Here is a 113306-nt window from a genome sequence, read left to right on the forward strand (position 1 = left end):
GGGTTCGACGGTCCCGCCTTCAAGGCCAGGCTGGCGCAGGACGCCCTGACCCGCCGCCTTCCCGTCATCGCCCTGTCCGCCCGGGCGAGCGCGGCGGATGCGCGGCGCGGGCGGGAGGCGGGCTTCGCCGCCTATCTGACCAAGCCCCTGCGCATTTCCGCTCTGGTCGAAGTCCTGTCCCAGGCCTTGGACTCCGCCCAATCCTCCTCGCCGGACCAGACGCGCGCCAGGCGCGGCGCGGCCTGACCCTTCATCCTGGGCTTGACGCGACGGGCTCCCGCGTTTCTCTGGAAGCAGGCGGGCCTGCCGCCTCCCGGATCGAAGCCTGATCAGGAGCGCTCATGTCGATGATTTCCCTCGGCCACGTTCGGCTCAAGACCCTTGCTGCGGCCTTGCTGACGGCGAGTCTGGTCGTGGGTTGCGCCAGCCTTCCGCCGCCCCCGCCCCCGCCGCCGCCTCCCCCGCCGCCAATGCAGGACGGCACCCTTGTCCCGGGCGACTGGCGGGGCGCCGTCGTTGCCGCCGATCGCGACCGCTACCAGCGTCGAGCCGACGCCTGGCGCCAGGCCTTGCAACAGGCCGAGAGCCTGCCCGGCTCTGGCGACCTGGGCGCGCTGGGGGCCTTGATCGATCCTGAGGCCGCCTTGCCGTCGCCGACGCCGCCTGTCGGGAACTATCGCTGCCGCACGGTCAAACTGGGCGCCCAGGGCGACGGCGGCCTGGGCTATGTCGTCTACGGTTGGTTCGCCTGCCGCATCGAGCGCACGGACGCCGGGCTCAAGTTCGTCAAGCTGACGGGATCCCAGCGTCCCAGCGGCCTGCTCTTCCCGGAGGATGATCGCCACATGGTCTTCCTGGGTTCCATGGCGCTGAGCTCCGAACCGGCCGCTCGCTCCTATGGTCTGAACCCGGAGCGCGACATGATCGCCCTGGTCGAACGGATCGGCGATCGCCGCTGGCGCATGGTCATCCCCTGGCCGACGCATGAGTCCAACCTGGATGTGATCGAATTGCTTCCAAACTGACGCGGGGCGGCTGCCCGAAAAGCTTGACCGGTCGGGGGCGCGCCGTTCACCCTTGAGGCTGTCCATTATCAGGAGAAGCTCGCCATGCGCGGCGTCGGTCTTACGCTCGGGTCCATCATCGCCGTCGCCGTGGTCGCGGCCGTCGTCCTGATCGGCTTCCCGACCTACAACGTCTATTCCAAGCAGATGGCGGGCAAGGCGGCCTATGAAGAGGCGGTGCAGAACCGCCGCATCCGCGTGCTGGAGGCCCAGGCGGCCCTGGACTCGGCCAAGCTGACCGCCGCCGCCGAGATCGAACGCGCCAAGGGCGCCAACGAGGCCAACCGCATCATGGCCGAGGCGCTCGGCGGACCCGAGGCCTATCTGCGCTGGTCCTACATCAACATGTTGCAGGAAACGGCCGGCAAGGAAGGCCGCCAGACCATCTACATCCCCACCGAGGCCGGCATGCCCATCCTTGAAGCGGGCCAGCGCCCGGCGGCGCGCTAGGTCAGCGAAGGGTCAGTTCCAGCCATCGGTTCTGGGTCCCGCCGAAACGCACCTGATAGCGGCTTTCGCCCAGGCTGCGCATGTCATAGGCGCCGACGGGGGTGATCAGGGCCGCGCGGGCCAGACCCCGATCGGGCGTGACGCTGACGACCGGCAGGTCGGCGGCGTCCTTCTGCGGAAAGTCGTTCAGCCATTTCGCCAACGGCGTCGCGCCGTCCAGCGACAGGCGGCCGACGCAAAGGCCGTCCTCCAAGGCGAAGCGGGCTTCGCCGGTCAGGGACTTGCCGTCATAGGTTCCGTCATAGGCCGTCGTGGCGACCGGGCAGTCCACGAAGGCGGCGTCGCCGGGCGCGGGCGTGAACGGGGCGGCCAGCATTTGGCCGGTCTGCTCGATGGCCGAGACCCACGGCGCGTTCGACAGGACGCTGACGCTGGTCGCCTGATCAGGATAGAGCAGGAGAAGGCTGCGCGCGCCGACAGTGACGCCGGCGTGGTGGAACAGGCGGCGGCCGTCGCGATCGTCGGCGATCCGCCAGCCGAAGCCGACCTTATAGGCGCCCTCCTCGACCTCCGATCCGTCGTTCAGTCGCGCGGGAGTGGTCATCCAGGCCAGGGTTTCCGGCGTCACCACCTCGCCCGACAGCAGGCGTCCGCCCCATGTCGCCAGATCCGGCGCCGTGGCGGCCATGCCGCCTCCACCCCAGGTGTAGCTTAGGTCGTGGGGTGCGGCGCGGATCAGGGCGTCGTCTTCATAGTCATAGGCGGTCGAGGCGTGGGGATCGCCGCTGTCGGTCGGGTCGGCGCCGATGCGCAGACCGGGCGTGATCGTTTCGCGGACATAGTCGAGATAAGGCCGTCCCGCGCTCTCCTCGACCACGGCGGACAGCAGGGTGTAGCCCCAGGAAGAGTACTGATAGGTCTCGCCGGGCGGCGTCAGCAGATCGCGATCCTGAAAGATTCCGACCGCCTCGCGGACCGAGGCGTAGCGACGGGCGCCGCGCGCTTCATCCACGGCCTGGTAGTGGGGCAGGCCCGAGATATGGGCCGCCAACTGACGGCTGGTCAGGGGCGGCCAACGGTCGGGCAGCCAGGTCAGGCGGTCGCGGACCGGGGTGTCGACATCCAGTCGCCCTTCCTGCCGCAGACGTCCGGTGGCCGTGACGGCGAACAGCTTGGACACGCTGGCCAGACGAAAGACCGTGTCGCCGTCGACCGGTCGGCGGGTTTCCGCATCGGCGTAACCGGCGGACCCCGACCAGATCAGCTCGCCGTCTCGCCAGACGGCCGCCCCCATGCCGGGCACGCCGTTGACCTCCACCAGGGCCGCCAGGATCCGGTCGGACGCGGCGGCGGCCTGTTGAGGCGATGTTTCGGCCAGGGCCGCGCCGCCAAGGCTGGGAAGAGCGACCAGAAGCGACGCGCAGGCAAGCCGGATCATGACCGTCTCCATCGTGATGTGGGGTCAGACCCGTGTCAGCCGCAGGTCCTGGTAGTCGTAGGAGAAGTCGATGTCCGGTGACACGCCCTTGACCGTCGCCGTGGCCGGCTTGGCCGTGGCGATGTTGAAGGTGACGAAGGCGTCCTCCTCGCGCTTGTCGGGGAAGCGGGTGCGGAAGGTCTCGCCGTCATAGGGCTCCAGCCAGCCCTGCAGGGCCGGGGTATGGGTGAAGCGCAGCCACAGGCCTGTCTTGCGGTTGCGGCCGCGCCCCTCGGTCTTGGGCTCGATGACGATGTCGCCGTACCAGGGATCGCGCCAGGTTCCGGCATAGGCCTCCAGCGGCATGGAGGGCGCCGCCCCCGCCGCCTGCTTGGCGTCGATCTCGGCGGCCGCCTTCAACGACTTCTCGGTCCCTTCGGCTTCCAGGCGCTTGGAATCGGCGATCCAGTCGACGTCGACCTTGTTCATGGCGATGTCCGAAAGACCCGAACGCAAGGCGCGCAGCAGGAAGCTCTCCTCGGCGTTGGTGAAGACGCTGAAGCCGATCTTTCGCCCGGGGATCAGGACGGTGGAGGAGATGCCGCCAGGCGAGCCTCCGCCGTGGGTGGCCAGCCGCTCGCCGCGATAGTCCTGCACCTGCAGGCCCATGGCGTAGGTCGAGGCGATGGCCCGGTTCGGCAGTTCCGCCGTCGGCCCGCTGGAGGACGAGACCACGATGTTGGGGCGATACATCTCCCGCGCCGCGGCCTCGGAGAAGAGGCGCGTCCCGTCGGCCAGCCTGCCGTCGTTCAGGCGCACGGCGATCCACTTGGCCCAGTCCGTGGCGCTGGCGCAGATGCCGCCCGCCGCCGCCGCCGAATCCCAGTTCCAGACCTCGACGATGGAGTCCGCGATCTGGGTCATCGGCCCCTGAAGGCGCAGCGGCGGCCCGACGCGGGCGTGGGGCAGGGCCGACTTGGCCGGATCGGCCAGACGGGCCAACGGCACGCTTTCGGTCATGCCGACCTTGTCGAAGATGCGGGTCTGGACGAAGGCCTCCCACGACAGGCCGGAGACCTTTTCGATCACCGCGCCGGCCACCACGAACATCAGGTTGCAGTAGTGATAATTGGCGCGGAAGCTGTCCTCGATCGGCACGAAGGCGGCCTGTTTCAGCACCTCGGCCCGCGTCCGGTCGCTGTTGGGCCAGAACAGAAGGTCGCCCGCGCCCAGGCCGAAGCCGGCGCGGTGGCTGAGCGTGTCGCGCACGGTGATGCGCGCGCCGATCACCGGATCGGACAGGGTGAAGTCGGGCAGATAGGTCTTCACCGGTTCGTCCCACTTCACCTTGCCCTCGTCGACCAGGATGGCCAGGCAGGCGGCGGTGACGTTCTTGGAGTTCGAGGCGATGGCGAACAGGGTGTGCTCGTCGGCGAGCTCCTTCTTGCCTTGACGCCGCACGCCGTAGCCCTGGGCCAGAATCGTCCTGTCGTCGCGCACCAGGGCCAGGGAGACGGCGGGCTGTTCCGGCCAGGCCAGCATGCAGCGCTTGACCCAGGCGTCGGCGGCGGCGGCGATCTCGGCGTCGGTGCGCCGGTCAGGGCCCGCCTGGGCCAGGGCCAGGCCGGGCAGGGCGGCGCCCGTGGTCGCGACGGCGGAGGAAATCAGCGCGGCGCGGCGCGACAGGCGAATGGACATGGAGACGCTCCCGAAGACTGAGCGGCGACGCTAACTCCGCCCGCCGTCGAGGCCAAGGGGCCGCGTCACGCCGCCAGCCGCCACCTCTGCAGGTGTTCCAGAACGTCGGCGACGATCTGGGCGCGGGTGAAGCCGGTCACGTCGCGTGGGCGCGTGCCGTCGCCGGTCACGGCGCTCATGCGCCATTCCAGGGCGCGCCGGGCCTCGGGCGCCTCCAGCGCCGTCAGGGCCGGCAGGGGCCGGGACCGGGCGCCGAGCCGATAGACGAAGTCGCGGCCGTTGGCGTGTTCGACCCTCAGCCAGACGCCGTTGTCGTCGGTCTGGACCTCGCTGTTCTCCAGTCCCTGGGCGGCCAGGGCGTCGCGCACCTCCTCCAGGGCGGGGGCGCCGTGGCGCTGCATCTGGCGGCTGATGTCGCGACGGCTGGCGGGGGCCAGGATGCGCTTCAACTGTTCGCGCAGGGGCGCCGCCTCCGTCTCGACCGCCTCGCCCTTCAAGTCGGCGTTCATCTGCCGCGCCAGACCGAAGCAGGCCAGGATCATGATGACGGCGAAGGGCAGGGCGGCCGTCAGGGTCGCCGCCTGCAGGGCGCCCAGACCTCCGGCCAGCAACAGCAGGGCCGCCGCCAGGCCTTGCAGCACGCACCAGTAGACGCGCTGCCAACGCGGCGTTTCCTCCGCGCCTCCCGAGGCCAGGGTGTCGATGACCAGGGAGCCGGAATCGGCCGAGGTGACGAAGAAGACCGCCACCAGAGCGATGGCCAAAACCGAGGTGATGGCCGTCCCGGGCAGGTATTCCAGGAAGCGGAACAGGGCCGTCGACAGGTCCGCCTGCACGGCGTCGGAAATGGCGCCCGCCGCCACGCCCAGGTCCAGGCTCATGGCCGTATTGCCGAAGACCGTCATCCACAGGAAGGTGAAGCCCGAGGGGACCAGCAGCACTCCGATCAGGAATTCCCGCACCGTGCGCCCGCGTGAGATGCGGGCGATGAACATGCCCACGAACGGCGACCAGGCGATCCACCAGGCCCAGTAGAACAGGGTCCAGTCCGCCATCCAGGCGCGCGGCTCATAGGCGTAGAGGGTGAAGGTGCGGACGAAGAAGTGGTCCAGGTAGAGGCCGAAATTCTGCACATAGGCCCGCAGTAGGAACAGGGTCGGCCCCGCGATCAGCACGAACAGCATCAGGCAGATGGCGATGACCAGGTTCAACTCGGACAGCCGCCGAACCCCCTTGTCCACCCCGGTCAGGACCGAGATCGTCGCCGCCCCCATCACCACGGCGATCAGCCCGACCTGGACGATCACGCTGCTGGGCACGCCGAAGACATAGTTCAGGCCGGAGTTCATCTGGGCCACGCCCAGGCCCAGGGAGGTGGCGATGCCGAACAGGGCGCCGCAGATGGCGAAGATGTCGACCGCGTCGCCGATCCAACCGTTCACCCGCTTGCCCAGCAGGGGATAGAGGCTGGACCTCATGGTCAGGGGCAGGCCCTTGCGGTGGGCGAAATAGGCCAGGCTCAATCCCGTCACGGCGTAGATGGCCCAGGCGTGGACGCCCCAGTGGGTATAGGTGATGACCATGGCCTCGCGCGCGGCGTTCAGCGTGCCGGGCGAGGCCTCGGGCGGGGCGATGTAGTGCTGCACCGGCTCGGCCACGGCGAAATACATCAGGCCGATGCCCATGCCCGCCGCGAACAGCATGGCCAGCCAGGAGACATAGGGGAAGTCCGGCTCGGCCTCGTCCGGCCCCAGCTTCAACCGCCCGGTCGGGCCGACCGCCAGGACGGTCACGAACAGCAGGAAGCCCGCCACTGAGGCGACGTAGAACCAGCCGAAGGTCTCGATCACCCAGGCCTGGGCGGCGCCGAAGATCAGGTCGGAGGTGGCGGGCGCCACAAGGGCGAGCAGCAGCAGGGCGCCCGCGATGGCGCTGGCCCCCCAGAAGACGCGGGGGTTCATCTTGGTCGTCAGCATGGGGACCAAGCGCACGGCGACGCTTCGGGTTCCATTTTTGGACACAGACCCGCCCTCGGAATGAAAAAGATGTAACTCGGGTATACGGCGAGCGCCTGATAATCGCTGCGACATGAGAGCGTTGAGGGACGCTCGCGCGAGGGTCGCCGTCATGTCGAAATTCAAGTTGGCGCCTGTGCTGGGCGTCGTTCTGGCCCTGCCGGCCGGCGCCGTCCTGGCCCAGACCCCGCCCCCGGCGAGCACGCAGCAGAACCCCAGGCCCCCGGCCCAGTCCGCGCCGGAGAAGGCGGAGGACAAGGATCAGCCTGCGGCCGTCGGCGACGTCGTCGTCAGCGCCCGCTCCAGCGACGTGCGAACCTCCATCGATTCCACCAGCTATAGCCTGGCCGACGACCTGCAGGCCGCGAGCGGCACCCTGGCCGAGGCCCTGCGCAACGTGCCCTCGGTCGATGTCGATCCCCAGGGCAATGTCTCCCTGCGCGGGGACGGCAATGTCACCATCCTGGTCGACGGCCGCCCCTCGGCCATCCTGTCGGGACCGAACCGGGCCGACGCCGTCCTGCAACTGCCGGCGAACCGCTATGCGCGGATCGAGGTCATGACCAACCCCTCCGCGGCCTATAGTCCGGAAGGTTCGGGCGGGGTCATCAACCTGATCACCAAGCCGGTTCCGGCCGCCGTCGCGGGGGCTCCCGGCGCGGCCGCCGCCGCGACGACCACGGGTTCGGTGCGGGTTAACGTCGGGGACAACGGGCGCTGGAACGTCGGCGCGAGCGGTTCGCGACAACAGGGCAAGCTGACCCTGACCGGCGACATCAACTATCGCTATGACGAGCAGGATTTCGCCTTCGATCGTCTGCGTGAGCAGCTCGACTCGACCACGGGCGCGGTGACCTCCACGACTACGGCGGTTCAGCAGAACGACATGGTTCAGAAGGGCGTGTTCGCCCGGCTCTCGGCCGAATATCGCCTGACCGAGAAGACCATGCTGACCGGTGAACTGCGCGGCAACCGTTTCGAAGCCGACGCCGAGGCCGGAGGTCTGTTCGAGACCCGCAACGCCGCGGGTGTTCTGACCGGCGCCTATAGGCGTGACGGCGTCGGCGGGTTCCGTATGGACGGTTGGGGCGCTACGGCTCGCGTGCTGCATCAGTTCGACGCCTCGGGCCACGAGTGGTCCAATGAGCTGCGCTATGATCGTAACGACACCGAGAACGACGGGCTGAACGTCAACACCTTCTCCCTTCCCGTCGCGCCGGCGCTTTATGAAGGTCAGAGGCAGTCGAACGCGCAGGAGACGATCGGCTTCACCAGCGCCTACACCCGGCCGATGAGCGACGGCTCCAAGCTGCGGACGGGCTATGAGTTGAACCTGACTCGACCGGATCAGGACAATGTGCTGCGACGCGGCCCGTCCGAGGCCGCCTTGGCGCCCGTTCCGGGCCAGAGCAACCGCTTCGAGGCCGAACAGACGGTCCACGCCCTCTACGCCACCTATGAGCGTCCCTTCGGCGAAAAACTGTCGGCCCAATTCGGCCTGCGCCTGGAGCAGGCGGACATCGAGGTCGAGGACGTCACCAACGCCGTCCGCGCCTCTCAGGATTACTTCCGCGCCTATCCGACCATGCATCTGCAGTACCAGCTGACGGAGACGCAGACCCTGCGCGCCAGCTATTCGCGGCGGATCCAACGGCCCCAGCCGGCCCAGTTGAACCCCTTCGTGGCCTATGGCGATCCCTTGAACCAGCGTTCGGGCAACCCGGACCTGGAACCGCAGGAGACCGACAGCTTCGAAGCCATGTGGCAGATGCGCCAGGGCCAGACCTTCTATCAGGCCACCGCCTATTATCGCGACACCACCAAGGCCTTCACCGAGGTGGCGACCGACATCGGCGGCGGGGTGCTGCTGACCCGGCCTGAAAACCTCGGCGCGCGACGCGACCTGGGGGTCGAACTGACCGCCAGCGGCCGTCTGCACCCGACCCTGCGCTACAACGCCAGCGTCAACCTCTTCCGCCAGGAGCTCGACGCCGACGGCATCCCGGGCGGCCGCGACCGGGAGGGCGAGATGGTCACCGGCCGCCTCAGCCTGAACTGGCAGGCCACGCCCAAGGACTTCGTGCAGTTGATGGGCTTCTGGCAGGGCGACCAGCTGCTGGCCCAGGGCGAGCGCGAGAGCGGCGGCATGCTGAACTTCGGCTATCGCCGCAAGCTCAGCGAGACCCTGTCCTTGCAGTTCACGGCGCGCGACATCCTCAACTCCTTCGGCGGGGCCACGACCTACGACACGCCCCAGTTCCGCGAGCGGGTGGACCAGGAGTTCAACCTGCGCGCCTTCTACCTGGGCCTGACCTGGTCCTTCGGCGGCCCGCGTCGCCAGCCGGAACAGTTCGACTTCTCGACCGGCCCCACCGGCGGCTGACGCCCCCCCCAGGTTCGATCCATGAACGCCCGTCGCCGGTTCGGCGGCGGGCGTTTTCATGTCGCCTCTTGCGTGTCCCATCGGCCACACCCACCTCGTTTGCGACAGCTCAAGGCGTCGCTTCGTGAAAGGGCGCATTGAGTCGAAATCCGCCTCCCGAGGGGAAACCGAACGACATGAATCTCGACCTCTATTCCGACCGCGCCAAACAGGCCGTCCAATCCGCCCAGTCGCTGGCCCTGGCGCGTCGCCACCAGCAGTTCGCGCCCGAGCACCTGTTGAAGGTGCTGCTGGAAGAACGCGACGGCCTCGCCCGCAAGCTGATCGATCAGGCCGGGGGCGATCCGGCCGCCGCCGAGGCCGTCACCGAGGGCCTGCTGAAGAAGCGCGCCCAGGTTTCGGGCGGCTCGGGCCAGCTCTATCTGGACGGCGACACCGCCCGCGTCTTCAGCGCCGCGGAAGAGGCGTCGAAGAAGGCCGGCGACGCCTTCGTCACGACCGAACGCCTGCTGGCCGCCATCGCCAAGGAGGGCGGGGCCGCCGCCGAGGCGCTGAAGTCCGCCGGCGTCACGCCGAAGAAGCTGGATGAAGCCGTGACCGAGATGCGCAAGGGCAAGACCGCCGACAACGCCTCGGCCGAAGACAGCTACGACGCCCTGAAACGCTACGCCCGCGACCTGACCGAGGCCGCGCGCGACGGCAAGGTCGACCCCGTCATCGGCCGCGACGAGGAGATCCGCCGCACCATCCAGGTCCTGGCCCGTCGCACGAAGAACAACCCCGTCCTGATCGGCGAACCCGGCGTCGGCAAGACCGCCATCGTCGAGGGCCTCGCCCTGCGCATCGTCAACGGCGACGTGCCGGAAAGCCTGAAGGACAAGAAGGTCCTGTCGCTCGACATGGGCGCGCTGATCGCCGGGGCGAAGTATCGCGGCGAGTTCGAGGAACGGCTGAAGGCCGTGCTGAACGAGGTGGCTCAGGCCGAGGGCGGCATCGTCCTCTTCATCGACGAGATGCACACCCTGGTCGGCGCCGGCAAGGGCGACGGGGCCATGGACGCCTCCAACCTGCTGAAGCCCGCCCTGGCGCGCGGCGAGTTGCACTGTGTCGGCGCCACCACGCTGGACGAGTACCGCAAGCATGTCGAGAAGGACGCGGCCCTGGCCCGCCGCTTCCAGCCGGTCTTCGTCTCCGAGCCCACCGTCGAGGACACGGTGTCGATCCTGCGCGGCCTGAAAGAGAAGTACGAGGTCCACCACGGGGTGCGCATCAGCGACAGCGCCATCGTCGCCGCCGCCACACTGTCGAACCGCTACATCACCGACCGCTTCCTGCCCGACAAGGCCATCGACCTGATCGACGAGGCCGCCTCGCGCGTGCGCATGGCCGTGGATTCCAAGCCTGAGGCCCTGGACGAAATCGACCGCCGCCTGGTTCAGCTCAAGATCGAGCGCGAGGCCCTGAAGAAGGAAAGCGACCACGCTTCGCAGCAGCGCCTCGAAAAGCTGGAGGACGAGATCGCCGATCTGGAAGGTCAGTCGGACGACATGACTGCCCGCTGGAAGTCGGAAAAGGACAAGGTGGGGCAGGGCGCGCAACTGCGCGAAACGCTTGACCGCCTGCGCGCCGAACTGGCCGCCGCCCAGCGCGCCGGCGATCTGGGCCGCGCGTCAGAGATCGCCTACGGCCAGATCCCGCAACTGGAGAAGCAACTCGCCGATGACGAATCCCCGGCGGCGGTCGCCGCCCCCCTGACTCCCGAGGTCGTCGACGCCGAGCAGATCGCCGCCGTCGTCAGCCGCTGGACCGGCGTGCCCGTCGACAAGATGCTGGAGGGCGAGCGCGAGAAGCTGCTCAAGATGGAGGAGGAACTGGGCCGCCGCGTGGTGGGTCAGGACGAGGCGCTGGAGGCCGTCTCCGATGCCGTGCGCCGCGCCCGCGCCGGCCTGAACGACCCCAACAAGCCGCTGGGCAGCTTCCTCTTCCTCGGCCCTACGGGCGTGGGCAAGACCGAGCTGACCAAGGCTCTGGCCGGCTATCTGTTCGACGACGACAACGCCATCACCCGCATCGACATGTCCGAATACATGGAGAAGCACTCGGTCAGCCGCCTGATCGGCGCCCCTCCCGGCTACGTCGGCTATGACGAGGGCGGCGCCCTGACCGAGGCCGTGCGCCGCCGTCCCTATCAGGTCGTCCTGTTCGACGAGGTCGAGAAGGCCCACCCCGACGTCTTCAACGTGCTTCTGCAGGTGCTGGACGACGGCCGCCTGACCGACGGTCAGGGCCGGACCATCGACTTCAAGAACACCCTGATCATCATGACCTCCAACCTGGGCAGCCAGCATCTGGCCGACCAGCCCGAGGGCGAAGATGTCGAGGCCGTTCGTCCCCTGGTCATGGAACAGGTCCGCGCCCACTTCCGGCCCGAGTTCCTGAACCGCATTGACGAGATCATCCTGTTCCACCGCCTCGGCCGCGAACAGATGGGCGGCATCGTCCGCATCCAGCTGGCCCGTCTGGAGAAGCTGATGGCCGACCGTCGCCTGACGCTGGCTCTGGACGACAGCGCCCTGACCTGGCTCGCCGACAAGGGCTACGACCCCGTCTACGGCGCTCGCCCCCTCAAGCGCGTCATCCAGAAGGAACTGGTCGACCCCATGGCCAAGAAACTGCTGGCCGGCGAGATCGAGGACGGCAGCGTGGTGGCCGTGTCAGCGGGCGCCGACGGGCTGGAGATCGGGAAGGCGCGGGTGCATTGAGTTTAGCGCTCTGCTGCCGTTGATCAAAAAAGGGGGCCGCGATTTCGCGGCCCCCTTTTTCTTTTGTCATCCTCCGGCAAGCTGCGTCAGCGGTGCAGATCGAAGGGGCCTAGCGGCGGCTCGATCTCACCCCAGCACCGGCATCACCTCCACCCCGTCGCAGACGAAGATGGACATGTGTGGATGGCCCTCGAACAGGCGGGCCGCCGCCTCGTGGCTGTCGGCGCGGACGACCATGAAGACGGTCAGCAGGTTGACCATGTCGGTCACGGCGCCGTCGTCGTCGATGCGTTTGGTCGGGCCCAGCGGGCCGCCCTGAAAGACGATGGAGTCGCGGTGCGCCTCCTCCCAGGCGGCGACGGCGGCCACGCCGAGGCGGGCCGTCTCGGCCTGTTCAGCCTCGCTCATGGCGCGCCAGGCACGCCACTTGGGGCCGGTCTTGTCGCTGGTGAAGACGGCCAGGTAGTGGGTCTCGGCGCTCATCGAAGCCTCCCGTTTCCGGGAGGGTCGGACTTTCGCCGCCTTCGGGCAAGCGAGAGCCGTTCCTTCTCCCGCAAGGGAAGAAGGGGGCTAGCCTTCGGCCCAGGTCTCCAGCAATCGCCGCGCGATCGCATAGGGCGGCGGTGCATGGATCGACCCGTGCGTTCCCGCCAGGACCGCCCGCGCCTCGGCCCGGGTCAGCCAGGTCACGGCCTCCAGCTCGGTCTGGTCGGGCGCGGCGTTGTCGTCCGTGACCTCGGCGATCAGGCCGATCATCAGTTGGGCGGGGAAGGGCCAGGGCTGGCTGGAGTGATAGGCGACGTCCGACACGGTCAGTCCGGCCTCCTCCTTCACCTCGCGGGCGCAGGCTTCCTCGATGGATTCGCCCGGCTCCATGAAGCCGGCCAGGGCCGACATGCGACCTTTGGGCCAGGCGGCCTGACGGCCCAGCAGGCAGCGAGGCTCGTCGCCTCCCTTGAACACGGGCAGCATGATCACGACCGGATCGACGCGCGGGAAATGCTCGACGCCGCAGGCCGGGCAGACGCGCCGCCATCCGCCCGAGGCCTGGTCCGTCGCCTTGCCGCAGGCGGCGCAGAAGCCGTGACGACGACGCCAGTCGAACAGGCTCTTGGCCGTTCCCGCGATGGCGGCGTCGGCCTCGGGCAGGACGGCGGCCGCCTCGCGCATCTCGACGAACCGGCCCATCCCGCCGACGGGGCCGGCGGTCGGGTCGATCGACCCCTCGAACTCGACGGCGAAGACCGGCGCGCCCTTCCACAGGCCCAGGAAGACGTCCCGGTCCGGAACCAGGTCCCGCCCGTGCGCCAGCGACAGCCAGACCAGCCGCTCGCGTCCCTCGTGCGGTTCGACCAGGGGCCGCCCCTCCCACAGGACCATGGCCAGGGCTTCGGGGTTGGCTTCCTGCTCGCCCAGCCAGGCCAGGTCGTTGCGAAGGTCGCCGGAGCGGTCGAGCGGATTGCCGGAAAAGGCGTTGCGATAGGGCATGCAGGCTTCATACCTCCGACCGACGACGCAGGGGAGGGCTTGATTCCCTCGCCGTCACCCGCCATATCCCCTCTCGGAGATCGCGGGCGAAGGCTTCGCCAACCTGGTCAGGGCCGGAAGGCAGCAGCCACAACGAATTCCCCTTCGGGTCGCGGTCTCCACCTTTATTTTTGCGCTATGTTCGCGCCGCGGGCGCTCACGGGTTGAGCGCTTTTTTTGTGCGCTATCGCTCGCCGCGCGGCGGTTCGCTGCTTGAGCGCGCGCTTTCCGAGCGACTTGGGTGTTTCAGACGATTCAGACCTTGTTTCGCTCGCCTGAAGCTCCGGGTTTCAGACGATTCAGACTTTCGAGACCGCTTTTTACATTCGCGTCACGCCGATGTGCGGAACCGCAGGCAGGCTGGGCCGCTCAAGCATCTCAACCCTCAGGAGGCAGGCGTATGAGCGTTCTCGGTTCCATTCTCGGCGGCATCTTCAGGAAGAAGAAGGAAGAGGCGGCCGCCGCGCCCGCCGCTGCGCCTGCGGCGGCGCCCGCCCCGACTGCGGCCCCGGCGACCCCCGCCGCCGCCCCGGCCGCGACGCCCGCGCCGCAGGACGTCGATGTCGCCGGCATCCTCGACTTCATGAACGACCAGCGCGCCCAGAAGCTGAACTGGCGCACCTCCATCGTCGATCTGATGAAGCTGATCGGCCTGGAATCCTCCCTGGCCGAGCGCAAGGAGCTGGCCGACGAACTGGGCTATACGGGCGACAAGTCCGACACGGCCTCCATGAACATCTGGCTGCACAAGCAGGTCATCCAGAAGATTCGCGACAACGGCGGCCAACTGCCCACCGATCTCTGACCCTCTCTCTGGCGCGAGGGGGTGCGCGACCGCACCCCTTCGCGCTAAGACAGGTTCATGAGCGACGCCGATCACAGTCTCGATGGTCCTCCGTGGGAGGAAGACGCGCCCGAAGTCGAGGAGCGCGACCCCAACACCGACGACATGTTCGGCGCCCCGCCGCCCGCCGCCGCGCCTGAGCCGGCGGCGCCCGCGCCCGTTCCCGCCCCTGCGACCGCCGAGACACCGCCTGCGGAGGGCGAGGCCTACACCGTCCTGGCCCGCAAATACCGGCCGCGCGCCTTCGAGGACCTGATCGGCCAGGAGGCCATGGTCAGGACCCTGACCAACGCCTTCGCCACCGGCCGTATCGCCCACGCCTTCATGCTGACCGGGGTGCGGGGCGTCGGCAAGACGACGACCGCCCGCCTGCTGGCTCGCGCGCTCAACAATGAAACCGAGACCATCGACAGGCCGTCCCTGGCCCTGACGCCCACGGGGCGGCACGACGCCGCCATCATGGCGGGCCAGCACATGGACGTCATGGAGATGGACGCCGCCAGCCACACCGGCGTCAACGACATCCGCGACATCCTGGAAAGCGTCCGCTACGCGCCCGTAGAGGCCCGCTACAAGGTCTATGTGCTGGACGAGGTCCACATGCTGTCGACGCAGGCGTTCAACGCCCTGCTGAAGACGCTGGAAGAGCCGCCGCCCCACGCCAAGTTCATCTTCGCCACGACCGAGATCCGCAAGGTGCCGGTGACCATCCTGTCCCGCTGCCAGCGCTTCGACCTGCGCCGCGTCGAGCCGGAAATCCTGGTCGGCCATCTGGGCCGGATCGCCGAGCGCGAAGGCATGAAGATCGAGCAGGAAGCCCTGGCCCTGATCTCGCGCGCGGCTGAAGGGTCCGTGCGCGACGGCCTCTCCTTGCTGGATCAGGCCCTGGTCCAGGCCGAGAGCGGCGCGACGGTCCAGACCGCCACCGTCCGCGACATGCTGGGCCTGGCCGACCGCACCCAGACCATCGCCCTGTTCGAATCCGTCATGGCCGGGCGCACGGCCGAGGCGCTGGAAAACTTCCGCACCCTCTACGGCTACGGCGCCGATCCCGTACAGGTGACCAACGACCTGCTGGAGCACTGCCACGCGGCCTCGATCGCCAAGATGCTGGGGCCGAACGCCACTCGCCTGCCCAACGATCAGGCGCAGAAGCTGACGGCGCTGGGCGCGGCCATCTCGGCCGGGACCCTGTCGCGCACCTGGCAGATGCTGCTCAAGGCCCTGGACGAGGTGCGGCGCGCGCCCAATCCGGCCGACGCGGTGGAAATGGCCATCGTCCGCCTGGCCTACGCCGCCGACCTGCCCGGCCCCGAGGACGCGCTGAAGGCCATCCAGTCGGGCGGAAGTCTGCCGGGCGGCGGCGCGGGCGGCCCTCGCGGCGGCGGTTCTGGAGGCGGCGGCGCCTCGGCCATGCTGGCGGCGCGGCCCATGGCCCAGCCGGCCCTGCCCGATCCCCAGACCTTCGAGGCCGTGGTCGCCCTGATCGGCGAAAAGCGTGAAATCACGCTGCAGATGGACGTCGAACGCTATGTGAAGCCGGTGTCGTTCAAGCCCGGCGCCATCGTCTATGAACCGGCCCAGGGCTCGCCCGTCGATCTGGCGCGGCGTCTCGCCTCGCGGCTCAAGGAATGGACCGGCCGCACCTGGCTGATCGCCGCCAACGGCCAGGGTGGCGGCGAGACTCTGATCGAGATCGAGAAAAAGGCCCGCTCCGCCCGCCGTGCGGCGGTCGAGGCGGACCCCTTCGTCGTGTCCATCATGCAGGCCTTTCCGGGCGCCGAGATCAAGGAGATCAAGACCCTGGCCCCGGCCTTCGAAACGCCCGCCATCCCTGAGGATGACGAGGACGACTGACCGTCCTCGCCGCTTTCGCGCTTACAGAATCTGCGCGGCTTCCTCGAAGTCGAGGCGGGGCGAGCGCGGGAAGAGGTTCTCGTCCGTGCCGTAGCCCAGGTTCATGATGAAGTTCGGCTCGACATTGCTGTCGGGGAAGAAGTCGGCCTTCACCCCCGCCGCGTCGAAGCCCGACATCGGACCGACGTCCAGGCCCAGGGCGCGCGCGGCGATGGTCAGATAGCCGCCCTGCAGCGAGGCGTTGCGGAAGGCGGCCTCGCGACGACCGGCCTCGTCCTGGAACCAGTCGCGGGCGCCCGGCGCATGGGGGAAGAGCTTGGGCAGGGTGTCGTGGAAGTCGATGTCCTGGGCGATGATCAGGTTGACCGGCGCGGCCAGGGTCTTGGCGCGGTTGCCCTCGGCCATGTGGACCGACAGACGGGCCTTGGCCTCGGGCGAGGTGACGAAGACGAAGCGGGCCGGGGTCATGTTGACCGCCGTCGGACCGAACTTGGTCAGGTCGTAGAGCTTGCGGATCAGGTCCTCCGACACCGGCCGGTCGCTCCAGCCGTTGCGCGTGCGCGCCTCGGTGAACAACTGGGCCAGGACCGAATCGGAAACCGGAACGTCGCGGGCGGAAAGGGCGTCAAAGGCCATCGGGAAATCCTCCTGAACAGGATTGGTAACTTCAGTTGTGGCGAATATGGCGTGCGGCGCGACGGCGTCAAGCAAATTAATACAAAAACTGTTTCTATTGCAGATCGAGGGTTTTCCACGGGGGTCTGGAGCCGCGCCCCGCTTCGCCCTATCTAGGGGGCATGAAAGACCTCAACGCCCTGATGCAACAGGCCCAGGCGATGCAGCAGAAGCTGCAGGACGCCCAGGCCAAGATGGCCGAAACCACTGCCGAGGGAACCTCGGGCGGCGGCCTTGTCACGATCGCCCTGAAGGGCCCCGGCGAGATCACCTCGGTGAAGATCGACGACAGCCTGATGACCCCCGGAGAGGGCGAGATTCTGGCCGACCTGATCGTCGCCGCCCACGCCGACGCCAAGCGCAAGCTGGACGAGGTCAACAGCGCCCTGATGCGCGAGGCCGCCGGGCCGATGGCCGGGATGAACATCCCGGGAATGCCGAAACTCTTCTGATGGCCGCGTCCGCCGGGCCGGAGATCGAACGGCTGATCAGCCTGCTGGCCAAGCTGCCGGGCATGGGACCGCGCTCGGCCCGCCGGGCGGCCCTGGCCTTACTGAAGCGGCGCGAACAACTGCTGGTCCCGCTGGCCGCCTCGTTGGCCGAGACGGCCGAGAAGGTCGTCAACTGTTCGGTCTGCGGCTCGCCCGACACGCGCGATCCGTGCGCCGTCTGTTCGGACCAGAGCCGCGATAACGCCCTGATCTGCGTGGTCGAGGAGGCCGGCGCCCTGTGGGCCATGGAGCGCTCGGGCGCCTTTCGCGGCAAGTATCACGTCCTGGGCGGGCTCTTGTCGGCGCTCGACGGCGTCGGCCCCGAACAACTCCGCATCGCCGAACTGATCGGTCGCGCGAAAGGCGGGGAGGCGAGGGAGGTCGTCCTGGCCCTGCCCGCCACCGTCGACGGCCAGACCACGGCCCACTACCTGGCCGAACGCCTGTCGGCGGCGGGCGTCGAAGTCACGTCGCTCGCGCGCGGCGTCCCTGTCGGCGGCGAACTGGACTGGCTCGATGACGGCACCATTGTCCAGGCCCTGCGCGCCAGACGGCCAGCCTGAAACTTCCCTCTCCCACCGGGAGAGGGGAACTTCCCTCCACCCTCGACTCCCGCTAGGAACGGAGCATGAACGTGCTCGAAATCCTCCTGCTGGTCGTCGCCGTGGCCGCTGCCGGCGGTTTCCTCTGGGCCTTCACGGGTTGGCAGAAGACCAGGGGCGCGCTGGACGCCGCCGACGCCCGGCTGGAGCTGATGGAGGAGAGCCGCGACTCCATGGCCGAGTTCCTCAAGGCCCAGGCCTCGCAGTCGGCCGAGGCCGTGGCGTCTCGGCTGGTGGCCCGCGCCACCGAGACCTTCCAGGCCCAGGACCGCGTGGCCCGCGAGCGCATGGAGGCTCAGCTCAAGCCGGTCTCCGAAACCCTGGCCAAGTTCCAGGAGCACGTCGCCGCCCTGGAGAAGACCCGGGCCGAGGACGCCGGCGGGTTGAAGGAGCAGCTCAGCCTGCTGATGGCCGCCTCGACCGCGACCCGCGACGAGGCTCGCCGCCTGACCGAGGCGCTGAAGGGCAACACCGGCCGTCGCGGCCGCTGGGGCGAACAGACCTGCCGCAACGTGCTGGAGGCGGCGGGCATGGCGGGCCGCTTCGACTTCCAGGAACAGAATTCCTCCGCCGACGACGAGGGGCGCCAGCAGCGCCCGGACTTCATCGTCAGGCTGCCCGGCGGCGGCATGTTCGTCATCGACGCCAAGGTCTCCCTGGCCTTCCCCGAGGAGGCGGACGGCGACGAGGAGGCCCAGGCCCGCGCCATGTCCCTGCGCACCGCCGCCAGCATGAAGACCCACGTCCGCCAGCTGTCGTCCAAGGCCTATCAGGACCAGTTCAAGCCCAGTCCCGACTTCGTCGCCATGTTCGTGCCGGGCGACGCCTTCCTGGCTGCCGCCTTGGATCATGAGCCCGACCTGATGACCACGGCCATGGCCTCGCGCGTGGTCATCGTCACGCCGACCACCCTGTTCGCCCTGTGCAAGGCCGTCGCCTACGGCTGGCGCGCCGAGGAGCAGGCGAAGAACGCCGAGGACGTCGCCCGCCTGGGCAAGGAGCTCTACAAGCGTTTGTCGGTCATGGGCGGCCACGCCGCCTCGGTCGGCAAGGCCCTGGATGCGGCGGTCTCCCGCTACAATCAGTTCGTCGGCTCGCTGGAAAGCCAGGTCATGGTCTCGGCCCGCCGCTTCGAGGACCTGAAGGTCGATCACGAAGGCAAGGAGCTGCCTGAGCTCAACGCCGTCGAGCAGTCGCCTCGCGCGCTCAGCCGCCCTGAACTTCTGGACGCGCCCACGGCGGAATGACGCTGAATCTCCGGGGCGAGGACGCTTGACGGTTCGGGTTCGGGCTGTAAAACATCCTTGTCAAATCGGGAGGGCCTCGTGGTCGGCAAGCGTAAACTCATCCTCCACTCCGCCCTGGCGTTCGGGCTTGTGATTCTGGCCGCCTTCATAATGGGCGGAGTTCTGGGCTATCTGAAAGCGACCGGACAGGACATCAACACCGGTTCCGCCGCGCTCTGGACCGTGGGCGTCTTCGCTGTCGTCACCATGGCGATCTCGCTGTGGATCATGCTGCGCTGGATGTCCTCCATCGACGAGGCGGCGCAGGAAGCGCACAAGTGGGCCTGGTTCTGGGGCGGATCGGGCGGCATGGCCGTCGGCGGCGTCCTGGTGATGATGGCCTCTCTGCCCCAGGCCGCGGCGATCAATATTCCCGCCTGGTATGCCGGTCGCACCGATCCGGCCGTCTACGCCGCGACCGGCGGCTTCGCCATGCTGACCCTGATGATGATCGGCTACGGCGTCGCCTGGGCCTGGTGGTGGCTGGGTCGGCGTTGAGGAGGGCGGCATGAACAACCGCCTCAAGGTCTTGCGCGCCGAACGCGACTGGAGCCAGGCGCACCTGGCGACCGAGCTGGGCGTGTCGCGCCAGACGGTCAATGCGCTGGAGACCGGCCGCTACGACCCCTCCCTGCCGCTGGCGTTCAAGATCGCCCGCCTGTTCCAGATGCCGATCGAGGCCATCTTCATCGACGACGAGGCCTGAGGGCCGCCTGAAAGGACGCCGATCATGCGTTTCTCCTCCCTGAAGTTCGGTTTCGGCCGGGCCCTGGCCGCCGGCGCCGCCGTTTCGGCTCTCCTGCTGGCTCCCGCCGCCATGGCCCAGACTCCGGCCGCCGCGACGGCCGCCGTCACGCCGGCTTCGGCCGGGTCCGGTCCGGGCCTCTGGGTCGTCCGCGATGCCGATTCCACCATCTACCTGTTCGGCACCGTCCACGTGATGAAGCCCGACACCCCCTGGGGCACGGCGCGGATGGAGAGGGCCTTCGCCGCCGCCGACGAATACTGGTTCGAGGTCGCGGACCTGAACGACACGAGCGGCGTCGTGCCGCTGTTCCAGGCCAAGGGCTTCTCGCCGACCCGTCCGCTGTCCAGCCTGCTGACGGCGGAAGAACTGGCCGACCTGGACGCCGCCGCCCGCGCCATCGGCGCCAGCGCCGCCCAACTCGACGCGCTGCGCCCGTGGTTCGCCGCCCTGCAACTGGCCATCGCCTCCCTGACGAAGGCTGGCTACGTCTCCAAGAACGGCGGAGATCAGATATTGCACGCCCGCGCCGTCGCGACAGGCAAGCCGATCAAGGGCTTCGAGACCATGCCGCAGCAGATCGGCTTCATCGCCGACATGCCTGAGGCGGCCCAACTGGCCATGCTGCGTTCGGGCCTGAAGGAATATGGTCAGGCCGACGCCTTGCTGGGGCGGATGGTTACAGCTTGGTCCACCGGCGACGTTGAGGGCCTGGACGTCCTGATCGGCCAAGAAGCCAAGTCGGAATCGCCGGAGCTTTACGAAACGATCTTCACGCGAAGGAACGAGGCCTGGGCCGATCAGATCCAGACTCTGCTGGCGGGTTCGGGCACGGCCTTCATCTCCGTCGGGGCCGGACACCTGGCGGGCGCCGACAGCGTCCAGGCGCAACTGGCCAAGCGCGGCGTCGCCGCCGCCCGCATCACCGACTGACGCGACACTACCTGCCCAAGGGGCCGTAGAGCCAGGTCATCCAGAGGCCGACGGCCAGGAAGACCCCGAACGGCAGGCGGTCGTCGCCCTTCACCGACCGACGCAGCAGCAGCCGGGCCAGCACGACGCTGAGCCCGGCCAGGGCCGCCCACAACAGGGTGGAGGGCAGGCCCAGGACCCCGACCCAGGCGCCGCCCGCGCCCAGCATGAAGGGGTCGCCGCCGCCTAGGCCCTCACGCTTGCGCACCATCTGATAGAAACGGCCGATCAGCCATAGCCCGCCGAAACCGATGACCGCCCCCAGGCCCGCATGGGCCAGGGCCGCGAGCGGCTCGCCCGGCCTCAGGCAGAAGGCCGCCGCCGTCCCGGTGAGAAAAAGCGGCAGGGTCAACTGGTCCGGCAGCCAGAAGTTCTCCGCATCGACCACGGCCAGCAGCAGCAACTGCCAACCCAGGACGGCGGTCAGCACGGCGGGCAGGATCGCCGGCTGACCCAGCCCCGCCCACAGGCCGATCAGGCCGGCGCCCGCCTCCATCAGGGGATAGCGTCGCGGAATGACGGCGCCGCAGCCCGCGCAACGCCCGCGCGACAAGGCCCAGCTCAACAGGGGCAGAAGACGCAGGGGCGACAGGGCTTTGCCGCATCCCCCGCACCGCGAGCGGCCGAAGACCACGCCCTCTCCGCGCGGCAGGCGCCAGCTGACCAGGCCCAGGAAGCTGCCGACGAACAGGCCCAGTCCGCCGAGCAGGGCCGCATGGATCAGCATGGTTTTTCGCCCTCCCGGTCGCGTTCCGTCCAGCCATAGCCGGGCTTCGCCGGAGAGGGGAGGGCCAAAACCCATCGACGCCTTCCGGATTGTGAAGACTGGGACGTACCGGGAGGGTTTGTCTTGAATCTGAACCGACAGCTTCAAGAAACGGCGCGACAACTGTCGCGGTTCGGCGCCCGCTCTGTCACATCGGCCGTCTACGGAGGGATCGGGTAGGGGATGCCTCGTCAATCTGGCCCTGACGTCGGTCAGGGGCGTCCGCCTGCATGGCTTATCTGGTCAGACACGGTGGAGATCGATGACCGCTCTCAAGACGAAAACCCTGCTCGCGGTCGCCGCCAGCGCTCTGGCCCTGGCCGCCTGCGGCGGCGGCGGCACCTCCGAATTGCAGAATCCGGGCAACACCGGCTCCAATCCCGGCACGGGCGGCGGCAATAACGGCGGCGGCAACAACGGCGGCGGTTCGACCGGCGCCTGCCCCAACCACCCGAACGTGACCAAGGTCACCGTGGGCACCGAGTCGCACTGCCGCATCTCGGGCGAGATCACCACCAACCTGACCCTGACGGCCGGCCCGGCCTATCAGCTCAGCGGCACGGTCAAGGTCGGCAAGGATGTCGGCTTCGACGGCCAGAAGGCGGGCGGCGTGGTCGCCGTCCTGTCGATCGACCCGGGCGTGAAGATCTACGGCGGCACCCGCACCTCGCAGCTGGCGATCCAGCGCGGTTCGCGCATCAACGCCCAGGGCACGGCGGCTCAGCCCATCGTCCTGACCAGCGCCGACGCCCTCGGCTACGCCACGACCCTGGGCCTGGCCAACGCCCGTTCGCCCCTGGCCGCCGGCGTCCGTGACGACCCCTATTCGGGCGAGTGGGGCGGCCTGTCCCTGCTGGGCCGCGGCGTGATCAACAACTGCCCGGCCGCTCCGGCCGTCTGTGAGGCCGAGGCCGAAGGCGGCTCGGGCCTGTACGGCGGCAATGTGTCGAACGACACCTCGGGCACGCTGAAGTATGTCCGCGTCGAATACGCCGGCGTCCGCTTCACCGAGACCAATGAACTGAACGCCATCGCCTTCTGGGGCGTGGGCTCGGGCACGACGGTCGACTACATCCAGGCCCACAACGGCGGCGACGACACGGTCGAGTTCTTCGGCGGTTCGGTCAACGCCAAGCACCTGGTCCTGACCGGCGCCGACGACGACAGCTTCGACTGGACCTTCGGCTGGAACGGCAAGGTCCAGCACGTGGTCATCGCCCAGAACCCGCTGCAACTGGCCGGCGATGCGGGCTACGAGGCCGACAACAACGAACTGGCCTTCGACATCACCCCACGTTCGGCGCCGACGATCTCCAACGTGACCCTGGTCGGCAATACGTCGGGCGGCGCCGGCCTGCGCCTGCGTCGCGGCACCGCCGGCAAGCTGTACAACCATGTCGTGTCGGGGAACTTCCAGCGCGGCCTGCGCATCGACGATACGGCCACCTTCGCGCAGGCGGACGCCGGCGCCCTGTCGCTGCGTTCCTTCTACATCTCCGTGGCGACGCCCTTCCACAACGCCCAGGCCCAGGCCGTCTTCGCCAAGGACGCCAACAGCCGCACCGGAACCTCGACCCTGACGTCATACGTCTCGGGCGGTCGCGCCTACATCAACGGCGTGAACGAGAACGCGGTGACGCCGGTCAACCCGACCACGGTCGACGGCTTCTTCGACGCCGCCAACTACGTCGGCGCCGTCCGCGACGCGGCGTCCAACTGGACGCTGAACTGGACCCGCTGGCTGAACGACTGATCCCGGTCCTCACAAGGGACGGCGGGCGGCTGAAGGCCGTCCGCCGTCTCGCCTTTCTTCTTCCTATCCGGCGCCTGCACCGAAGGATCTTCTTGAGATGACGCCCACCCGCACGTTCGGCCTCGCCGGCCTGCTCGCCAGCACCATTCTGACCGCGCCCGCCCTCGCCTGGGGACAGGACGCCGCCTCGGGCCAGACGCCCCAGGCCGATCCCGAAACCACGACGGTCGAGGACATTGTGGTGCGGGGCCGCTTCGTGCCGGACGTGAAGCGCGAGACCTCGGCGGTCGCCAACATCCTGACCGAGGAAGACATTAAGCGCTCGGGCGACTCGGAAATCGGCGAAGCCCTGGCCCGCGTCACCGGTCTGTCCATCGTCGGCGACGGCTATGTCTATGTGCGCGGTCTCGGCGACCGCTATTCCAGCATCGTCCTGGACGGTTCGACCCTGCCCAGCCCCGAGCCGCTGAAGCGGGTGGTGCCGCTGGACCTGTTCCCGACCTCCCTGGTCTCGAACGCCCAGATCCAGAAGACCTATTCGGCCCAGTATCCGGGCGAGTTCGGCGGCGGTCTGATCGCCCTGTCGACGCGCGCCATCCCGAACGAGCGCTTCTTCTCCTTGGGCGCCTCCATCGCGGCCGAGACGGAATCGACCGGCAAGGAAGGCCTCTACTGGGACGCCGGCGGCGGCCTGTCGAACATCGGCATCGCCGACAACAGTCTGAACCTGCCGGGCTTCATCAAGATCGACCCCTCGCTGAAGTCCTTCGCCACCAATCCGGCCATGCTGCAGGCGGCGGGGCGTTCGCTGCGCAACATCTGGTCGATCGACGGCGACAAGAACCTGCCGGACTTCGGCTTCAACCTGTCGGGCGCCGAGATCGTCGACCTGTCGAACGGGGTGCGCCTGGGCGGCTTCGTCGCCGTCGACTACGACTATCAGGTCCGCAACCGCGAGGGGGTGCGCAACTCCTTCGAGGTCAACGGCGGGGTCAACGACCAGATCAGCCCTGAGGCCTGCGACACGGCCGGCGGCCTGTCGAACGCCAAAGGCTGCGGCTTCCGCCGCACGGAACAGGAATACGCCCTGAACGCCCTGGGCGCCTTCGGCGTCGAGTTCGATGAGAACCACGAGCTGAAATTCACCACCCTGCTGCTGCGCAAGACGCGCCAGCAGGCCCTGATCGAGCGCGGCCTGTTCTCGGCCGATCCCGGCCTGATCCGCAGCTTCCATCGGCTGAACTGGATCGAGCAGCAGATGAACTCGAACCAGCTGTCGGGCCGTCACGTCTTCCAGCTGCCCATGGCTCTGGACCGGTTGCAGATCGACTGGCGCGCGGCCTATTCGACCGCCTCGCGCGACACGCCCTATCGCCGCGAATACTCCTATCGTCTGGAGCCGGACAACGTCTTCCGCCTGACGCCGGGTTCGGATTCCAACCGCACCTTCTTCAGCGCCCTGGAGGACGAGAACAAGGAGTTCGGCCTGGACTTCACCCTGAACGGCATGATCGCCGACCGTGAAGTCACCCTGAAGGCGGGCGGCCTGCATCAGGAGCGCGAACGCGACTTCGCCAGCCGCCGCTACTCCTTCCAGCCCGCGGCGGGCGTGATCATCAGTCCGGCCCTGCGCAGCTTCGTGCCGGAGATCATCTTCAGCCCCGACAACATCGGCGGCAATGCGGGCTACACCCTGCGCGACATCACCGATCCGTCGGACTTCTTCGACGCGACCATGGAGATCAACGCCGGCTATGTCTCGGCCGAGGCCGACCTGTTCGCCGGTCTGCGCGTCACGGCGGGCGTCCGCTACGAGGATTCCGAGCAGCGGGTGAACAGCTTCATCCCCCTGGGCGAGACCGGGGCGGGCGACCGCATCTCGGCCGACCTGGCCCAGGACTTCTGGCTGCCGACCGTGTCGGCGACCTGGGAGTTCGCGGACAACATGCAACTGCGCTTCGGCTATTCGAAGACGATCAACCGTCCCGACCTGCGCGAACTGGCCAACGCCCTCTTCCTCGACGATGACTCCAACACCCTGGAGCGCGGCAATCCGAACCTGAAGATTGCCGAGATTCAGAACTGGGATCTGCGCTGGGAATGGTATTTCGGCCAGCGTCAGTCGGCCACGGTCGGCGTCTTCTACAAGACCTTCGACAACCCGATCGAGCGCACCTACCAACCCATCGGCGAGGGCTTCGGCCGCTCCTTCCAGAACGCTCAGGAAGCGACCCTGAAGGGGATCGAGGCCGAGATCGACTACACCCTGCCGATGGACGTCTGGGCGCCGAACATCGGCTGGTTCCAGCAGAACGAGCTGTTCGTCGTCGCCAACGTCACCTGGTCGGATTCCGAGGTGACGGACGCGGCCTATGTCCGCTCCCTGCAGGGGCAGTCGGAATGGCTCGGCAACCTGCAGTTCGGCTTCGAGAACACCACGGCCCGTCGTCGCGCCACCCTTCTGGTCAACTACCAGGGCGAGCGGATTTCCGACGCCGGGATCATCACCGGCTCGACCCGCCTGCCGGACGTGATCGAGACCCCGCCGATCATGCTGGACCTGGTCGGCAGCCAGACCTTCACGGTCGGCGGTCGCGACTATGACCTGGGCGCCAAGATCGAGAACATCCTGGGCCAGGAATATGAGCGCAGCCAGTCCTTCGCCAACGGTTCGAAGGGCGTGGTGGAGAGCTACAAGCTGGGCACGACCTTCTCGCTCAGCCTTTCTACCACCTTCTGATCCGCGTGCGGAGGCGTTGTCACAACAACGTCTCAGGGCCGTCATCGCCGCGTGAGGCTTCGACCCCGGCTGCTGGAGTAAGCAGCCGGGGTTCCCTTTTTCGGGGGTGTTCGGAGCGTCGGACGTGATCGCACGGGTCGGGGAATGGGGACGTCAGGCATGGACGGCGGCGACCGCCCGACCGGCCCGGATTCGGGCGGGCGTCGAGATCGCCCTGGTCGCGCTTCTGGCGGTCCAGGCCGGGCGGCTGGCCTGGATCTTCGTCGCGCCCAAACCCAGGGCCGCCGCCGTCGCGGCTCGCTCGGACGATGCGGCGCCGACCGACGCCTCGATCTTCCAGCGCTTCGACGCCTTCTTCCGCACCGGCGACAAGAGCAGCCTGGCCGAGGCGGCCGGCGCCGACAGCGACGCCCTGCGTCTGTTCGGACTGCGTTCGGACGGGCAGGGCGGCGGCTCGGCCATCATCGGCCTGCCTGACGGCTGCCAGGTCTCGGTGGGCGTGGGCGAAACCATATCCGACGGCCTGACCCTGGCCTTCGTGGGCGAGGACTTCGTCACGGTCTCGCGCGGCGGATCGGTCAGCCGCCTGGTCTTCACCGAGATTCCAGCGGGCGCCGCCGCGCCTCCGCCGCCGCCTTCGACGCCCCAGGTCGTGACCCCGGCCGGCGGCGCTCCCGCTCAAACCCCGACCATGGCTCCCGCCGCCGCGCCGACCGGACCGGTCGTCGATCCGCAACGTCTGATGGCCCAGGCCGCGCTGCGTCCCCGCATGGACGGGCTTCGCATCCGGGGCTTCACCCTGGCCGCGCGCGGCGACGGGGCGGCGCTGAGGGCGGCCGGCCTCCAATCCGGCGACGTCATCCTGGCCGTCAACGGGGCCGAACTGAACAGCCTGGAACGCCTGTCCGAACTGGGCGGCGAGCTTTCCGGCAGCAGCGCCGCCGAGATCCGCTTCGAGCGGAACGGCCGGGTGCAGACCACCACCATAAGGACCGGCCAGTGATGCGCCTTCACCGCTCTTTCGCCGCCGTCGCCCTGTCGGCCCTGATCGCCGCGCAGGGTCCGATGCTGGCCTCGCCCGCCTTCGCGCAAGAAGGCGCGCGCCAGACCCTGAACGTTCAGGGCGCCGACATCCGCGCCTTCATCCAGGACGTGGCCCGCACCACGGGCCGCACCTTCATCGTCGATCCCGCCGTGACCGGGAACGTCACCGTGACCAGCCAGAGGGCCTTGAGCCGGGCCGAGCTGTTCGAGGTCTTCCTGTCCACCCTGCGCGCCAACGGCCTGGTGGTGACGCCGACCGGTTCCGGCGCCTATCGCATCAGCCCGGCCCAAGGCGCGGCCCAGGGGCCGTCCACCGTCGGATCCGAGCGCTTCTCGACCCAGGTCTTCCAGCTTCGCAACATCGACGCCGCCTCGGCCGCCGAGACCATCCGGCCCCTGGTCGGACCCCAGGGCCAGGTCCTGGCCAACCCCAGCGGCAATAGCGTCGTCGTCGCCGACTTCGCCGACAATCTGACCCGCATCCGCAGCCTGATCCAGCGCATCGACGTGGACCGCGCCTCGTTCGATGTAGTGACGCTGGAGAACTCCTCCGCCGCCGAGATCGCGGGCGTCCTGGCCCAGGTCCTGGCCCCGCCCGGCGGCCAGCCGGGGCAGGGCATGGTGTCGGCCACGCCGGTGGCCAGCTCCAACTCCATCATCCTGCGCGGCGACCCCGCAGCCGTGGCCCGCGTGCGGCCCCTGGTCGAGGACCTGGACCGCCGCGCCCGCTCGGCCGACGACGTCAAGGTCGTCTTCCTCCAGCACGCCAACGCCGAGCAGTTGCTGCCCGTCCTGCAACAGATCGTCGGCCAGCCGGTGACGACGGCGGGCGCCGCCGCGACGCCCGCCATCGCCCGGCCCGGAACCGGCGGCGGCGAGGCGCCGACGTCCCAACCCGTCTCGGCTCCGGCCGCGCCTGCGCCCGGACAGAAGGCCAGCATCGCCCGCTTCCCCGGCGCCAACGCCCTGGTCATCTCGGCTTCGGCCGAGACGCAACGGATGCTGGCCGAGGTCATCCGTCAGCTCGACAGCCGCCGCCAGCAGGTCCTGATCGAGGCCATCGTGGTCGAACTGGGCGACACCGCCGTACGCGAACTGGGGGTCCAGTGGCTGCTGGCCGGATCGGACGGCACGCCCATCGGCCTGACCAACTATTCCGAGCGCGCCGCGCCCCTGCTGCCCATCGTGGGCGGCGCGGCGGCGGGGCAGCTGGACAAGGACGACCCCCTGCGCAAGCAGCTTCAGGACCTGGCCCTGAACAGCCTGGTCGGCGCCAACGGCTTCATCGGCGGGGGCGGCGGCCGCATCGGCTCCGACGGCCTGTTCGGCTTCATCATCAATGCGGCCAAGTCGGACGAAGGCTCCAACCTGCTCCAGACCCCGTCGCTGATGACGCTGGACAACGAGGAGGCCACCATCCTGGTCGGGCAGGAGGTGCCGATCACGACCGGCGAAGCCCTGCTGGACGGCAACTCCAACCCCTTCCGCACGACCCAGCGTCAGGACATCGGCGTCAAGCTGATCGTCAAGCCGCAGATCAATGCGGGCGGCTCCATCACCCTGTTCATGCGTCAGGAGGTGTCCAGCATCAACGGCGTCCTGACGCGGGGCGCCTCGGACCTGGTGCTGAACAAGCGCGAGCTGGAGACGACCCTGGTCGTGGACGACGGAGAGATCGCCGTGGCCGGCGGACTGCTGGATCAGAACGACCGCCTGTCGATCGACAAGGTGCCGGGCCTGGGCGACATCCCCGTGGTCGGCAATCTGTTTCGATCGACCAGCCGCCAGCGCGGCCGCACCAATCTGATGATCTTCATCCGGCCGACCATCGTCCGCACCCCGGGCGACGCCCGACAGCTGAGCGCCGACCGCTGGGGCTATATGCGCGGCGAACAGCTGCGGTCCCAGCCGGGCGTCGAACCCAGCCTGGACGAGATGCTGCGCGACTACATGCGCACCCAGCCCCCGGTCGCGCCGCGCGCCATCGACAACCCGGCGCCGGGCGTGGCCGCCCCGGCGGGCGAGGTGACGATCAGTCCCCTGGCCCCCGCCGCCAACGCGGCCCCGCCGCAGGGCTGAGGACCATGATCACCCTGGTCAATCCGACATTGCCCTATGGGTTCGCCAAGCGGCACGGCGTCATCCTGCTGGACGCGGGCGACATCGCCATGGTCGGTTTGCGACAGGGCGCCGACCCCCTGGCCCTGATCGAGACGCGCCGCGTCCTGGGGCGGCCCCTGCAGGTTCAGGCCATGGATCAGGCCGAGTTCGACCGCCGCCTGTCCGACGTCTACGCGGGCGATCTGAACGCGACGGGCGACGAGCAGATGGACATGCCGTCCGGCCTCGACGGCCTGATCGACGACCTGCCCGCCGCCGCCGACCTGCTGGACTCCGCCGACGACGCCCCCGTCATCCGCATGATCAACGGCGTCATCGCCGAGGCGGTGCGCGCGGGCGCCTCCGACATCCACCTGGAGCCCTATGAGAGCGCCCTGATCGTGCGCATGCGCGTCGACGGCGTCCTGCGTGAAAGCCTCAACCTCAACCCGCGCATCACGCCTCTGCTGGTGTCCCGTATCAAGGTCATGGCCCGGCTCGACATCGCCGAGAAGCGGGTGCCGCAGGACGGGCGCATCCCCCTGGCGCTGGGCGGCAAGACCCTGGACGTGCGCGTCTCGACCCTGCCGTCGCGGGCGGGCGAGCGGGTGGTGCTGCGCATCCTGGATAAGGATCAGGCGGGCCTGTCGCTGGATCAACTGGGCATGGACGCCGAGGCGCTGGAGGCCTTCCGCGGCGCCTTGCGCGAACCCAACGGCGTCATCCTGGTCACCGGCCCGACCGGCTCGGGCAAGACCACCAGCCTCTACGCGGGCCTCAGCCTGCTCAACGACGGCGCCCGCAACATCCTGACGGTCGAGGACCCGGTCGAATACGCCATCGACGGCGTCGGCCAGACCCAGGTCAATCCCAAGGTCGGCATGACCTTCGCGGCGGGGCTGCGCGCCATCCTGCGCCAGGACCCGGACGTGGTCATGGTCGGCGAGATCCGCGACGTGGAGACGGCGAGCGTCGCCGTCCAGGCTTCGCTGACCGGCCACCTGGTCCTGTCCACCGTCCACACCAACGACGCGGCCGGGGCCGTGACGCGCCTGCGCGACATGGGGGTGGAGCCCTTCCTCCTGGCCTCGACCCTGCGGCTGATCGTGGCCCAGCGTCTGGTGCGCCGCCTCTGCAGCGACTGCCGCCGCTCCGAACCCGCCGACGCCGCCACGGCTCGTCTGTGCGGCGTGAAAAAGGGCGCGACCGTCTGGCGCGCCCAGGGCTGCGGGTCGTGCAACCACACCGGCTATGTCGGCCGCGTCGGCGTCTATGAGACGCTGAAGATCGACGACCGCGTCCGCCGCCTGATCGCCGCCGAGGCCGACGAAGAGGCCCTGGTCGCCGCCGCCTTCCCCAACGGCGGAACCCTGTCCGACCGGGCGCGCGGCCTGGTCCTGGCGGGCGTGACCTCGGTCGAGGAGGCGGTGCGCGTGACCCGTCAGGAAACGCCCGAGGCCCACCCCCTGGTTGAGGCTCCGGCCTGATGCCCGCCTTCGACTACAGCGCCGTGGACGTCTCGGGCCGCACCGTCGCGGGCGTGCTGACCGCGCCGGACGAGGCCGCCGCGCGCAAGACGCTGGAGCGCCGCCGCCTGATGCCCCTGTCGCTCAGCCGCGCCTCGGGCGCCGCCGTGACGGCCGAAAAGGCCCCGCGTCGCAGTCGCAAGCTGTCGTCGCGGACCCTGGCCCTGACCACCCGCCAACTGGCCACCCTGATCACCGTCGCCCCGGTGGACGAGGCCCTGCGCACCCTGATGCTTCAGGCCGAACGCCCCGACGTGCGCGCTGTCCTGTCGGGCGTCCATGCGGGCGTGGTCGAGGGCCAGCGCCTGTCCGAGGCCATGGCCCGTCAGGGCGCGGCCTTTCCGCCCCTCTATCGCGCCACCGTCGCGGCGGGCGAGGCCTCCGGCGCGCTCGGCCCCATCCTGGAGCGCCTGGCCGAGGGGCTGGAACGCGATCAGCAGGTGCGCGGCAAGGTCATCACCGCCTTGGTCTATCCCGCCGTCCTGGCCCTGGTGGCGCTCGGCGTCGTGACGGCCCTGATGATCTTCGTCGTGCCCAAGGTGGTCGATCAGTTCGACAGCATGAACCAGACCCTGCCCCTGCTGACGCGGGCGGTGATCGGCGTGTCCGACCTGATGCGGAACTGGGGCTGGCTGATCGCCCTCATACTCGCGGGCGGGATCGGCGGCTTCGTCGCGGGGATGCGGAATCCCGGCTTCCGGCTGGCGGTGGATCGACGGGTGCTGCGCCTGCCCGTCGTCGGGCGGCTGACGCGCGACCTGCACGGGGCGCGGATGGCCCGCACCCTGTCGACCATGATCGCGGCGGGCCTGCCGGTGCTCGAGGGCCTGACCATCACCGCCCGCACCGTCTCCAACCGGGCCCTGCGCGCCTCGACCGAGACCATGGCCGACGCCGTGCGCGAAGGCGGGGGCCTGTCCGCCGCCATGCGCCGCGCCGACGTCTTCCCGCCCATCCTCGTGCACATGACCGCCTCGGGCGAGGCCAGCGGTCGGCTGGAGCCGATGATGGAACGCGCCGCCGACTATCTGGAGCGCGAGTTCAGCGCCTTCACCGCCGTCATGCTCAGTCTCCTGGAGCCGGCCATCATCGTCGTCATGGGCGGCGTGGTCGCCCTGATCGTCCTGTCGATCCTTCTGCCCATCCTTCAGATCAACACCCTGGCGATGGGGTGAGACCGGAACCCGCCATGACCGAAATCCAGCCGCAACATTCCGCCGACCAACCCGCGACCAACGGCGCCGGCATCTGCGCTCAAGCAGCGAGCGACCGTGTCGCTCGCGTTAGCGCCCAAAGACTCGCTCAAGCAGCGAGCGACCGCGTCGCTCGCGATAGCGCCCAAAGACTCGCTCAAGCAGAGACGCGCCGCGCGCGTCGCGGTAGCGCCCTTCGGCGTCAAACCCGGCAGGGCTTTACGCTGGTGGAATTAATGGTCGTCATCGTCATCATCGGCCTGCTGGCCACGGTGGTGGCGATCAACGTCCTGCCCAGCCAGGACAAGGCCATGATCGGCAAGGCGCGGGCCGACATCTCGACCCTGGAGCAGGCCGTCGAGACCTACCGCCTCGACAATCTCACATTCCCGGACGCCCAGAGCGGCCTGCAGGCTCTGACGGCGCCGCCGGCCGGTCTGGCACGGCCCGAGCGCTATCGCCAGGGCGGCTATATCCGCCGCCTGCCGGAAGACCCTTGGGGCAACCCCTACCAATACCGCCGCCCGTCCACCCGCGGCGGCCAGTTCGACGTCTTCTCCTTCGGCGCCGACGGCAAGGAAGGGGGCGAGGGCAATGACGCCGACATCGGCAACTGGCAGAATTAAAGCGCGCTATCGCTCGCCGCGTGGCGAGCGCTCCGGCTTCACCCTGGTGGAACTGCTGATGGTCGTGGCGATCATGGGCCTGGCCGCCGGCGCCGTCGTCCTGGCCGTGCCCGATCCGCGCCCGCCGGTGATCCATGAGGCCGAACGCTTCGCCGCGCGGCTGGTGCGGGCGCGCGAGGAGGCCCTGCTGACCAACCGCGCCGTGGCGGTGGAGGCGACGGCGACGGGCTACGGTTTTTCCAGCTTCGACGGCGTCCGATGGTCGCCCCTGACCGACGGCCCCTTCGGTCCGGAAGACTGGGCCGAGGACACCGCCGTCCGGCCCGAGGGCCAACCGGCCGACCAACCCCTGCGCATCGTCTTCGACCCGACCGGCGCGCCCGACGCCGCCGCCCTGACCCTGTCGCGCGGATCGCGCGTCGTGACCGTCGCCGTCGATGCGGCGGGCGAGGTGAAGGTCGATGGCTGAGAGGTCCGGCTTCACCCTGATCGAGCTTCTGGTCGCCCTGGCGGTGTTCAGCCTGGCGGCCCTGGCCCTGTTGAACCTGGCGGGAGAGAACACCCGCTCGGCCGCGCGGGCCGAGACGCGCACGCTCGCGGGGATCGTGGCCGAGAATCTGGCGGTCGAGGCCATGACGACGCGGCCCGCCCCCGCGCCGGGCGACAGCGACGGAACCCAGCCCCTGGCCGGGCGAGACTGGCGCTGGACCCGCGCCGTGACGGCGACCGACGACCCCGACATCCTTCGCATCGACATCCGCGTCTCGGACGAGGAGGGACAGGCGGCCGAGCGCGTCCTGTTCCGGGCGGTCGCCTCATGACCAACCCTCTTGTGACCGGCCGCCCCGCATCGCCCCGCGCCGGCTTCACCCTGGTCGAGGTGATGGTCGCCTTGCTGATCTTCGCCCTGCTGTCGGCGGCGGGGGTGCTGGTGCTGAGTCAGAGCATCGACAACCGTTTCGCGGTCAAGGCCGCGACGGACCGCACGGCCGAGCTGCAGCGGCTGCGCGCGACCTTGCGCGCCGATCTGGGCCAGGCCGCGCCGCGTCGCGCCCGCGCCGCCGACGGCCAGGCCGCCCTGTCTCCGATCCTGGGGGCCGAGGCGCCGGGCGATGCCCTGCTGGTGCTGGTGCGCGCGGGCTGGAGCAATCCGGACGGCCGCCCGCGCGCCTCCCTGCAAAGGGTCGAGTACCGTCTGGTCGAGGATCGGCTGGAGCGCCGGGTCTATCCCCATCTGGACGGCGCCCGGCCCGGACCGCCCCAGGTGCTGTATCGCGGCGCGAGCGCCCCGGCCCTGGCCTTCATCAGCCAGGGCGCGGAGGCGCCGCGCTTCATCGCCTCGCCCGAACGGCCCCTGCCGGACGCGGTGCGGCTGGATCTGACTCTCGAAGGCTACGGCCCCATACGCCAGCTGTTCGTCGTCGGGGGCGGGCGATGAAGGCGCGTCCGAAAGACCGCGAGGGCATGGCCCTGCTGACCGTCCTGCTCCTGGTGGCGGTGATGGCGGCGGTGGCGGTGCTGGTCCTGGACGACATCCGCTTCTCGGTGCGCCGCACGATGAACACGGAAACCCAGGCACAGGCCCAGTGGTACGCGGCCGGGGCGGAGGGCCTGGCGCGACGCCGCATCGACCGCCTGGCCGAAATCGACGCGCGCAAGACGCCGGTCCAGCCCGACTGGAACGGTCGGACCCTGACCTTCCCCATCGAAGACGGAACCCTGTCCGCCCGCCTCTCCGACGGTCAGGCCTGCTTCAACCTGAACAGCGTGGTCGAGGGCCGGCTGGAGGTCTATGTCGCCCGCCCCCTGGGCGTGCAGCAGTTCGTCGCCCTGGGTCGCGCTCTGAACCTGCCGGAGGGGCGGATGCGCGCCGTCGCCGACGCCCTGACCGACTGGATCGACACCGACTCCGCGCCGCGCCCCCAGGGCGGAGAGGACGCGGCCTACGCTGGACGGACCCAGGCCTATCGCACCGCCGGAACCCTTCTGGCCGAGGTCAGCGAACTGCGCGCCGTGAAGGGGGTGGACGCCGCCGTCTATTCCGCCCTGCGGCCCCATGTCTGCGCCCTGCCGACCACGGACCTGTCGCCGATCAATCCCAACACCCTGACCCCGGATCAGGCGCCCCTGCTGGTCATGCTGTCGGACGGAAAGCTGGGCCTGGCCTCCGCGCGCGCCGCTATCGCCGCCCGGCCGCGCGACGGCTGGAGCGACGCCAACGCCTTCCTGAGCCAGGGGCCGATGGCCGCTGTCTCCCTGCCGCCCACTGTGCAGGACCAACTGACGGTCCTGACCCGCTTCTTCAACCTGCGCGTGGATGTGGAGATCGGCGGAAGCCGCGCCGTCCGCACGGCCCTGATCGAAAAACCCCTGGCCGGGCCCGCCCGCACCGTCATCCAACGCTGGACCCTGGACGAATGAGCCGCATCCGACTGATCCTGATCCCGCCGTCCGCGACCCTGCCGGCGCCCTGTCTGACGCTGGACGCGCAAGGAAACGTGCTGACGCGCGGCGTGGTCGAACTGGGCGGACCCGCGCCCGAGCCGATGCGGACCGTGGCGGTGGTTCCCGGCGCCGACGTCCTGATCCGCTGGCTGCCGCTGCCGTCGGGCAGTCCGGCCCAGGTCGCGGCGGTGGCCCTGTACGCCCTGCGCGACGAACTGGCCGCGCCCGCCGATCGCCTGGTCGCGGCCCTGGGGGCGACCGACCCCGAGGGGCGCCGCCCCGTCGCCGTGGTGGCCCGATCCCTGCTCCAGGCCTGGCGCGACTATCTGGAGACCCTGGGCCTGCGTCCCGACGTGATGCTGCCCGACAGCCTGGTCCTGCCCGAGCCGCCGCAGGCCGATCGCCTGACCGCCGCCGTCTTCGGCGCCGACCTGGCCCTGCGCGGCCGCGACCTGGCCCTCAGCCTCCAGCCTGATTTGGCCGAGGCCGTGGCCGCCGGCCGCGCGCTGGACCGCATCGGCCGGGCGGACGAGATCGAGCGCCTTCTGGCCGCCGCCGCCCTCAACCCGCCGATCAACCTGTTGGCCGGGACGGGGCGCGGCGTCGAGGCGGACCGGCGCGGCTGGAAACGGGCGGCGGCTCTGGCGGCCGCCCTGGTCGCCTCGCCCCTGATCCTGACCCTGGCCGCCGCCGGACATGACGCATGGCGCGCCGGCCGGGCTGAAGCTCGGGCCGAGGCCGTCGCCCGTCGCGCCTTCCCCGACATCGCGCCGAACGCCGACCCGGTCGCGGAGGCGACCCGCCGCCTCGCCGCCGCCCCGCCGCCGGGCGGAACAGTGAACGCCGCCGCCGCCCTGTTCGCCGCCGTCGAGGGGGTGGAGGGCGCCGAGTTGGACAGTCTGACCGCCGACGCTCGCGGCGTGCGCGCCACCGTCACCTATCCCGCCTACCAGGACCTGGAGGCCCTGCAGCGGGCCATGGCGGCCAGGGGCATGGCCCTGACCGACGAAAGCACCGTCGACGACCAGGGCAAGGTCGTCAGCGAAGTCCGCGTGGGAGGGGCCTGAGATGAACCGGATGATCCAGTCGGCCAGCCTGTGGTGGGACGGCCGTTCGGCGCGCGAGCGCGGATTGCTGGCCGTGATGCTGGCGCTGATCCTGGCGGTCCTGGTCTGGCTGCTGGTCGTGCGCCCGGCCTGGGCCTGGCGCGCGGCGGCGGCTGAGCATAGAGCCGAGGCGACGGCGACCCTGGCGCGGCTGGAGGCCGGCCTGGCCGCCACCGCCCCCGCTCCGGCCCCGGCCCTGGCGAAGACCGCAATGCCCCTGGCGGAGGTCGAGCAGGCGGCGCGAGCCGCCGCCGAGGCCGCGGGCCTGACCGGCGTGACCCTGTCGGTCGACGAGGCGGGCGGCATCGGCTTCGACGCGCCCGGCGTCGGCTCCGCCGTCCTGTTCGGCTGGCTCTCGACCCTGAAGGCCGAATACGGGGTCGAAATCGGGGACCTGACGGTGATCGAGAACGCCGACGCCAGCCTGGACGCCCAGGGCGTCCTGCGTTGATCCTCGCTCCATAGGAGATTTGACGCAAAATCCTTCGCCTTCGAGGGCTGAAATCGTCAAATTCCTGCGACAAGCGACGAAGGTTTCGCCATACAGTCGATTCCGTATCGCGTAGGTCGGGGGACGTGGGTTTGGATCAGGGTTTTCTGCCGCGTTCGGTCCTCGACACCTCCCTCCTGCCCGAGCACAGGCGCGTCTCCTTCTGGCGCGAGACCGCCACCTCGGTCTGGGACGTCTCGCCCCTCGCCGACGATCCCTTCTATACGCGGGTGGACGCCTTCCGCGCGGCGGAGCTGATGTTCGGCGCCATCGTCAGCTGCGCTCAGGATACGGAGCGCGCCGCGCGCCGGATCGCGGCGGACGGCCTCGACTACTTCATGCTGCAGTTCTACGTGAAGGGACGGCGCACCGCCTCGGCGCGCAAGGGCGAACAGCTTCTGAGCGGCGGCGACCTGCTGGTGCTGGACATGACCCAGCCGATCGTGACCCGCAGCACGGCCTATCAGTCCATCGACCTGGTGGCCCCGCGCCGCCTGCTGGAGCCGCTGCTGACCTCGCCCGACGCGCACGGCGGCCGGCGCCTGGAGGGCGCAAGGCCCCTGGTCGCCCTGTTGCGCAGCCATGTCGAGGCCCTGTACCGCGCCGGGCCGACCATGACCCTGGCCGAGGCGGAAGCGATGCAGGCGCCGACCCTGGCCCTGGCCGCCGCCGCCCTGAACGGCGGGGTCGAACGCGAGCATGCGGCCCCGGTGCGGGCGGCGACCTGGCTGGCCGTGCGCCGCTACATCGAGGACAATCTGACGAACCTGCGGCTCAGCGCCGACGCCGTGGCCCTGCATTTCGGCGTCTCGCGCGCGACCCTCTACCGGATCATGGAGGCCCAGAACGGCTTCGTCGCCTATGTTCGTCGCCGACGCCTGCACCGGTGCCGCGAAGCCATGGCGAACCCCGCCAATCTTCATCGCAGCATCGCCGACATCGCCGCCGACTGGGGCTTCGGCAACGCCGCCGCCTTCAGCGTGACCTTCAACCGCGCCTTCGGCCTGACTCCTCGCGACTTCCGTCAAAGGGCGCAGCAGGACGCCGGCGTCGCCTCGCCGGGAAACGGAGAGGCCGACTGGAGCCGCTGGCTCGCCGCCATGCGATGAAATTCGCCCCCTGCGAAAATTGTCTCACGCCGAAGTGAGGGGTTTGGGGCTCCCGCTGCGTTAGGGAAGGCGCGGGCCTTCATAATCCGTCCGCAACGACCGCGTATGAGGGGGCGGTTCATGGCGGCATGGCGGACGGGCATGGCCGAAACTCTGGACGAGGACGGCGTCGGCGACGACGCCCTGGCGGCCCTGTCGCAAAGGGCGCGCCCCGCTCTGCTGCGCTATTTCCAGCGACGCGGCCTGTCCGCCCCGGACGCCGAGGACGCGGCCCAGGACGTCTTCCTGCGCCTCTCGCGCCGACCCGACGTGGCCATGGCCGCGCATGGCGAGGCCTATCTGTTCGAGACGGCCGCCTCGGTCGCCGTCGACCGGCACCGCCGCGCCCGCGCCCGCCAGGAAGGCCGCCATACCGCCTATGACGAAGCCCTGCACGCCGTTCCCGACCATGCCGTCGACCGCATCGTCGAGGGCCGTCAGGAGTTGAGCCGCCTGGTCGACTGCCTGCGCCAACTGCCCGAACGGACGCGCCATGTCGTCATGCTGGCCCGGCTGGAGCGCCTGACCCACGTCGAGATCGCCCGCCGCCTGGGCGTCTCCGTCAGCACGGTCGAGCGCCGCCTGGTCCGGGGCATGGCCGACCTGACCGCCCGTCTTCAGGAGGCGCGGCGATGAGCGCGCCCGGCCTCCCCGATCCCGACCTGCTGGAAGCGGCGGCCGAGCGCCTGCTGCGCGCCGAACAGGCCGCCGATCCGACGGCGGATGCGGCGTTGCACGCCTGGCTGGCCGAGGATCCGGGCCGCCGCGCGGCCTTCGACGCCGTGGCTGAGACGGACCACCTCATGGCCCTGTATGCGGAAGAGGCGCAGATGGCCGAACTGCGTCGAGGGGCGCTTCGCGCGCGGCCAGCGCGCGCGCTGGCCCGTTGGGCCGGGTTGGCGGCGGGGCTGTCGGTCCTGGCCGTCGGGGGCTGGGCGGCGTGGCAGGCGTCCGGCTTTGCGCCGCATGTCTTCGATCTTCCCGGCGTCGAACAGACGCGGACGGCGCTCTATCGCACGGCGGCGGACGAGCGGACGACCGTCGCCCTGGCGGACGGCTCGGTGATCGCCCTGAACGCGGACACCCTGGTCGAGACCACCTATGATCGGCGCAGCCGGACTGCGCGGCTGCTGCGCGGCCAGGCCCTGTTCAGCGTGGCCCATGATCCGTCTCGACCCTTCGACGTCCTGGCCGAGGGGCGCCGGGTCACGGCGGTGGGGACGGAGTTCGACGTCCTGGTCCTGCCGGACGGCGTGCGGGTGGCCATGCTGGACGGCGCCGTGCGGGTCTCGGGCGACCGTCCCGGACCCGAGCAGACCCTGTCGGCGGGCGAGGTCATGATCGCGCCCCGCGAAGGTCCGGTCGTGGTGCGCAAGGCGGATGCGAAGCGTCTGGCCGGCTGGCGCGAAGGGGTGGTCTATTTCGAGGAGACGCCCCTGTCCGAGGCCGTGGTCGAGATGAACCGCTACGCTCGAAACCGGATCGTCGTGGCCGACGCCCGCGCCGGCGCCCTGCGCGTCAGCGGCGCCTTCCGCATCGCCGAGGCCGACGCCTTCGCCCAGGCCATGACCGAGATCTTCCCCCTGTCGCTCAAGCGTTCCGGGGACGGACGAGCTGTGCTCTCCAGCACAAAACCGTAGCGAAAACTTCACGCCTTCGGCTGCGGGGTTCGCCGCGCCTCCTTCGTTCCTGTGGGTGAAAGCGGCCCCGCAGCGGGGACCGCGGGGGACGATTTTCATCATGCCGACCTGTCATCGCCGATCGCTGAAGGCGTTTCTTCTGCTTGGAGCCGCGACCGTCTGCGCGACTGCGGTTCTGCCCTCGCAAGGCCTGGCCCAGGCGCGCCCGGGCGCGACGCGGGCCGTCGCCTACGACCTGGCGGCCCAGGACCTGGGCGCGGCCCTGTCGCAGCTGAGCCGCGACAGCGGACGCAGCATCGTCTTCTCCGCCGACCTGGTGCGGGGCAAGCGGACAGCGGGCTATCGCGGGCAGGGCGGGGTGGATCGCGCCCTGGCGGCCGTGCTGAACGGCAGCGGCCTGACCTATCGTCCGGGGGCCTCGGGCGGCTATCTGATCACCCGGGTCTCCGCCCCTGCGCCCGCCCAGGACGCGCCGGTGCGTCCGCGTCGCCGTCCCGCCGCGCCGCCCGCCGCCGAGGCGCCCGCGCCCCAGTCGGCGACCCTGGTCGAGGACGTCATCGTCACCGCCCGCCGCATGGAAGAGCGGATCATCGACGTGCCGGTGGCCGTCTCGGCCTTCACCGGCGAGCAGCTGGACGACCGCAAGGTGGAAGGCGGGTCCGAGCTGTTGCGCGTCGTGCCCAACGTCAACTTCTCCAAGGACAACTTCACCGGCTATAATTTCTCGATCCGGGGCATCGGCACCAAGGCCATTTCGGTGACGACCGACCCCGGCGTCGCGGTCAGCTTCAACAACACCGCCCTGCTGCGCAATCGACTGTTCGAGCAGGAATATTTCGACATGGAGCGGCTGGAGGTCCTGCGCGGCCCTCAGGGCACCCTGTACGGCCGCAACGCCACGGCGGGCGTGGTCAACATGCTGCCCAAGCTGCCGGAGCTGGAACGCTTCTCCATGTCGGCCCAGGGCGAGCTGGGCAATTTCGACGCCCGCCGCGCGCGCGGCCACATCAATATTCCCCTGGGCGACCAGTTCGCCTTCCGCGCCGCCGCCGCCTACACCCAGCGCGAGGGCTACGACTACAATCTGGTCAATGAGCGCCGGGTCAACGGCCGCGACCTGTGGTCCTCGCGCATGGGCCTGCTGTGGAAGCCGAACGAGCGGTTCAGCGCCAATCTGCTGTGGGAGCATTTCGAGGAAGACGACAACCGTTCCCGTACCGGCAAACAGCTCTGTACGCGCGGGGAGTCTCCCAGCGCGCTTTCATGGCGGGACCCGACGGGCGCTGCGCGGACCAGCAAGCTGGGAACCAAATGGGACGTCAACAGCCTGACGCCGGGCTGTCAGTCGAAGTCCCTATTTTCGGACGAAGCGTTCGGCGCGCCGAACGGGGTCGGCTTTCCCATCGTGACAGGCATGATCCTGGTTCTCCCGTTCGATCGGGATCCCAAGCTGATCCCGAACTCATGGAGCGGCTATCTTTTCAAGGAGGGGATCGATCCGTTCTCGCCGGTGAACGGTCAGCAGTCGCGTAGCCTTCGGGAGATCGAGACCTATTTCGACCCTGTCTTCCGCGCCAAGAACGACGTCGTCCAACTGAACCTGCAGGCGGACCTGACCGACAATCTCACCCTGCACTCCCAGACCCTCTACATGGAGGACAGCTACTACGGGATGCAGGACTACTTCCGTATCAACCCCCAGGCTGGCCTGATCGCCTGTCGGAACACGCCGGGACGACGGATCAAGGCGGCCTATCAGGCTTGGCTGGGCCCCTGCGTCGGTTCCGGGGACGCCTATGGGGGCGGCACGTTCATTGACCCGCAACTCGGAACCCTGGATCGCCTTGTGGCGGTCGACCTCAGTCAATCGAACAGCCGGCAATGGTCGCAGGAACTGCGCCTGTCATCGAGCTTCGACGGCCCGGTGAATTTCAATGTCGGCGCCAACTACCTGAAGTTCAAAACCAATGAAGACTACTACGTCTTTTCGAACGCCTTCACGATCGCGGCCTTGGGCGCCAATAGCGAAGCCTGGTCCGGAACCTGCCAGCCGCTCACTCCTCAAGCGAAGAATGTGAACGAATGCACCTATATCGACCCCAATCCGATTGGGAAAATCGATGGCCAGGGGCACAACTATTATCGCAACATGAATATCGCCTCCACGGAATCGTGGGCGGTGTTTGGCGAGGGCTATTTCAATCTTGCAGATGATCTGCGCCTGACCGCAGGCTTACGGTACACCGAAGACAAGAAGACCACGACGCCCATTCCAACCCAGCTGTTGGGCTCGTCCAATCCCTGGCTTGGGACGGGGACGGTCGGAAAGGGCTATCCGCGCTACCCGGACGAGGTTCATCGCTGGGGGGAGTGGACCGGGCGCCTGGCCCTGGATTGGAAACCGGTTCTGCCGTTCACGGACGATACGCTCGTCTATGCCTCCTATTCGCGAGGCTACAAGGGCGGCGGCGCCAACCCGCGCGGGCCGGAAGACTCCAGCGCGACCAACTATCCGCGTCTGCCGACCGATTTCGCCGCCGAATACGTCAACGCCTATGAAGTCGGCTCGAAGAATGCGCTGATGGGCGGTCGGATGATGCTCAGCGCCTCGGCCTTCTACTATGACTACAAGGATTACCAGGTCACCCAGGTGATCGATCGCACCCTCCACAACGAGAACTTCGATGCGGAAATCTATGGGGTCGAATTCGAAGCCGCTTGGGCGCCGACGCGGAACTTCCGGATCGACGCCACCCTGGGTCTGCTGAAGACCCGGATCGCCGACGGTGAGAAATCCATCGACGTCATGAACCGGACCCAGGGGGACGGCGACTGGATCACCATGCGTCCTTGGCCGACCAGTCCCGCGACCTGCATCGTGCCGAAGGATATTCTCGGCCGCGCCGTGGGCACCATGGCCGGCAACTCGGTCTTCATCAAAGCCCTGTGTCCCGGCGTGGAGCTCAGCCCCGGTCTCTTCCGCGACCATCCCGGCAACTGGGCGGTCGATCAGTGGGGCCCGATCATCTACGACCCGGCGACCTATGTGAATCCCAAGACCGGGAAGCATGACACCAACGGCGGCCGCGGCTTCTCGGCGGATCTGAGCGGCAACCGCCTGCCCAATGCCCCGGAAATGACCTTCAACATCGGGGCTCAATACCGGATCGCCCTGCCGGCGGGCTGGGACCTGATGCTGCGGGGCGACTACTACCGCCAGTCCGAAAGCTTCATGCGGGTCTACAACACTGAGTTCGATCGGTTGAGAAGCTGGGAGAACGCCAATCTGTCGGCGACCCTGTCACATCCGAACGAGAACCTCACCGTCCAGGTCTATGTGAAGAACATCTTCGACGAGACCCCGCTGACCGACGGTTTCACGGGGCCTGACGAAATCGGCAACACCACCAACGTCTTCACGCTTGATCCGCGACTTTTCGGCGTGTCCGTCAGGAAGGAATTCTGATCGACTATAATAAATGATTGGCAGTTCGAATTCATATTTGGGAATCAATACTGTCATTATGTTCTGATATGTAAATATTACTGCAAAACATAGCAGTATACGTGCCTACTTCTAGCCAACGATCTCATCACCAGGAGCAAAGACTATGAAGTATATGTCCAAGGTCGCCGTGGCCGCCTTCGCCGCCGTCAGCATGATCGCCGCTGCCTCGGCCGCTTCGGCCCAGACCGTTTCGCCGACCGGCGCGGTCACGGTCTCGGGTCAACTGACCCAGGGCCTGAACGGCGTCAGCTGGTTCGACACCGTCTGCAACACGACCTTCACCGGCACGGCCGACGCCGCCGGCTTCACCCTGACCGGCATTTCCAGCGTCAAGGTCTCGGGTCCCCTGTCGTGCGACGACGGCATCCAGCTGCCGGTGCGCATCAACGCCCTTTCCTCGTCGCAACTGTCGATCGAGGAACTGGTGGTGGACACGCGCCTGGGCTCCTGCTCGGGCACGGACATCCGCGTGCCGTGGAACAACGCCAACAGCAGCGTCACCGTCCCGACCACCGCGATCGGCTTCTGCCGCCTCGCCGGCACGCTGACGGTCTCTCCGGCGACCACGATCAACTAAGGCCTTGCGGGGCGAGATCGCGATCTCGCCCCGCTTCCCGCCTGTCGAAGATTTCCGAGAAAGGATCGGAGATATGAAGGATGTTTCGTCTTGGCTCGGTTTGATTGCCGGGGTGGCGCTTCTGACGTCGGCCGCAGCGGGGCAGGCGCAGACCTTGTCGCCCCAGGGCGCGATCACTGCGACTGGCGTTGTCAACGTCGGGCTCAAGGCCACGACCGTCTTCGATTCCGTTTGCGAGGTTGTCTTTCAGGGCGTCGCTGACGCCTCAGGGATCACCTTGACCTCCGCGACAGGCTCGCAGGTGAGCGGCCCGATCGATTGTACGGGCGACGGCGGCGGGATCGTCGAGGGGTGGGTTTTTCCGATCCGCGCAAACGTCACGCCTGATCGCCAGCTGCGTTTCGAGAATATTGGGTTCTCAATGCGGTTCGGCGACTGTCAGAATCCGAATGTCGTCGCGGCGTGGGACAGTGCGGACAGTCGCATCGACGTAACGGCGGACAAGACCTTCTGTCGCCTGTCCGGCGTGCTGACGGTTTCTCCTGCAACCATCATCAACTAGGGCCGCCATCCCCTCGGCCTCCGGGGCGGCGCGCGTTCGTGCGTCGCTCCGCTTTTCTATCGCAAAAGGCAAGCTTCATGCGCCATCTGGCTTTGTTCGCGCTTCTGGCGGCGGTGTTTCCGTCCGCGGCCTGTGCGGCTCAACAAACCGCCTCTCCGGCGGGGGCGCCCGTCCCCGTCGAGGCCGCGCGTCCGGCCTTCACCCTCGACACGCCGATCCAGCGGCTGGTCGCCGATCCGGCCGCCAAGGCCGTTCTGGACCGCGAACTACCCGGCCTGACCACCCATGAACGCTACGAGCAGTTCAAGGGAATCAGCCTGAAGACCCTGCAGCCCTTTTCCGGCGGCCTGATCTCGGACGAGCGCATGCGTGCCGTCGAGGCGGGGCTCAAGGCCCTGGGCTGACGGGCGAGCCAGGGGCGTCGTGAGCCGTCGATCCCTCCTCGCCGCCCTGGTCGTGGCCGGCGGCCTGGTTGGCGGTCTGGCCGGCTGCGTGTCCGGCCCGGACCTGACGCCGATCAACGGGCCGCTGACGGGGGAGGCTGACTCGTCCCGTCTCGAGCCGCGCGACCTGGGCCTGTCCGGCGAAGCCGTGGCCCTGGCCTTCTCGGGCGGAGGCGCCCGCGCCGCCGCCTTCTCCTACGGCGCCCTGCTGGAGCTGCGGGATCGCCGTCGTCCCGACGGCCGGCGCTGGATCGACCAGGTGGCCTTCGTCACCGGGGTCTCCGGCGGCGCCCTGACCGCGGCCTGGTTCGGCCTGCACGGACCGGACGGTCTGGACGGCTTTCGCCCGGCCCTGCTGGACAAGGACTGGCAGGCGGCGGTCCACGACCGGCTGCTGTGGCCCGCCAACTGGCCCCGGCTGCGCGACGGAGGCCTCAATGGCCGCGACCGCATCGCCGGCTGGCTGGCGCGCGAGGTCTACGGCGAGGCCCGCATGTCCGACCTGTCCGGGCCGCCGGTGATCCTCAATGCGACCGAGCTGTCCTCAGGCCTGCCCTTCGCCTTCGCCGCCCCCTGGTTCGACGCCCTGTGCAGCGACCTGGGCGGGGTGCGGCTGGCCGATGCGGCCGCCGCCTCGGCCGCCTATCCCTTCGCCGTGCGGCCGGTGGTGCTGGAGACCTTCAACCGCGACTGCGCCCGGCCCCTGCCGGACTGGACGACCCAGGCGGCGCAGGCGCGCGACGGGTCGATGGCGGCGCGGGACACGGCGCGTTCCTTCCAGGCCTTTCGCGATCCGCAGCGCCTGCGTTACGTCCATCTGCTGGACGGCGGCGTGGTCGACAACTTCGGCCTGTCCAGCCTGACGATCCTGCAGCTCGCCTCGGGCAGGCCCTACGGCCCCCTGTTGTCGGCCGGCGACGCGGTGCGCCTGCGCCGCCTCCGGGTGATCGTCGTCAACGGCGAGCGGATCACGGAAAGGCCCTGGGGCCGAACCCCCGACGGACCCGACGGGCGCCGGATCATGGAGGCCGTGGCCGACCACTCCACCGACGCGGCCAAGCGCAACGCCTATGACGTCTTCCGCGAACGACTGGCCGAGTGGGAGCGCCGGACCGTCGCCTGGCGCTGCGCCCTGTCCGCTCAGGAAGCCGCCGCCCTGGGCGCGCCCCCCGGCTGGGACTGCGCCGATCTGCACTATTCGGTCGAGGCGATCGCCTTCGCCGACCTGCCGCCGGAACGGGCCCATGTCCTGCTGCGGATTCCTACCCGCCTGTCGCTGGACGCGACCCAGACGGACCTCAGCCAGCAGGCCGGGCGCGACGCCGTGGCGGCGGTCTTCCCGTGATCTCCTCCTCTTCATCCCTTGCGGCGCAGGCCGCGCAGCAACCGAGGCCCAAGTCATGGACGATGATCGCCAGGGAGGCGTCGCTCCGATGACACGACGCACGATGATGCAGGCGGCCGCCGCGCTCGGCGCCGGCGCCGCTGGCGGGGCGGCCTCGGCGGCGCCGTCCGACCCCTGGGCCGACATGGACGCCACGGCCATGGCCGAGAAGGTCCGCGCCCGTGAAGTCTCGCCCCTGGAGATGCTGGAGGCCGCGATCGCCCGCGCCGAGGCCGTCAACGGCCGCCTCAACTGCCTCAGCGAGACGCTGTACGACCGGGCCAGGACCCGCGCCGCCGAGGGGAGGGTTCCTCTGGATGGCCCCTTCGCCGGGGTGCCCTATCTGCTGAAGGACGAGACGGAGCTGGCCGGCGTCCGCCGCCGCTTCGGCTCCCGTCTCGACGCCGGCCTGCCCGTGACCGAGCGCAGCGATCCCATGGTCGAGCGCATGGAGGCGGCGGGCTTCAACATCTTCGGCCGGACGACGATGAGCGAGTTCGGGGCCCTGCCCACGACCGAGACGGCCGCCTATGGCGTCACCCGCAATCCGTGGAACACGAACCACACGCCGGGCGGGTCCTCGGGCGGTTCGGCGGCGGCCGTGGCGGCCGGGATCGTCCCCATGGCCGACGCCTGGGACGGGGCCGGCTCCATCCGCATCCCGGCCGCCAACTGCGGCCTCGTGGGCCTGAAGCCGACCCGCGACCGCACGCCGGGCATGGACAAGTGGTTCCCGGCCCTGAACCTGGCCTCCCACTTCTGCGTCAGCCGCTCGGTGCGTGACAGCGCCGCCCTTCTGGCCGTGACGGAAACCCAAGGGACGCCCGGCCTGCCGCCGACGGGGCGCGTGGAGGGGCCGTCGACGCGGCGGCTGCGCATCGGCGTGGCGGCTTCCAGCCTCGGCGGCCATGCGCCTTCGGTCGAGACGGCGGCGGCTCTGGCGGACGCGGTCGCCCTGCTGGAGGGTCTGGGGCATTCGGTCCGGCCGGTCGCCTGGCCCATCGACGCCGACGCCTTCCAGGCCGACTTCACCCAGATCTACCTGGCCTACGGCGACCGCATGGCCGACCGCCTGGCCCGCGCCCTGGGCCAGGATCGCGCCGCCCTGATGGCGCAGGCGGAGCCCGCCTCCCAGGCCATGGCCATGATGGGATCGATGATTTCGGAGGCGGCCCTGCAGACGACGCTGGAACGCGTCGGCGTTCACGCCGCGCGCTATTATGCGGGGTTCCAGGATCTGGATCTGCTGATGTCGCCGGTCCTGCTGACGCCGCCGGTCGAGATCGGCCGTATTAACGGGTCCGTCCCCATCCTGGACCTGGCGCAGCGCCTGAACCACTACGCCGACTACACCATGCTGCAGAACGCCGTGGGCGGTCCTGCTATCAGCCTGCCCCTGTTCTGGACCGCCGAAAACCTGCCCCTGGGCGTGCAGTTCGCCGCCGACCGCGGCGACGAGCGCACCCTGCTGGAACTGGCCTATGAGCTGGAGCAGGCTCGCCCCTGGGCGTCGCGTCGTCCCCCGACAAGGGCGGTCTAGCCGACAGCCTTGATCATCGTCGTGGCGGATCGGAATCCGAACAGGGGTTCCAAGGCGCCGATCGACCTGTGGGCGCGGTCCTGGAATCCATGCCGCTGGTAGAGCGCCCGCGCCCTGGGATTCCCGTCGATCACGTCAAGACGGACATGGGTCAGGCCTTTCCCGGCGGCATGACGCTCTATCGCATCGAGCAGGGCCGACCCCACGCCCAGACCGCGGGCTTCGGGGCGCACGAAGATGCCGTCCATCAGCAGGGTTCCCGGCTCGCATCTTCGCTCCAGGATCCCGATCAGCAAGCCGCGGCCGACGCCGCCGAGCCAGCCATAGACCTTCGCCATGTCCTTCAGCTTCCCGCCGACAAAGGCGCCGTCCGGAGTTTTGAAGCCTGCAACGCCCAGAAATGCGCCGTCCCTCGCAACGGCGCTGATCGCATGGCCGGGATCCAGAACCTGTTCAAGAAAAGCGATCGCCCTGTGTTCCGGTCCAAGCGGATAGCGGAGCTTGCGCGAGAAGGCGGCCCAATAGCCGGCGGCGGCGTTTCCACGGTGCTCTGGCCGGAACTCCGCCTCGACGGAGAAATCCGCATCGCGGTCGCTGACGTCCATCATCGTTTCTTCCTCTGCCGTGCCTCGTGCAGATAGGCGTGGCGCGGCGCAGCCGCCATTGCGACAACTGTTCCGCCTCGAGCCCGGCTCAGGGGGGGGGACGTCGTCCGCTCATTTGTTTCGAGAGCAAGGAGGCGGCCTGTCCGCGGCGCCGTATGCGCCCGTGGACCCTGGCCCTAGTCGGCCAGCCAACGGAACGCGCGACGAAGGAAGGCCCACGCGTCGTCGGTGACGGGCGGGCCGTGGGCCATGATCACCTTTTCCGTGGGCCAGGCCAGGATGCGCCGAAGAGAGTCGCGCGCGGCGCCTCGGTCGGTGAAGGCGACCCGAAACTTTCGGGGCGTCGCAGGCTCGGCTGCCGTCATCAGGTCCAACCGAGCGACGAGCGCGCGCCAGCCCTTGAACCAGCCGTGCGGCAATTGCTGAAGCAGGTCGGCGAAGATCGCGGTCCCGCTCCGGCGATGAAAGAAGACGACCTCCGTCGTGATCCGATTGCCCCGCATGACCGCGTGATCGATCTCTCCCGCCCATTCCGCGATCGGATCATCGCTGAAGTCGCCGTCGAATTCGATGTCCTTGCGCCGTTCCCTCAGGCCGGGCGGCGCATAGACTTTCGCATCGGGATAGGCCCTCTTCCAGTCGCCCAGAAACGTGTGGTGCAGGGAATTGGGCGGGACCAGATAGCGCACGGCGCCCAGCGCCTCCACCTCGGCGCGAAGATCGTCAGACAGGGCGGTCGGCGACCAAAGGACCAGGCCCCCGTCGGCCAATCTGATGACGGCCATGCGCGTGGGGTAGTGAAATCCGGCCGCCGCCGTAATCGTGGGCCCGTCCGCAATCCAGATATTCGCGCCCAGGTCTCGCAGCACGGCGATCGCCCCACCCATGTTTCCATGTATGGATATGATAGTCCCAGGGCGAACGGAACAACCGCCGCGACAGCCTCAGGCCGTCACGCCGCAAACACTTGCCATGTCATTGAAAAGCAAAGTGGCGCACCCGAAGAGATTCGAACTCCTGACCCCCAGATTCGTAGTCTGGTGCTCTATCCAGCTGAGCTACGGGTGCGCACTGCCTTGCGGGCAGGGCCGGGTATCTAGCGGGTCGCTTTCGGGGTGGCAACAGGTTTTCTCGGAAAATCTTGAGAAAATGCGGGGTTGGCCTCGGGGCCTCGCGGGCCTAGGCATGAACTCTCCCCGTAACGTCCCGGAGTGCTCGCGTGCGCGCCTTTTTCCTTCCCCATGATCGTCTCGGACGCAGGATGTCTTCTCTCGCGGCAGGGACGGCGATCGCGGCGCTCATGCTGGCGGGTTGCGCCGTGGCCGAGACGCGGGCGGTCGAAGGCGCCGCTCCGGCCCTGACGTCCCAGGCGGCGGTTGCCGCTCCTGTCGCCCACGCTTCTGTCGCCAAGGGGCCCTTCGTGTCGGCGGCCAATCCCCTGGCGGTCGAGGCGGGGATGAAGGTGCTGGCGCGCGGCGGTTCGGCCGTGGACGCCGCCGTGGCGATCCAGGCGGTCCTGGGCCTGGTCGAGCCGCAGTCCTCGGGCCTGGGCGGCGGCGCCTTCATGATGGTCTACGACGCCGAAAGCGGCGCGATCACCGTCTATGACGGGCGCGAGACGGCGCCGGCCGCCGCGACGCCGGAACTCTTCTACGAGAACGGCCGCCCCCTGTCCTTCGTCGACGCCCTTCTCAGCGGCCGTTCGACGGGGGCGCCGGGCGTGATTCCCATGCTGGCCCTGGCGCAGAAGCAGCACGGCGCCCTGGCCTGGTCCGAACTGTTCGGCGACGCCGAGGCCCTGGCGCAGGACGGCTTCACCGTCAGCCCGCGCCTGGCGGGCATGATCAACGGCGACGCGCCCCAGGCGAAGACCCGCTGGGCGACCGAATATTTCACCAAGCCGGACGGCGCGCGCTATCAGGCGGGCGACACCCTGCGGAACCCCGCCTACGCCGAGACCGTGCGGCGCATCGCGCGCGAGGGCGCGGCGGCCCTGCAGCAGGGTCCTTTGGCCGAGGCTATCGTCGCCGCCGTGACCGAGGGCGGCCGTCCCGGCGCCCTGACGACGGCGGACCTCGCCGGATATCGCCCCCTGGTGCGCGAGGCCGTGTGCGGCCCCTACAAGATCTACACCGTCTGCGTGCCGCCGCCGCCGTCCAGCGGCACCTCCGTCCTGGAGCTGCTGGCCATGGCCGAGCGGACGCCCGACATCGACAAGGGGCCGGACAGCCCCGAGGCCTGGGCCGCCTTCGGCCAGCTGCAGCGTCTGATGTATGCAGACCGCGACCGCTATTTCGGCGACCCGGCCTTTGTCTCCGTGCCGGTCGCGGGCCTGCTGGACCCGGCCTATGTCGCCCAGCGCGCGGCCCTGGCGCCGGGCCTGCGCGGCGCGGCGCCCTACGGCGTGCCGGCGGGGGCTCCGCGCGTCGGCGCCGACGCCACGCGCGAACCGGCGGGCACCTCGCACATGGTCGTGGTCGATGCGAAGGGCGACGCCGTCAGCATGACCACCACGGTGGAAAGCCTGTTCGGCTCCGGCCGCATGGCGGGCGGCTTCTTCCTGAACAACCAACTGACGGATTTCTCGTTCGAACCCCTGGCCAGGGACGGAACCCCGGCGGCCAACGCCGTGGCGGCGGGCAAGCGGCCGCGTTCCTCCATGTCCCCGACCCTGATCCTGGACCGCGAGGGGCGGCTGGTCGGTCTGCTGGGCTCGCCCGGCGGCTCGTCCATCCTGGCCTATAACGCCAAGGCTCTGATCGGCGCCCTGGCCTGGGGCCTGCCCCTGCAACAGGCCTTCGATCTGCCGAACCTGGTGGCCAAGGGCGACGGCTTCGGCGCCGACACCGAGGGCTTCCCCGACGCGGTGCGGGACGGCATGGCGGCGCGCGGCGTCGAACTGCGGCCCAATACGACCGAGACCTCGGGCCTGCACGGCGGCCTGTGGCGAAACGGGCGCTGGGACGGCGCGGCCGACAGCCGCCGCGAGGGCGTGGCCCGCACGCAATAGGACGGTCGTCTTGCATAACGGGTCGGCCCAATCCCAAGGATTCATTGGGATTGGGCGATTCTGCGGGCTTTTCGCCAGCCTGGGTCGCGGCCTGGGTCATACTGTGGGCGGGTCTTTGACATCGCCGACCGTCGCCGCCCGCCGAAGGGTCTCGACCTGCGCGGGAAGGCGGCCGAGCCGAAGTCCGGATTGCACTCATTGCACTGTTTTTTCATTGCACGGTGCAATGGGCGCCGGCGAGCGGACCGGTCAGGCCCTAGCGCCTAAGACGTCCTAGCGACGCGGGCGGATCGAGATCTGGAAGGCCAGCAGGCCCTCGGACACGTCCGTGTTGATGCCCTGATAGGCGCGCACGCCCTTGGCTTCGATCTCGCGATAGACCACCCCGACCGAGCCCTGCAGCGCGCCCCGGCGATAGGCCACCCCGACCGAGGCGTCGCCCATATAGGCGCCCGTGTCGTGGCTCACGCCCGACCGGGCGAAGTCCCCGTCGCGGGTCCGGGCGAAGTTGTAGCCGACCGCCCGGCGAGAACCGGCGGCGTAGAGATACCAGCGCGGACGGTCGCCGAAGGCCTTGTCCCCGTCGGGCGCCAGCCGGTCCAGACCCTCGCCGATGCGCAGGGTGGCCCCCGCCTCGGCCGAGGGGCCCTCGCTGCCGACGCCGAAGCCCGCATGGGGCGTCAGCGACACCTCCAGGCCCGAGGGCGTCCGGCCGTGGGCCGCGACCCAGCCGCGCGTATAGGTGACGTCATAGCCTTCCTCGCCCCAGGCCCGCTCGTCCAGGGCGCGGGGCGGCACGGGGGCGCCGTCGGCGCGGCGCGGGGCCCCGAACTGCGTCACGCGCAGCCGATCGGTGAAGCCGTCGCCGGCGAACCAGGCCTCGTTGCGCAGGGCGGTCGTCCCGGCCTGGGCCGGAGGCGGCGTCTCCATGAGGGGCAGGGCGGCGTCGAACAGGGCGTCGGGCGTCGCAAAGGCCGGGTCCTGGGCCAGGCGCGCGGCCGCGTCCTCGAACCGGACGGCTTCGCCACCCCGGGCGGCGACCGTGTCTTGCGCGGCCGCCGTCGCAGGCAGGGCTGCGACGCCCAGCAGTCCGACGATGACGGCCTCGATGCGCAAACGGTCCTCCCGATCCGCTGACCCGCCCACCATGCCCTAACCGGCGGGAAGCGCAACGGACTCTTTTACGACACAATCGTAAAGAGACGAACGAAACCGCCCGGAGAGGGTTCCCCGGGCGGCTGCGGACGTTTCGCGATGTCGAAAGGCGAGGGGCCTTACTGGCAGGCCAGGCACTCGTCGTAGTCGGTGCGGGCCGCCGAGAAGAGGTCCGGCTGGTTCGGATCGATCTCTTCTTCCTTCTTGTCCTCGGCCCCGGCGAAGGCGGCGCGCTGCACCGACTTGGACCGCAGATAGTAGAGGGACTTCAGGCCCCGCTCCCACGCGGACCAGTGCAGCATGTGCAGGTCCCACTTGTTGACGTCGCCCGGGATGAAGAGGTTCAGCGACTGGGCCTGGCAGATGTCGCCGGTGCGGTCGGCCGCCAGTTCGACGACCCAGCGCTGGTCCAGCTCGAAGGCGGTCTTGTAGACGGCCTTCTCGTCCTCGGTCAGGGCGTCCAGGTGCTGGACCGAGCCCTCGTGCTCCAGGATGGACGACCAGACGGCCTCGGTGTTCAGGCCCTTGGTCTCCAGCAGGTCCTCCAGATAGGGGTTCTTGACCGCGAAGGAGCCCGACAGGGTCTTGTGGGTGTAGATATTGGCCGGGATCGGCTCGATGCCCGCCGAGGTCCCGCCGCAGATGATGGAGATGGAGGCCGTCGGCGCGATGGCCAGCTTGTGCGAGAAGCGCTCCATGACGCCGCGCTCCTGGGCGTCCAGGCAGGGGCCCTTCTCCTCGGCCAGGGTGCGGCTGGCCTTGTCGGCCTCGCGGCGCAGGTGCTTGAACAGGCGCATGTTCCACGACTTGGCCATGGCCGATTCAAAGGCCACGCCCTGCGACTGCAGGAAGGAGTGGAAGCCCATCAGGCCCAGACCCACCGAACGCTCGCGCTGGGCCGAATAGACGGCGGCGGACATGGAATCCGGGGCGCGGGTGATGAAGTCCTCGAGCACGTTGTCGAGGAAGCGCATGATGTCCTCGATGAAGCGCGGCTCCTCGCGCCACTCCAGGAAGGTCTCGGCGTTGACCGAGGACAGGCAGCAGACGGCGGTCCGCTCGACGCCCCTGTGGTCCAGGCCCGTGTGCAGCATGATCTCCGAGCACAGGTTGGACTGCTTGACCGACAGGCCCAGGTCCTTCTGGTGCTGCGGCATCTGCCGGTTCACCGTGTCCGAGAAGATCAGATAGGGCTCGCCCGTCTGCATCCGGATTTCCAGGATCTTGGTCCACAGGTTGCGGGCGTCGACCGTCTTGCGGACCTCGCCGTTCTTGGGCGAGATCAGGTCGAAGGACCGGCCGTCGCGAACCGCCTCCATGAAGGCGTCGGTGATGTTGATGCCGTGGTGCAGGTTCAGGGACTTGCGGTTGAAGTCGCCCGAGGGCTTCCGGATTTCCAGGAACTCCTCGATCTCCGGGTGATGGATGTCCAGGTAGACGGCGGCCGAGCCGCGACGCAGGGAGCCCTGGCTGATCGCCAGGGTCAGGCTGTCCATCACGCGGATGAAGGGGATGATGCCGCTGGTCTGGCCCGCGCCCTTGACCTTCTCGCCGATGGAGCGGACGCCGCCCCAGTAGGTGCCGATGCCGCCGCCGTTGGAGGCCAGGGAGACGTTCTCGTTCCAGACGTTCTGGATGCCGTCCAGGCTGTCGTTCACCGCGTTCAGGAAGCAGGAGATGGGCAGGCCGCGATCCGCGCCGCCGTTCGACAGCACCGGGGTCGCCGGCATGAACCACAGCTTGGACATATAGTCGTAGACGCGCTGGGCGTGGTCGGCGTCGTCGGCGTAGGCCGTGGCCACGCGGGCGAACATGTCCTGATAGCTTTCGCCGGACAGCAGATAGCGGTCCTCCAGCGTCTTCTTGCCGAAGTCGGTCAGCAGGGCGTCGCGCGAACGGTCCAACTGCAGGCCCGAAACCACCGTCAGATGCGGTTTGTTTTCGGGCGGAGCGGAAGAAACCGTCGAGAATTCCGTTGCCTGCAGAGCTTCGCCGCCAGCCATATTCATCACTGCCCCGAACAAATCCGTTAGAAGACCGTGCCGGTTCGGGACACTATATGTGGTGTCTCCATCGCCGGGCTCGGCTACATATATGGGTGCATATCCCTAACCGCACGTAAAGCTCTTGACGCGCGGATTTCTTCCGAATCGGTGGGCGGCTTTCGCCACCCTGTGGAAATGACTCGGAAATTGGGGGCGATCACATTTTTCGACGCAGGCGCCCGGACGATCACGACCGCGTGAAGGCGACGAGGGGGGAACGGGTCGCCCAGCGTGGCCGTTAGCGGCCTATGGCTCCGCATCCCACCGCCTTCCTGACCCGCGCCCTGCGGGTCGCGCGCACCGAAATCGCCGCCGTGGCCGCCCTGCTGGTGGTCGCCCTGGGCGTCCTGACCTTCATCGAGGTGGCCGACGACATGCGCGAGGCCGACGGCCAGGCCTTCGATCTGGCCGTCCTGCATGCGGTGCGGCCCTATGCCCAGGACCCGGGCCGCCCCTGGGGGCCGTGGTGGCTGCACGAGGCGGCGGCCGACCTGACCTCCCTGGGCGGGATCGCGGTCCTGACCCTGTTCGCCCTGATCGCCCTGGGCTTCATGCTGATCCAGGGCAAGCGGCTGTCGGCCCTGCTGCTGCTCGCGGGCCTGGCCGGCGGCGTGGCCCTCAGCGAGGGGCTGAAGGCCCTGTTCGAGCGCGAGCGGCCGCCGCTGGAGTATCAGGCGGTGGAGACCCTGAACGCCAGCTTCCCCTCGGGCCACGCCCTGCTGGCGACGGTCTTCTATCTGACCCTGGGGGTCATGCTGACCCGCGCCTTCCCCCGCAAGAGGCTGAAGGCCTATGTCCTGGTCGTCGGGGTGGTCATCGCCCTGCTGATCGGCCTGACGCGCATCTACCTGGGCGCGCACTGGGCCTCGGACGTCTTCGCCGGATGGAGCGTGGGGGCGGCCTGGGCCATGGCCTTGTGGCTGGCCGCCTACGCCGTCGAGCGCCGGCAGAGGCTGCACGGCGCCCCGCTCCAGGACGCGCCTTCGACCAATGTCTAGCGGTTGGCGACGGCGGTTCGGCGGCTAGAAACCACGGATAGGCCCTCAAGGACGACGACCATGACCGACCACGCCGCCCTTTACGCAGAACGCCTGACCACGCCCGAGGCGGCGGCCGCCCTGATCCCCTCGGGCGCCAGGATCGCCATGGCCCTCGGCGTCGGTCAGCCCCCGGCCCTGCTGAAGGCCCTGGCCGATCGGGCCGAGGCGGGCCGGGTCGGGGACATCGACCTCTACTACCTGCTGTCCACCGCCATCGCGGGCGAGACGGTGCTGCGCTACGAGCTGACGGACCGCATCCGGCCTCACAGCCTCTTTCACGGCGCCATAGAACGCAGGCTGGAGGCGCGGGGCGCCCAGGACGGACGCCGGGCCGTCTGGTTCGTCCCCACCGGCTTCCAGCAGGCGCCCTCCGTCCTGACGCGGTCGGTCGGGGTCGACACCCTCCTGGCCACGGTGTCGCCGATGGACGCCGACGGCAATTTCAGCTTCGGGACCAACACCGACTACGCCCTGGCCGTGTCGCGAACGGCCCGCCGGGTGATCCTGGAGGTCAATCCGAACATGCCGCGGGTGTTCGGCGACTGCACGGTCCATGTCTCCCGGGTCGCGGCGGTGGTCGAGAACGCCGCCCCGCTGCTGGAGGCGGCCCGCGCGCCGCAGCAGTCTCAGGACCTGGTCATCGGCGGGATCATCGCCGACCTGATCGAGGACGGCTCGACCCTGCAGATGGGGATCGGCGGCCTGCCGGACGCCGTCTGCGCCGCCCTGCACGATCATCGCGACCTGGGCGCCCACACCGAGATGCTGACGCCGGGTCTGGTCGAGCTGATGCAGGCCGGGGTCGTCACCAATGCCCGCAAGACCCTGCATCCGGGCAAGAGCGTCTTCACCTTCTCCATGGGCGACCGCTCGACCTACGACTTCCTGCACGAGAACCCGGTCATGGAGGCCCGGCCCGTCGACTATGTGAACGACCCGGCCGTCATCGCCCGCAACGCCCGGATGGTCTCGGTCAACGCCACCCTCCAGGTCGATCTGTTCGGGGCCTGCTGCTCCGAATACCTGAACGGCCGCCAGTATACGGCGGCGGGCGGTCAGCTCGACTTCGTGCGCGGCGCCTCGGCCTCGGAGGGCGGCAAGTCGATCATCGCCTGCCATTCCACGGCGGCCAGGGGCAGCGCCTCGCGCATCGTGGCCCGGCTGGACGGGCCGGCGACCACGCCGCGCAACGACGTCCACTATGTCGTGACCGAGCACGGGGCGGTCGATCTGCGCGGACTGACCGACGACCGGCGCGCCCGCGCCCTGATCGGCCTGGCCACGCCCGAGTTCCGCGAGGGGCTGGAGCGCGAGGCCCGCGCCATGGGCTTGATCTGAGGGGCCGGCCCAGCCGAGAAACCGCATCGACTACGTGGTTTCTCGCATGGGGTAACGGAGGTTTTATTTAAGCTTTGGCGGCATTTTACGATTGTAACCGCTGTAACGGAGATCAGGATGAAGGGGCGATGGCGAGCATTTCGTCATGAGGCCGGCCAGACGGCCGGACCGCCGCCCCTTGTCTATGTCGTCCTTTTCGGCCTGTGCCTGCTGCTGGGTCACTGGAGCGCCGACACCTTCAAGGCGGTGATCGTCTGGCCCGCCAACGGGGTCATGCTCGCGGCCTTCCTGCAACTGAAGCGACGCCAGGCCCTGGGCGTCCTGGCCGCCTGTTTCGTCCTGAACCTGGCGAGCACTCAGGTGAGGGGCGACGTCGCGCCGTTCGACTGGCTGAACCCGACCTTGAACCTGATCCAGGTTCTCGTGGCGGGCGTCCTGGCGCGGCGGATATGCGGAGCGGCCCTGGACATGCGCCGGCCGCGCCGGATCCTGATGTTCATCTGCGGCGCGGCGGCTGCGGCCGTGGCCCTGACCGTCACCGTCAACGTGGCGGTCGCGACGGTCGTGAAGGACTATTCCACGGTCAAGGCGATCTTCGCCTGGCGGCACCTCTTCGCCATGGAGCTTCTCGGGCTGGCCACCATCACGCCTAGCCTGTTGCTGCTGGCGCGCGCCCACTGCTTCACCCAGAAGCGTCACTCCCAGCTGGAGATGACCCTGGTGCTGGGGGTGGTGACGGTCGCCGCCCTCTGGATCTTCACCCGCCAGGCGCCCCTTCTGTTCCTGATGTTCCCGCCGCTGATGCTGGCGGCCTTCCGCCTGTCGCCGCCAGGCGTGGCGGCGGCCCTGCTCATCACCACGGTGATCAGCGGCCTGATGACCATGACCGGCCATGGACCTGTCACGATCGCGCCGGTTCCCGACGTGCCCGGCCTGAACGACCTGCCGGAGCGCCTGCGGCAGATGCCGCTCTACTACGGCTTCCTCCTGGCGGCGACGGCGACCGCCCTGCCGATCAGCGCCCTGATGGCCGAGCGCCGCTCCTTCCTCGGCCGCCTGGCCCGTCGCACCGCCGCCGCCCATGAGCAGCGCCAGCGGGCCGAGGCCGCCGACGCCGCCAAGTCGCGTTTCCTGGCCCTGATGAGCCACGAGATGCGCACGCCCCTGAACGGGGTCAGCGGCTACGCCGACCTGCTGGCGCGGCGCACGGACCTGTCGCCCGAGGCGCGCGATCAGGTCGAGGCCATACGCCAGTCGGGCGAAGGCATGCTGAGCCTTGTCGAGGACGTGCTGGAAATCTCGCGCGGCGACGCGCCCCTCCAGTCCGAACCCTTCGACCTGGAAACCATGATCCAGGACGTCCTCCTGCTGGAGACCTGCGCCGCGCGGGCCAAGGGAATCCGGCTGGAGACCATGCTGGCGTCCGGTCTGCCCCGGCGCTTCGTCGGCGACGGGCGGCGCCTGCGCAGCGCCTTGCGCCACCTGGTGTCCAACGGGATCAAGTTCACCGACCACGGCGTGGTGCGTCTGAAGGCGGCCTACGCCGACGGCGACCTGTCGCTGGAAGTCTCCGACACCGGGATCGGCGTGGGCTCCGACCTGGCGCCCCGCCTGTTCGACGTCTTCGCCCAGGGCGACGATTCCCTGAGCCGTCGACACAGCGGGACGGGGGTGGGCCTGCCCATCGTGCGCCGCCACGCCCGCTGCATGGGCGGGGATGTCACCCTTGTCGCGACCTCGCCCTTCGGCTCGACCTTCCGGCTGAAGGTTCCGCTGCAGGCGCTGGAGACGCCGGAGATCGTCGCGCCGGAGCATGAGCCGGCGCCCCTGCGCGCCCTCATAGTGGACGATCACCCCGTGAACCGGCGCATGCTCAGCCTGCTGGTCGGCGTCGGCGGCTATGAGACGGTGGAGGCGGAGGACGGCGAGCAGGCGGTGGAGGCGGCCGGCCTTGAACGCTTCGACCTGATCCTGATGGACGTCCGCATGCCGCGCATGGACGGGCTGGAGGCCACGCGACGGATTCGCGCCATGCCCTTCCCCGCCTGCGACACCCCCATCCTGGCCGTGACCGCCGACGCCATGCCCGAGGATGCGGCGCGCTGCCTGGCGGCGGGCATGGACGCCCACCTGGCCAAGCCGATCACCCACGACCGCCTCTATCTGGCCATCGAACAGGCCTGCCGCGCGGCGTTCGAACGTCGAGGTTCGGCCGCGGCCTGAAACGGATCAGGCGTCGTCGGCGCCGAAGGGGAAGCGTTCGGCCCAGAAGGCCTGGAGCGCGGGCAGGGCGTCGACCCGCCGCACCACCTCGGCCATCCGCGGCGCCTCGGCGTAGAAGCGGGCGCGACGCGGCGTCCAGCGGCTGGCGATGGCGACATAGAGGTCCAGCACGCTGAGGTCGTCGCCCAGAAGGAAACGGCCGGGTCGAACCTGTTCGTCCATGACGCGCCAGCATTCGGCGACGCGCTCAGCCGTTCGTCTCTGCACTTCGACCTGGGCCGCCGGATCCTCGCCCGCCAGGCGTGAAGGCACGTCACGCACCCAGAACATCGAATAGATGGAGGCGGGGATGAAGCACATCCAGCGCAGGAACTGCGCCCGGCGTGGATCGTCGATCCCCGGCGCCAGTCGCGCCTGCGGATGGCTGTCGGCCAGCCAGATCAATATGGCGGCGCTCTCGGTGATGATCTCGCCCCGGGGCGTGACCAGGGTCGGAATCTGACGCATCGGGTTGGCGGCCGCGACCTTGTCGCGCTCGACATCCCCTTCCCAGGTCGGGGCCTCGACGACCTGATAATCCAGGCCGATCAGGGTCATGGCCGCCTCGACCGGAACCGATCCCGAGCCGGCGGCGCCGTAAAGCGTGATGATGTTCATCCCCAGGCTTCTCCCCATCTGATTCGCGTCGGACCACCACATCTAGCGGTCAGGTGAAAATGTGATCGCAAGATAGGCGTATTCCGACTTGGCGCCGGACGCGACCGGACGCATGGTGAAACTCGCTTCTCCCGGATTCGCTTCAGGTCATTTTGATGAACGCCCACTCCTCGATCATCCGTCCCGGAACGGCCGGACTGCTGACGCCCTCCGCCGCCTACAAGCCCTTCCGCTATCCGTGGGCCTTCGACATGTGGAAGAAGCAGCAGCAGGTCCACTGGATGCCCGAAGAGGTGCCGCTGGGCGAGGATGTCAAGGACTGGGCCGCCAACCTGACCGACAGCGAGCGCAACCTGCTGACGCAGATTTTCCGCTTCTTCACCCAGGCCGACATCGAGGTCCAGGACAACTACATGGAGCGCTACGGCCGGGTCTTCAAACCGACCGAAGTGAAGATGATGCTGGCCTCCTTCGCCAATATGGAGACGATCCATATCGCGGCCTACGCCCTGCTGCTCGAGACCATCGGCATGCCCGAGAGCGAGTTCGGCGCCTTCATGGAATACGAGGCCATGCGCGACAAGCATGACTTCATGGGCCAGTTCGGGGTCGACACCGACGCCGACATCTGCCGGACGCTCGCCATGTTCGGCGGCTTCTCCGAGGGGCTGCAACTGTTCGCCAGCTTCGCCATGCTGATGAACTTCCCGCGCCAGTCCAAGATGAAGGGCATGGGCCAGATCGTGTCCTGGTCGGTGCGCGACGAAAGCCTGCACTGCGAAGGCATCATCAAGCTCTACCACGCCTTCAACAAGGAGACGGGGGCCGTCACCCAGGCCGTGGCCGACGACATCGTCGACTGCTGCAAGACCGTGGTGGCGATGGAGGACAAGTTCATCGACCTGGCCTTCGAAATGGGCCCGGTGAACGGCATGACGCCGGACGACATCAAGTCGTACATCCGCTTCATCGCCGACTGGCGCCTGCGTCAGTTGCAACTGCCGGAAGTCTACGGCGTGACGGAAAACCCGCTGCCCTGGCTGCAATCCCTGCTGTCGGGCGTCGAGCACGCCAACTTCTTCGAGGCCCGCGCCACTGAATACTCCAAGGCGGCGACGCAGGGGTCATGGCACGGCGCCGACGGCGTCTGGGACAGCTTCGATTCCATGCTGCGTCGTCGTCAGGACAGCACCGAGGCCTGATGGCCGCATCCGCCCCGGTCCGCACGGCGCTGGTCGGGTTCGGCTACGCCGGGCGCACCTTTCACGCGCCCCTGATCGCCGCCTGTCCGGAACTGCATCTGGAGGCGGTGGTCAGCCGCCAGGCCGAGGCCTGGCCTCAGGCGCGGGCGGCGGCGTCCCTTGACGAGGTTCTGGCGGATCCGGCGATCGAACTGATCGTCCTGGCCACCCCTAATGCCCTGCACGCGGCCCAGGCCGAGGCGGCGTTGAAGGCCGGCAAGGCGGTGGTGGTGGACAAGCCCTTCACCCTGACCGCCGACGAGGCGCGGCGGCTGGCGGCCCTGGCCGATGAGCGCGGCCTCCTGCTCTCCGTCTTCCACAATCGGCGCTGGGACGCGGACTTCCTGACGCTGAAGGCCCTGATCGCCGAGGATCGGCTGGGGCCGGTGATCCGCCTTGAAAGCTGTTTCAATCGCTGGCGGCCCCAGGTGCGCGATCGCTGGCGCGAGGGCGACGGGCCGGGCGCGGGTCTCTGGTACGATCTGGGACCGCATCTGATCGATCAGGCTCTCTGTCTGTTCGGGCGGCCGCTGGGCGTGGCCTGCGACCTGGCGATTCTGCGGCCCGGCGGACGGGGCGTCGACTACGCCCACGCCGTGCTGCGCTACGCCGACAAGCGGATCATCCTGCACGCCGACATGGTCACGCCCGCGCCCGACGCCCGTTTCGCCGTTCACGGCGCGCGGGCCGGCTGGTCGAAGCAAGGCCTGGACGTCCAGGAGGACCAGTTGAAGGCGGGGCTGCGGCCTGGCGCTGCGGGCTGGGGCGTCGATCCGCGTCCCGGCGTGGTCGTGGACGGCGCGACCGGCGCGCGAGAGGTGGTGACGGGACCGCCCGGCGATTATCCCGCCTATTACGCCGCCGTGGCTCGCGCCCTCCGCGACGGCGCGTCCAATCCGGTTCCGCCGTCCGAGGCCGTGGCGGTGATGGAGGTGCTGGAGGCGGGCCTGCTCAGCGCCGAGCGCCGGGCCGAGGTCGCCCTCTAGTTCGGCGTCTGGCGTCCGGCGTTGCAGCGGGCCCGGTCTCCGCGCTCGCAGGCGGCCACGGTGGCGCGCCAGTCGGCCATTTGGCGGTCATAGGCGGCCTGGGCCTCGGCGGCGGTCCTCAGATCGGCCTCGTGCCGTTCCTGAGCGGCGCGCGCGCTGGCGTCGGCCTGTTCGAGTTCGGCCTGGTATTGCGCCTGGGCCTTGGCGAAGGCGGCGGCGTTGGCGCGGTCCTCGTTCTCGGCCAGGTCGTTCTGGGCGGTGATCTCGGCGTTCAGGGCCTGGGTGCGACGCAGCTCGTCCGGATCCTGGGCCGAATCCGGCGCGCGGTGATAGCGCTCGCCTCGCGCCCTGAGCAGGTCGCCGACCGGGTCGGCGGCGGGCGCGGTCTGAGCTGTGGACTTCGGAGGCTTCGTCTGCGCTTGCGACGCGAGCGGTCCCGCCAGGGCGGCGACGAGGGCCAGGGCGGCGACGGTGCGGATCGATCGACGGGGGGTCATCGGAAATCTCCTTCGGCGCGGATCAGGCGCTGCGAGCTTGGCCTTTTTGTGGAGCTGTGGAAACAACGTCCCGGCAAACCCTCGGCTGCAGGTTCGCGGTCTTCAGTTCGGCAGGCGCAGTTCGAAGCGGGCGCCGTCCGCGCCCGTGTCCACCAGGGTCAGGGCGCCGCCGTGGGCGGCCGCCAGTTCGCGCGAAATGGTCAGGCCCAGGCCGGTGCCGTCCGTCTTGCTGCCGCTGACGAAGGGTTCGAACAGGCGTTCGGCCAGACGGGGCGGGATGCCGGGTCCGTCGTCGGAGATCAGGATCACGGCCTCGGCGCCTTCGACGCCTGCGCGAACCGTGACGGCGCCGCGACCCTGGCGATCCGGCGCGGCCTCGACGGCCTGGCGGGCGTTGCGCATCAGATTGACCAGGATGCGATGCAACTGATCGCCGTCGGCGTTGACGGCGAAGCGGGGGGGCAGGTCGCGGACCAGACGAACGCCGCCCTCTTCCAGTCCCGCGTCCTCTGCGGCGGCGGCGACGGCGCGGGCCAGCAGCATCTTCTTCCTCTGCGGCTCGGGCTCTTCCGACCGCCCGTACTCCAGGACGTTGCGCGCCAGGGCGGCGGCGCGGCCCAGGGCGCGCTCCAGCCGGGGCAGGGCCACGGCCACCAGGGGGTCGCTGGAGCCCGACAGGCGCTCGGACGCCATCTGGGCCGAGGTCAGCATGTTGCGCAGGTCGTGGTTGATCTTGGCCACCGCCTCGCCAAGGGCGACCAGGCGGGCGCGCGAACGCAGGGACTGGCGCACCTCTTCCTGCATGCGGGCCAGTTCGCGCTCGACCCGTCCGATTTCGTCGTGGCGGTCGGACGGGGTTTCGCCCTCGCTTTCAGGATCGGCGGCGAAACGCTCGATGGAGCGGGTGACGCGTCGCAGCGGCTGGAGCACCAGGAAGGAGAGGGAGGCGTAGAGCAGGCCGCCCGCCACCAGGGCGATCAGCAGGGACTTGAACAGGCTGTTCAGCAGGAAGCCCTTCAACTCCGTCTTCAACGGAGCGGCGGGGGCCAGGATCTCGATGAAGTCGCCGGAGCGATAGCGCGGCTTGGCCTGGACGCGGATGGAGCGGTCGGGATGGCCGAACAGGGTCTTCCACGGGTCCAGCAGGCGGGCGCCCATGTTGCGGCGGCGCAAGTCGATCAGTTCGGGCGCGCGCGGCAGGTTGGGCGCCTGCAGCAGCAGGCGGCGCACGCCCTGTTCGCCCACGACCACCGACTGGACTCCGCCGATGCTGAGAAGCTGCTCGGCGGTCGAATCCTCGACGGCGGAATAGGGCAGGGCCTCGACCCCGACCGAGGCCAGTTCCGCGGCCTGGAGCCGGTCCATCAGCCAGCGCTCCTGGAAGGAGGCGGCGCTGGGTACGATGATCAGGGCGGCGACGGCCAGGGTGAAGACGACCGTCAGCAGCAACAGCCGGCTGGACAGGCCGTCGGGCGCATGGGGCGTCAGCCGTTCGCGCAGGGTGATCGGCGGGCGTACGGCGGGGGCCGTGTCCGGGCGGGTCTGCAGGCCTGTCTCGATCGTCCTGGGCTCCGTCATGCGGCGTCCGCGCCGTGTCGACCGCGCCGATTCTGCACTAATTTGAGGCCCAGGGGCAGCAGCATCGACAGGAAGGCCACGCCCAGCAGGGGCCACATGAACTCGGCGAACAGGCTCTGCAGGTCCGGATCGGGATCGCGGACCAGGATTTCGTTCAGGCCCGACCCGATCCAGCAATAGATGATGTGGGCGGGCAGCAGGCCGATGAAGGTGGCGATCATATAGGGGCGCAGGGGCGCCGACATGACCCCGGCGGCCACATTGATCAGGTGAAAGGGCACCGACACCACCAGGCGCGCCACCAGGACGTACCAGAAGGTGTTCCGGTCCACGCCCTCGCAGACCTTGCTCAACAGGCCGGTGTCGGCGGCGGCGCGGCGGCGCAGCGACTCGCCCAGGGCCGTGCGGCCGACATAATAGACGGCCAGGGCGCCGATTGTGGCGGCGAAGGCGGTGGCGATCCCTCCGACCCAGGGACCGAACAGATAGCCGGCCGTCACCGTGATGAAGACCACGCCCGGCACCACGCTGGCGGTCAGCAGGGCGAACAGCAGCATCAGGGCCAGCAGGGTCAGCAGATAGTGCTCGTCCGCCAGGGCCTGAAAGGCCGTTCCATGCTCCCGCAAGGTGTCCAGCGACAGGTAGCGATTCCACCCCATGCCGAAGATCAGGGCGATCGCCGCCAGCAGGATCGCCAGGGGCAGATATCTCTTGATCCGGTTCAAACGGGGCTTCGTCCTCTGCAACTGCTTGTCCATATACGGATTCACCGTCCTTGCGCCCCAGGAACGGCGTTGCAGCGTTGACTCATTCGCCATCGCCGCTTATACGCCCGCCCTTCCTACGGCGGACATGTGGTCCGTCGCGTACAACCCTGTAACCCGGAGCCGAACGTGAAGCGGACCTATCAGCCGTCGCGACTCGTGCGCAAGCGCCGTCACGGCTTCCGTTCGCGGATGGCCACCAAGAACGGACAAAAGATCGTCGCGCGTCGCCGCGCCAAGGGCCGCAAGCGCCTGACGGCCTGACGTCCCGCGCCCATTACCCTTTGGGCGGGCGCATGACCGATCCGATGAAAATTCATCGCCTGCTGCGGCGGCCCCAGTTCCTGGCGGCCGCCAAAGGCGTTTCTCAGGCCCGCGGCGCCGTGGTGGTTCAGCAACTGGACCGCCGTGACGGAAATTCCGCCGTCGGCGTCGGCTTCACCGCCACCCGCAAGATCGGCGGGGCCGTGGTCCGCAACCGGGCCAAGCGCCGTCTGAGGGAGGCCGCGCGGCTGCTGACGCCGCAATACGGCCGCCCCGGATGCGACTATGTGTTCATCGCCCGCATGGGCACGGCGGACCGCGAATGGGACCGCTTGCTTGACGATGTGAAATCGGCCCTTACAAGGCTCGCAACCCCGCGCGCGGCTCCCGATATGGGGGATGCGGCGAAAGCCGCCGCCCGCGCCACCGACGATTCCCGCCCGACCGGCCAGGACCGCTGATCCCCATGCAGAACGAGAATTCGCGCAACACCATCATCTTCTTCGTGTTGGCGGCCCTGATCATGGGGGTCTACTACTTCCTGGTGATGCGGCCCCAGGCCGAGATGCGTCGCCAGCAGCAGGTCGCCGCCGCTGAGGAAAAGGCCGCCAAGGCCGGAACCGCGGGCCTGACGCCGGAATCGGCCGCCCCGACGGCCTTCGTCGCCAGCCGGGCTCAGGCTCTGGGCGCCGCCGCCCGCGTGCCGATCCAGACGCCGACCCTGAAGGGCTCGCTGTCGCTGCAGGGCGCGCGCATCGACGACCTGTTCCTGACCCGTTACCGCGAGACGCTGGATAAGAATTCCCCGCCGGTCGAGCTGTTCCGTCCGCAGGGCATGGAGCACGCCTATTTCGCTCAGTTCGGCTGGAGCGGTCCCAACGTCCCCGGCGGCGTCCCCGGCCCGAACACGGTCTGGACCCTGACCAAGGGCGCGACCCTGACGCCGACCACCCCGGTCGAGCTGACCTGGGATAACGGCGCCGGCCTGCGCTTCACCCGCGCCATCGCCATCGACGACCAGTACGTCTTCACCGTCAAGGACACGGTCGCCAACCTCAGCGGCCAGCCGATCACCATCGCCCCCTACGGCCGCGTCGAGCGCCAGGGCGTGCCGACCGACCTGGGCAAGCAGATGATCCTGCACGAAGGCGCCATCGGCACCTTCGGCGCGGACGGCGACTATTCGACCAAGCAGGTCAAGTACAAGGACTGGGCCAAGAAGCCGCGCATCGAGAACGAGTCGACCGGCGGCTGGCTGGGCATCACCGACAAGTACTGGATGGCCGCCCTGATCCCCGATCAGAAGGAGAAGATCGAGGGCCGGTTCGCCGTGCGCGATCCCGACGGCGCCAACGTCCATGAAGCCGCCATGCTGGGCGCGACCCGCACCATCCAGCCGGGCCGCCAGATCGAGGAGACCCAGCGTCTGTTCGCCGGCGCCAAGCGCGCCGAGGTGCTGAAGGCCTATGAGCAGTCGCTGGACCTGCCGCGCTTCGTCTACGCCATCGACTGGGGCATGTTCTGGTTCCTGACCCGCCCGATCTTCACCGTGGTGGAGTTCTTCTACGGCGTCCTGGGCAACTTCGGCCTGGCCATCCTGGCCCTGACGGTCGTGGTCAAGCTGATTATGTTCCCGCTGGCCAGCAAGTCCTACGAGAGCCTGTCCAAGATGCGCCTCCTTCAGCCCAAGATGGAGGAGATCAAGAAGAAGCACGGCTCCGACCCGCAGAAGCAGCAGCAGGAGATGATGGCCCTGTACCAGCGGGAGAAGATCAATCCCCTGGCGGGCTGCCTGCCCATCGTGGTCCAGATTCCGGTCTTCTACGCCCTGTACAAGGTGCTGTTCGTCACTATCGAAATGCGCCACGCGCCCTTCTTCGGCTGGATCCGCGACCTGTCGGCGCGCGATCCCTCGACCGTCTGGAACCTGTTCGGCGCCATTCCGTGGGATCCGGCGACCCTGCCGCTGCTGGGCAATATCCTGAACGGGCCGCTGCACCTGGGCGTCCTGCCGATCATCTACGGCCTGACCATGTGGCTGCAGCAGTCGATGAACCCCCCGGCCCAGGATCCGATGCAGCGCCAGATCTTCGCCTTCCTGCCCTTCATCTTCACCTTCATCATGGCCCCGTTCGCGGCCGGCCTGCTGATCTACTGGGCCTGGAACAACATCCTCTCGATCGCGCAGCAGTACATCATCATGCACCGCTTCAAGGCCGAGAACCCGATCGACAGCTTCTTCGCCCGCTTCAAGAAGGCCTGATCTGTTGGAACCCTCGGACGAGCCCAAGGTCGGAGAATATTCCGAGGCGGAGATCGAAGCCGCGCGCGTCCTGTTCGCGCGGCAGGCGACCTTCGTCTTGGGCTGCGCCAAGATCGAGCAACTGCCCGATCCCGACCTGCCTGAAATCTCGTTCGCCGGCCGTTCCAACGTCGGCAAGTCCAGCCTGATCAACGCCCTGGTCGGCATGCACAAGCTGGCCCGGGCCTCGAACGAGCCGGGCCGCACGCGCGAGGTCAACTTCTTCGATCTGGACGGCCGCCTGCGGCTGGTCGACCTGCCCGGCTACGGCTGGGCCAAGGCGTCCAAGACCACGGTCAAGAAGTTCCAGGACCTAGGGCGCGACTACCTGCGCGGCCGGGTGACGCTGAAGCGGGTCTATCTGCTGATCGACGCCCGCCACGGCCTGAAGAAGGTCGACGACGAGGCTCTTGACGCCCTCGACCTGTCGGCGGTCAGCTATCAGATCGTCCTGACCAAGGCCGACAAGCTGAAGAAGGGCGAGGCCGAGAAGGTGCAGGCGGCGACGCTGAAGGCCATCTCCAAGCGTCCCGCCGCCTATCCGGCGGTGCTGGTCACGTCGTCGGAAAAGGGCGCGGGCATTCCGGAATTGCGCGCCGAGATCATGCGCACCACCGGCGTCGAACTGACGTAAACAATCGTCACCGATTGAACTGCCGCGCTGCTGGCGCGTTGTCCCTGTTCTCAATCAGGAGAGGGAATTTCTTAATGCGTAAAGTCGTCTTCATCGGCCTGGCTTCCGCCTTCGCCTTGTCCGCCGCCGCCTGCAGCCCCTCGGGCGGCAAGACTGAAGGTGAAAAGGCCGGAGAGGCCGGCGCTCCCGCCGCCGCCCCGGCGTCCATGGATGCGCCCAAGCCGGGCCTGTGGCGCATCACCACCGCCATGGAAGGCATGCCGGGCGGCGCGTCCGTGCCGCCCCAGGAAGTCTGCATCAAGGAAGCCAAGCTGGAGGCTCCGGCCAACGCCCAGCCCGCCGGCGCCCAGTGCACGAGCAAGCCCTTCGCGCGTGAAGGCGACGCCATGGTCGCGTCGTCGAGCTGCACCCTGCCGGGCAATATGAAGGCCGACTCCACCATCCGCGTGACCGGCGACTTCAATAGCCGCTACGTCACGGAAGTGACGACCAAGATGGATCCTGCGCCGACCCCGGCCATGGCCCAGACCAAGGTCACCATGACGGCCGAACGCGTCGGCGACTGCCCCGCGGCCGCCGGCTGAAACCTGTCGTGATCGTTCGACCGGTATGGCGCTGCGCAAGCGCGGCCCCATATCGGTCGGATGATCCCGCTTTCCATTCTCGACCTCGCGCCCGTTCCTGAAGGCTCGGACGTTTCCCAGGCCCTGGCCAACACCATCGACCTGGCCCGACATGCCGAGCGGTTGGGCTATGGGCGCTACTGGCTGGCCGAACACCACAACATGCCCGGCATCGCCAGCGCGGCGACCTCGGTCGTCATCGGCGCCGTGGCGGCCGCGACGCGCCGCATCCGCGTCGGCGCCGGCGGCGTCATGCTGCCCAACCATGCGCCCCTGGTGATCGCCGAGCAGTTCGGCACGCTCAACGCCCTCTATCCCGATCGCATCGACCTGGGTCTGGGCCGCGCGCCCGGATCGGACCAGGCCACGGCGCGAGCGCTGCGTCGCACGCTTCAGGGCGATGTGGACGCCTTCCCTCAGGACGTGATGGAGCTGATGCAATGGTTCGCCCCGGCGCAGGAGGGGCAGCGCATCATCGCCAATCCGGGAGAAGGCCAGGCCGTGCCGATCTGGATCCTGGGCTCATCGACCTATGGGGCCCAGTTGGCCGCCCATCTGGGCCTGCCCTACGCCTTCGCCAGCCATTTCGCCCCTGGGGAGATGATGCGGGCGCTGGATGTCTATCGCCAGACCTTCCGTCCGTCCCCGCATCTTGAAAAGCCCTATGTCATGCTGGGCTACAACGCCTTCGTCGCCGAGACGGACGATGCGGCGCGCCTGCTATTCTCCTCGGTCCAGCAGGCCTTCGTCAATCTGCGCACGGGTCGGCCCGGCAAGCTGCCGCCGCCCGTGCAGGGCTATTATGAAGGGCTGGATGCGGCGGCGCGGGGCATGATCGACGCGGCCTTGGCCTGTTCGGCCGTAGGAGCGCCGGAAACGGCGCGTGAAGCGGTGGAGACCTTCGTGGCTCGGACTGGCGCGGACGAATTGATGATCACCAGCCAGATCTGGGACCCGGCCGCGCGTGTCCGGTCGATCGAACTCTTGGCGCAGGCGGTTGGTCAGTCGTCGGGTGACGAGAGCGTCGATTGAGACGACGGGGAGAGGGAGGGGGCCTGCTCCGCCGCTCCTGCCTGAGAGGCGGCCGCCGTGTCAGACAAGAGGCGCCAGGACACCCCTAGACGAATGGCGTCCGCCAGATCCTGGGGCGAGATGGTCAGGCGTTCGGTCAACCGTAACCTCAACCCGTGACAGGCGGACAGGATGGCCGAGGCGTGGCGCACATCGGTGAAGACCGAGCCAGCGCCTATCTGCGATAGAGAAGCATAACGCCAGCCGAGGTCTGGCGGAGCGTCCTGGATTATTCGCCACTTTTCTTCAGGCAAGAGACCGTTGGTTAGTCGTTCCCAGGCCGTGTCATGACTTCGCCTGCGGTAGTGACCGGGCTGGTCGGGCAGACCGTAGCGCGCATAGATTTCAGCAGCGGCGGCCTCAATCGTCTCGACCTGAGTCAGCAGGTCATCAGCGCCTTCAAGAAGAGGTTGTGGGATGAGTGGTTCAACCGCCGCCGAAGGCGATGATGCTTCACGACGACGGCTGAACAATCCAAGCACGGCCTAGTTGAGATTGAGAGTGCTGGTGACCGAGACGTCGTAGACGACACGGGTGATGCTCTGAACCACCTCGAAGAATTTACGCATTTCGGCAGCGCCGGCGCGCGGCGCATAGATGAGGTCGTCCGGCTCGATCTGGAAATTGCTGGCGATGAAGAAGCCTTCGCCTTCCCGCAGGTTCAGGCGATAGACGACCGGCACGCCGCGTGAGGTCGCGGGTTGCTGAATGCCGAGCGCCTGAGCGACTTCTGGACGCTCGAAGCGGAAGACCAGAACCGAGCGGGCGTCGGCGAGGTTTGAATCAAGTCCGCCCACGCCGCTGAGCGCTTCGGCCAGGGTCAGGGGGCCGGGCGGCAGTTCGCTGCGCGCAACGGCGTTGAAGGCGCCGAAGGAGCTGAAGCGGCGGGGTTTGTAGACGAGGTTCACCTGGTCGCCGCGCTGCAGGCGGACGTTCTCGTTGAACTCGGTGGTGACGACCGACATGGGCGCCGAATAGGTCTGACCGCCGCGCTGAATGCGGACGTCCACGTCATGGATCGAACGCGAAGAGCCGCCTGCCGCCGCGATCACGTCGAGGATGCGGTCGCTGTTGGCTGACAATGGCTGGCGACCCGGGTTGCGCACGTCGCCGAGCACGGTGACGGTGTTGGAGGCGTTGCCCGCCAGGGTGACGATGACCTGAGGATTGGCGACCTTGCCGATCAAGGCGCGTCTGACCGCGGTAGAGGCTTGTGCAGGGGTCAAGCCTTGCACATTGACCGCGCCGCCGAAGGGAATGGACACTGCGCCGTTTCGGTCCACGATCAGAGGGGGCAGGGTTTGGTTGCCGCCTTGCGGCGTTCCGCTGGAACGCGACCCGCCGCCGAAGAGGCTGCCGCTCGGGTCGAAAATGCTGACGGCCAGGGTGTCGCCCACGCCGATGACGTCAGTCGGCGCCTCGCTGGAGGCCAGGGCCAGGGTGCTGAAAGAGCGCGGCGGCGCGGCTTTCAGGCGTTCGCTGAGCGTGAAGTCCAGATCGACGAGCGCATAGTCTCCCGTGCGTTCGGGGGTGCTGGCGGCTTTGACGACATTGGAGCCCGACGGCCCGTCGCGCGGCAGGGTCGAACACCCGGCGAGAAGAGCGACGATCATCAGGCTGGCGGCAGTGCGGGTCATTGCGTCTCTGCTTTTGGTTCGTTCCATGCTTACTCGGCCGCGGCCTAAGTCGCCAGAGGGCGAAGGAAGCGCTTTTCGATCAGCTTGAAATGGGCGGGCCAGGTCGGCGCTTGATAGGCCGGCGCGACGGGCCTGTGGCGCGTCGCCGTCTCCAGGGCGTTCAGCCAGCCGAGGCCGTCCAGAGGGTCGACCAGGGTGGCTTGGGGCACCAGTTCTCGGTGAGCGGCGATGTCGGATGCGATCAGGGGAACGCCCATGGCGCAGGCCTCCACGGCGGGCAGGTCGAACCCTTCGACGGAAGAGGGCGCCAGGACGGCGTGCGCCCCGCGCATCAGGTCGGTCAAGGCGGCGTCCGGCAGGTTTTCCACCTGATGCACGAGACCTTGGATATTGGGGCCGCGTTGAAGATGATCCAACACCGCTTCGTTTTCCCACCCGTAACGTCCCACCAGCACAAGGCTGGGGGTCTCGGCTCCCATCTTCTCCTGCAGTCGTCGCCACACAGTCAGGAGGAAGGCGAGATTCTTGCGCGCTTCGATCGTGCCGATGTGAATGAAATAGGGACGTCGTGACGTGGAAGCGACCCCGGCGTGAAAGACAGGCTCTAGTCCGAGATGGGCGACGTCGACGGAAGGCGCGGTAATTTGATCACGGTCGGCGAAGGCGAGGAGCTCGTCGGCCGTATACTGGGAATTGACCACGATATGCGACGCATGACGCAAGGCTGTTCGGACGCGCCGCTTGTGTTTGTCGCCGTCTCCGGGACGGCAGAACTCCGGATGGGTGATGGGGATCAGGTCATGCAGCATGACGATGCTTTGAATCCCCTGAGCGGTCAGGCTCGACAGGATGTCCGGCGTGTTCAGACTGGTGTGGCCGACGTTGAAATAGAGTTTGGCGGGAGGAGGAGCGTCGACGCGACGAGAGCGGAAATACTGCTTCCAGACTCGCGTTTTCTTGCCGGTTTTGGGCTGGTCGGGGTCGGGGGCCTCACCGATGACGGACTGGGCCGTGTGGTCGGTTTCCAAGGCCGCGAAAAGGCGTTTCTCATTTGCATTCAAAGTTCGGTCGTCGCGAACTCCGGTCCAGCGCGTGCGCAAATCGGTCAAGCATTCACGGAACCAGCGGTCATCGACCGCGGCGAGTTGGTCGTGTTTCGAACGCACGGGAACCATGCGGTAGACGGGATGGTTCACCAGCCATTCGGCATAGGCCAGACAGACACGATCCACGCCGGTCGGTGCGCTGCGCTCGGTGCGGCTGATCAGCCGGCTGGCGTCGAATAGGATGTCTTGCATGATCTAGGCGACGTAGCCGGCCTGCATCAGTTCGGCGATATGGATGATCGCGACAGGACGTCCGCTCTCGACCGCTAAAAGATTGGAAATCTTGTTGGTGCGCAGCAGATCGACGACGTCGCTCATGCGGGCGTCCAGATCCACTGTAATGGGCGAGCGGCTCATGATGTCAGCGGCCTGGATGGAGCTGATATCGTGTGAAAATGCGCGACGGATGTCCCCGTCCGTAATGACGCCCGCCAGACCGCCCTCGGCGTTCAGGACAGCGACGGCGCCCTTGCGGCCGGCGGTGATGGCTGAGACCACTGTGCTGAAATCGGCGTCCAGAGGCACGCTCGCAGGCGTTGCGGCGTTGTCGCCCATCCATTCCCGCACGGTCTGCAGACTCATCCCCAGTGCGCCACCCGGGTGATGCAGGCCGAAGTCCTCTCGCGTGAAGCCTCGTCGATCCATCAGGACCATGGCCAGGGCGTCGCCGATAGCCAGGGTCATCAGCGTCGAGGTGGTCGGGGCCAGGCCGTTGGGGCAGGCTTCCGCGACCTTGGGCATGGTCAGGCAGACGGCGGAGTTGCGGCCCAGGAAGCTCTGCGGCCTCTGAGTGACGCCGATCACCGGAATGTCGTTGCGCTGGCAATAGAGCAGGGGGTCCCGCAACTCGCGGCTTTCGCCCGAGTTGGAGATGGCCAGAAGGGTGGTGTCGGGACGCAGCATGCCCAGATCGCCGTGGCTCATCTCCGCAGGGTGGACGAAGAAGGAGTTGGTGCCGGTGGAGGCGAGGGTGGCGGCGATCTTGCCGCCGATGTGGCCCGACTTGCCCATGCCGGTCACGACGACATAGCCCGGCCGAGACAGGATGACGTCGCAGGCGCGAGCGATGGAACCGTCGATCGACCGTTCCAGGGCAGCCAAGGCCTCTATGTAGAGTTGCATGACGTCGCGAGCGCGACCGGTCATGGCGGCGATCTGTTCCGGCGAGGAATGGACGAGATCGGGCATGAAGTTTCGACTCCTGGGCCGCCGGACCGCTGGGGCGGTTCTTTGAGACGTTATGGCGAATTGCCCCATCTGACCGAGCCGCACAATGGGAGCCGCAGTGCAAACGTCGGCTGAAGGGACAACCTTAGCGGCCGTCGTGCGTTACCGAAGGTCTCGACAGCAGCAGATTGACGAGCTCGGACCCATGCAGACCGCATCCGGGGCGACGGCGCTGCGCCTGCCCAGGCCGCCCGCCCGATTGGACCGCCCCTCCCTGTTTCTCGACTTGGACGGAGTGCTGGCTCCTTTCGCGCCGAGCCCGGACGCCGTGGAACCGGATCCCCGTCGCACGAAGGTGCTGCGTCGATTGATCCGCCGCCTGGAAGGGCGCGTCGCCGTGGTCAGCGGGCGCACGCTCAGCGAAATCGACAGGATCAGCGACGGAGCGGCGATGGCCGCCTCGGGCGTGCATGGTCTGCAAAGGCGGCGCGGCGACGGCGGTCGTTTGGATCGGAAGCCTGATCCGGCGGTGCGCCGTGCGATGCGCGCCTTTTCCGACTTCGCTCGAACCCGGCCCGGCGTGATCGTTGAGGACAAGCACCTATCCGCGGGTCTTCATTTCCGTCAGGCGCCCCAGGTTTCGGCCGAGGCGCTTGCGCTCGCCGAGGCCTTGCAGCGGGAGACAGGTCTGGATCTGCAGCCCGGCGTCATGGTCCTGGAACTCAAGACGCCCGGAACGGACAAGGGAGCGGCCATAGTCGAATTCATGGCCGAGACGCCTTTCAGCGAGGGGACGCCGGTCATGGTGGGCGACGACCTGACCGACGAACATGGTTTCGAGGCGGCGGAGCGTCTGGGCGGTTTCGGCGTCCTGGTCGGACCCGAGCGTCCGACGGCGGCGCGCTATCGTCTGACGGACGTGGCCGAGGTTCTGGATTGGCTGGAGGGACTGGCGGAGGACATGGCATGACGCGCCCCAATCTCGATCTGGCCCCCATCGGAAACTGTTCCGTCAGCGCCCTGGTCGATCGGCGTGGTCGTTTCGTGTGGGCCTGCGCGCCGCGCGTCGACGGCGACCCGGTCTTCTCCGCCCTGATGGACGGCGACGAACCCGATCACGGCTTCTGGGCGGTGGAGCTCGAAGGCGTGCAGACGGTGGAGCAGGCCTATGTGCGCAATACGGCGGTCCTTCGTACGGTGATGACCGATGAAAACGGCGGGGCGATCGAGATCATCGACTTCGCGCCTCGCCATCTGAAGCATTCGCGCATCTATCGGCCGGTGGCCTTCGCCCGGGTTGTGCGGCCTCTGTCAGGCGCGCCGCGCGTCGTCATTCGCCTGCGCCCATCGGCCGACTGGGGCGCGCGCCGGGCGGAGATGACCTCGGGATCGAACCATATCCGCTATCTCTGCACCGATGTGACCTTGCGGTTGACCACCAACTGTCCTGTCTCACACGTGCTGGACGAGCGCGCTTTCCGGCTGGAGGGAGAACTGGCCTTCTTCCTGGGGCCGGATGAAGGCTATGACCAGTCGGTCACGGCGGGGGTGTCGGCCGCCCTGGACCTGACGATCCAGCACTGGAAGCTGTGGACGCGGACCCTCTATCTGCCTCTGGACTGGCAGGAGGCGGTGATCCGCGCGGCCATCACCCTGAAGCTGTGCGTCTTCGAGGAGACGGGCGCCGTGATCGCGGCCATGACGACCTCCGTGCCGGAATTTCCGGAAAGCGGGCGTAACTGGGACTATCGCTACTGCTGGATACGTGACGCCTATTACACGGTGCGTGCGCTGAACCGGCTGGGGGCGGCGGACATTCTGGAAAGCTATCTGGCCTATCTGCGCAATATCGTGGACGGGGCGCACGGCGGTCATGTTCAGCCGGTCTACGGCGTGGGCATGGAAGCCGCGATCGGAGAAAGCATCGTCGACAGCGTCGCGGGCTACCGGGGCATGAAGCCCGTGCGCATCGGCAACCAGGCGCACGAACATCTGCAGCATGACGTCTACGGCCAGATTGTTCTGCCCCTGGTCCAGGCCTTCTTCGACGAGCGTCTTTTGAGGCCCGGTTCGATCGAGGATTTCCGCGCTCTGGAGAAGGTCGGGGACCGCGCTTTCGCTCTGCACGACCAACCGGACGCGGGTCTGTGGGAGTTCCGCACCATAGCCCGGGTGCACACCTATTCTTCCGTCATGTGCTGGGCGGCCTGTGATCGGTTGGCCAAGGCGGCCCGGCATCTGGGCTTGGCGGATCGCGCCAGTCTGTGGGAGGAGCGCGCCAGGACGATCCGCGCCAGGATCGAGGCGGAGGCCTATCTGCCGGACGAAGGCCGCTTCGCCGCCAGCTTCGGCGGGCGGGAACTGGACGCTTCCCTGCTGCAGATGACCGATCTGGGCTTCCTCGACGCGCGCGATCCGCGCCAGGTGAAGACCTTTGAGGCGGTCGAGCGGGATCTGAAACGTGGCCCTTATCTGTTCCGATACGCCCATCCCGATGATTTCGGAGAGCCTGAGACGGCGTTCAACTTCTGCACCTTCTGGTTCATCGAGGCCCTGCACCTGAACGGCCGAACAGAGGAGGCGAGGGCGATCTTCGAGGAGATGCTGAGCCGTCGTACCCATGCCGGTCTGCTCAGCGAGGACATCGCGCTTCAGGACGGCGAACTGTGGGGCAACTACCCGCAGACCTATTCCCTGGTCGGGATCATCAACTGCGCCGTCCTGCTCAGCCGATCATGGACGGACGCGCGATGAGCCGGCTGATCGTGGTTTCGAACCGGGTCTCGGCGCCGCGCGATCCCGCGGCGGGCTCGGCCGGCGGTCTGGCCATGGCCCTGTCGGCGGCCTTGCGGAAATATGAGGGTCTGTGGTTCGGCTGGTCCGGGGAGACGGTCGAAAGCTTCACCGGCGAGCTGAAGATGGAGGACCGCGCCGGAGTCACGGTCGCCACCGTCGACCTGGAGCCGCAGGACGTCGACGAATATTACAACGGCTACGCCAACAAGACGCTGTGGCCCCTGTTTCACCATCGCGTGGATCTGAGCGCCTATGAGCGTTCCTTCGGCGAGGGCTACGAGCGGACCAACCGTCGCTTCGCCGAGGTGCTGCAGCCCCTGATCCGCCCCGACGACGTCATCTGGGTGCACGATTATCATATGATCCCCTTGGCGAGGGATCTGCGGCGGCTGGGGGTGAAGAACCGGATCGGCTTCTTCCTGCATACGCCCTGGCCGGCGCGGCAGCTTCTCGTGACCCTGCCGCATCACCGGCGCCTGGTGGAATCCATGTTCCACTTCGATCTTCTCGGTTTTCATACACAGGAATGGCTGGAGCTGTTTCAGCGCTACGTGGAGGTCGAGGCGCGAGGAAGCGTCCTGCCTGACGGAAGGATTCACGCTTTCGGGCGCAGCGTTCAGGGCGGGGTCTTTCCCATCGGCATAGACGTGGAGGGCTTCCTGGCGGCGCGGAACTCGGCCCTGGGCGTCAAGACCTATGACCGTATGGCGGCGTCGGCCGCCTTTCGGTCCATGATCGTGGGGGTGGACCGGCTGGACTATTCCAAGGGGCTGGAGCAGCGTTTGCTGGGATATGAGCAGTTCCTGCACGATAATCCGGAGGCGCGCGGCAAGGTCTTCCTGCTGCAGGTCACGCCGATTTCTCGCGACGAGGTGGATGTCTATCAGGACATTCGCGTGCGGCTGGAAACCCTGGCGGGACGGATCAACGGCGCCTTCGCCGACATGGACTGGCAGCCGATCCGCTATCTGAACCGCACCTATCGACGCGACCAACTGGCGGGTATCTATCGCGCGGCCCGCGTGGGGTTGGTGACGCCCCTGCGCGACGGCATGAATCTGGTGGCCAAGGAATATGTGGCGGCCCAGGATCCGGAAGATCCCGGCGTGCTGATCCTGTCGCGCTTCGCCGGGGCGGCGGAACAGATGGGCGAGGCCCTGCTGGTCAATCCCTTCAGTCGGGAAGAGCTGTCGGAAGCGATCAACAAGGCCCTGACCATGCCGCTGAAGGAGCGCATCCGAAAATGGAAGGCGCTCATGCAGGTGGTGCGCGACACCGATGTCGCGATCTGGCGGGACGACTTCGTCCACGCCCTGACGGAGGCGCCGAGGAAAGGGGGCTGAGCGTCCGCCGACACGCGTTCAGCCCCCTCGGATCGGCTTCAGCCGTTGTGGTGTTTCTGCGCCTTCGTCAGTTCGATCATGCCCTGGGCCGCGCCCATCTCGGGCACGATTTCTCCGGTGCGGTCGGAGACGAGGGCGAAGTGGGCGGCCACCTGCTCCGCGGCATCGGGACCGACGGCGAAGTCGCCCTGGGTCAGGGTGACGTAGGCGCGTTCGAAGCCGCCGGCGCCGGCGGCCAGGATGGCGCGGGTCGGGGCGTCCCGGCTGACCAGATGCAGCAGGCCGGGCGTGACCAGTTCCGGCCCCAGCGCCTCCAGCGGCAGGCCCTGAAGATCCTCGGTCATGCGGGTGTGGGCGGTCGGGGCCAGGCAGTTGACGCGGATGTCGTTCTTGGCGCCTTCGATCGACAGGGTCTGCATCAGGCCGACCAGGGCCATCTTGGCCGCGCCGTAGTTGGCCTGGCCGAAGTTGCCGAACAGGCCGGATGAAGAGGTGGTCATGACGATGCGGCCGTAGTTCTGCTCGCGCATGATGTCCCACACGGCCTTGGTGCAGTTCACGGCGCCCATCAGATGGACGTCCACCACCAGGCGGAAGTCGTCCAGGCTCATCTTGGCGAAGGACTTGTCGCGCAGGATGCCGGCGTTGTTCACCAGGATGTCGATCCGGCCCCATCGCGCCATGACGTCCGCGACCATGGCTTCGACGGCGTCGACGTCGGTGACGGATGCGGCGTTGGCCATGGCTTCTCCGCCCGCGGCGACGATTTCCGCAACCACGGCTTCGGCGGCCGAGGCGGAGCCGCCCGATCCGTCTCGGGCGCCGCCCAGGTCGTTGACGACCACCTTGGCGCCGCGTGCGGCCAGGGCCAGGGCGTGTTCTCGCCCCAAACCGCCGCCCGCGCCGGTCACGATCGCCACCTGTCCGTCAAATCTCAGAGCCATTTTGAAACCTCCGTCCTGTTTCGAAATGGTCCTAGCAGGCGTCAATGAGTGTAAAAACCGCAATTTATGTTGGAATGGCGCCACACATGCCACATTCAATAGGTTATAGGCGGAACTCGAACGATCCGACATCGTTCGGCCCCACGAGCGTCACGTGCTACATACGTCGACTTTCGGATTAACGGACTAAGTGAGGACACTATGAAGTTGAAACTTCTCGCCAGTGTCGCTGCAGCCGGGCTGTTCGCAGCCGGCGCCGCGTCGGCTGAGCCGGATGGTTGGTACGGCGCGATCGACGCGGGCTACCACATCATCGACGACATCAACACGGAATCGTCCACGACCGGCCATAACTGGAACTGGGAAGTGAACGACGGCTGGGCGGCTTTTGCTCGTCTGGGCTACCGGTTCAACCCGAACTGGCGTGTTGAACTGGAAGGCGGCTACCGCTCGGGCGACATCGGTCGCGTGCGCGCCTCGACGGGTCCGCAAGGCCTGTGCAACCTGACGCCGGCGACGGGTCCGTGCCACTCGCCGGAAGGCGACATCACCTCGACGACCCTGATGGCCAACGTCATCTATGACTTCGGCTCGCCGGAATGGACCTTCCGTCCGTTCGTCGGCCTGGGCGTGGGCGTGAACCGCGTCAACGTCGACACGGTCGGCCGCCTGCGTCAGACGCCGGGCGTGACCTTCACGGCCGACGACACCTCGACCAAGTTCGCCGCTCAGGCGATCGCGGGCGTGGCCTGGGCCGTTTCGGACCGCGCCAACATCGACCTGACCTACCGCTATCTGACCGGCGACGCCGCGTTCGACACCTCGGTGGCCGGCGCGGGTTCGATCCCGTTCGGCGAACTGTCGGGCGACTACGACCAGTCGCACACCGTGACCCTGGGCCTGCGCTATGCGTTCGGCGCCGAGCCGGCTGCTCCCCCGCCGCCGCCGCCCCCGCCGCCGCCCCCGCCGCCCCCGCCGCCGCCGCCCCCGCCGCCGCCTCCGCCGCCTCCGGCCAAGCCGGCCGCGCGTCAGTTCGTGGTCTACTTCGACTGGGATCGTTCGGACCTGACGGCCGAAGCCCGCTCGGTGGTGACGCAGGCCGCCAACTACGCCAAGTCGGGCGCGCCGACGCGCATCCTGGTCGTCGGTCACACCGACACCTCGGGTTCGCCGGCCTACAACCTGGGTCTGTCCAACCGTCGCTCGCGCACCGTGGCTGACGCCCTGGTCGCTCAAGGCGTCAACGGCGGCGTGATCTCGCTGGACGGCAAGGGCGAAACCGCTCCGGCCAAGGCTACCGGCGACGGCGTGCGTGAGCCGCTCAACCGCCGCGCCACCATCGACATCAACTTCTAAGATCCCAACCGGTCGGGCCAAACCCCGACCCAAGGAATCTAAGAAGGTCGAAATGAATGAAGCCCGCCGATTTGCACTAGTCGGCGGGCTTTATCTTTAGCCGGTCTATGTGATAGGTCGCGCCCTTCTTGGGTGTTGCTTTTTTGGAAGCAATCACGACACATTGGCGACATGCCTTGGGGGGCGTATTGGTTTGCGTCCATGCCAGCAGCGCGTCCGAAAGAAGATTCTGCATTGCTCGCTCCCTTCGACCCTGATCATCCCGAGACACTTCTCGGCGTAGCCGATGACTTACGTGGTCGACGTTTTCTGATCGTCACGGCTCCGTTCGGACGTTTCGGCGGTCTGCTGGCGCGCGCGCTCACGGAGCGAGGGGCCTTTGTCGCTCGCATGGTGTTCAACGCTGGCGATTCCGCTTCCTGCCGTCATGCAGAGCGTGTCGTCTTTAAAGATGAGCCTTGCGTGTGGCCTGAACGGGTCCGAGCCTTGGCGGCCGAGTTTACGGACCTTGTGCTGTTCGGCGAGGGCGGCGCCTATAATCAAGGGGTTCTGTCGCAAGGCGATAGGCTGACGGCGAGCGTCTGGGTACTTGAAAACGGATACTTCCGGCCCGACTGGATCACGATGGAGCGTGGGGGCGTGAACGCATCCAGCAGGCTTCCTCGTCGGGCAGAGGGCTATGGCGCCCCGAGTCCGGAGCTTCCCGTGACACGGCAGATCGGCAAGATATTGCCTTATCATATTGTGAATATCAGCCGGTATCATCTGCTGGCGTCTCTCGGGGCGCCCCTCTATCCGGCCTATAGATCGCCCTACAGCGCGGCGGCGTGGCGACAATTCCTGGGGCATGTTTGGCGCTATCTGGGGCTGCTCCTGCAATCGCGGCGGGGGCTCAACACCTCCGTCATCGCCGCTCGAGGGCCTTTCTTCATCGCCTGCCTGCAGCGTGAAGGGGACGCGCAACTGCTGCGCTACTCGCGTTTTGCGGACAATGCGGCCTTTCTCGCCGAAGTCATGGACAGCTTTGCCCGCTATGCGCCGGCTGATCGCCGTCTCGTGGTCAAGAACCATCCCCTTGATCCGGGCTTGGTCAATCTGAGAGCGATCACGGCGCGTCTTGCGAGCGAGCGGGGTCTGTCGAGCCGCGTGGACTTCATCGACGGCGGCAATCTGGCTCAGCTTTGCCGAGCTTCGTTAGGCATGGTCGTCAATAATTCCAGCGCCGCGCTCTCTGCGCTCGGCTTCCATACGCCGGTCAAGGTGATGGGTCAGGCCTTCTTTGATTTCGAAGGCCTGACGGATCAGCAGACGCTCGCCGGTTTCTGGAAGAAGCCCGTCGCAGCGGATCCCGAGTTGTTCACTCGCTTCAGGGCCCATGTCATCGACAGAACCCAGATCAACGGCAACTACCACGAACCGCGCGCCATGAAATGGACCGCGCAAGCCGTCGCTCAGGCCTTCACGGCCTCGCGCGCCGGGGACTGATTCCGGTAATCCACAGGGGTGTGGCGCCGTTGTCACCTTGGCCCCTTGTCATATCACTGTCACACGACTGTCGTCCGACCTTCCCACAGGGGGCTTAAGGCGCGGGCATCGCGATAGGCGCGTCAGCCTGACGCATAGCCCACGCCATATTCATCACTGGGGATACAGACCGATGACCAACCGCAAGCAGCTGTTCTGGGCGACGACCGCCCTCATGAGCGGCGTCCTCATGGCCGGCGCCGCCTCGGCCCAGTCGACCGCGTCGCAAGCTGTCGAAGAACGCGCCACCCAGGTCGGCGACGTCGTCGTGACTGGCGCACGCGGGCCTCGCGCCATCGAGGGCGTGGTCGCGGAAAACAACCCCAAGTCGCGTGCTACGATCACGGATCGGTATATCGGCACCCAGGCTGCCGGTCAGACGATTTTGAACTCCATCAACCTGCTGCCGGGTGTCAACTTCACCAATAACGACGCCTTCGGCGGCGCGGGCGGTGATTTGACGATCCGCGGTTTTGACGCTGCACGTGTTTCGTTGACGCAAGACGGCATTCCGCTGAACGATACCGGCAACTACGCCATCTACTCCAACCAGCAACTGGATCCGGAACTGATCCAGCGCGCTGCTGTGAACCTGGGTACGACGGATGTCGACAGCCCGACGGCTTCGGCCACTGGCGGCACCGTGAACTACATCACTCGTCGCCCCGCCAAGGATTTCGGTTTCATTCTGCAACCGTCGCTGGGTGAGTACGGCTACAAGCGTATCTTCGCCCTGCTGGATACCGGCGAGATCGGCCCGTGGGGCACGACGGCTTGGTTCTCGGCCTCCAAGACGACGTATGACCACTTCGTGGGCGCTGGCGGCGTCGATAAGATGCAACTGAACGGCCGTATCTATCAGCCGCTTGGCGATAACGGCGACTTCATCTCGGTGACGGCTCACTACAATGAGAACCGCAACGAGTTCATGCCGCGTGTCACCCTGGCTCAGTTCAAGGCCGGCAACGCCTATGATCGCGACGACTACAACACGGTGCGTTCGCAGGCTACGGCGATCAACCCGTCCAACACCGGCAACATTCGCGGTCAGTCGCGTTTCACTCTCTCGGACAGCCTGCGCCTGACGATCGACCCTTCGTTCCAGTACACGCTGGCGCACGGCGGCGGTACGCAGACGATGAGCGAGACCGACCCGCAACTGCGCGGTAATTCGACCGCCGCTGGCGTGGATCTGAACGGCGACGGCGTGATCAACGGTGCAACCCGCGTGACTCTGTTCCGTCCGAACATCACCAACACGCACCGCTACGCCGTCACCAGCTCGCTGATCTGGGACGCTGCCGAAGATCATCAGTTCCGTCTGGCCTACACCTTCGACTGGGGTCGTCACCGCCAGACGGGTCAGTTCGGCTATCTCGACGCCAACGGCTTCCCGGAAGATCCGTTCGCGGGTCGCAACGGTCGTCCGGTCAAGCTGCCCGACGGCACGATCTTGCAACGCCGTAACCGCCTGTCCTACGCCATGCTCAATCAGATCGCGGCGGAGTATCGGGGTTCGTTCTTCAACGACGCTGTGGATGTGACGCTGGGCGCTCGTGCTCCCTTCTTCGATCGTGAGCTGAACAACTACTGCTATCAGCGCGACACCTTCAACGCCTACTGCACCACGCAGGTCGGCACGCCGGTGGCGGGCACTGATCTAGTGACCTTCCCCGTTTCCTCGATGAACGGCAGCGCCTCCAATCAATACGGCAAGCCCCGTTCGTTCGATAAACAGTATGACGCTTTCCTGCCGAACGCGGGCGTGACCTGGAAGTTCGCTCCGAACCAATCCCTCTACGCTTCCTATGCTGAAGGCTTCTCGGCGCCGCGTACCGACGATCTCTACGACGTTGTGGATGTGAACCCGGAGCCGGAAACCACCAACTCCTACGACCTGGGTTACCGCTACCAGTCGGGCACGATTATCGCTTCGATCGCCGCCTGGAAGACGGACTACGCCAACCGTATCGTTCGTACGTTCGACGAAGCTGCGGGCATCTTCCTGACCCGCAACGTCGGCGATGTGACGCTGCAGGGGATCGACGGCCAGATCGGTTGGTCGCCGATGGACAAGTTGTCGCTGACGGCGTCCTTCACCTATACGGACAGTGAAGTGAAGAACGACCTGCCGAACGGCAAGGACACCAGCGGCAAGCCTATCTTCATTCCCACTGCAGGCAACCAACTGGTCGAAACGCCGGACTGGCAGTTCGGTGGTCGCGTGGCCTATTCGATCGGCAAGTTCGACCTGGGCTTGCAAGGCAAGTACGTTGGTGAGCGTTTCTCGAACGACATCAATACCGAAGTCGCTCCGGATTACCTGACCTTCGACCTGGATGTCCGTTACAACCTCGCTTCGGTGGGGGCTGGCGGCTCCTATATCCAGTTGAACGTCATCAACCTCTTCAACGAGGAATATCTGGGCGATATCACGACCTCGACCACGGGTTCGGCTCAGTATCAACTGGGCGCTCCGCGCACCGCCATGGTCACTCTGCGCGCTTCTTTCTAAGAAGCTGCAGATTCAAGACAGGAAAGGGCGGTCCGGAAACGGGCCGCCTTTTTCTTTGTCTCGGGTGCGTCTACGGCGCCTCGTCCTGTCTGAGAGGCCAGGCTGCGGCCCATCGCCCCGCAAACATTGAACCCCACGCCGTCTCGGCCTATCTGGCGCGGTCTGCCTTTCTCCCGTTCGGATCGACTTCGCCCATGACCCAACCCATCCCCGCCGAATGGTCGCCGCATCGGGCCATGTGGGTCGGCTGGCCCAGCCACGAAGAGCTGTGGGGCGAGTATTTCGCCCAGGCCCAGGACGAGGTCGAGGCTCTGGTGCGGGCTCTGGCCGGTCCGGGTCGCGAACAGGTCAGGCTGATGATCGGCAACGAGGAGGCCCTGCCCGGCGTCCGCGCGCGGTTGGACGGCGTGGCTGGAATCGAGATCGTGGCCGCGCGGTTCGGCGACATCTGGCTGCGGGATACGGGTCCGATCTTCAGCGCCGGATCGGCCGTCGCCAACGCCTTCGGCTTCAACGGCTGGGGCGGCAAATATGTCTACAAGCATGACGATGAGGTCGCCGACTGGATCGCCGACTTCTCGGGCGTGCCGGCGACGCGCCATGACTTCATCCTGGAAGGCGGAGCCCTGGATCATGACGGGGAGGGCACGGTGCTGACGACGCGCCAGTGCCTGCTGAACCGTAACCGCAACGCGAACTGGACCCAGGCGGACGCGGAGGCGGCCCTGGCCGAGGCGGTCGGCGCCAAGGTCGTGGTCTGGCTGGGCGACGGCCTGCTGAACGATCATACGGACGGTCACGTCGACAATCTGGCGCGCTTCGTCGCGCCAGGCGTCGTGGCCTGCCCCATCGCCTTCGGCCCCAAGGATCCGAACGCGGAGGTCTATGACGAGACGGCGCGTCTTCTGTCGGAAACGACCGACGCCATGGGCCGCAAGCTCAAGGTGTTGCGTATCCCCTCGCCGGGCCTGGTGCTGGACGCTGACGAACGGCCGATCCCGGCCAGCCATATGAACTTCCTGGTCGCCGACGGCGCCATCGTGGTGCCGACCTATGGAAACGACATGGCCGGCCGCCTGGCGGGCGAGGCCCTGGCTACGGTCTTCCCGGATCGGGAGATCGTCCTGTCGCCGTCCAACGCCGTCCTGACCGGCGGCGGATCCTTCCACTGCATCAGCCAGCAGGAGCCGGAATGAGTGGCGAGGAGCGAGTGGCGAGTGGCGAGGTACGCCATTACCGCGACCTGCTTGTCTGGCAGAAGGCGATGGCCTGGGTCGAAAGCGCCTACGGCTTGAGTCGAAACTGGCCGGTCGAGGAGCGTTTCGGTTTGACCAGTCAACTGCGTCGCGCCGCCGTTTCCGTACCTTCCAATATCGCCGAGGGATGCGCCCGCCGCGCTACAGGTGATTTCATACGCTTCCTCGGCATCGCGCGCGGTTCATTGGCGGAAGCCGAGACGCAACTGATCCTGGCGGAGCGCCTGTCCTATCTGTCGGCGTCGGACGTCGGATCGTTGCTGGACGCCGCTGATGAGATCAGCCGAATGCTCGCATCCCTTATTGGTAAGCTGGAGGACCGCCGCAAATGACCTCTCTCGCCACTCGCTACTCGTCACTCGCCACTCCGAGGACCATCAGCGTCGCCGCCATCCAGACCGCCTATGGTCAGGACATGCAGGCCAATATCGACAAGACCGTCGCCCTGGTGCGCGAAGCGGCGGCCAGGGGCGCCCAGGTCATCCTGCCTTCCGAACTGTTCCAGGGGCCCTATTTCTGCGTGACGCAGGAGGAGCACTGGTTCACTTCGGCCTACCCGTGGCGCGAACATCCGGCCGTGGTGCGGATGCAGGCCGTGGCGAAGGAACTGGGCGTCGCCATTCCAGTCTCCATCTATGAGAAAGAGGGGCCGCACTACTTCAACTCCATGGTCATGGTGGACGCGGACGGCGAGGCCCTGGGCGTCTATCGCAAGAGCCATATCCCCGACGGTCCCGGCTATCAGGAGAAGTACTACTTCCGGCCGGGCGACACAGGCTTCAAGGTCTGGAACACCCGTTTCGGCTGCATCGGCGTCGGCATCTGCTGGGATCAGTGGTACCCGGAGGCGGCGCGCGCCATGGCCCTGCAAGGGGCGGACGTGCTGATGTATCCGACCGCTATCGGCACGGAACCCCAGGATGCGGACCTGGACACGGCCCTGCCCTGGCGGCGCGCCATGCAGGGACACGCCGTGTCGAACGCCATGCCTGTCATCGCCTCGAACCGCATCGGCCACGAGACCCTGACCGAGACCGGCCAGACCTTCTACGGCCACTCCTTCATCGCCGACCATCGCGGCGACCTGGTCGAGAGTCTGACGGAGGAGGAGGGCGTCCTGGTCCATACCTTCGACCTGGACTTCCTGGATCAGTACCGCGCGGCCTGGGGCTTCTTCCGCGATCGGCGCCCCGAACTGTACGGCGCCCTGGCGACAGGCCGTCCGGCCTAACGATTGAGGTTCCGGGCCACGACATTGCCGGTGGCGCCGTCGCCGTCGTCCAGGCTGCTGCCGAAAGGATAGCCACGGTCGGCGCCGCAATAGCTGCGCCGGCCTTCGCGCGCGCCGACCACGACCAGGCGGGGCCGCAGACGCGCGGCGCCGGTGAAGAGGTTGTCGGTGATCCGATTGTCGGACGGCGTCTGGTGGCGGATCACGCCGCGCTCCCCGCAGTTGCGATACAGGAAGACGCCGCCGCGTCCGCTCAGTTCGATCCGGTTGCCCGTGATGAGATTGCGGGCCGAGCCGTCGACGGCCACGGCTTCACGCGTCGTCCGGACGGCGATCCGATTGTTCTCGATCCGGTTGTCGGCGCTTTCGGCGTCCAGATAGACGGCGGTCGAGGCGCTGCGGCCTGTCAGGGTCGAGCGGGTCAGGCTGAGCTGCGTCACCCCAGGCCCGACATAGAGGGGAATGGACCCCGTGCCCTCGATCGTCACCTGGTCGAGCGCCACCTGGCGAGGCGCGGCGTCCTGGGCTGTCTGGATATGTCGGGCGGTGCGCGAAGAGGCGCGCAGGTCGTCGTAGCTTCCGTCGGCGCCCATGCCCCAGACGCGCACGGCGCCGTGGATATGGCAGTTCGCGATGCGGATGTCGGTCGGCCGGCTCCAGACGTCGGCGGCGATGCGGCGGGACCAGACGGCGACCGTGGGCGAGCGGGTCGTGGTCGGGACGCCGGGCCTACCCAGCCGACCTCCGCCGCAGTCCAGGCCGGCGCCGGAGGCTTCAGCCCCCTCGATCAGGACAGGGCGACTTACGGACTGATCCTGGGTCAGGGTCGCTCGGCACCTCAGCCGGAAAGGCGTGGTCGCATCCGCCGTCAGGTCGCGTACTTCTTCAGCGGAGCAGGGGCGGGCGGCGGGCAGGGACCAGGCCTCGGGCGCGGCGGCCGACAGCAGCGCCGCCAGCAGGCCGAAGCTCACGGCAGGGGCGTGGCCAGGGCCAGGCGTTCGGACGCGCAGCCCGGGCTGGTCAGGCCGGTCGCCCGCACGGCGGCCAGTTCGAGCCGGGCCGCGGCCAGGTCGTCGGCGAAGCCGGGCGTACCGACGGCGGCGGCGAACACGGACTTGCCCAGGGTTTCGCCGGTCGCGACGTCGCTGGGATAGTGCATGCCGCAGACGAGGCGGCTGAGGCCCATCTCATGGGCGATGCGCCGGACTTCGGAAGCGCGTTCGGGTTCCAGGGCGGCGAAGGCCTCGCCGTAGACGGCCGCCACGGTCGAGCTGCCGGACGGATAGGAGGCGCTCTTGCGGCCTGCTTCGCTGACGGTCTGGCAGGGGCGGCGGCTCGGATCGTCGCCGACGGGGCGGGGACGGAAGGCGCGCGCCTTGACCAGTTCGGCGGCCGCGTCCGAGTCGTCGAACAGGCGTTGCATCAGACGGTTCAGATTAGGGGTCTCGGTCGAGCCCAGCCGCAGGCCCAGGGCGCAGTCGAAGTGCTGTAGCGCCAACGGCGGACGCAACTCGGCATGGGCGGTGGCCAGCAGCCAGCGGTCGCTGTCCTCCAGGGCGCGGAAACGATCGGATCGCGCCTTGTCGGCTTGGTCTGTCGGAGAGCCGACGGGAGGAGGGGCGGGAACGGCGTCGGCGAGGGAGCGGATCGCCGCCGCCGACAGATAGCCCTTGAGCTCGACCGCATGGGCGGTCTCGGGGCGCAGAGCGGCGGGGGTGCCGGCGGCGCAGGCCGACAGCAGGACGGTCAGGCCGAACAGGCCGCAGGCGGCGGCTTCCCGCCCGCCGCACTTCACGCTCCGGCGCTCCAGCTCAGTTGGACGGAGGTCAGACCGCCTTCGCCGGGCGCGGCGACGACTTCCAGCATGGGGCCGTCGGCCTTACGCGAGGCGGCGCTGTAGGCCCGGGCGGCGCCCTGGTTCATGGAGTTGACGGGGGCCAGGCCCGCGGCCTCGGCCCGTTCGCGATAGAAGGCGACGACGGCGTCGGGGGCGGCTTCGGTCGTGAAGGTGATCATGCCGCCGGCGCCGGCAGGACCCGTGGCCTGGGCGGCGGGGCCGTCGATCTGGGCGCCGGGATAGAGGGCGGCGAAGATCGGGGCGTCGTCGGAGGCGGGTTGAGCGTCGCCGCTCGGCGCGGCGGCGGCGACCGCCGCGGCCGCGGCCATGGGCGTCTCGGTCGATGCCGGCGGCGACGCGGCGTCCGCGACGAGATCAGCGTCCGGCGCCGCCTCGCTTCGTCCGTCACAGGCGCCGAGACCCAGGGCGAGGGCCACGGCGACGGTCGCCACGCTACGCTTCATAACCGCCTACGTCCTTGAGACTGTTCAACTTGATGAACACCGTGGCCCATCCGTGCGGCGGCAGCAAGGCGGTTCAACCGTTCAGCGACTTCTGATCGTCGTTCGCAACGGCGGAGGCGTCGCGGTCAGCCGCTTCCTGGGCCATGCGCCGACCTTCGTCGGCCAGGGCGGCGTTGATTTCATCCTGATCCGGATCGATGTCCGAGCCCGAGGCCGAGCCGCCTCGCAGGGAGCCTGCCCGGGTGTCCGATCCCGAATCCGTGCCTTCCAGCGCCTTCCGGCGAGCCTCGGCCTGGTCTTCTTCGCTCATGTCGGCCTCCGTCGTTTCTGAAACAAGGCGGAAAGCGGGGCTGCAGTTCCCTGTGTGCGAGACGATGGGCGCCATAAAGAAAGAGCCGCGACCCTGTTCGGATCGCGGCTCCATGTCTTTCGAACCCGAAGGTTGCTTCAGCGCTTGCGCTTGCGCGCGCCGGCCTTGCCCTTGGGACGCGACAGGCGGACTACCTTGCGGGCGGCTTCCTCGGCCGAGGTGCGGACCGTGGGGATGGAACGCGGGGCCAGGCCGTAGAGCGAAGCCATCGGGGCGTCCTCGACCGCGGCGATCTCGTGCTCGCCATAGCCGTTGAAGCCGGTCGTCATGGCCACGCCGTAGGCGCCGAGCATGCCGATTTCGATGAAGTCGCCTTCCTGCACGTCGGCCGGCAGCCAGAACGGACCCGGCATGTGGTCGATGCTGTCGCAGGTCGGACCGTAGAAGCGGAAGGGCTTCAACTCCGACGAGGCTTCGGCGTCACGGACCAGCTTGGTCGGGAAGGGCCAGCGCGAGTGGGTGGCGTCGAACAGCGAGCCATAGGACCCGTCGTTCAGATACAGGGCGTCGCCCTTGCGCAGGTCCACGCGGCACAGCACCGACGAGGACTCGGCCACCAGGGCCCGGCCGGGCTCGCACCAGAGCTCGGTCGTTTCCGACACCGGCATCTCGTTGAAGCCGCGATGGATGGCGTCGGCGTATTCCTGCAGATCCGGCGGGACCATGCCCGGATAGACCGAGGGGAAACCGCCGCCGACGTCGACGATGTCGACGAAGACGCCCGCCTTCTTGATGGCGCGGCCGACCTGGGACATGGCGGCTTCATAGGCCGTGGGGCGCATGCACTGCGAGCCGACGTGGAAGCTGACGCCCATCAGGCCGTCCTTGACCGCCTGGCGTACGGCCAGCAGCAGGGCGGGGGCCTGGTCCGGCGAGACGCCGAACTTGCCCGACAGGGAATAGGCGGCGCCGTCGGCCGAGACGGCCATGCGCACGACCAGGTTCAGGTCGTCGGCGTCGTTGGTCGCCTCGATGATCTTCTGCAACTCGTCATGGCTGTCGAGCACGAAGGTGCGCACGCCGTGATCGGCGTAGGCGGCACGGATCGCGCCGCGGCTCTTGACCGGGTGCATGAAGGCCAGGCGCGCGTTCGGGCTGACCGAGCGAACCAGCTCGATCTCGGCGAGCGAGGCGACGTCGAAGGCGTTGACGCCCTGCTCGACCAGGGTCTCGATGACCCAGCGCGAAGGGTTCGCCTTCACCGCATAGAAGACGTCGGCTTTCAGATTATCCTGGAACCAGCGCGCCGCTACGGAAACCGAACGCGGTCGCACGAGTGCGACGGGACGTTCAGGGGACCGCTCACGGACCAGGTCCAGGGGAAGTTGGTACGTGCGCAATTCACGTAACCCCCTGATGATTGTTAACCCAGACCGGCGTTAGCGGCGCAAGTTGGGACCTACGGGGTCCGCCGGAACGCGCGATATGGGGTCATTGGCCTGTCATGTAAAGTGGAAATTTTGTGGCGAAGCGGGGCCTCGGGCGTCGCGCGGGCGCCGCGTACTGGACGAAATCGACGCAGGCATGCCATTAAGACTTGCCGAAACGCGTCTGAAGCGTCATGCGGCGCCCCCTGTTGCAACCGACACCCACGGGTTCATGAGTTCTTCAACCGCCGCCGTCGCGTCCGTACGGGATGTGTCGAAGACCTATGGAGCTAGGAAGGCGCTCGACGGCGTGTCCGTCGAAGTGGCCGCCGGCGAAATGGTCGCCCTGATCGGTCCGTCCGGATCGGGCAAGTCCACCCTGCTGCGCTCCATCACCGGCCTGCACCCCATCGATCCCGGCAAGGGGACGATCCAGGTGTTCGGCGAGACCGTTCAGCAGAACGGCCGCATCACGGGCGCCGTGCGCAAGGCGCGCGGCCGCCTTGGCATGATCTTCCAGCAGTTCAATCTGGTGGGGCGTCTGTCGCTCTTCTCCAACGTCATGCTCGGCGCGCTCGGGCGTCTGCCGGGCTGGCGGGGCGTCTTCGGCGTCTGGCCCAAGGCCGACAAGGACAAGGCCATGGCGGCCCTGCACCGCGTCGGCGTGTCCGATTATGCGGCTCAGCGCGCCAACACCCTGTCGGGCGGCCAGCAGCAGCGCGGCGCCATCGCCCGCGCCATCGTCCAGGGCGCACAGGCGATCCTGGCCGACGAGCCCGTCGCCTCGCTGGACCCGGTTTCGGCCCGCAAGGTCATGGAGCTTCTGGTCGAACTGAACAAGCGCGACGGCATGGGCGTGATCGTCACCCTGCACCAGGTCGACTACGCTATCCGATATTGCGACCGCGTCATCGCCCTGCAGAAGGGCAAGGTGGTCTATGATGGTCCCTCGACCGGTCTCGACTCCAAGCGCCTGATTGAAATCTACGGTCCCGAATACGAGGACGCGTTCTGGGAAGCCAAGGCATGACCCGCACCCCTATGACCCGCCGCCTTCTGGGCGTCGCCGCCGTCGCCGCTCTGACCCTGGGCCTCGCCGCTTGCGGCAAGGGCGAAGAGGGCAAGTCGGGCGCTGCTCCGACCGAAATCACCTTCTCCATCCTGTCGGCCGAAGGTCAGGCCTCGTCTGGTCCCCTGTGGCAACCGCTGCTGGACGACATGTCCAAGGCGATCGGCGTGCCGGTGAAGCCCTACTTCGGCTCGAACTATACGGTTCTGGTCGAGGCCATGCGCGGCAACCACACTCAGGTCGGCTGGTTCTCGGCCAAGCCCGAGGTCGAGGCCATCGATCGCGCCAACGCCGAGGTCATCGCCCGTACGGTCAACCGCGAAGGCCTGGACAGCTACCAGTCGACCCTGATCGTCAAGAAGGGCTCGGGCATCACGCTGGACAAGGTGCTGGCCTGCGGCAAGCAGTACAACTTCGGCATCGGCGACGCCCAGTCGACTTCGGGCACCCTGGCGCCCATGACCTTCCTGTTCAACGCGCGCGGCGTCGTGCCGTCGCAGTGCTTCAAGACGGTCCGCTCGGCCAACCATCAGGCCAACGCCTTCGGCGTGGCCACCGGCGTGATCGACGTGGCGACCTCGAACAGCGTCAACACCATCTTCATTCGCCGCGAGAACCCGCAACTGGCTGATCAGATCGAGGAAATCTGGGTCTCGCCGCCGATCCCCGAGAGCGGCATCGTCGTGCGCGAAGATCTGGATCCGGTCGTGAAGGAAAAGATCCGCAGCTTCTTCCTGACCTACGGCCAGGGCGAAGGCCCGGAAGCCGAGCGTCAGCGCAAGGTCCTGGCCGGCCTGGAATATTCGCGCTTCGCCGCTGCGGACGACAGCTACCTGAACCCGATCCGTGAGATGATCGCTGACCAGAAGCGCGGTGAAGCCGAAGCCAAGGGCGACAAGGCCGGCGTCGCCGCCGCGACCGCCGAGCTTCAGCGCCTGCGCAGCCTGCGCGAGGTCCAGCCTTGACCTCTGCTCCGCTGACGCCTGCGGCTGTCCCTGCCGCGCCGCAGAAATCCGCCGTCTCCTGGGCGATGGATGTCCTGGTCTGGGGCGGCGTGATCGCCGTCCTGCTCTACAGCGTCGACGCCGTCGACCTGGGCAATATCTCGCGCCTGTTCTCGGGGAATGAGAGCACGCGTCTGTTCGTCCACGACCTGCTGCGTCCCGACTTCTCCGACTGGAAGATGTTCGTGGGCAAGATGTGGGAGACGGTCCAGATCGCCCTGTGGGGCACCTTCCTGGCCGTGCTGTTCGGCATTCCCCTGGGCCTGGCCGCCGCTCGCAACATGGCGCCGGCCTGGGTCGTGACCCCGGTGCGCTGGGTCATGAACCTGCTGCGTTCCGTGCCCGACCTGGTCATCGGCCTGCTGTTCGTCACCGCCGTGGGCCTTGGCCCTCTGGCCGGCGTTCTGGCCATCACCCTGAACACGGCCGGCGTCCTGGCCAAGCTGTTCTCGGAAGCGGTCGAGTCGATCGACAAGGGGCCGGTCGAGGGCGTGCGCGCCACCGGCGCCACCAAGCTGCACGAGATCGTCTGGGGCGTGATTCCCCAGGTGGCGCCCCTGTGGACCTCCTTCGCCCTCTATCGCTTCGAGTCCAACAGCCGTTCGGCCACCGTCCTGGGCCTGATCGGCGCGGGGGGCATCGGCCAGGTGCTGTTCGACAGCATGAACGCCTTCAACTTCAAGGCCGTATCGGCGATCGTCATCATCGTCGTCGTCGCCGTGACCCTGATCGACACCCTGTCGCAGGTCATGCGCAAGCGCCTGCTCTGACCTGAAGACGCGCTCGGCTTCAAGGTTTGCTCTGACTGTCACAAAGGTCTGGCCGGACCGTCACAATTCGCTGCTCTAAGCGTCGCCAACTGACGTCTGGAGAGGTCCGGCCAATGATCCGTTCCCTGAAAATCACCGCCTGCGCGGCGGCCCTGGCCGCCCTGGCGGCCTGCGGAAACAACGAGGGCGGCGCTGCGGCCCCCGGCAGCCAGAAGGCCCGTGCGGGCATCTGGGCCGCCGGTTCCTCGACCGTCTTCCCCTTCGCCACCCGCGTGGCCGAGAACTTCGCCCGCACCTCGGGCGGCGCTGCGCCGCGCATCGAGTCGCTGGGCACCGGCGGAGGCATCCAGGCCTTCTGCGCCGGCGTTGGCCCCTCGACCCCCGACATCGCCAACGCCTCGCGTCCGATGAAGCAGAGCGAGTTCGACCGTTGCGCCCAGAACGGCGTGACCGACATCGTCGAGATCAAGATCGGCTTCGACGGCATCGTCATCGCCACCGCGCGTACCGGCAACAGCTTCAACTTCGAGCTGAACGACCTCTATGAAGGCCTGGCCAAGGAAGTTCCTGGTCCGAACGGCGCCTTCATCGCCAACCCGGCCAAGACCTGGAACGACGTCAACAAGGGCCTGCCGAACCAGCGCATCCAGGTCTACGGCCCGCCGCCCACCTCGGGCACGCGCGACGCCTTCCTGGAGCTGGGCATGGCGCCGGGCGGCAAGCTGATCCCCGCCGTCGCCGCCTTCAAGGACGACAAGACCAAGTTCGAGACCCTGACCCACACCCTGCGCGAAGACGGCGCCTGGATCGACTCGGGCGAGAACGACAACGCCATCGTCCAGACCCTGACCCGCACCCCGGGCTCGCTGGGCGTGTTCGGGTTCTCCTTCCTGGAGCAGAACATGGACACGGTGAAGGCTGAGACCATCGACGGCATCGCTCCGTCGGCCGAAACCATCGCCAACGGGACCTATCCCCTGGCCCGCAGCCTCTACATCTACGTCAAGAAGGCCCATGTGGGCGTGACGCCCGGCTTGGAGCCGTTCGTCCAGGAGTTCATGTCGGAAGGCGCCGCCGCCCGCGGCGGCTATCTGCAGGACCGTGGCCTGGTGCCGCTGCCGGCCGATCAACTGACGGCCGAGCGCGCCAAGGCCGCGGCCATGACTTCGATGGCCCGTCCGAACTAAACAGGGCCAGGCGTCAAAAAAGAAGCGCCGCAGTCGAAAGGCTGCGGCGCTTTTGCTTTTGCGCGGGGGTGTTGATCGCCGATCGTTTCGGTCGAGCTCAACAGAAGGCTAGGCGGCGGCGCGACGACGCAGGCGGGCGATACGCCGCAGGCGGCGCCAGAAACGGCCGCGTGCAGGTTCAGGGTAGGGCTGCAGATTCTCGACGAACTGTTCGGCAGAGGCCCGCCAACTGAACTTTTCCGCATAGGCGCGGACGACGGCCGGATCGAGCTTTAGGGATTCGAGGCAGGCGGTGCGCAGATCCTTGTCGATGATCCCCGCGTTGGAGCCAGGAATGATGTCGATCGGACCGTGGGCCGGATAGGCGGCGACCGGGGCGCCGGCGGCCATGGCCTCCAGGATCACCAGGCCGAAGGTGTCTGTCCAACTGGGGAAGACAAAGACGTCGGCGTCGGCGAAGCAGCGTGCGAGTTCCTCGCCGAAGCGGGCGCCCAGGAACTTGGCCTCGGGATATTTCGCCTCCAGTTCGACACGGGCGGGGCCGTCTCCAACCACGATCTTGGTACCGGGCAGGTCCAGTTCCAGGAAGGCTTCGATGTTCTTCTCGACGGCCACCCGACCGACGTTCAGGAAGAAGGGGCGGGGCCAGTTCTCGCCGCCCATCTCCTTGTAGATGGGCTCGAGGTCGGGCCGGAACAGATCGGTGTCCACGCCTCGGGTCCAGGGCGAGACGTTGCGGAAGCCGTGCTCCACCAGTTCGTCGCGCAGAGTCGGCGTCGCCACCATCAGCCGGCCCGACGGCTTGTGGAACCACTTCATGTAGGCGTAGCCGACCTGGACCGGGATCGGGAAACGGGCCGAGACATATTCCGGGAACTTGGTGTGATAGCTGGTCGTGAACGGCAGCTTCCACTCCACGCAGATGCGGCGCGTGGCTATGCCCAGCGGACCTTCGGTGGCGATGTGCACGGCTTCGGGTTCGATGGCGCGCAAGCGCTCGCGAATCTCTTCCTCGGCGCCCAAGGCCAGACGGATTTCCGGATAGGTGGGGCAGGGGATGGTCTTGAACTGGCTGGGTTCGATGACCTCGACCTCATGACCCATGGCGCGGCATTCAGCCACGGTGCGAGTCAGGGTGCGGACGACGCCGTTGACCTGGGGTTCCCAGGCGTCGGTGACCAGAACAATGCGCATGAAGTCGAAAGGGCCCCGGGCCGTTACGCTGAGCCGGAAGTTCTAGACGGTTAAGATGACGAAGGCGAGACGGGTTCGGCTCGTCGCAGATCGGTTCGATTCACCTTTTCGGGATCGCGCCTTCCGCCACCGACGGCGTCAAGATCGATGGGCTGGGCGGGCGCCGCCGTTCATCGTAACCTATGAGCACAGCCTAACGAATCGGCTGACCACGCTTGTCCTGTCCAGCGCCTTCAGCAAGGATGAGAGCCTAGTGTGACGGGAGGCTGATTGTAAGCCCGTCTTTCTTGGTTTTGTGTGAAACCTCGGCGTCTGCCTGAATAATCGTCGCCTGCCTGCGTCTCGATACGATGCACCTTCGGCCGTGGCCGCCATATACGCTAAAATCCTGTGGGTGCTTTCCCGGATGAGAATATGACGCCGAACGACCTTCGCCATTGGGACGATCTGGACCGCGACAAGTACCGCGACGAGCGTGAAACCGTCGCCGCTCTCCTGGCGGCGGCGCCCCTGGAGGGACAGACGCGGACCGATGTCTTCCGCGACGCGGTCGTCCTGGTCGAACAGGCCCGCGCCAGCCAGAAGAAGCAGGGCGTGGTCGAGAGCTTCCTGCAGGAGTTCTCGCTCGGCACCCGCGAAGGCCTGGCCCTGATGTGTCTGGCCGAGGCCCTGCTGCGCACGCCCGACGCCGACACGCGCGACCGCCTGATCGCCGAGAAGATCGGCTCGGCCGACTGGGCCTCGCACCTGGGTCAGTCGGACAGCCTGTTCGTCAACGCCTCGACCTGGGGCCTGATGCTGACCGGCAAGCTGGTCGATGCGGATGACGAGGCCAAGGCCGATCTGCCGGGCTTCCTGAAGCGTATCGCGGGCCGCCTGGGCGAGCCGGTCATTCGTCAGGCCGTGGCCACCGCCGTCAAGATCATGGGCGAGCAGTTCGTGGTCGGCCGCACCATCGAGGCGGCGCTGAAGCGTTCGGACCGCGAGGGTTGGCTGTGCAGCTTCGACATGCTGGGCGAGGGCGCCCGCACCGCCGCCGACGCCGAGCGCTATGAGAAGATCTACGCCGACGCCATCGAGGCCGTGGGCAGGACCGCCAAGGGTCAGGGGCCGGAAGCCGGCCACGGCGTCTCGGTCAAGCTGTCGGCCCTGTCGCCCCGCTATCAGGCGGTTCAGGAAGACCGCGTGTGGGAGGAGCTCTATCCCCGCATCCTGCGTCTGGCCCGGATCGCCGCCAAATATGACATCAACTATACGATCGACGCCGAAGAAGCCGACCGTCTGGCCCTGTCGCTGAAGCTGCTGGAACGGTTGGCCCGGGAGCCGGAACTGGGCGACTGGAAGGGGCTGGGCCTGGCCGTTCAGGCCTATCAGAAGCGCACGACCGAAACGGTGGAGAAGCTGGCCGAGCTGGCCAAGTCCTCGGGCCGTCGTCTGATGGTGCGGCTGGTCAAGGGCGCCTATTGGGACACCGAGATCAAGCTGGCCCAGGTCAACGGCCGCACTGACTATCCGGTCTTCACCACCAAGCCGGCGACCGACCTCAACTATCTGGTCTGCGCCAAGGCCCTGATCGAGGCCTCGCCCTACATCTACGCCCAGTTCGCCACCCACAACGCCCACACCCTGGCGGCTGTGCGGCGTATGGCCAAGGATCGCGGCGTCGTCATCGAGCACCAGCGCCTGCATGGCATGGGCGAAGCCCTCTACGACGCCGCCCATGCGGCCTGGACCGACGAGAAGGTCATCGTGCGGGCCTATGCCCCCGTCGGCGGCCACGAAGAACTGCTGCCCTATCTGGTGCGCCGCCTGCTGGAGAACGGCGCCAACTCATCCTTCGTCCACGCCCTGTTGGACGAACGCGTTCCGGCGTCCGACGTGGCCGCCGACCCCATTACGGCCGTCGAGGCCCAACCTGACCGTCACCCCAGGATTCCCGTCCCCATGAACATCTACGGCGATCGCCAGAACTCTCTCGGCCGCGACTATTCCCAGGCCGCCGACCGCGAACGCCACGCCAAGGCCCTGGAGCGCGTCGACAGCGAGAAGCTGACCTCCGGCCCGATCATCGGCGGCAAGCTGCGCGCCGGGGTGAACCCGCAGGACGTCACCAACCCCTACGACCGCTCGCAGGTGCTGGGTCATGTGTCGGAAGCCTCGGCCGAGGACGTGGACGCCGCCGTCAACGCCGCCGCTGAGGCCCAGGTCGCCTGGGACCGTATCGGCGGCGCCGGTCGCGCCCCGATCCTGCGCGCCATGGCCGACGTGCTGGAAGCCGACATGGACCGTCTGGTCGCCCTGCTGTCGCGTGAAGCGGGCAAGACCCTGAACGACGGCGTGGCCGAGGTGCGCGAAGCCGCCGACTTCTGCCGCTACTACGCCCTGCTGGCCGAGCGCGACTTCGGCGGACGCCAGACCCTGAAGGGGCCTACCGGCGAGACCAATGAACTGGTCCTGCACGGCCGAGGCGTCTTCGCCGCCATCAGCCCGTGGAACTTCCCCCTGGCCATCTTCGCCGGTCAGATCGCCGCCGCCTTGGCCGCTGGCAACGCCGTCGTGGCCAAGCCCGCCGAGCAGACCCCGCTGATCGCCGCCGAAGCTGTCCGCCTCTTCTACAGGGCCGGTCTGAACCCCGACCTGCTGGCCCTGGTCCCCGGTCGCGGCGAGGTCGTCGGCGCGGCCCTGACCAATCACCCCGGCATTGACGGCGTGGCCTTCACCGGCGGCACCGACACGGCCAGCGCCATCAACAGGGGCCTGGCCGCGCGTCCCGGCGCCATCATCCCCTTCATCGCCGAGACCGGCGGCCTGAACGCCATGTTCGTGGACACCACGGCGCTGAAGGAACAGGTCATCGACGACGTCATCCTGTCGGCCTTCGGTTCGGCCGGCCAGCGCTGCTCGGCCCTGCGCATCCTCTATGCGCCCAAGGAGGCCGCCGACGCCCTGATCGAGGGTCTGAAGGGCGCCCTGGCCGCCCAGGTCGTGGCCGACCCGACCGATCCCAAGAGCGACATCGGCCCGGTCATCGACGCCGAAAGCCGCGCCAATCTGGAAGCTCACGTCGAGCGGCTGTCGAAGGAGGCCAGGATCGTCGCCCGCGCCGACCTGCCAGCCGGCGCCGACAAGGGCGACCTGTTCGCCCCGACCATCGCCGAGATCCCCACGCCGGACTTCCTGGAGCGCGAGGTCTTCGGCCCCATCCTGCACGTCTATCGCTACGACTCGAAGGATCTGAAATCGGTCGCCGCCAAGCTGGCGGCGCGCGGCTATGGTCTGACCCTGGGCGTTCACAGCCGCATCGAAGCCTTCGCCGACGAGGTCGTGCGCCTGGTCCCGGCCGGCAACGTCTATGTGAACCGCTCGATCATCGGCGCTGTCGTCGGCGTCCAGCCCTTCGGCGGTGAAGGTCTGTCCGGCACCGGTCCCAAGGCCGGCGGCCCCAACAGCCTGATCCGATATGCAGCGGAGAAGGCCATCAGCGTCAACATCGCGGCGCAGGGCGGTGATCCGGCGCTGCTGAACCTGTAGGGATCAGGTTCGATCACCCGATGCGGCCATCAGCAGGGCTTCCTTTTCAAGGAGGTCTTGCTTCCTAGGCGCCAGCTTCCTGCAAGGGGCGCCCGAGTAAATGCCCCAGGGTTCAAGGCTCTTGTTCACCATCGATAGGGCGCCGACCGCAGAGCCTTCTCCGATCGTGCAGCCGGGAAGCACAATGCTGCCCGAGCCGATGATGACGTGACGGTTCAGCACAATCGGCGCCCGCTTGACTGCCGTATAGGCGGCCGGGACGGTAGGATTGGTCATGGCGCGTCCCGTATAGTCGTCGCTTGCAGAGTACAACGACACGCCCCCCGACAGTCCGGCGAAATCTTCCATCGTGACGCCGCCGGCGCCGCCGATATAGGCGCCGCCGCCGATATGGACATAGCGGCCTATGCGGACAAACCCCGACACAGCGACGATGGAAGCATAACTATCGATCCGGACGTGATCGCCGAGGTCGATGTTGCCGAGGCCTACCAGGGAGCAGTCCTTGGCGACCTTGACGTTGTCCCCGACAGAGCGGAAGCCGAAAGTTCTCAATTCGTCAGAGAGGTAGTATCCGGCGTCGAATGGATTGTTCATAAAGGCTTTCCTTAGCTCAGATATTGGCCGCCGTTGACGTTGAGGGTTTCACCCGTGATGAACCCTGCATCCCGGCTGGCTAGGAATGAAACGCAGCGTGCGACGTCCTCGGGCTGCCCCAGGCGCCCGACGGGAATCTGGTCAGTGATCATCATCATGGTTTCCGGCTTCAGCGCGCCCAGCATCGAGGTGTCGATATAGCCGGGAGCGACGATGTTCGCCGTAATGCCCTTGCGGGCACCCTCAAGGGCCAATGATTTCGTGAACCCGATAACGCCAGCCTTGGCGGCCGCATAGTTAGCTTGGCCGAATTGGCCCTTGAGCCCGTTGATAGAACTGATGTTGATTACGCGACCGAATCCTTGCTCCCGCATCCCGTCCCAAACTTGACGCGTCATGTTGAAGAGGCCGTCGAGATTGGTCCCGATGACCCTTTCCCAGTCGTTCTCGGAGAGCTTGTGGAAGGGGGCGTCGCGGCAGATTCCGGCGTTATTGATAAGAGTGTCCACCGGGCCGGAGCTAGAGTTCACTTCTTGAACCGCGGCAGCGCACTCGTCCAAACGCGAGACATCACACTTGAGCGTCATGATGCCGAGTTCATCACGACAATGTTTCGCCGCTTCCTCGTCACGGCTGAAGAGGGCTGTGACCTGGAACCCCTCGGCGAGCAATCGGCGGCATATCGCCATTCCAATGCCGCCGGTTCCACCTGTCACGATTGCCGTGCGCATCGACTTCTCCTTAATCTGTATAGAGCCGTCTAGCCCGCTACACGGCAACCCTTAGCGTTGTCGAAAAGCTCTAAGTTTAGTCCGAACTGTCTGATTTCCGAAGCGCGACTGGGGCCTCTCGACGTTCTGACAGTGGGAACAGGGTATGCGGCGAATGCTCTGTTCCTTGATCGGCCTCGGACGGTAGCGGACTAGATTAACGCTTCGGGAATGGTCCGGATCGATCCAGGGCGCTTCTATTCGATCTGCCGATCCGGTCGCCGATCCAGCGAGCGCTCTCGATCAGCTTGTCGAGGTCGTAGCCGGTCGAGAAGCCAGCGCGTTCCAGCATGTAGACGAGGTCTTCGGTGGCGATGTTGCCCGTGGCGCCGGGCGCGAAGGGACAGCCGCCTATGCCGCCGACCGAGGCGTCGAGGATGTCCACCCCGGCTTCGACCCCGGCGTAGGCGTTGGCCAGGCCGGTGTTGCGGGTGTCGTGGAAATGCAGGCGCAGCGTGGCGTCGGGCGCGGCCTTGCGGGCGGCCTCGACCTTCTTCGTCACACTCCACGGGTCGCCGACGCCGATGGTGTCGGCCAGGGCGATCTCCTCGACGCCCAGGGCGGCGATGCGGGCGACCAGATCGCTGACCTGTTCGACCGAGACCTCGCCGTCGAAGGGGCAGCCCCAGACGCAGGACAGGGTGGCCGACAGCTTCGGCGTCGCGCCGGGCGCGCCTTCGGCATTGGCGCGGCCCGCCAGGATGTCGGCCAGCATCTGCACCTGCTGATCGACGTTCAGTCCCTGGTTCTTCAGGCCGAAGCCGTCGGTGGCGGACATGGCGACGTTGACCTCGTCCACGCCCGTGCCGAGGGCGCGGTCATAGCCCTTGCCGTTGAGCACCAGGCCGATGCGGCTGCGGCCTTCGGTGCGGGGCAGGGCGGCCATGACCTCTTCGGCGCCGGCCATCTGGGGCACGTACTTGGGATGGACAAAGCTGACGGCCTCGATGCGTTTGGCGCCCGCGGCTTCGAGGCGGCGCACGAAGTCGGCGCGGACGGCGGGTTCCAGCACCGTCTTCTCGTTCTGCAGGCCGTCGCGGGGGCCGACCTCGACGATCTGGATGAAACGTCCCATCAGCGCGCGCTCCTTTCGCCCGCTCCGGCGGGGGCGTAGACGGTCAGGCGCACGTCGTCGCCCGAGGAATAGTTGTGGCCGCTGACCACGCCCACGGCCCGTCCGGCGGCGCCCAGTTCGGCTAGGGCGCGACGGAAGGCGTCGTCGTCGTGGGTCTCGACGATGGCGGGGCGGCCTTCGGCCAGGGCGCGGGCCGCGCCGGCGCCGTCGGTCAGCTGGGTGTCGCGGCCGGTCAGGAAGACGAAGCTGGGCTCGTGGAAGCCGGTGATGGCCACCGGGCCCGGATAGCGGCCCTGGCGGGGGCTGAGCTCGGCCGACTCCAGGGTCTTCACCAGGCGCGGGGCGATGGACAGGGGGCGAAGCTGGCGGATGGTGCCGGCCAGGCCCGCATGGGCGATGACGCCGCAGACGATGGCGGCCAGAACCCCGGTCGCGGCCGCCCGGTTGACCAGCATGAAGCCGCCGACCGCCGCCGCCAGGACGGCGAAGACGATGGTCAGGGTCGCCCAGGTCTGGGCGGTCGAACGGCCGAACTCGGTCAGGCCGTAGACGGTGATCAGGCAGATGACCACGGCGGCGAACAGCCCCAGCAGGGCGCCCGTCACGCGCGAGACCTTGCCGATCGGCCGCATCAGGGCGGCGGCGGCCAGGAGGGCGATCGCGCCGAAGGTGGGCAGGGTGTAGTGCCACAGCTTGGTCGGGGCTATCTCGAACATCAGCCAGGCGGGAACCAGCCAGCAGACGGCGAAGCGGATGGCCGGTTCGGCGCGGCGGCTCCAGCCCGTCGACAGGGCGGCGGGCAGCATCAGGGTGACGGGGAAGAGCAGCAGGGGCGACAGCAGGACATACATGCCGGGGAAGCCGCCGTGGCTTTCGTGCGCGCCGGCCAGCTTGGGCGCCAGGTCGCCGCCGATGGCTTCACGCCAGAAGCCGCCGTCGGTGGCGATGGTGATGGCGATGGCCCAGGGCCCGACCAGCAGGGCCAACAGCGGCAGGCCCCAGCCCCAGCCCAGCTTGCCCAGCCAGCGGATGTTCCGATCCCAGACCGACAGGGCGATGATCGACAGGGCCACGACCAGCAGGCCGATGGGCCCCTTGATCAGGACGGACAGGCCTATGCCCGCCCAGAACAGCAGCTTGTGCCATCGCACCGGTTTCTCGTTGGCGCGGGTCGCCATGTAGATGCGGGCGAGGGCGGCCATGGACAGGGTGGTCAGGCCGCACAGCATGGCGTCGGTCTTGGCTATGCCCGCCTCGGTCGACAGCAGGAAGGTCGCGCCCAGCATGGCGCCGGCCAGAAAGCCTGCGCGATTGCCAAACAGGGCGGCCCCTGCCCAGGCCACCGCCCAGGCGGCCAGCATGGCCCCGAACAGCGACGGCAGGCGATAGGGCTGGATGGCTCGGTCCTCGACGTCGGAGGTCAAGGCCACGGCGGCGGCCTGCATCCAGTAGATGCCGACCGGCTTCTTCCAGCGCGGTTCGTCCTGGAAGCGGATGTCGACGAAGTCGCCGCTTTCCAGCATCTGGGCCGTGGCCTGGGCGAAGCGGCTCTCGTCCCGGTCCAGCGGGGGCAGCAGCATCAGGCTAGGCAGGCCCGCGATCAGGGTCAGCAGGGCCGCCAGAACGGGGCCGCGCCAGCCGGCGATGAGATGATCCAGGTTCGGGCGGTTCATGGCCCTGTCGTATCACGCCGGACGCGGCGCCCGGAAGCTTCAGCTTGCAAGGGCGCCCAGCATTCGCGCCACGATCCGTTTGTGAAAGGGGGTGACGACAAGGATGTAGGCCCGGCCGAACAGGTTGTGGCGGTCGACCAGGGTGGCGATGCTGACATTGTGTTTCAACTGCGGGGCCGATGTCGAAGGGGCGGCGAGCTCCACCCGGAGGACGATGCGGAAGTCCAGGTGACGGTCGTCAAGGCCGACCACGATTTCCTCCGCCCGTTCGGCCAGGACGGGGAAACCGTCGATGTCGCCGGTCTTCAGCCCAACCAGCCGGACCAGGCCGTTCCGCACGGCCATCAGCCGGTGGATCCAGGCGGGCGTCTGTCCGGTCATGCGTTCCAGCGCCTGGCGGGCGGTCAGGGGGCCGGCCACGTTCTCGACGTCGAAGCGGTCGGCCCAGTCTGCCGTCGGCAGGGCCGGGTGGGGCAGGGCGAGCGGCAGTTCGCGGGCGACGATCACGGCGAGGCTCCTTGGCTTTGCATCAGGCATCCTCCCGGACGGTCCGGCGCGCCATGAGACGGAACGCCGCGCGTCGCCGTTTCGCTGAACCCTCGGCTGCGCTATGGAGCCAGGAATGACCGACAGCAAAGCCTCCGCGCCTGACATCTCCGTCGTCGTGCCCGTCCATGACGAATCCGGCGCCGCCGTGCCCCTGGCCCGCGAGATCGCCGAGGCCTTCGCCGGGCGGTCCTATGAGATGATCTTCGTCGACGACGCCAGCCGCGACGCGACCCTGGCCGAGTTGAAGGCGGCCATGGCCGAACTGCCGGCCCTGCGGGTCCTGGCTCACGGGACCAACGCCGGACAGAGCCGGGCGGTCCGCACCGGCGTCCTGGCGGCGCGCGCGCCCATCGTCGTCACCCTGGACGGAGACGGACAGAATCCGCCCGCCGACGCCCCGCGCCTGGCCGACGCCCTGATCGGCGCCCCGGCGAACGTGGCCCTGGTCGGCGGGGTCCGCGCCAAGCGTCAGGACACCCAGGCCAAGCGCCGGGCCTCCCTGTGGGCCAACCGCATCCGCAAGAAGCTGCTGGAGGACGACGCCGACGATACGGGCTGCGGGCTGAAGGCCTTCCGGCGCGACGCCTTCCTGCGCCTGCCCTACTTCGATCACATCCACCGCTATCTGCCGGCCCTGATGATCCGCGAGGGCTACGAGAACCGCTACCTGGACGTCGATCACCGCCACCGCGAGACGGGCCGGTCGAAATACACCAACTGGGGACGGCTGCGGGCTTCCTTCTCCGACCTGCTGGGCGTGATGTGGCTGAAGTCCCGGTCGCGCCGACCCGGAGCGATCAGCGAATTCTGAAGCCGGCTTGACCATATGGCGGAGGACCCGAAACAGGGTTAAGCATGGGGCTCTGGAGGGGACGCCATGCTGGTCGCCATACCGCTGCTGATCGTGCCGGTCGCGCTTTACAACCTGCTGATCTTCCTGGGCGGAGGGGGCGGGGTGCTGGACGAGGTCCTGTTCCGCCTGCCCATGACTTCGGGCGCCGAATGGGCGGTCAAGGTCGGCGACCTGATCCTGTTCGCCTCCCTGTTGCTGCTGTTCGTGGAACTGCTGAAATCGACGTCCAGCCAGAGGGTGGCCATCGTCAACCACGCCCTGTCCATGACCCTGTTCGTCGTCTGCCTGGTGGAGTTCCTGCTGCTGCCGGGCTTCGCGGGGTCGGTCTTCTTCCTGGTCCTGACCATGGTGATGCTGGATGTCCTGGCGGGCTTCATCGTCACCATCATCGCCTCGCGCCGCGACTTCGACCTGACGCCGCGCTGAGGGCGGGACGAAAAACAGGGTCTGAAAGGTCTGAATCGTCCGAAATCGGACACGGCGGAGCCATGTCGCCGGTTGGGGCCGGCGCCGAAAACAGGGTCTGAATCGTCTGAAAGGTCTGAAACCGCCAATGGGCGGTCAGCATCCTGGCGCGTTTTCGTCATGCCCGTTCCCCTCCGGCGCGAGGGGCGGAGGATAGGCTGAGGGTGCGTCAGAAGCGGGCGTCAACTGAAGGCGACGAAGACCAGGGCGACGACGGCGACGTCGAACAGGCGGCTGGCGAAGGCGAGGGCGGCGGTCATGGGCGAGGTTCCGGTCGAGGTCGACCGGGATTTCGCAAGCCGTGTGCCAGTCGGTCAGATCTCGGTGCGGGTCGCCTTTCCGACGCGGGGGCGGCGGTCGTTCCGGCCCGAATATTCCCGGCCCAGGTAGCTGGAGCGGGCTGCGTCCAGCACGGGAGGGCCGCCCTTGAGGCCGCGCTTCTGGCCCGCCTGGCCGATGACCTGGGCGGCGAAGACGGCGGGCGGGGCGGGCGGAGAGACGGCAGGCTTTGCCGGGGAGGCGGCATGATCGACCCGCTCCCCGGCCGGGACCAGGTCGCGAGCCTCGGCCTCGGGCGTGTCGTCGGAAGGCGAGCGCCGCTGTTGACGGCGGCGTTCGCCCTCGCGGCGTTCCTGCACCACATGGCCCTCGATCGGGCCGACAGGGCGCACGCCGTCCGTCATTTCCGCTCGTCGCCCCCGGCCAGGCGGTCCAACTGGGCCTTCATCTGGTCCATCTGGCGACGCATCTCGTCCAGGGCGCTCGCTTCGGTGGCGGGCGGGGTCTTGGCCGCGGGTTCGGCCTGGGTCTGGGCTTCCGGTTCGGCCGAGGCCTCGGCGCGGCCGTAGGCGAAGCCGGGGAACATCTTCATGGCGCGTTCGAACATGGCCATGTTCTGGCGCACCGCCTCCTCCATCAGGCCGCCGCCCGGCGTGCCGGCGAAGGCGCGGCTGAACTGGGTGCGCATCTGCTCCTGCTGGCGGGTGAAGGCGTCCAGCGACATCTCCAGATAGGAGGGCAGGACCGACTGCATCGAATTGCCGTAGAAGCCGATCAACTGCCGCAGGAACTGCACGGGCAGCAGGGCCTCGCCCCGGCTTTCCTCCTCGAAGATGATCTGGGTCAGGATCTGCCGGGTCAGGTCGTCGTTCGACTTGGCGTCGTAGACGACGAATTCGACCTCGTCGCGCACCATCTGCGCCAGGTCTTCCAGCGTCACATAGGCGCTGGTCGCGGTGTTGTAGAGCCGCCGGTTCGCATACTTCTTGATGACGACGACGCCGCCGTCACGGGATTTCCCGCCCTCGTTTTTTCTGTCCGCCACGCTTGTTCTCGCGTTGTTGCAACGCCGCACTATCACGCGTCGCGCTCGCGAACGCCAGAGGCTTGACGCTCGGTCAGGTCCTGGAAGGGTTCAGCCCAAGCCCGGCGCCAGGACCACCCCGATCAGGACGGCGGCCCAGTGGACGCCCGCTCCGGCCACGACGAAGCCGTGCCAGATGGCGCGACGGAAGCGCACCTTGCGGCTGATGAAGACGAAGACGCCGGCGGTGTAGATCAGCCCCCCCGTGACCAGCAGGCCCAGGGCCAGGGGGTGGACGGTCTCGATCATCGGCTTCAGCGCGAAGACGGCCACCCAGCCGAACAGGACGTAGACGGCGCTCCAGAAGATGTCGGAGATGCGTGGGGCGAACATCTTGGCCGCCACCCCGCCCAGGGCCATGGCCCAGACGGCCAGGGTGAAGCCGATCGACCAGGCGCCCTCGAACCTCTGGGTGGTGAAGGGGGTGTAGCTGCCGGCGATCATCAGGAAGATGGCCGCTTCGTCCAGCCGCCGCAGGACCGGACGGGCCGCGCACGGGTGCGTCAGGTTGTAGACGGTCGAGGCGGTCAGCATGGCCACCAGGCACAGGGCGTAGACGGCCGTGGCCGCCGCCGCCCCGATCCCGCCATAGACCCCGGCCAGGGCGGCCAGCACCACGCCGCCGATCGCCGCCAGGCCCAGGCCCACGGCGTGGACCCACAGGTCGGCCAGTCTTTCGGCGCGCGTCTGGTAGTGCTCGATCATGTCGAGGTCGTCGGGCGTCCAGACTCGCCGGGCCAGGGATTTCAGCAGCGTCAGCATGGCGTTTCCTTCAAAGCGCGGCCGCGACCGTTGTTCCATCGCTGAGGGTTGCGGGGATGTTGCGGCGCGAAGATGACGTTTTGCTGATTGCTGCATCGCAACAGGTGACGCGGGCGCGGGAATGAGTCACAACCGCCTCCAAGAAATTTCTCCAGGGAGTGAATAAATGACCGACGTCGTCATCGTCTCCGCCGTCCGCACCCCGGTCGGCTCCTTCCTCGGCGGCCTGTCGAGCCTGCCGGCGTCCAAGCTGGGCGAGGTCGCGATCAAGGCCGCGCTGGAGCGGGCGGGCGTGGCTCCGGCCGACGTCGACGAGGTCATTCTGGGTCAGGTGCTGCAGGCGGGGGCGGGCCAGGGCCCGGCGCGTCAGGCCTCGATCGGCGCCGACCTGCCCAACGAGACCCCGGCCTGGAGCCTGAACCAGCTGTGCGGCTCGGGCCTGCGCGCCGTGGCCCTGGCCTATCAGCAGATCATTCAGGGGGATGCGAAGATCGTCGTCGCCGGCGGTCAGGAGAGCATGAGCCAGTCGCCGCACACGGCTCAACTGCGCAACGGCCAGAAGATGGGCGAGCTGGGCTTCAAGGACAGCATGCTGCAGGACGGCCTGATCGACGCCTTCCACGGCTATCACATGGGCCAGACGGCCGAGAACATCGCCGAGCGGTGGTCCATCGACCGCGCCGCCCAGGACGCCTTCGCCGTCGCCAGCCAGAACAAGGCCGAGGCGGCCCAGAAGGCCGGCAAGTTCGTCGATGAGATCGTCCCCGTCACGGTGACGAGCCGCAAGGGCGACGTGGTCGTGGATCAGGACGAGTACATCCGCCACGGCGCCACCATTGAGGCGATGGAGAAGCTGAAGCCCGCCTTCCTGAAGGACGGCACGGTGACGGCCGCCAACGCCTCGGGCATCAACGACGGAGCCGCCGCCCTGGTGCTGATGTCGGCGGACGAAGCCAAGGCGCGCGGTCTTGAACCCCTGGCCCGCATCGCCTCCTGGGCCACGGCGGGCGTGGACCCGGCCATCATGGGCACGGGCCCGATCCCGGCCTCGAAGAAGGCGCTGGAGAAGGCCGGCTGGACCGTCGCCGACCTGGACCTGATCGAGTCGAACGAGGCCTTCGCCGCCCAGTCGTTGTGCGTGGTCAAGGACCTGGGCCTCGACCCGGCCAAGGTGAACGTCAACGGCGGCGCCATCGCCATCGGCCACCCGGTCGGCGCCTCGGGTGCGCGCATCCTGACCACCCTGCTGCACGAGATGAAGCGTTCGGGCGCGAAGAAGGGCCTGGCCACCCTGTGCGTCGGCGGCGGCATGGGCGTGGCGCTCTGCGTCGAACGCTGACAGGTAACGCTGTCCACGTGTCGCGAGGGGAGGCGGAGCGTTGGCGCATTTCCCCAAATCAGCTAACTAGTCACTGCCCTGTCTGGAAATAATTGCTGATGAAAATACTCGTTGCCGCCCATCATGATGAATTGCTTCAGAAGCCGGTTGACAGGCTTTCAGGTGCGCTGCGAGAGCTGGGGCATGAGGTCGAGGCGTTCTTTTTCCCGTTTAACTTTGAAAGTCTGAATATATTGCCTCAATTTTTCGGCCTTCGCCTCATGGAGCTGAATTGTTGGAGCGATGTGTTTTTGTCCATTAGTCCAATTACTGATGTGGCAGATCATCGTCAAAAAATAATCTGGCGATTAAGTGATGATCTTGTCTTTGCGCTAGGCTCATCGTCTCCAAGTTTCGTGGGCATGAATGCAGCGATTGCGGAGGCACGTGCTGTTTTCTGCGCGACGAAAAGGACGCAGCGTGAAATGAAAGAAGTTGGCGTACCGGCGAAATTGCTACCATTTCCTTCCGATGACGATGTTGCCTGGAGAGGTGTCGCTAATAGCCTTGTGCAGGGGATTACATTGACGGGGGGAGGCGCATGAAGGTCGCCGTCATCAATGGTCAAGTGCCATTTGTTTGGGGCGGCGCCGAAGAGATGGCCGTCAATTTCGTTCGGGAGATGCGGCATCGAGCAATTGATGCGCATCTCGTTCGTATTCCCATGCGGTGGGAGCCGCCTGCGCGCTTGGCGACCGAAATGCAAATTAGCCAGATGCTTGATCTGGATCACTACGATGTAGTGATCGGGTCAAAATTCCCAAATTACGGTATTCAGCATCGCAATATGCGCATATGGCTTGTTCATCAATATCGTCAAGCTTATGATCTCTGGGATGCGGGGCAAAGCAATATCCCGAATGATGCCGCCGGCGTCGCTCTTCGTGATCAAATACGTCGGTTTGACGCCGAGGCCTTCGGTCGCGCGAAGCAAATTGCCTGCATTTCTCACCCGGTAAGTGAGCGTCTAAGCACGTACATGGGCATTGACGCCCCAGTTAATCCTCTGCCTGTAAATGATGAGCATCTATTTAAAGATTGCGGTAATGACGGCTATATTTTTGCTGGCGGCAGAATAAATGGTGCGAAACGCCAGGCGATGATAATCGATGCGATGGCGCATGTCAGATCTTCTGTGAAATTAATTATTGCGGGTCCCCCTGAGAGCGAGGCTGACGTTACCGCCTTGATGTCCAAGGTCGAAAGTCTCGACCTAAAGGATAGGGTGAAGCTCGACTTTGGCTTTCTTCCTAGAGAGACAATTGCGAACTATGTTAACAACGCGCTGGCCTGTGCCTATATCCCGTTTCTTGAGGATTCTTACGGATACGTGACTGTTGAGGCGTATCTTTCGTCCAAGCCGGTGATCACCACCAATGACGCCGGTGGTGTCTTGGAGATCGTGAAGCACGGGGTGACGGGGTGCGTTGTCAGCCCTGACCCGAAGAGCCTGGCGGATGCTTTCGATGACATGTTCACTAACGTCCAGGCTGCGCGGACCATGGGTTCCGCGGGCCGAGAGGCTTGGCGCTCGCTAGGCTTCAATTGGGATAACTCCATCGCCACGATTTTGGGGCTTGAGTCATGTCGTTGATTGTTTGGGTCACTCCCGTAAGTAAAAAATCGGCTATAGCTCAGTTTAGCAAGATGATTGTTGATGAGCTTGGCTCGCGCAATCAGGATGTAGTGGTCGTCTCTTCGGAGGCGGGAGCTATTAAGGAGTCGCTGTTTTCCGATTGTGTCGAATATACCGACATTAATGCGATCCGTGCATTGTGGGATGATGGGGCGAAATTTCTCTATAATGTAGGAAATAACTACGATTACCATGTTGGTGTCCTAGAGATTTGCAATAAATTCCCAGGAGTAGGTATTTTCCATGACGTATACTTATATGATCTTTTTTATGGATGGATAAGCTCGTTGAGCCTAGATGCTCATGATGAATTTCTATCTATCCTTTATGGTGAATTGGTTCCGCTTGACTTGCGATCTGTAAAAGATGTGCTCGCTCACCGTGTTGAAAACTTTCCTATGCTTGAGTGGGTTGCGCCCAAGTTTAGTTCAATTATCACGCATTCAAGATTCGCAGCTGATCGTATGAGGCGCCTTGTTCTCGGCCCCGTCAGTTCGGTGCCGCTTGCATACAAAGCGCCAATCCAAGTAGATGTGCCCGACGTTGGACAAAAATCATGCATTCACGACAGGATGATTGTTTCGACGTTCGGTGATGCAAACTCGAATAAGAGAATCGAATCTGTAATTCGAGGTATAGCTAGTTCTGGTGTGCTGAAAGAACGTATCCGATACAACGTTGTTGGCTCCATTTCTGAAGCATACAAGAAGAAAATTACTGATCTTGCATCTGCTTTGGGTGTGGATCTGAATGTCGTGGGGCGAGTCTCATCGGAATCTTACGCCCAGCATATGAACGCCACGGCGGTCGTGTGCTGCCTGAGGTATCCTCCGACGGAAAGCGCATCGGCCACGCTCATAGAATCCCTGCTATCCGGAAAGCTCACATTGGTTACGGATGTCGGGTGCTATTCCGATGTGCCTGACGATCTAGTGGTGAAAATTCCACAAGATGACGAGATTCGAGGTCTTGCATACGGGATGGATCTGGCTCTTCAGAATTTCGAGTTCGCGGAAGCGACCGGTCGGCGCGCCCGCAGTTGGGCGGAGCAGAACTATTCGGTCGACGCGTACGTCGATGGGGTCGAGGCACATCTAGATATTGATGCGGAGGTCTATGGGAATCGCGTCATCTGGCAAAGAACTAGGGATTTGTTGAATACCATATACGTCGACGAACGTGACGAACAATCCCTGTCTTTGCTTGTTGAGAACGTGAGACGTTTTGAAATTCTTGGTGCGCCGTCATCGATTGGTGTGGTTTAGTGAGCAGCGCTGGAATCTCGCTTGCTGTCGGAACCTGAAATATGCGCGGCTTTACCAAATCTGACACTGGGCTGGCCGCCGTTAGGGCGGCGCTTACGTCCCTTCGGGCCGAGAAGAGCCTCTTTGGGCCTGTCACGTTGGGCGATCTCACGGAGTTCAAGCCGGGACGTTTAAGGGGAATCTTCTTGCGAGAAGGTTGGTCTGCCGTCGAAGTTGACGGCGTGTGGTCGCTAGGCAAGCGGGCGACCGTGGACCTGCTATGCCCGTCGAGTGTTGGAGGCGAGGCTGTTGTGGCGATCGCGTTCAGGGCGTTTGTGACGACAGAACGTTCTCAACAGGTCGAAGTTTCAGCCGGCGGAAAGTGTTTGACGGTCGTGCGGATTCCACCAGGGGATCACCGACTTCACATTGTATACCAATCTGTGCCCGTGCAGGATGGGCGCGCCAGCCTTGAATTGTGCCTGCCTGATGCGTGTTCTCCCCGTTCTCTATCCGTGGGTGATGACAGCCGGGAATTGGCCATAAAGCTGACTTCGCTTCGAGTGCTGGCGCCCTCAAGGGATTGTGTCGTCGAAGCGGCGCCTGATGTCGTCTATCACGGCGTTTCTGTTTTCTCCTCGGCGCTTGCAAAGGTTCCCGATGACGTCGCTGACAGTAGGCCTAATACGCACGAGGAAACGTATCGACCCGAAGAAGATCACGAGGCCATAGATCTAGATCTGTCCGAAGCTGTGGGCTCTGGTTTTGGGGCTTTGGGTTTCTGGGCCGAGGAATCGGAGGGACGCTGGACGCGATCTTGCGAAGCTCGTCTCATCCTGCCTCTCGACGGACTAGCGAACGCTAAGGACAAGCTTGATGTCTATATCAGCCTGAGGCCCTATGCGCCGCTCGCGCGGGGGCAGTCGATCATCATTTCGGTGATGAACAGATCGATAAAGTACAAGTTTTCACAGGGTGACGAGAATCGATATCTTGTCTGTCTGTCGGGCGTAAAGCGTGTGAATTCTGAAGCGCTGAAAATCTTGATCCAGACGGAGTCCTTGACCTCGCCGCACTCGCTGGCGGGAGAGGGGGATCCGCGGATGATCGGCGTACAAGTGTCGCGCGTGCGCGTTCAGTCAGCGCGGCATGGCTTGCCTTCCTGGTCTCGCCATCACAAATTGGCACGGGCGCGCCCCGGTATCTTGCATTCCATGCGCACCAAGTTGGATCGGCGACTATACCGAAGTGGCGATCCGCTTGGAAGTGCTGTGTCTAGCATCATTGAGCACTTGGACCATCGCCTTCTGGTAGCGTCAGAAAATATAAAACACTCCGCAGAGGCCAACTCTCTCATGCATAGAGAGTTGGCCAGGTCCATTGATGGAGTGTCTGATGAGGTCCGTGACCTTCGCGGCTACACGTCGATTGATCTACAAGCAGCCGTAATTCTTGCTGTCTCGAGACTGTTCGAAGAATCAAGGTCAATCCAATCGCAAGCGCTTGAAGCTTCGGCCGATAGAATCGTGAGAGATGTATCGGAGTACGGCAGGCAGGTCGTTGTAAACGTCCTTGATGAAAGCCAATCAAAGCAGGAGGCGTCTCTCAACGCCTTTCTTGGTAGTATCATTGCGGAGTTTTCCGCTCATAATCATTCGACAGCGTCCTATCTGCTTGGTGAATCTCGAGCCAAGCATGAGGAATACCTAAAAATTTTGCTAGACAGAATTCTCGGTGCAATTTCCGAGCATACGAGCCAGTCCGTATCCACCATTCTTGAAGACGCAAGAGGCAGGCAGAGCAGAATTCTTGGTGAAATTTCTGAGCATACAAGTCGGTCCGTATCCGCCATTCTTGAAGA

At 67.3% G+C, this 113306-nt stretch carries 102 protein-coding genes, 1 tRNA gene and 1 other RNA gene (2 of these 104 cut by a window edge); 69 read left to right on the top strand and 35 right to left on the bottom strand.

The features are described 5' to 3' along the window. The 3 genes from ABIE19_RS00490 to ABIE19_RS00500 all read left to right on the top strand — a co-directional run. A protein-coding gene (locus ABIE19_RS00490) for an ATP-binding response regulator (protein ID WP_354087150.1) crosses the window boundary here: on the top strand, positions 1–246 show its final stretch. 1065 nt of this gene lie to the left of the window's left edge; only the last 246 of its 1311 coding nucleotides appear in the window; its start codon lies off the left edge, out of view; the stop codon is at positions 244–246. Positions 247–341: 95 nt separating this feature from the next. After that, positions 342–1025 (top strand): DUF4893 domain-containing protein, encoded by a 684-nt coding sequence (locus ABIE19_RS00495; protein ID WP_354087151.1) that lies wholly within the window; start codon positions 342–344, stop codon positions 1023–1025. Between the two features lie 84 nt (positions 1026–1109). Further along, positions 1110–1514, top strand: coding sequence for an SPFH domain-containing protein (locus tag ABIE19_RS00500; RefSeq protein WP_354087152.1), 405 nt, complete (start codon positions 1110–1112; stop codon positions 1512–1514). A 1-nt stretch (position 1515) separates the two neighbouring features. On the opposite strand, the gene ABIE19_RS00505 is transcribed toward ABIE19_RS00500, so the two are convergent. From ABIE19_RS00505 to ABIE19_RS00515, 3 genes are all read right to left on the bottom strand, one after another. Continuing rightward, entirely contained in the window at positions 1516–2952 is a 1437-nt protein-coding gene (locus tag ABIE19_RS00505) for a serine hydrolase domain-containing protein (RefSeq protein WP_354087153.1), read from the bottom strand. Between the two features lie 24 nt (positions 2953–2976). Next, entirely contained in the window at positions 2977–4629 is a 1653-nt protein-coding gene (locus ABIE19_RS00510) for a serine hydrolase (protein WP_354087154.1), read from the bottom strand. A gap of 65 nt (positions 4630–4694) precedes the next feature. Then, positions 4695–6620 carry a BCCT family transporter gene (locus tag ABIE19_RS00515; RefSeq protein WP_354087155.1) on the bottom strand — a complete coding sequence of 642 codons (1926 nt, stop codon included), beginning with the start codon at positions 6618–6620 and terminating at the stop codon, positions 4695–4697. 136 nt (positions 6621–6756) lie between these two features. Between ABIE19_RS00515 and ABIE19_RS00520 the strand changes: the two genes are divergently transcribed. Further along, positions 6757–9027, top strand: coding sequence for a TonB-dependent receptor domain-containing protein (locus ABIE19_RS00520; RefSeq protein WP_354087156.1), 2271 nt, complete (start codon positions 6757–6759; stop codon positions 9025–9027). 176 nt (positions 9028–9203) lie between these two features. Further along, positions 9204–11789 carry an ATP-dependent chaperone ClpB gene (gene clpB / locus ABIE19_RS00525; RefSeq protein WP_354087157.1) on the top strand — a complete coding sequence of 862 codons (2586 nt, stop codon included), beginning with the start codon at positions 9204–9206 and terminating at the stop codon, positions 11787–11789. A gap of 126 nt (positions 11790–11915) precedes the next feature. Here clpB and ABIE19_RS00530 read toward each other — a convergent pair whose 3' ends face one another. Both ABIE19_RS00530 and nudC read right to left on the bottom strand, forming a co-directional pair. Further along, positions 11916–12272, bottom strand: coding sequence for a hypothetical protein (locus ABIE19_RS00530; RefSeq protein ID WP_354087158.1), 357 nt, complete (start codon positions 12270–12272; stop codon positions 11916–11918). Between the two features lie 87 nt (positions 12273–12359). Next, complete coding sequence (gene nudC / locus ABIE19_RS00535) at positions 12360–13277, bottom strand: NAD(+) diphosphatase (RefSeq protein WP_354087159.1); 918 nt, start codon at positions 13275–13277, stop codon at positions 12360–12362. A gap of 72 nt (positions 13278–13349) precedes the next feature. Between nudC and ffs the strand changes: the two genes are divergently transcribed. The 3 genes from ffs to ABIE19_RS00550 all read left to right on the top strand — a co-directional run bounded on the left by ffs (position 13350) and on the right by ABIE19_RS00550 (position 16017). Continuing rightward, positions 13350–13443: signal recognition particle sRNA small type (gene ffs, locus ABIE19_RS00540), an RNA gene on the top strand. A 273-nt stretch (positions 13444–13716) separates the two neighbouring features. Then, positions 13717–14121, top strand: coding sequence for a DUF3597 domain-containing protein (locus ABIE19_RS00545; protein WP_354087160.1), 405 nt, complete (start codon positions 13717–13719; stop codon positions 14119–14121). Between the two features lie 57 nt (positions 14122–14178). Beyond that, the gene (locus tag ABIE19_RS00550) at positions 14179–16017 is read left to right on the top strand and encodes a DNA polymerase III subunit gamma/tau (RefSeq protein ID WP_354087161.1); all 1839 of its coding nucleotides are present in this window, start codon (positions 14179–14181) and stop codon (positions 16015–16017) included. A gap of 21 nt (positions 16018–16038) precedes the next feature. Here ABIE19_RS00550 and ABIE19_RS00555 read toward each other — a convergent pair whose 3' ends face one another. Next, positions 16039–16653 carry a malonic semialdehyde reductase gene (locus ABIE19_RS00555; protein ID WP_354087162.1) on the bottom strand — a complete coding sequence of 205 codons (615 nt, stop codon included), beginning with the start codon at positions 16651–16653 and terminating at the stop codon, positions 16039–16041. Between the two features lie 161 nt (positions 16654–16814). Here ABIE19_RS00555 and ABIE19_RS00560 point away from each other — a divergent pair, with 161 nt between their 5' ends. The 6 genes from ABIE19_RS00560 to ABIE19_RS00585 all read left to right on the top strand — a co-directional run bounded on the left by ABIE19_RS00560 (position 16815) and on the right by ABIE19_RS00585 (position 20749). Continuing rightward, the gene (locus ABIE19_RS00560) at positions 16815–17144 is read left to right on the top strand and encodes a YbaB/EbfC family nucleoid-associated protein (protein WP_354087163.1); all 330 of its coding nucleotides are present in this window, start codon (positions 16815–16817) and stop codon (positions 17142–17144) included. Continuing rightward, entirely contained in the window at positions 17144–17746 is a 603-nt protein-coding gene (recR, locus tag ABIE19_RS00565; RefSeq protein ID WP_354087164.1) for a recombination mediator RecR, read from the top strand. The genes ABIE19_RS00560 and recR overlap by 1 nt, the downstream gene beginning before the upstream one ends. 65 nt (positions 17747–17811) lie before the next feature. Next, the gene (locus tag ABIE19_RS00570; protein ID WP_354087165.1) at positions 17812–19032 is read left to right on the top strand and encodes a DNA recombination protein RmuC; all 1221 of its coding nucleotides are present in this window, start codon (positions 17812–17814) and stop codon (positions 19030–19032) included. Between the two features lie 78 nt (positions 19033–19110). Beyond that, complete coding sequence (locus ABIE19_RS00575; RefSeq protein WP_354087166.1) at positions 19111–19569, top strand: hypothetical protein; 459 nt, start codon at positions 19111–19113, stop codon at positions 19567–19569. 10 nt (positions 19570–19579) lie between these two features. Further along, complete coding sequence (locus tag ABIE19_RS00580) at positions 19580–19777, top strand: helix-turn-helix transcriptional regulator (RefSeq protein WP_354087167.1); 198 nt, start codon at positions 19580–19582, stop codon at positions 19775–19777. Between the two features lie 24 nt (positions 19778–19801). Continuing rightward, positions 19802–20749 carry a TraB/GumN family protein gene (locus ABIE19_RS00585; RefSeq protein ID WP_354087168.1) on the top strand — a complete coding sequence of 316 codons (948 nt, stop codon included), beginning with the start codon at positions 19802–19804 and terminating at the stop codon, positions 20747–20749. 7 nt (positions 20750–20756) lie between these two features. On the opposite strand, the gene ABIE19_RS00590 is transcribed toward ABIE19_RS00585, so the two are convergent. Beyond that, a complete protein-coding gene (locus tag ABIE19_RS00590) occupies positions 20757–21515 on the bottom strand; it encodes a prepilin peptidase (RefSeq protein ID WP_354087169.1) in 759 nt (252 codons plus the stop codon). A gap of 301 nt (positions 21516–21816) precedes the next feature. Between ABIE19_RS00590 and ABIE19_RS00595 the strand changes: the two genes are divergently transcribed. The 22 genes from ABIE19_RS00595 to ABIE19_RS00700 all read left to right on the top strand — a co-directional run bounded on the left by ABIE19_RS00595 (position 21817) and on the right by ABIE19_RS00700 (position 47379). Then, positions 21817–23307, top strand: a complete 1491-nt coding sequence (locus ABIE19_RS00595) for a beta-helix domain-containing protein (RefSeq protein ID WP_354087170.1) — start codon at positions 21817–21819, stop codon at positions 23305–23307. A gap of 97 nt (positions 23308–23404) precedes the next feature. Continuing rightward, positions 23405–26047 carry a TonB-dependent receptor domain-containing protein gene (locus tag ABIE19_RS00600; RefSeq protein WP_354087171.1) on the top strand — a complete coding sequence of 881 codons (2643 nt, stop codon included), beginning with the start codon at positions 23405–23407 and terminating at the stop codon, positions 26045–26047. A 124-nt stretch (positions 26048–26171) separates the two neighbouring features. Then, positions 26172–27050, top strand: coding sequence for a type II secretion system protein N (locus ABIE19_RS00605; RefSeq protein WP_354087172.1), 879 nt, complete (start codon positions 26172–26174; stop codon positions 27048–27050). After that, a complete protein-coding gene (gene gspD, locus ABIE19_RS00610; RefSeq protein ID WP_354087173.1) occupies positions 27050–29170 on the top strand; it encodes a type II secretion system secretin GspD in 2121 nt (706 codons plus the stop codon). The genes ABIE19_RS00605 and gspD overlap by 1 nt, the downstream gene beginning before the upstream one ends. A 5-nt stretch (positions 29171–29175) precedes the next feature. After that, positions 29176–30678, top strand: a complete 1503-nt coding sequence (gene gspE, locus ABIE19_RS00615) for a type II secretion system ATPase GspE (RefSeq protein ID WP_354087174.1) — start codon at positions 29176–29178, stop codon at positions 30676–30678. After that, positions 30678–31892 (top strand): type II secretion system inner membrane protein GspF, encoded by a 1215-nt coding sequence (gene gspF / locus ABIE19_RS00620; protein ID WP_354087175.1) that lies wholly within the window; start codon positions 30678–30680, stop codon positions 31890–31892. The genes gspE and gspF overlap by 1 nt, the downstream gene beginning before the upstream one ends. 14 nt (positions 31893–31906) lie before the next feature. After that, the gene (gspG, locus tag ABIE19_RS00625; RefSeq protein WP_435521121.1) at positions 31907–32536 is read left to right on the top strand and encodes a type II secretion system major pseudopilin GspG; all 630 of its coding nucleotides are present in this window, start codon (positions 31907–31909) and stop codon (positions 32534–32536) included. Next, the gene (locus tag ABIE19_RS00630; protein WP_354087176.1) at positions 32505–33005 is read left to right on the top strand and encodes a GspH/FimT family pseudopilin; all 501 of its coding nucleotides are present in this window, start codon (positions 32505–32507) and stop codon (positions 33003–33005) included. The genes gspG and ABIE19_RS00630 overlap by 32 nt, the downstream gene beginning before the upstream one ends. After that, positions 32998–33357 carry a type II secretion system minor pseudopilin GspI gene (gene gspI / locus ABIE19_RS00635; RefSeq protein WP_354087177.1) on the top strand — a complete coding sequence of 120 codons (360 nt, stop codon included), beginning with the start codon at positions 32998–33000 and terminating at the stop codon, positions 33355–33357. The genes ABIE19_RS00630 and gspI overlap by 8 nt, the downstream gene beginning before the upstream one ends. Next, entirely contained in the window at positions 33354–33974 is a 621-nt protein-coding gene (gene gspJ / locus ABIE19_RS00640) for a type II secretion system minor pseudopilin GspJ (RefSeq protein WP_354087178.1), read from the top strand. The genes gspI and gspJ overlap by 4 nt, the downstream gene beginning before the upstream one ends. Next, on the top strand, positions 33971–34957 hold the full coding sequence (gene gspK, locus ABIE19_RS00645) for a type II secretion system minor pseudopilin GspK (RefSeq protein WP_354087179.1): 987 nt from the start codon (positions 33971–33973) through the stop codon (positions 34955–34957). Before gspJ ends, gspK begins: the two co-directional genes overlap by 4 nt. Beyond that, positions 34954–36048, top strand: coding sequence for a type II secretion system protein GspL (gene gspL, locus ABIE19_RS00650; RefSeq protein ID WP_354087180.1), 1095 nt, complete (start codon positions 34954–34956; stop codon positions 36046–36048). The genes gspK and gspL overlap by 4 nt, the downstream gene beginning before the upstream one ends. Position 36049: 1 nt before the next feature. Beyond that, complete coding sequence (locus ABIE19_RS00655) at positions 36050–36538, top strand: type II secretion system protein GspM (protein ID WP_354087181.1); 489 nt, start codon at positions 36050–36052, stop codon at positions 36536–36538. Between the two features lie 131 nt (positions 36539–36669). Then, positions 36670–37686 carry a helix-turn-helix domain-containing protein gene (locus ABIE19_RS00660; RefSeq protein WP_354087182.1) on the top strand — a complete coding sequence of 339 codons (1017 nt, stop codon included), beginning with the start codon at positions 36670–36672 and terminating at the stop codon, positions 37684–37686. A gap of 120 nt (positions 37687–37806) precedes the next feature. Beyond that, positions 37807–38361 carry an RNA polymerase sigma factor gene (locus tag ABIE19_RS00665; RefSeq protein ID WP_354087183.1) on the top strand — a complete coding sequence of 185 codons (555 nt, stop codon included), beginning with the start codon at positions 37807–37809 and terminating at the stop codon, positions 38359–38361. Continuing rightward, the gene (locus tag ABIE19_RS00670) at positions 38358–39365 is read left to right on the top strand and encodes a FecR family protein (protein WP_354087184.1); all 1008 of its coding nucleotides are present in this window, start codon (positions 38358–38360) and stop codon (positions 39363–39365) included. The genes ABIE19_RS00665 and ABIE19_RS00670 overlap by 4 nt, the downstream gene beginning before the upstream one ends. 100 nt (positions 39366–39465) lie before the next feature. Continuing rightward, on the top strand, positions 39466–42831 hold the full coding sequence (locus ABIE19_RS00675; protein WP_354087185.1) for a TonB-dependent receptor: 3366 nt from the start codon (positions 39466–39468) through the stop codon (positions 42829–42831). Positions 42832–42976: 145 nt separating this feature from the next. Then, positions 42977–43450, top strand: a complete 474-nt coding sequence (locus ABIE19_RS00680) for a PraA/PraB family alkane oxidation protein activator (protein ID WP_354087186.1) — start codon at positions 42977–42979, stop codon at positions 43448–43450. A gap of 73 nt (positions 43451–43523) precedes the next feature. Continuing rightward, on the top strand, positions 43524–44012 hold the full coding sequence (locus ABIE19_RS00685) for a PraA/PraB family alkane oxidation protein activator (protein WP_354087187.1): 489 nt from the start codon (positions 43524–43526) through the stop codon (positions 44010–44012). Between the two features lie 77 nt (positions 44013–44089). Beyond that, positions 44090–44416: a hypothetical protein gene (locus tag ABIE19_RS00690; protein ID WP_354087188.1), complete on the top strand. Its 327-nt coding sequence runs from the start codon at positions 44090–44092 to the stop codon at positions 44414–44416. A 19-nt stretch (positions 44417–44435) separates the two neighbouring features. Next, positions 44436–45800 (top strand): patatin-like phospholipase family protein, encoded by a 1365-nt coding sequence (locus ABIE19_RS00695; protein ID WP_354087189.1) that lies wholly within the window; start codon positions 44436–44438, stop codon positions 45798–45800. An 88-nt stretch (positions 45801–45888) separates the two neighbouring features. Next, the gene (locus tag ABIE19_RS00700; RefSeq protein WP_354087190.1) at positions 45889–47379 is read left to right on the top strand and encodes an amidase family protein; all 1491 of its coding nucleotides are present in this window, start codon (positions 45889–45891) and stop codon (positions 47377–47379) included. Here the strand turns inward: ABIE19_RS00700 and ABIE19_RS00705 are convergent. The 3 genes from ABIE19_RS00705 to ABIE19_RS00715 all read right to left on the bottom strand — a co-directional run bounded on the left by ABIE19_RS00705 (position 47376) and on the right by ABIE19_RS00715 (position 49052). After that, complete coding sequence (locus ABIE19_RS00705; protein WP_354087191.1) at positions 47376–47987, bottom strand: GNAT family N-acetyltransferase; 612 nt, start codon at positions 47985–47987, stop codon at positions 47376–47378. The two genes, ABIE19_RS00700 and ABIE19_RS00705, sit on opposite strands and share 4 nt — an antisense overlap. 173 nt (positions 47988–48160) lie before the next feature. Then, complete coding sequence (locus ABIE19_RS00710) at positions 48161–48871, bottom strand: DUF4336 domain-containing protein (RefSeq protein WP_354087192.1); 711 nt, start codon at positions 48869–48871, stop codon at positions 48161–48163. Between the two features lie 104 nt (positions 48872–48975). After that, positions 48976–49052, bottom strand: a tRNA-Arg gene (locus ABIE19_RS00715). 193 nt (positions 49053–49245) lie between these two features. On the opposite strand from ABIE19_RS00715, the gene ABIE19_RS00720 reads away from it, so the two are divergent. After that, on the top strand, positions 49246–50994 hold the full coding sequence (locus ABIE19_RS00720; protein WP_354087193.1) for a gamma-glutamyltransferase family protein: 1749 nt from the start codon (positions 49246–49248) through the stop codon (positions 50992–50994). A 273-nt stretch (positions 50995–51267) separates the two neighbouring features. Here the strand turns inward: ABIE19_RS00720 and ABIE19_RS00725 are convergent, their stop codons facing one another. Together ABIE19_RS00725 and ABIE19_RS00730 are read right to left on the bottom strand one after the other, a co-directional pair. Continuing rightward, entirely contained in the window at positions 51268–52110 is an 843-nt protein-coding gene (locus ABIE19_RS00725; protein ID WP_354087194.1) for a lipid A-modifier LpxR family protein, read from the bottom strand. Between the two features lie 158 nt (positions 52111–52268). Then, positions 52269–54158: a ribonucleoside-diphosphate reductase subunit alpha gene (locus tag ABIE19_RS00730; protein ID WP_354087195.1), complete on the bottom strand. Its 1890-nt coding sequence runs from the start codon at positions 54156–54158 to the stop codon at positions 52269–52271. A 284-nt stretch (positions 54159–54442) separates the two neighbouring features. Here ABIE19_RS00730 and ABIE19_RS00735 point away from each other — a divergent pair, with 284 nt between their 5' ends. From ABIE19_RS00735 to ABIE19_RS00745, 3 genes are all read left to right on the top strand, one after another. Further along, positions 54443–55192 carry a phosphatase PAP2 family protein gene (locus tag ABIE19_RS00735; RefSeq protein ID WP_354087196.1) on the top strand — a complete coding sequence of 250 codons (750 nt, stop codon included), beginning with the start codon at positions 54443–54445 and terminating at the stop codon, positions 55190–55192. Positions 55193–55252: 60 nt separating this feature from the next. After that, positions 55253–56572: an acetyl-CoA hydrolase/transferase family protein gene (locus ABIE19_RS00740; protein WP_354087197.1), complete on the top strand. Its 1320-nt coding sequence runs from the start codon at positions 55253–55255 to the stop codon at positions 56570–56572. Between the two features lie 117 nt (positions 56573–56689). Next, positions 56690–58795: a hybrid sensor histidine kinase/response regulator gene (locus ABIE19_RS00745; protein ID WP_354087198.1), complete on the top strand. Its 2106-nt coding sequence runs from the start codon at positions 56690–56692 to the stop codon at positions 58793–58795. Between the two features lie 6 nt (positions 58796–58801). On the opposite strand, the gene ABIE19_RS00750 is transcribed toward ABIE19_RS00745, so the two are convergent. Next, on the bottom strand, positions 58802–59452 hold the full coding sequence (locus ABIE19_RS00750; protein ID WP_354087199.1) for a glutathione S-transferase family protein: 651 nt from the start codon (positions 59450–59452) through the stop codon (positions 58802–58804). 155 nt (positions 59453–59607) lie between these two features. On the opposite strand from ABIE19_RS00750, the gene ABIE19_RS00755 reads away from it, so the two are divergent. Together ABIE19_RS00755 and ABIE19_RS00760 are read left to right on the top strand one after the other, a co-directional pair. Then, entirely contained in the window at positions 59608–60654 is a 1047-nt protein-coding gene (locus ABIE19_RS00755; protein WP_354087200.1) for a ribonucleotide-diphosphate reductase subunit beta, read from the top strand. Beyond that, positions 60654–61679: an oxidoreductase gene (locus ABIE19_RS00760; RefSeq protein ID WP_354087201.1), complete on the top strand. Its 1026-nt coding sequence runs from the start codon at positions 60654–60656 to the stop codon at positions 61677–61679. The genes ABIE19_RS00755 and ABIE19_RS00760 overlap by 1 nt, the downstream gene beginning before the upstream one ends. Here the strand turns inward: ABIE19_RS00760 and ABIE19_RS00765 are convergent. From ABIE19_RS00765 to ABIE19_RS00775, 3 genes are all read right to left on the bottom strand, one after another. Next, positions 61676–62176 carry a cell wall hydrolase gene (locus ABIE19_RS00765; RefSeq protein WP_354087202.1) on the bottom strand — a complete coding sequence of 167 codons (501 nt, stop codon included), beginning with the start codon at positions 62174–62176 and terminating at the stop codon, positions 61676–61678. The two genes, ABIE19_RS00760 and ABIE19_RS00765, sit on opposite strands and share 4 nt — an antisense overlap. 102 nt (positions 62177–62278) lie before the next feature. Next, positions 62279–63754, bottom strand: a complete 1476-nt coding sequence (locus ABIE19_RS00770) for a sensor histidine kinase (RefSeq protein ID WP_354087203.1) — start codon at positions 63752–63754, stop codon at positions 62279–62281. Beyond that, positions 63751–64512, bottom strand: coding sequence for a TVP38/TMEM64 family protein (locus ABIE19_RS00775; protein WP_354087204.1), 762 nt, complete (start codon positions 64510–64512; stop codon positions 63751–63753). Before ABIE19_RS00775 ends, ABIE19_RS00770 begins: the two co-directional genes overlap by 4 nt. Positions 64513–64647: 135 nt before the next feature. Here ABIE19_RS00775 and rpmH point away from each other — a divergent pair, with 135 nt between their 5' ends. From rpmH to ABIE19_RS00805, 6 genes are all read left to right on the top strand, one after another. Then, positions 64648–64782 (top strand): 50S ribosomal protein L34, encoded by a 135-nt coding sequence (gene rpmH / locus ABIE19_RS00780; protein ID WP_003164000.1) that lies wholly within the window; start codon positions 64648–64650, stop codon positions 64780–64782. 32 nt (positions 64783–64814) lie between these two features. Beyond that, positions 64815–65243 carry a ribonuclease P protein component gene (gene rnpA / locus ABIE19_RS00785; RefSeq protein ID WP_354087205.1) on the top strand — a complete coding sequence of 143 codons (429 nt, stop codon included), beginning with the start codon at positions 64815–64817 and terminating at the stop codon, positions 65241–65243. Positions 65244–65248: 5 nt separating this feature from the next. Then, positions 65249–67045: a membrane protein insertase YidC gene (gene yidC, locus ABIE19_RS00790; RefSeq protein WP_354087206.1), complete on the top strand. Its 1797-nt coding sequence runs from the start codon at positions 65249–65251 to the stop codon at positions 67043–67045. Positions 67046–67049: 4 nt separating this feature from the next. After that, the gene (yihA, locus tag ABIE19_RS00795) at positions 67050–67718 is read left to right on the top strand and encodes a ribosome biogenesis GTP-binding protein YihA/YsxC (protein ID WP_354087207.1); all 669 of its coding nucleotides are present in this window, start codon (positions 67050–67052) and stop codon (positions 67716–67718) included. 74 nt (positions 67719–67792) lie between these two features. Then, a complete protein-coding gene (locus ABIE19_RS00800; protein WP_354087208.1) occupies positions 67793–68302 on the top strand; it encodes a DUF3617 domain-containing protein in 510 nt (169 codons plus the stop codon). A 60-nt stretch (positions 68303–68362) separates the two neighbouring features. Next, positions 68363–69373, top strand: coding sequence for an LLM class flavin-dependent oxidoreductase (locus ABIE19_RS00805; protein WP_354087209.1), 1011 nt, complete (start codon positions 68363–68365; stop codon positions 69371–69373). On the opposite strand, the gene ABIE19_RS00810 is transcribed toward ABIE19_RS00805, so the two are convergent. From ABIE19_RS00810 to ABIE19_RS00825, 4 genes are all read right to left on the bottom strand, one after another. Next, positions 69343–69885 (bottom strand): hypothetical protein, encoded by a 543-nt coding sequence (locus tag ABIE19_RS00810; protein WP_354087210.1) that lies wholly within the window; start codon positions 69883–69885, stop codon positions 69343–69345. The genes ABIE19_RS00805 and ABIE19_RS00810 overlap by 31 nt on opposite strands. A gap of 12 nt (positions 69886–69897) precedes the next feature. Beyond that, positions 69898–71049 carry a polysaccharide biosynthesis/export family protein gene (locus ABIE19_RS00815; protein WP_354087211.1) on the bottom strand — a complete coding sequence of 384 codons (1152 nt, stop codon included), beginning with the start codon at positions 71047–71049 and terminating at the stop codon, positions 69898–69900. Between the two features lie 44 nt (positions 71050–71093). Beyond that, positions 71094–72245, bottom strand: a complete 1152-nt coding sequence (locus ABIE19_RS00820; protein WP_354087212.1) for a glycosyltransferase family 4 protein — start codon at positions 72243–72245, stop codon at positions 71094–71096. Positions 72246–72350: 105 nt separating this feature from the next. Beyond that, the gene (locus ABIE19_RS00825; protein ID WP_354087213.1) at positions 72351–73343 is read right to left on the bottom strand and encodes a KpsF/GutQ family sugar-phosphate isomerase; all 993 of its coding nucleotides are present in this window, start codon (positions 73341–73343) and stop codon (positions 72351–72353) included. A 184-nt stretch (positions 73344–73527) separates the two neighbouring features. On the opposite strand from ABIE19_RS00825, the gene otsB reads away from it, so the two are divergent. The 3 genes from otsB to ABIE19_RS00840 are packed head-to-tail and all read left to right on the top strand — an operon-like array spanning position 73528 to position 77461. Continuing rightward, positions 73528–74292 (top strand): trehalose-phosphatase, encoded by a 765-nt coding sequence (gene otsB, locus ABIE19_RS00830; protein WP_354087214.1) that lies wholly within the window; start codon positions 73528–73530, stop codon positions 74290–74292. Next, a complete protein-coding gene (locus ABIE19_RS00835; RefSeq protein ID WP_354087215.1) occupies positions 74289–76076 on the top strand; it encodes a glycoside hydrolase family 15 protein in 1788 nt (595 codons plus the stop codon). The genes otsB and ABIE19_RS00835 overlap by 4 nt, the downstream gene beginning before the upstream one ends. Then, a complete protein-coding gene (locus ABIE19_RS00840) occupies positions 76073–77461 on the top strand; it encodes an alpha,alpha-trehalose-phosphate synthase (UDP-forming) (RefSeq protein WP_354087216.1) in 1389 nt (462 codons plus the stop codon). Before ABIE19_RS00835 ends, ABIE19_RS00840 begins: the two co-directional genes overlap by 4 nt. 38 nt (positions 77462–77499) lie before the next feature. Here ABIE19_RS00840 and ABIE19_RS00845 read toward each other — a convergent pair whose 3' ends face one another. Continuing rightward, a complete protein-coding gene (locus ABIE19_RS00845) occupies positions 77500–78405 on the bottom strand; it encodes an SDR family NAD(P)-dependent oxidoreductase (RefSeq protein ID WP_354087217.1) in 906 nt (301 codons plus the stop codon). Positions 78406–78606: 201 nt separating this feature from the next. Here ABIE19_RS00845 and ABIE19_RS00850 point away from each other — a divergent pair, with 201 nt between their 5' ends. The 6 genes from ABIE19_RS00850 to aguB all read left to right on the top strand — a co-directional run bounded on the left by ABIE19_RS00850 (position 78607) and on the right by aguB (position 86287). Further along, the gene (locus ABIE19_RS00850; protein WP_354087218.1) at positions 78607–79761 is read left to right on the top strand and encodes an outer membrane beta-barrel protein; all 1155 of its coding nucleotides are present in this window, start codon (positions 78607–78609) and stop codon (positions 79759–79761) included. Between the two features lie 234 nt (positions 79762–79995). Continuing rightward, positions 79996–81246 carry a capsular polysaccharide export protein, LipB/KpsS family gene (locus ABIE19_RS00855; protein WP_354087219.1) on the top strand — a complete coding sequence of 417 codons (1251 nt, stop codon included), beginning with the start codon at positions 79996–79998 and terminating at the stop codon, positions 81244–81246. A 172-nt stretch (positions 81247–81418) separates the two neighbouring features. Further along, positions 81419–83800 (top strand): TonB-dependent receptor domain-containing protein, encoded by a 2382-nt coding sequence (locus ABIE19_RS00860; RefSeq protein WP_354087220.1) that lies wholly within the window; start codon positions 81419–81421, stop codon positions 83798–83800. A gap of 194 nt (positions 83801–83994) precedes the next feature. Next, positions 83995–84996 carry an agmatine deiminase family protein gene (locus tag ABIE19_RS00865; protein ID WP_354087221.1) on the top strand — a complete coding sequence of 334 codons (1002 nt, stop codon included), beginning with the start codon at positions 83995–83997 and terminating at the stop codon, positions 84994–84996. Further along, on the top strand, positions 84993–85388 hold the full coding sequence (locus ABIE19_RS00870) for a four helix bundle protein (protein ID WP_354087222.1): 396 nt from the start codon (positions 84993–84995) through the stop codon (positions 85386–85388). Before ABIE19_RS00865 ends, ABIE19_RS00870 begins: the two co-directional genes overlap by 4 nt. Beyond that, the gene (gene aguB / locus ABIE19_RS00875; RefSeq protein ID WP_354087223.1) at positions 85385–86287 is read left to right on the top strand and encodes an N-carbamoylputrescine amidase; all 903 of its coding nucleotides are present in this window, start codon (positions 85385–85387) and stop codon (positions 86285–86287) included. Before ABIE19_RS00870 ends, aguB begins: the two co-directional genes overlap by 4 nt. Here the strand turns inward: aguB and ABIE19_RS00880 are convergent. The 5 genes from ABIE19_RS00880 to ABIE19_RS00900 form a co-directional block, all read right to left on the bottom strand. After that, positions 86284–87258, bottom strand: a complete 975-nt coding sequence (locus ABIE19_RS00880) for a NosD domain-containing protein (protein ID WP_354087224.1) — start codon at positions 87256–87258, stop codon at positions 86284–86286. The two genes, aguB and ABIE19_RS00880, sit on opposite strands and share 4 nt — an antisense overlap. Then, entirely contained in the window at positions 87255–88082 is an 828-nt protein-coding gene (locus tag ABIE19_RS00885; protein WP_354087225.1) for a phosphatase PAP2 family protein, read from the bottom strand. Before ABIE19_RS00885 ends, ABIE19_RS00880 begins: the two co-directional genes overlap by 4 nt. Next, positions 88079–88576, bottom strand: coding sequence for a hypothetical protein (locus tag ABIE19_RS00890; protein WP_354087226.1), 498 nt, complete (start codon positions 88574–88576; stop codon positions 88079–88081). Before ABIE19_RS00890 ends, ABIE19_RS00885 begins: the two co-directional genes overlap by 4 nt. A gap of 85 nt (positions 88577–88661) precedes the next feature. After that, positions 88662–88898, bottom strand: coding sequence for a hypothetical protein (locus ABIE19_RS00895; protein ID WP_354087227.1), 237 nt, complete (start codon positions 88896–88898; stop codon positions 88662–88664). A gap of 137 nt (positions 88899–89035) precedes the next feature. After that, entirely contained in the window at positions 89036–90298 is a 1263-nt protein-coding gene (locus tag ABIE19_RS00900) for a type III PLP-dependent enzyme (RefSeq protein ID WP_354087228.1), read from the bottom strand. Positions 90299–90557: 259 nt separating this feature from the next. On the opposite strand from ABIE19_RS00900, the gene phnC reads away from it, so the two are divergent. The 4 genes from phnC to ABIE19_RS00920 all read left to right on the top strand — a co-directional run bounded on the left by phnC (position 90558) and on the right by ABIE19_RS00920 (position 94355). After that, positions 90558–91355, top strand: a complete 798-nt coding sequence (phnC, locus tag ABIE19_RS00905; RefSeq protein WP_354087229.1) for a phosphonate ABC transporter ATP-binding protein — start codon at positions 90558–90560, stop codon at positions 91353–91355. Then, positions 91352–92359 carry a phosphate/phosphite/phosphonate ABC transporter substrate-binding protein gene (phnD, locus tag ABIE19_RS00910; protein ID WP_354087230.1) on the top strand — a complete coding sequence of 336 codons (1008 nt, stop codon included), beginning with the start codon at positions 91352–91354 and terminating at the stop codon, positions 92357–92359. The genes phnC and phnD overlap by 4 nt, the downstream gene beginning before the upstream one ends. Before the next feature lie 65 nt (positions 92360–92424). Continuing rightward, positions 92425–93168, top strand: a complete 744-nt coding sequence (gene phnE / locus ABIE19_RS00915; protein ID WP_354088566.1) for a phosphonate ABC transporter, permease protein PhnE — start codon at positions 92425–92427, stop codon at positions 93166–93168. A 113-nt stretch (positions 93169–93281) separates the two neighbouring features. Then, the gene (locus ABIE19_RS00920) at positions 93282–94355 is read left to right on the top strand and encodes a substrate-binding domain-containing protein (RefSeq protein ID WP_354087231.1); all 1074 of its coding nucleotides are present in this window, start codon (positions 93282–93284) and stop codon (positions 94353–94355) included. A 108-nt stretch (positions 94356–94463) separates the two neighbouring features. Here the strand turns inward: ABIE19_RS00920 and ABIE19_RS00925 are convergent, their stop codons facing one another. After that, on the bottom strand, positions 94464–95549 hold the full coding sequence (locus ABIE19_RS00925; protein WP_354087232.1) for a glycosyltransferase family 4 protein: 1086 nt from the start codon (positions 95547–95549) through the stop codon (positions 94464–94466). Positions 95550–95963: 414 nt separating this feature from the next. Here ABIE19_RS00925 and putA point away from each other — a divergent pair, with 414 nt between their 5' ends. Beyond that, on the top strand, positions 95964–99080 hold the full coding sequence (gene putA / locus ABIE19_RS00930) for a bifunctional proline dehydrogenase/L-glutamate gamma-semialdehyde dehydrogenase PutA (RefSeq protein ID WP_354087233.1): 3117 nt from the start codon (positions 95964–95966) through the stop codon (positions 99078–99080). Positions 99081–99083: 3 nt separating this feature from the next. On the opposite strand, the gene ABIE19_RS00935 is transcribed toward putA, so the two are convergent. From ABIE19_RS00935 to ABIE19_RS00955, 5 genes are all read right to left on the bottom strand, one after another. Beyond that, positions 99084–99677, bottom strand: coding sequence for an acyltransferase (locus ABIE19_RS00935; RefSeq protein WP_354087234.1), 594 nt, complete (start codon positions 99675–99677; stop codon positions 99084–99086). A gap of 11 nt (positions 99678–99688) precedes the next feature. Beyond that, positions 99689–100408 (bottom strand): acetoacetyl-CoA reductase, encoded by a 720-nt coding sequence (gene phbB / locus ABIE19_RS00940; RefSeq protein ID WP_354087235.1) that lies wholly within the window; start codon positions 100406–100408, stop codon positions 99689–99691. 196 nt (positions 100409–100604) lie between these two features. After that, positions 100605–101522, bottom strand: coding sequence for a hydroxymethylglutaryl-CoA lyase (locus ABIE19_RS00945; protein WP_354087236.1), 918 nt, complete (start codon positions 101520–101522; stop codon positions 100605–100607). After that, positions 101522–103195: an ArnT family glycosyltransferase gene (locus ABIE19_RS00950; protein WP_354087237.1), complete on the bottom strand. Its 1674-nt coding sequence runs from the start codon at positions 103193–103195 to the stop codon at positions 101522–101524. Before ABIE19_RS00950 ends, ABIE19_RS00945 begins: the two co-directional genes overlap by 1 nt. 39 nt (positions 103196–103234) lie before the next feature. Further along, positions 103235–103702: a DUF2867 domain-containing protein gene (locus ABIE19_RS00955; protein ID WP_354087238.1), complete on the bottom strand. Its 468-nt coding sequence runs from the start codon at positions 103700–103702 to the stop codon at positions 103235–103237. 115 nt (positions 103703–103817) lie between these two features. On the opposite strand from ABIE19_RS00955, the gene ABIE19_RS00960 reads away from it, so the two are divergent. Together ABIE19_RS00960 and ABIE19_RS00965 are read left to right on the top strand one after the other, a co-directional pair. Then, entirely contained in the window at positions 103818–104555 is a 738-nt protein-coding gene (locus ABIE19_RS00960; RefSeq protein ID WP_354087239.1) for a glycosyltransferase family 2 protein, read from the top strand. Between the two features lie 66 nt (positions 104556–104621). Beyond that, entirely contained in the window at positions 104622–105023 is a 402-nt protein-coding gene (locus ABIE19_RS00965) for a hypothetical protein (protein WP_354087240.1), read from the top strand. A gap of 353 nt (positions 105024–105376) precedes the next feature. On the opposite strand, the gene ABIE19_RS00970 is transcribed toward ABIE19_RS00965, so the two are convergent. The 3 genes from ABIE19_RS00970 to trhA all read right to left on the bottom strand — a co-directional run bounded on the left by ABIE19_RS00970 (position 105377) and on the right by trhA (position 107187). After that, a complete protein-coding gene (locus tag ABIE19_RS00970; RefSeq protein ID WP_354087241.1) occupies positions 105377–105745 on the bottom strand; it encodes a hypothetical protein in 369 nt (122 codons plus the stop codon). Next, entirely contained in the window at positions 105742–106386 is a 645-nt protein-coding gene (gene phaR / locus ABIE19_RS00975) for a polyhydroxyalkanoate synthesis repressor PhaR (RefSeq protein ID WP_354087242.1), read from the bottom strand. Before phaR ends, ABIE19_RS00970 begins: the two co-directional genes overlap by 4 nt. Before the next feature lie 90 nt (positions 106387–106476). Further along, positions 106477–107187, bottom strand: coding sequence for a PAQR family membrane homeostasis protein TrhA (gene trhA / locus ABIE19_RS00980; protein WP_354087243.1), 711 nt, complete (start codon positions 107185–107187; stop codon positions 106477–106479). Between the two features lie 166 nt (positions 107188–107353). Between trhA and ABIE19_RS00985 the strand changes: the two genes are divergently transcribed. The 5 genes from ABIE19_RS00985 to ABIE19_RS01005 all read left to right on the top strand — a co-directional run. Next, entirely contained in the window at positions 107354–108526 is a 1173-nt protein-coding gene (locus ABIE19_RS00985; protein ID WP_354087244.1) for an acetyl-CoA C-acetyltransferase, read from the top strand. Positions 108527–108624: 98 nt separating this feature from the next. Beyond that, a complete protein-coding gene (locus ABIE19_RS00990; RefSeq protein WP_354087245.1) occupies positions 108625–109110 on the top strand; it encodes a hypothetical protein in 486 nt (161 codons plus the stop codon). Next, positions 109107–110159: a glycosyltransferase family 4 protein gene (locus ABIE19_RS00995; protein WP_354087246.1), complete on the top strand. Its 1053-nt coding sequence runs from the start codon at positions 109107–109109 to the stop codon at positions 110157–110159. Before ABIE19_RS00990 ends, ABIE19_RS00995 begins: the two co-directional genes overlap by 4 nt. Next, positions 110150–111466 (top strand): glycosyltransferase, encoded by a 1317-nt coding sequence (locus tag ABIE19_RS01000; protein ID WP_354087247.1) that lies wholly within the window; start codon positions 110150–110152, stop codon positions 111464–111466. Before ABIE19_RS00995 ends, ABIE19_RS01000 begins: the two co-directional genes overlap by 10 nt. 41 nt (positions 111467–111507) lie before the next feature. Then, on the top strand, positions 111508–113306 hold the 5' portion of the coding sequence (locus ABIE19_RS01005) for an FkbM family methyltransferase (protein WP_354087248.1). The gene runs 1105 nt beyond the window's last position; the window shows 1799 of its 2904 coding nt (coding positions 1–1799); the start codon lies at positions 111508–111510; the stop codon falls past the right edge of the window.

The organism is Brevundimonas faecalis (genome assembly GCF_040549405.1).
Classification (GTDB): Bacteria; Pseudomonadota; Alphaproteobacteria; order Caulobacterales; family Caulobacteraceae; genus Brevundimonas; species Brevundimonas faecalis.

Excerpts from the sequence above, each read along its gene's own strand:
- ABIE19_RS00770 (WP_354087203.1), bottom strand. The coding sequence starts at position 63,754 with ATGACGGAGCCCAGGACGATCGAGACAGGCCTGCAGACCCGCCCGGAC.
- ABIE19_RS00720 (WP_354087193.1), top strand. The coding sequence starts at position 49,246 with ATGTCTTCTCTCGCGGCAGGGACGGCGATCGCGGCGCTCATGCTGGCG.
- ABIE19_RS00945 (WP_354087236.1), bottom strand. The coding sequence starts at position 101,522 with ATGGGACGTTTCATCCAGATCGTCGAGGTCGGCCCCCGCGACGGCCTG.
- ABIE19_RS00965 (WP_354087240.1), top strand. The coding sequence starts at position 104,622 with ATGCTGGTCGCCATACCGCTGCTGATCGTGCCGGTCGCGCTTTACAAC.
- ABIE19_RS00500 (WP_354087152.1), top strand. The coding sequence starts at position 1,110 with ATGCGCGGCGTCGGTCTTACGCTCGGGTCCATCATCGCCGTCGCCGTG.
- ABIE19_RS00505 (WP_354087153.1), bottom strand. The coding sequence starts at position 2,952 with ATGATCCGGCTTGCCTGCGCGTCGCTTCTGGTCGCTCTTCCCAGCCTT.
- ABIE19_RS00745 (WP_354087198.1), top strand. The coding sequence starts at position 56,690 with ATGAAGGGGCGATGGCGAGCATTTCGTCATGAGGCCGGCCAGACGGCC.
- otsB (WP_354087214.1), top strand. The coding sequence starts at position 73,528 with ATGCAGACCGCATCCGGGGCGACGGCGCTGCGCCTGCCCAGGCCGCCC.
- ABIE19_RS00800 (WP_354087208.1), top strand. The coding sequence starts at position 67,793 with ATGCGTAAAGTCGTCTTCATCGGCCTGGCTTCCGCCTTCGCCTTGTCC.
- ABIE19_RS00995 (WP_354087246.1), top strand. The coding sequence starts at position 109,107 with ATGAAGGTCGCCGTCATCAATGGTCAAGTGCCATTTGTTTGGGGCGGC.
- ABIE19_RS00545 (WP_354087160.1), top strand. The coding sequence starts at position 13,717 with ATGAGCGTTCTCGGTTCCATTCTCGGCGGCATCTTCAGGAAGAAGAAG.
- gspD (WP_354087173.1), top strand. The coding sequence starts at position 27,050 with ATGCGCCTTCACCGCTCTTTCGCCGCCGTCGCCCTGTCGGCCCTGATC.
- rnpA (WP_354087205.1), top strand. The coding sequence starts at position 64,815 with ATGACCGATCCGATGAAAATTCATCGCCTGCTGCGGCGGCCCCAGTTC.
- ABIE19_RS00665 (WP_354087183.1), top strand. The coding sequence starts at position 37,807 with ATGGCGGCATGGCGGACGGGCATGGCCGAAACTCTGGACGAGGACGGC.
- ABIE19_RS00805 (WP_354087209.1), top strand. The coding sequence starts at position 68,363 with ATGATCCCGCTTTCCATTCTCGACCTCGCGCCCGTTCCTGAAGGCTCG.
- gspJ (WP_354087178.1), top strand. The coding sequence starts at position 33,354 with ATGACCAACCCTCTTGTGACCGGCCGCCCCGCATCGCCCCGCGCCGGC.
- phbB (WP_354087235.1), bottom strand. The coding sequence starts at position 100,408 with ATGCGCACGGCAATCGTGACAGGTGGAACCGGCGGCATTGGAATGGCG.
- ABIE19_RS00760 (WP_354087201.1), top strand. The coding sequence starts at position 60,654 with ATGGCCGCATCCGCCCCGGTCCGCACGGCGCTGGTCGGGTTCGGCTAC.
- ABIE19_RS00700 (WP_354087190.1), top strand. The coding sequence starts at position 45,889 with ATGACACGACGCACGATGATGCAGGCGGCCGCCGCGCTCGGCGCCGGC.
- phnD (WP_354087230.1), top strand. The coding sequence starts at position 91,352 with ATGACCCGCACCCCTATGACCCGCCGCCTTCTGGGCGTCGCCGCCGTC.
- yidC (WP_354087206.1), top strand. The coding sequence starts at position 65,249 with ATGCAGAACGAGAATTCGCGCAACACCATCATCTTCTTCGTGTTGGCG.
- ABIE19_RS00730 (WP_354087195.1), bottom strand. The coding sequence starts at position 54,158 with ATGAATATGGCTGGCGGCGAAGCTCTGCAGGCAACGGAATTCTCGACG.
- ABIE19_RS00765 (WP_354087202.1), bottom strand. The coding sequence starts at position 62,176 with ATGACCCCCCGTCGATCGATCCGCACCGTCGCCGCCCTGGCCCTCGTC.
- ABIE19_RS00675 (WP_354087185.1), top strand. The coding sequence starts at position 39,466 with ATGCCGACCTGTCATCGCCGATCGCTGAAGGCGTTTCTTCTGCTTGGA.
- ABIE19_RS00590 (WP_354087169.1), bottom strand. The coding sequence starts at position 21,515 with ATGCTGATCCATGCGGCCCTGCTCGGCGGACTGGGCCTGTTCGTCGGC.
- ABIE19_RS00860 (WP_354087220.1), top strand. The coding sequence starts at position 81,419 with ATGACCAACCGCAAGCAGCTGTTCTGGGCGACGACCGCCCTCATGAGC.
- ABIE19_RS00865 (WP_354087221.1), top strand. The coding sequence starts at position 83,995 with ATGACCCAACCCATCCCCGCCGAATGGTCGCCGCATCGGGCCATGTGG.
- ABIE19_RS00870 (WP_354087222.1), top strand. The coding sequence starts at position 84,993 with ATGAGTGGCGAGGAGCGAGTGGCGAGTGGCGAGGTACGCCATTACCGC.
- ABIE19_RS00835 (WP_354087215.1), top strand. The coding sequence starts at position 74,289 with ATGACGCGCCCCAATCTCGATCTGGCCCCCATCGGAAACTGTTCCGTC.
- ABIE19_RS00570 (WP_354087165.1), top strand. The coding sequence starts at position 17,812 with ATGAACGTGCTCGAAATCCTCCTGCTGGTCGTCGCCGTGGCCGCTGCC.
- clpB (WP_354087157.1), top strand. The coding sequence starts at position 9,204 with ATGAATCTCGACCTCTATTCCGACCGCGCCAAACAGGCCGTCCAATCC.
- ABIE19_RS00680 (WP_354087186.1), top strand. The coding sequence starts at position 42,977 with ATGAAGTATATGTCCAAGGTCGCCGTGGCCGCCTTCGCCGCCGTCAGC.
- ABIE19_RS00920 (WP_354087231.1), top strand. The coding sequence starts at position 93,282 with ATGATCCGTTCCCTGAAAATCACCGCCTGCGCGGCGGCCCTGGCCGCC.
- ABIE19_RS00985 (WP_354087244.1), top strand. The coding sequence starts at position 107,354 with ATGACCGACGTCGTCATCGTCTCCGCCGTCCGCACCCCGGTCGGCTCC.
- ABIE19_RS00970 (WP_354087241.1), bottom strand. The coding sequence starts at position 105,745 with ATGACGGACGGCGTGCGCCCTGTCGGCCCGATCGAGGGCCATGTGGTG.
- ABIE19_RS00775 (WP_354087204.1), bottom strand. The coding sequence starts at position 64,512 with ATGGACAAGCAGTTGCAGAGGACGAAGCCCCGTTTGAACCGGATCAAG.
- ABIE19_RS00845 (WP_354087217.1), bottom strand. The coding sequence starts at position 78,405 with ATGGCTCTGAGATTTGACGGACAGGTGGCGATCGTGACCGGCGCGGGC.
- ABIE19_RS00560 (WP_354087163.1), top strand. The coding sequence starts at position 16,815 with ATGAAAGACCTCAACGCCCTGATGCAACAGGCCCAGGCGATGCAGCAG.
- ABIE19_RS00530 (WP_354087158.1), bottom strand. The coding sequence starts at position 12,272 with ATGAGCGCCGAGACCCACTACCTGGCCGTCTTCACCAGCGACAAGACC.
- phnC (WP_354087229.1), top strand. The coding sequence starts at position 90,558 with ATGAGTTCTTCAACCGCCGCCGTCGCGTCCGTACGGGATGTGTCGAAG.
- ABIE19_RS00550 (WP_354087161.1), top strand. The coding sequence starts at position 14,179 with ATGAGCGACGCCGATCACAGTCTCGATGGTCCTCCGTGGGAGGAAGAC.
- ABIE19_RS00585 (WP_354087168.1), top strand. The coding sequence starts at position 19,802 with ATGCGTTTCTCCTCCCTGAAGTTCGGTTTCGGCCGGGCCCTGGCCGCC.
- ABIE19_RS00685 (WP_354087187.1), top strand. The coding sequence starts at position 43,524 with ATGAAGGATGTTTCGTCTTGGCTCGGTTTGATTGCCGGGGTGGCGCTT.
- gspK (WP_354087179.1), top strand. The coding sequence starts at position 33,971 with ATGAAGGCGCGTCCGAAAGACCGCGAGGGCATGGCCCTGCTGACCGTC.
- ABIE19_RS00690 (WP_354087188.1), top strand. The coding sequence starts at position 44,090 with ATGCGCCATCTGGCTTTGTTCGCGCTTCTGGCGGCGGTGTTTCCGTCC.
- ABIE19_RS00740 (WP_354087197.1), top strand. The coding sequence starts at position 55,253 with ATGACCGACCACGCCGCCCTTTACGCAGAACGCCTGACCACGCCCGAG.
- ABIE19_RS00595 (WP_354087170.1), top strand. The coding sequence starts at position 21,817 with ATGACCGCTCTCAAGACGAAAACCCTGCTCGCGGTCGCCGCCAGCGCT.
- ABIE19_RS00950 (WP_354087237.1), bottom strand. The coding sequence starts at position 103,195 with ATGAACCGCCCGAACCTGGATCATCTCATCGCCGGCTGGCGCGGCCCC.
- ABIE19_RS00895 (WP_354087227.1), bottom strand. The coding sequence starts at position 88,898 with ATGAGCGAAGAAGACCAGGCCGAGGCTCGCCGGAAGGCGCTGGAAGGC.
- ABIE19_RS00580 (WP_354087167.1), top strand. The coding sequence starts at position 19,580 with ATGAACAACCGCCTCAAGGTCTTGCGCGCCGAACGCGACTGGAGCCAG.
- ABIE19_RS00960 (WP_354087239.1), top strand. The coding sequence starts at position 103,818 with ATGACCGACAGCAAAGCCTCCGCGCCTGACATCTCCGTCGTCGTGCCC.
- gspL (WP_354087180.1), top strand. The coding sequence starts at position 34,954 with ATGAGCCGCATCCGACTGATCCTGATCCCGCCGTCCGCGACCCTGCCG.
- gspF (WP_354087175.1), top strand. The coding sequence starts at position 30,678 with ATGCCCGCCTTCGACTACAGCGCCGTGGACGTCTCGGGCCGCACCGTC.
- ABIE19_RS00825 (WP_354087213.1), bottom strand. The coding sequence starts at position 73,343 with ATGCCCGATCTCGTCCATTCCTCGCCGGAACAGATCGCCGCCATGACC.
- ABIE19_RS00840 (WP_354087216.1), top strand. The coding sequence starts at position 76,073 with ATGAGCCGGCTGATCGTGGTTTCGAACCGGGTCTCGGCGCCGCGCGAT.
- ABIE19_RS00520 (WP_354087156.1), top strand. The coding sequence starts at position 6,757 with ATGTCGAAATTCAAGTTGGCGCCTGTGCTGGGCGTCGTTCTGGCCCTG.
- ABIE19_RS00630 (WP_354087176.1), top strand. The coding sequence starts at position 32,505 with ATGACGCCGACATCGGCAACTGGCAGAATTAAAGCGCGCTATCGCTCG.
- ABIE19_RS00925 (WP_354087232.1), bottom strand. The coding sequence starts at position 95,549 with ATGCGCATTGTTCTGGTCACCGACGCCTGGGAACCCCAGGTCAACGGC.
- ABIE19_RS00750 (WP_354087199.1), bottom strand. The coding sequence starts at position 59,452 with ATGAACATCATCACGCTTTACGGCGCCGCCGGCTCGGGATCGGTTCCG.
- ABIE19_RS00670 (WP_354087184.1), top strand. The coding sequence starts at position 38,358 with ATGAGCGCGCCCGGCCTCCCCGATCCCGACCTGCTGGAAGCGGCGGCC.
- recR (WP_354087164.1), top strand. The coding sequence starts at position 17,144 with ATGGCCGCGTCCGCCGGGCCGGAGATCGAACGGCTGATCAGCCTGCTG.
- ABIE19_RS00710 (WP_354087192.1), bottom strand. The coding sequence starts at position 48,871 with ATGGGTGGGGCGATCGCCGTGCTGCGAGACCTGGGCGCGAATATCTGG.
- nudC (WP_354087159.1), bottom strand. The coding sequence starts at position 13,277 with ATGCCCTATCGCAACGCCTTTTCCGGCAATCCGCTCGACCGCTCCGGC.
- ABIE19_RS00990 (WP_354087245.1), top strand. The coding sequence starts at position 108,625 with ATGAAAATACTCGTTGCCGCCCATCATGATGAATTGCTTCAGAAGCCG.
- ABIE19_RS00850 (WP_354087218.1), top strand. The coding sequence starts at position 78,607 with ATGAAGTTGAAACTTCTCGCCAGTGTCGCTGCAGCCGGGCTGTTCGCA.
- ABIE19_RS00655 (WP_354087181.1), top strand. The coding sequence starts at position 36,050 with ATGAACCGGATGATCCAGTCGGCCAGCCTGTGGTGGGACGGCCGTTCG.
- phnE (WP_354088566.1), top strand. The coding sequence starts at position 92,425 with ATGGATGTCCTGGTCTGGGGCGGCGTGATCGCCGTCCTGCTCTACAGC.
- ABIE19_RS00815 (WP_354087211.1), bottom strand. The coding sequence starts at position 71,049 with ATGACCCGCACTGCCGCCAGCCTGATGATCGTCGCTCTTCTCGCCGGG.
- ABIE19_RS00495 (WP_354087151.1), top strand. The coding sequence starts at position 342 with ATGTCGATGATTTCCCTCGGCCACGTTCGGCTCAAGACCCTTGCTGCG.
- gspE (WP_354087174.1), top strand. The coding sequence starts at position 29,176 with ATGATCACCCTGGTCAATCCGACATTGCCCTATGGGTTCGCCAAGCGG.
- ABIE19_RS00705 (WP_354087191.1), bottom strand. The coding sequence starts at position 47,987 with ATGATGGACGTCAGCGACCGCGATGCGGATTTCTCCGTCGAGGCGGAG.
- ABIE19_RS00555 (WP_354087162.1), bottom strand. The coding sequence starts at position 16,653 with ATGGCCTTTGACGCCCTTTCCGCCCGCGACGTTCCGGTTTCCGATTCG.
- ABIE19_RS00735 (WP_354087196.1), top strand. The coding sequence starts at position 54,443 with ATGGCTCCGCATCCCACCGCCTTCCTGACCCGCGCCCTGCGGGTCGCG.
- gspG (WP_435521121.1), top strand. The coding sequence starts at position 31,907 with ATGACCGAAATCCAGCCGCAACATTCCGCCGACCAACCCGCGACCAAC.
- gspI (WP_354087177.1), top strand. The coding sequence starts at position 32,998 with ATGGCTGAGAGGTCCGGCTTCACCCTGATCGAGCTTCTGGTCGCCCTG.
- trhA (WP_354087243.1), bottom strand. The coding sequence starts at position 107,187 with ATGCTGACGCTGCTGAAATCCCTGGCCCGGCGAGTCTGGACGCCCGAC.
- putA (WP_354087233.1), top strand. The coding sequence starts at position 95,964 with ATGACGCCGAACGACCTTCGCCATTGGGACGATCTGGACCGCGACAAG.
- ABIE19_RS00935 (WP_354087234.1), bottom strand. The coding sequence starts at position 99,677 with ATGAACAATCCATTCGACGCCGGATACTACCTCTCTGACGAATTGAGA.
- ABIE19_RS00510 (WP_354087154.1), bottom strand. The coding sequence starts at position 4,629 with ATGTCCATTCGCCTGTCGCGCCGCGCCGCGCTGATTTCCTCCGCCGTC.
- ABIE19_RS01000 (WP_354087247.1), top strand. The coding sequence starts at position 110,150 with ATGTCGTTGATTGTTTGGGTCACTCCCGTAAGTAAAAAATCGGCTATA.
- ABIE19_RS00600 (WP_354087171.1), top strand. The coding sequence starts at position 23,405 with ATGACGCCCACCCGCACGTTCGGCCTCGCCGGCCTGCTCGCCAGCACC.
- ABIE19_RS00755 (WP_354087200.1), top strand. The coding sequence starts at position 59,608 with ATGAACGCCCACTCCTCGATCATCCGTCCCGGAACGGCCGGACTGCTG.
- aguB (WP_354087223.1), top strand. The coding sequence starts at position 85,385 with ATGACCTCTCTCGCCACTCGCTACTCGTCACTCGCCACTCCGAGGACC.